The sequence below is a fragment of the Mesorhizobium sp. KACC 23794 genome (assembly GCF_052180275.1).
Lineage (GTDB): Bacteria > Pseudomonadota > Alphaproteobacteria > Rhizobiales > Rhizobiaceae > Kumtagia.
This window is the reverse complement of record NZ_CP197465.1, coordinates 6,386,716-6,495,384: the sequence shown is the minus strand read 5'-3', so window position 1 is coordinate 6,495,384 and position 108,669 is coordinate 6,386,716. Positions and strand designations below refer to the sequence as shown.

Genomic DNA, 108,669 nt, shown 5'->3' with positions numbered 1-108,669 from the left:
CGAATGCTGGTACCCATCGACGCTGAAGTCTCCATCGATACGACGGCCTCCCCTGGCCCTCTGTCTTCCCTGCGAGAAATATTCTGTTAACCCTAACGGATCGTTAAACGCCTTAACTTCCATGAATGGACTGCCTGCATGCCCGTCGAACTGCTCGAACAGCGTCCCGAAAACTCCCGGCCGCTCCGGCTGGTCACCAGCGCCGGTTTTGCCGAGATGGCGCTGCCCGCCGAAACCCGCGCCTGGGCGGAAGCCAACGGATTCTCGGGAGAGGCAGGCCGCGTGCTGGTCGTGGCAAATGCCCAAGGCGGCATAGCCGAGGCGCTGTTCGGACTCGGCAACGGGCAGGAGGGCGTGCTCGCCGCCGGAACGCTGGCCAGGTCGCTGCCGGAAGGCGACTGGCATTTTGCCGGGGAGCCCGATGAGGCGACGCTTACGGTGCTCGGGCTGGTGCTCGGCGGCTATGTTTTCACCCGCTACGGCAAGAAGCCCGGCAAGGCGATTCGCCTCACGCTGCCGAAAAATGCGGATGGCGATTTGGTCGGTCGCGCCGCCGAGGCCGTGTTCCTGGCGCGCGACCTGATCAACACGCCGACCAACGACATGGGGCCGCAGGCGCTGGAGGATGCGGCGCGCAAGCTGGCGCAGGCGCACAAGGCGAGCGTCTCCGTTATCGTCGGCGAAGCGCTGCTCGAACAAGGGTTCCCGATGATCCACGCAGTCGGACGGGCTTCGAGCGAGGCGCCGCGACTGATCGATATCGGATGGGGGCGGAAGGACGCGCCGAAGGTGACGCTGGTCGGCAAGGGGGTCTGCTTCGACACAGGCGGGCTCGACATCAAGCCGTCGAGCGGCATGCTGCTGATGAAGAAGGACATGGGCGGCGCGGCGAACGTGCTTGGTCTTGCCTCGATGCTCATGTCGGCCGGGGTGGATGTGCGGCTGCGGGTGCTGATCCCGGCCGTCGAGAACGCGATTTCGGCAAATGCCTTCCGTCCGGGCGACGTGCTGCAGAGCCGAAAAGGGCTGACCGTCGAGATCGGCAACACCGACGCCGAGGGCCGGCTGATCCTCGCCGATGCGCTGGCGCTGGCGGACGAGGAGGCGCCGGACCTTTTGATCGACATGGCGACGCTGACCGGCGCGGCGCGGGTGGCGCTGGGGCCGGACCTGCCGCCCTTCTACACGGGCGACGACGCGCTGGCCGACGAGATCGCCCGCGCCTCCGCCGGGGTCGAGGACCCGCTGTGGCGCATGCCGTTGTGGAAACCCTACGAGGCGAAATTGTCGTCCAAGATCGCCGACATCAACAATGTCACCACCGACGGTTTTGCCGGTTCGATCACTGCGGCTTTGTTCCTTCAGCGTTTCGTCGAGAAGGCGAGAAGCTGGGTGCATTTCGATATTTTCGGCTGGAATCCCTCGGATCGCCCGCATGGGCCGACCGGCGGCGAGGCACAGGCGATCCGCGCGCTGGAAAGAGTGATCTCCGGGCGATTCGGTAAGTAGCAAGATGTCCGGGGCAACCGCCGGGGACAGTTTCCTTTTATCCCCTTGCGCCAACCTGCCCCGGGCCGCACTGTCCCCTGCATACAGCCTCCTGCCCTCCGCTGTCGCTCCGGGCGTTTGTCGTTAGAAAAGCCAAATCGTTGGCTTTTCTTGGCCTTTGGCCAACACTCCTCACTGCCACGCTGCGGAAATCCGCCCTGGCCATTGTCGAAGAAAACCCTCATTGGCGAGGGGCAGTTCGGGAAGCGGGGCGCGAGGCCGTGCCTCCTAAGTTAGACAATACATGGCGCGACTTTCGCGCCCCGCCGGCGACTTTTGGCTCCGCCCCGTCCTGCTTCGCGACAGCTCCGGCTCCGGCGTTTGTGCCTCGGCTGGCCGTGCTTAAGCGCGTCGTCCAGCGCACACCGCACGTAGTTGCGGAGGGAGGACCTTCGGACAAAGCCTCCCCGGCCATGCTGCTTCGTAGGCAACATGACGGAGGCGCCGGTTCCTCCCCACTTTCGAACGACTCCGGAAGCGTTCCCGGCGGGAGAAACTGACGGGCATTATGAGGGCGTTTTCGGAGGCGGGGATGAAATCGGGCGAAAAATGCGGCGCTGAAATTTTCCTGCTGCGAATTGAAACAGGGTAAGTACCGGGGATATTTATCTTTTTCCTGCTCACAAGAAATCGCGGGGATCGGCGTTTTCCGCGAAAAGACGGGAAGCCGTCCCCCTTGGTCATATCTGTGGTATGGCGCTCACGACTTCCGCATCGCGGGAGCACCGCCGTACCGGCGGACGGTGCTCCGGCTATATTCAGCGTCATCATAACGCATCCGAAACGATTGGTTGCCAGTATGGGGCATGTCGATCTCGATGCGTCCGACCCAGGCGTTGCGGCTCTGGCAGTATGTCGTCCTGTCGGAGGTCCAGGCTGATATGCCCGACCTCTCGATGCGGCAGATGGCGATCCTGCTCACCGTCTATCTCGATCCACCGCCGCATACGGTGCGCGGCCTGGCCGGCCAGCTCGGCGTGACCAAGCCGGTGATCACGCGCGCGCTGGACACGATGGGGGCGATGAAGCTGATCACGCGCCACCGCGACGAGCAGGACCGCCGCAATGTGCTGGTGCGTCGCACCGTCGAGGGCGCGCTCTATGTCGAACGGTTCGGCGATGTTATCATCGCCGGTGCCAGGGAGCTTCCGATTTGACCGTCAGAGACAAACGCCTCCACGCCTTCCGACCCGATCTCGCCGATTCGCGCCTTCAGGGTGAGGTCGACGCCGAGCGATTCGTCGAGGGCCGTCCTGCCAGGATAGCGGCGTCGGTGGCCGACCTGCGCGCCGCGCCGCGGCCGGATTCCGGCATGAACACCCAGCTTCTGCGGGGGGCTTCCGTCACGGTGTTCGAGGAGACCGAGGGTTTCGCCTGGGTCCAGGCGGCCGATGACGGCTATGTCGGCTACGTCGCCGACAGCGATCTCGGACCGGTCGATCCGGCGCCGACTAACAAGGTCGCGGCCCCGCGAACCTTCCTCTATCCCGGGCCTGATCTCAGGCTGCCGCGCAGTGGCATGCTGTCGATGGGAGCGGCAGTTACCGTCGTCGGCCATGCCGAGACACGCGGCACGAGTTATGCGCTGCTGCCTTCGGGGGAAGCGGTCATCGCCGCGCATCTCTGCGGCATCGACGCCGCGGCGGCGGACTATGTCGCCGTCGCCGAGGCGCTGATCAACACGCCGTATCTCTGGGGTGGGGTCTCCGGCTTCGGCATCGACTGTTCAGGGCTGGTGCAACTGGCGATGCGCATGGCGGGCCGGCAGGTGCTGCGCGATTCCGACATGCAGGCGGCGACGCTGGGCACGCCGCTCGATCCGGGTCCCGCCTATGACGGTCTGCGCCGTGGCGACCTGGTCTTCTGGAAGGGCCACGTGGCTATCATGACCGACGCGGAAACGATGATCCACGCCAACGGCCATACCATGCTGGTGTCTCGCGAGGGGCTGAAGGACGCCATCGGCCGCATCGGCTATCTGTATGGCGGGCCGACGGGATTCCGCCGGCCCTGAATGCATTCGATGCCGATCGTCAGACCGGCAGCGGGTTGCGGTTCGTGAAATCGAGCTGGTGCCAGTAGGGATAGGTGCGGTCGCGCGCGCTGGCGGCATCGAGCGTCGCGACCTGCTCCTTGGTCAGGTTCCAGCCAACGGCCCCCAGATTCTGCCTGAGCTGTTCCTCGTTGCGGGCGCCGATCACGATGTTCGATACGGTGGGACGCTGCAGCAGCCAGTTGAGCGCTACCTGCGCCACCGTCTTGCCGGTCTCGGCGGCGACGCTGTCCAGGGCATCGACGACCCCGTAGAGATAGTCGTCATCGACTTTCGGTCCGCCCTGGGCGCCGCCATTGGCGATGCGGCCTTCCCTGGAAGCCTGTCCGCGGCGGATCTTTCCAGTGAGACGGCCCCAGCCGAGCGGGCTCCACACCATCAGGCCGACGCCTTGATCGAGACCGAGCGGCATCAGTTCCCATTCATAGTCGCGGCCGACCAGCGAATAGTAGCCCTGATAGACCACGTAGCGGGCAAGGCCGTATTTTTCCGAGGTGGCCAGCGCCTTCATCACATGCCAGCCGGAAAAATTGGAACAGCCGATATAGCCGATCTTGCCGGCGGTGATCAGGTCGTCGAGCGCCCGCAACGTCTCGTCGACGGGCGTCAGCGCATCGAAGCCGTGCATGAAATAAAGGTCGATATGGTCAGTGCCGAGGCGCTTCAGGCTGGCCTCGCAGGCCCGCACGAGGTGGAAGCGCGAGGAGCCGACATTGTTGACGCCTTCTCCCTTCTGGAAGGTCGCCTTGGTGGAAATCAGGACCTGGTCGCGGCGTCCCTTGATGGCTTGCCCGAGCACTTCCTCGGAGCTCCCCTGCGAATAGACGTCGGCCGTGTCGAACAGGTTGAGCCCTGATTCCAGGCAGATGTCGACCAGCCGGGTGGCCTCGGCGACATCGGTGTCGCCCCACTTTCCGAAGAAATCGCCGGATGTGCCAAACGTGCCCGTGCCGAGGCTGAGGACGGGAACCTGAAGGCCCGAACGGCCCAGTTGCCTGTATTCCATCTGATGTCGATCTCCTCTGAGATTTGTCGATGCCGGGACCGCTTACGATCCCGCCGGTAAGCAGTGATGAAGGATGCGCATGCGAAGTCGCCCGCGCACGCGGAAATGGCAGGCCGACAATCCCGTTGAAGGGTGCGCGGGCCGCCAGCTTGCCGCCATGGACATCAAATGTCAAAGCGCGTTGCGCGCTCGGAAAGGACGCACCCGGCGCGTCGTCAGGGCAATCGCGCCAGCCGTTCCGTCAGCAGCGCGAAGAACCCGTCATGGTCGATGTCGCGCATGTAGGTGGCGTTCTTCTCGCGTTTGGTGACGCCCCACCAGTCGGCGACGGTCATGCCCATGGTCAGTTCCGACGCAGTCTCGACCGCGACGTTGATGAAGCGGCCGGTGAACAGTTCTGGCTCGAGCAGGTAGGCGATGACGCAGGGGTCGTGCAGCGGGCCGCCATCGGTGCCGTATTTGTCCTCGTCGAAGCGCTCGAAGAATTCCAGCAGTTCCGCCGTGGCGATGCCGACCTTCGTGCCCAGGGCGCGCAACGCGGCGATTCGCCTGGCCGTGGTCAACGCCTTGTGGGTGACGTCGAGCGGCATCATGACGATGGGCGCGCCGCATCTCAGCACGATATCAGCGGCGTGCGGGTCGACATAGATGTTGAACTCGGCGGTCGGCGTGACGTTGCCGCCCTCGAACAGGCCGCCGCCCATCAGCACGATCTCCTGGATGCGCGGCACGATGCGCGGCTCGCGCGACATCGCCAGCGCGATGTTGGTGAGCGGCCCGAGCGGGCATAGCGTGACGGTTGCCGGCGGCTCGCGCATGATCGTCTCGACGATGAAGTCGACGGCGTGCTGGCCCTGCAGCTTCATCGTCGGCTCGGGCAGGTCCGGGCCGTTGAGGCCGGTCTTGCCGTGTACTTCCTCCGCCGTCACCAGCTGCCGCACCAGCGGCCGGATCGCGCCGGAAAACACTTTTGTGTCCGGCTTTCCCGCAAGCTCGCAGATCTTCATCGCATTCTTCTGGGTGAGGTGCAGCGGCACGTTGCCGGCGACGGCGGTCAGGCCGAGCACATCCAGCTCCGGGCTGGCCAGCGCCAGGAGGATGGCGACCGCGTCGTCCTGGCCGGGGTCGGTGTCGATGATGATCTTGCGTCTGGCGGGCATTTCACTTCCTTGGATCGGGTCTTTTTATGAAGGCTTGAAGTCTGTCGCGGCGCGAACCATATCCAGATCACCGGGAAGAATGCCATCTGGATTTTTCCCGGGTATGTCGCTCGATGAGGACAAAGTAACATGAGCCGGATGCCGCCTTTCTCGAGCCCGCTTTTGCTCGGGTTTGACGCCATGGAAAAGACGATCGAACGTCTTGCCAAATCCGGGGACAGCTACCCGCCCTACAACATCGAACGGATATGCAGCGCCGAGGGCAGTCCCGAGCGTCTGCGCATAACCCTGGCCGTCGCGGGTTTCTGCGACGAGGATCTCGAAGTGACGATCGAGGAAAGCCAGCTGGTGGTGCGTGGCAGGCAAAGGGACGATACGGAGCGCGACTATATCCACCGCGGTATCGCCGCGCGCCAGTTCCAGCGGACGTTCGTGCTGGCCGACGGCATGCGGGTGATTTCCGCGGAGCTGAAGAACGGGCTTCTGGCGATCGATCTCGACCGCCCCCAGCCCGAGAGGCTGGTACGGAAAATAAACATTTCGGTGAAAGACTGACTTAAGGTCCGCTGGAACCGAAAGCTCTAAAGCGGGTTGGTCATGAGGACGCCCCGCCAACAGGAGGCTGAAATGACGAGTACAGACACCAGAACCGCCGTGAGCCAGGCCGATCTCGCCCATCTCGGCGAAGGCACCGTGGCGTATCTGCGCGAGATGGGTTCGGAAGAGCTGAAGGGCAAGTTTCCCGGCCTTCCCGAGATTCAGCCGGGACTGAAGCTGTGGGCGCTGTTTGCCGCCGACGGGCGGCCGATCCTGCTCTCCGACGAGCGCGAGCGCGCGCTGGCGGGCGCCATGGAAAACGATCTGGTTCCGGTCGCCCTGCACTGATTTTTCCAACATGGATCGGGCGGCATCGGCCGCCCGTGTCCGCCTTCACCCGATTCGATTTCAGGCCGCGTGCGACGTCGGCGCCGACGCAAGCAGGGAATGTATGGCGGTGGCGTCCCGCGCTCCACGCACCTTGGCGACGGTGTCGCTATCCCTCAATACCCGCGCGATCCGCGAAAGCGCCTTGAGATGGTCGGCGCCCGCGCCCTCGGGCGCCAGCAGCAGGAAGACGAGATCGACGGGCTGGTCGTCCAGCGCCTCGAAGTCGACGGGCTGCTCGAGGCGGGCGAACACGCCGGTGATCTGCTTGACCCCCGAAAGCTTGCCGTGCGGGATGGCGATGCCGTTGCCGACGCCGGTCGAGCCCAACCGCTCGCGCTGCAGGATCGTATCGAAGATCTCACGCTCCGGAATATGCGTGATGGCCGCGGCCCGTTCGGCGAGCAGCTGCAGGAGCTGCTTCTTCGAATTCGCCTTCAGGGTCGGCAGGATGGCCGGCACCTGAACGAGATCGCTGAGATCCATGCCAAAGTCCTCTTCTAGCCCGGGCCGGCCGCGTGGTGCGGCCAAGCCGGGTGTTCCCCGTTTTCAGCCCTGAGCAGCTCTGGTGGTCGACGGATCGATCCAGCCGATATTGCCGTCCGGCCGGCGGTAGACGATGTTGACGTGGTCGTTCCCGGCATTGCGGAAGACGAAGACGGGGCTCTCCTTGGTATCGAGCTCGATCACCGCGGAGGCGACCGACATGGTCTTCAGCGCCATGCTCGATTCGGCGACGATGGCCGGCGAATAATCGTCGGCGACTTCGGCTTCGTCGTCTTCGGCGATTGCCGCCATGACCGTATAGGCGACATCGCTCCGGTCGTCGCCGGCCGTGCCGAAGCTGCGCGACTTGAGCCGGCGCTTGTAGCGGCGCATGCGCTTTTCCAGCCGCTCGGCGGCGCCGTCGAAGGCGATGACCGGATCCTGGGCGTCGCTGGTCGCCTGCAAGGCGGCGCCGCTGTCGAGATGGATCATGCAGTCGGCGGTGAACCGCGAGCCGGCCTTGGCGACGGTGACATGCCCGGCGAAACCTCCGTCGAAATATTTGTCGATGGTTTCGCCGATCCGCGCCTCGATGCGGGTGCGGAACGCATCGCCGATATCCATCTGCTTCCCTGAAATACGCAGGCTCATGAGATCGCCGACCTTCCTGTTCAGTCTTCCAACGGGAGTGAGTTTATACCGGTTCCGGTGGCGCACAAGCATGACAGCGCTCTAGCGACGGGCAGCCTTCTCAACTTCAGGTTAGCCACTTGCCGTCTCCCGACGGAAATCCGTCCGGCCCATGGGCGCGGGCTTCTAGTGAGTTCGGTATGCCTTGTCAATGAAGGGACGACCGCCGCAACGGAAGCTGTGGATCGCCGCCGCCCGAACCAAGGGCGCCGCGCCGTCCTAGCGGCCCGCCGTGGTCATCGCCCGCTTTTCGCGCCGGCGCTGCACCGAGGACGGAATGTTCATGCCTTCCCGGTACTTGGCGACCGTGCGGCGGGCGATGTCGACGCCGTCCCCGCTTTTCGCGCCGGCGCTGCACCGAGGACGGAATGTTCATGCCTTCCCGGTACTTGGCGACCGTGCGGCGGGCGATGTCGACGCCGTCCTTCTTCAGGATATCCACAAGCGCGTCGTCCGAAAGCACGTCGTCGGGTTTTTCTTCGTCGATCATCTGCCGGATGCGGTCGCGCACGGATTCGGACGAATGTGCGTCGCCGCCGCCGGACGCGGCGATCGATGCGGTGAAGAAATAGCGCAGCTCGAACACACCGCGCGGCGTCAGCATATATTTGTTGCTGGTCACCCGGCTGACGGTCGATTCGTGCATGCCGATCGCGTCGGCGACGTTGCGCAGATTGAGCGGCCGCAGATGGCGGATGCCATGGAGCAGGAAGGCATCCTGCTGCCGCACGATCTCGGTGGCGACCTTGAGGATGGTCCGTGCCCGCTGGTCGAGGCTACGGGTGAGCCAGTTGGCGTTCTGCAGGCATTCCGCAAGGAACTCGCGGTCGCCCTGGCTTTTGGCCCGCTGCGACACCTGCGTGAAATAGATCTGGTCAACCAGCACCCGCGGCAGCGTGTCGGGATTGAGCTCGACCGTCCAGCTGCCGTCGCTGGCGGATTTCACCTCGACATCGGCGACGATCGTGTCCATCGCCCCGCCGGAGAAGGCCAGCCCGGGACGCGGGTCGAGCGCGCGGATCTCCGCCAGCATGTCGAGGAGATCCTCCTCGTCGACAGCACATATTTTTTTCAAGGCCTGGAAATCACGTCGCGCCAGCAGCTCCAGATTGGCGACAAGCGAACCCATGGCGGGATCGAGGCGGTCCCTCCGCCTGAGCTGCAGGGCAAGGCACTCGGCGAGGTCGCGGGCGAACAGACCGGGCGGGTCGAAGGACTGGCATGCCGACAGCACGTCTTCGATTTCGCCGGCGCTCGCCCCCAGCCGCTGGCCGATCTCGGCGATATCGCCTCGAAAATATCCTGCCTCGTCGAGATCGTCGGTCAACTCATAGGCGATCAGCCGTCTGGCCGGATCGGGAAAGCCGAAGGAGATCTGCTCGCCGACATGATCGCGCAAGGTGAGCCTGGTTGCCGCAACATCCTCGAGGTCGAAACCCTCGGCGTCGCCGCCTCCGCCGGTGCCCGCCGATTTCCATTGCGCGGCGAGATCCGGGCCGAGCCGTTCGCTTGTGCCGGGGTCGTCCGGGAAGACGTTCTCCAGCGACGTATCAAGCCGCTCCGAGATGGTTTCAGCCGTGACGGAGCCGGTGGCCTCGTACCAGTTGTCATCCGCCGCGCCGTCATCCCGGTCCTTCAGGACCTGGTCGGTCGCGGCGTCGTCCTGCGGCTCCTCGATGCGCTCGAGCAGCGGGTTGCGCTCGATCTCCTCGTCGACGAAGCGTTCGAGTTCGAGATGCGTGAACTGAAGCAGCTTTATCGACTGCATCAGTTGCGGCGTCATGATCAGCGACTGCGACTGCCGCAACTGCAATTTGGCCGACAATGCCATGTCCGGTCGTCTTGCTCCTCGCCGATACGCCGCCCGGAGGTCCGCCGCATACGGCGGCGGGACGGGACAGCCGGGCAATGAAACTGGCCCGGCTTTTGCTTGTCAAGCAGAACAGGTAAGGAAACCCTTTATCGGCAGGCCCGAACGCCGGATTTTTCTGAAAAGAGCCGCCGAAATCGCAGAAAATTGCGCAGCGCGTTACAATCAGAGCGTAAAGCTCTCGCCAAGATAGAGCCGGCGGACGTTCGGGTCGGCGATGATGTCGTCGGCGCTGCCGTGCTTCAGGATCTCGCCGCTGTGGATGATGTAGGCGCGGTCGATGAGCTTGAGCGTCTCGCGGACATTGTGGTCGGTGACCAGTACGCCGATGCCGCGGGTCGTCAGATGCCGGACCAGTTGCTGGATGTCGGCCACCGCGATCGGGTCGATGCCGGCGAAGGGTTCGTCGAGCAGCATGTAGTGCGGCCGGCTGGCCAGCGCGCGGGCGATCTCCAGACGTCGCCGCTCACCGCCGGACAGCGACATGGACGGGGCCTTGCGCAGGTGTGAGATGTGGAATTCCTCGAGCAGCGCATCGAGCGATTTCTCGCGCTCCTTGCGGCTGGTCTCCACCACTTCCAGCACGGCGCGGATGTTGTTCTCGACATTCAGGCCGCGGAAGATCGACGCTTCCTGCGGCAGGTAGCCGATGCCGAGACGGGCGCGGCGATACATCGGCATCGAGGTGATGTCGAAGCCGTCGATCTCGATCTTGCCCTTGTCGACGGGCACCAGGCCGGTGACCATGTAGAAGCAGGTGGTCTTGCCCGCGCCGTTGGGGCCGAGCAGACCCACCGCCTCGCCGGCGCGCACGCCCAGCGAGACGCCGTTCACCACCTGCCGGCCCTTGTAGCTCTTGGTGAGCCCCGTGGCGATCAGCGTGCCTTTCAGTTCGGCAGCATGCCGGCTCACCGCGGGTGCGGCGGGCGCAAAGCGGAGCCGTCCCGACAAGCGGGACAGCAACGAGTCTCCAGATGTCATCAGGGTTTCTGCGTACCGGGCGTGATCGTCATCTGGACGCGGTTGTTGCAGCCGTCGACCTGCGCGCGGCCGGTCTTCATGTCGACGGTGAGCTTGCAGCCTACAAGCGCGTTCTTGCCTTCGGAAAGCACGACCTCCTTACCCGAAAGCACGAGAATCTGGCTCGCCATGTCGAACGTGCCGCTATCGCCGGTGGCGACCTGAGCGTTGGACTTTATGTACACCTTATCCTGAACCTCGAGCCTGTCGATAGCGGCCGAACCGGTCGCCGCCGAGCCGGTGCCGTCATTGGCGTAGAACACCGTCATCTTGCCGGCCTTCATCAAGGTCGGCCCCTGGGTGACGTTGACGTTGCCGACGAACACTGCCTTGCTCTCGCCGTCGATGACCTCCAGGCGGTCGCTCTCGATCTGGATCGGCAGCCCGCTGTTGATGCTGAGGCCTTGCAGCCGCCCTGTTGCCGTCTTAGGCGCGGGCGCCGCTTCCTGTGCGTGAATCGACAATACCGGCAGCGCCAGCAATGCGAGCGCCGCGCAAGCGGACAGTCTGAAATGGTTCCCGGTCATGCCCTTACCCACCCTCATTGGCTCGCCATGTCTTTCTTCGGCAGCACTATATGCACCCGGACGCGCTTGTCGAAAACAACGACTTTCCCACGATCCTCGACCGACATCGTGTCGGAGGATATCGAGCCGCCCTTGTAGTGGATCTCCACGGGCTGGTCGCTGGACATGCGTCCCGCACCCATGTCCAGCAACGCCGAGGCCAGCCTGGCGACGGCGCCGTCGGACGTCGTGATATTAATCTCGCTCTTGATATCGAGAATGTTGGTCATGCGATCGAACAAACCGCGCGCGGTCTCGATCTTCGCCGACCTGGTCGCGTCGACCGGCACTGTCGCGGAAATCTCCTGCAACTCGACGACCGCGTCGTTGGCGATGTCCTGCACCGCGCGAAGCGCACTGACAGAATAGGGCCTGTTGTCGTTGGTGAAGCCTTCGAGCTTGGGGCTGGCCATCACCAGCTTGCCCTCGGAGACCGCCGTGTCCTCGGCGGTGATCTCCGCCAACGGCGTCGAGCGATACGACTGGAAGATGAAGATCGCGGCCATGATCAGCGCCAGCGACGGCAAGGCGATCTTCAGGACGCCGACGATGCGCGAATGGCGGGCGGCATTGTGGAACATGGCCGAACGCTCGGCCGCCGACCCGCCGGGGGCGACGATGGCCTGCGTGGATGCGTCCGTCGTGTCTGGCGATCGTGCCAACATTGCGTACCTGTCTCGTGTCGCGGCGCAAACCGTGCCCGTCGCGCCGGATCGCCAATTGACTGACCGCGATCAACGTGCCGAAAGCCACGAAATTATGGCCAACTGCTTGATACCGTTTCGGCCCTCCCCCTTCCGCAAGCGCGGAACGGACCGATGCGGGGACTTCATCCGAACGTTTGCAGGCTTGCGGCCGGCCCTCGATCTTGCGTACGCACCGGCGGCAAGCTTGTCGCAGTGCGCGGACATCAGCGCAATATGGTCATCTTTGAACGGATTGTCAGCCCTCCCTGGCGCCGGAAACCGGGGGCATCGACAGTTTTTCCTGACATTGCTAACCGTCGGTCAGCGCAATGCGCGGCATCCAAGGCGGTTGTGCCACTTTCTGATGCCAGGACCGGCCTAGCCCACCATCGTACCTGACGGACGGTCCTTGGCGAGCTTGCGGAATTTCCGGACCACGATGTCGCGTTTCAGCCGCGAGATATGGTCGATGAACAAGACGCCGTCGAGGTGGTCGATCTCGTGCTGGAGGCAGGTCGCCAGCAGGCCCTCGGCATTGACCTCGTGCTCCTTGCCGTCGAGATCCAGATACCGAACCCGGACGGAAGCGGGCCGCTCCACCTCGGCATAATAGTCGGGGATCGACAGGCAGCCTTCCTCGTAGACCGATCGCTCGTCGGCGCGTTCGACGATGACCGGGTTGATGAAGACCTGCGGCGCCTTCGGCTCGTCTTCCTTCGCGAGATCGATGACCAGCATGCGGATCGGTTCGCCGACCTGGATCGCGGCAAGCCCGATGCCGGGTGCGTCGTACATGGTGTCCAGCATGTCGTCGGCGAATTTGCGCAGCGGCGCATCGAAGCGCCCGACAGGTTTCGACACCAGGCGAAGCACCGGATCGGGGAGGATAATCAGCGGCTTGATCGACATGAGCTTCAGGTCTTGATGGGGGTTGGTTTCAGGTAATGGCTTGCGCGGAAGGCGTCAACGGGGGAGGCTCGACAAGCGTTCCTGCTTTGATCTGCAAGCGGGCGGCGAATCGGCTATCCTCGCAGGGATGACCGACCTCGCACAAATCCTCGACCAGCCGGTAGCCCAGTTCGGCGCGACGGTGGTGACCCTCGCCCATGCGCTGGCCGGGTTCGGGCTCCTGTTCCTGGTCTTGCTGGTGGCGCTCGTCGTCTCGCTGTGGCGCTCGGCCTCGGCGCGGGCGCTGGCCTCGGCGGACGCTGCCGACCATGCCCGCCGGACGGAGTTCCGGATGGCCGGCATATTGCAGGCGCAGGCCGAGATGCAGGGCCGCATGAGCACCGTGGCCGACGTGCTCGGCGCGCGGCAGGCCGAGCTCAACCAGTCGATCGGCCAGCGCCTCGACGCCATGACCGGCCGGATCGGCCAGACCATGGCGGAGCAGACCAAGTCGACGCACGAGAATCTTGCCCGCCTGCAGGAGCGGCTTGCGGTGATCGACACCGCGCAGAACAACATCCAGTCGCTGGCCGGGCAGGTCGTGCAGTTGCAGGCGATCCTGTCCAACAAGCAGACACGCGGCGCCTTCGGCCAGTCGCGCATGGAGGCGATCGTCGCCGACGGCCTGCCGCAGGGCGCCTATGCTTTCCAGGACACGCTGTCCAACGGCAATAGGCCGGACTGCACGGTGAAGATGCCGAACGGCGCGCCGCCGCTGGTCATCGATGCGAAATTTCCGCTGGAGGCGTGGAATGCGATCCGCGCCGCGGCTGAGGCCGACCAGAGCGGGGAGGCGCAGAGGGCGGCGCAGCAGGCGTTCCGCCGCGACTTCGACGTGCACATCCGGGCGATTTCGGAAAAATACCTGCTGTCGGGCGAGACCCACGACACGGCCTTCATGTTCGTGCCGTCCGAATCGATCTTCGCCGAGATCCATGAGAATTTCGAGGCGATCGTCCATCGTGCCCACAAGCTGCGCGTCGTCATCGTCTCGCCGTCGCTGCTGATGCTGTCGATCCAGGTGATCCAGTCGATCCTGAAAGACGCCTCGATGCGCGAGCAGGCGCATCTGATCCAGGGTGAGGTGGTGCGTCTGATGGAAGATCTTTCGCGCATGGACGAGCGCGTGCGAAAACTGCAGGCGCATTTCGGCCAGGCCAGCAGGGATATCGACGATATCCTCGTTTCGGCCGGCAAGGTCGCCAAGCGCGGACAACGGATCGAAGCCTTGGAGTTCGGCGATCCGCCGCAACCGGCTGCGGTGCCGATCGAGCCGGAGCGCCCACGCGGGGCGGAGAGCAAGACGGGTCAGCTGCGGCTGCGCGTGGTAGAGGACGGCTCGGTGTGATCCGAAGTTCACTGCGCGGCGCGGAGCATCTTGCGCGGCGGCAAAACTCCTGATTCATTTGGGACAGGATCAACAGGAGGATTGGAAATGGCCAAAGGTTCCATGCGACCGGGCAAGGAAGCCCGCAAACCCAAGAAAGACGCCAAGAAGCCGGCGGCGGCGCCGCTGCTGCATGCACCCGCCGTGCCGGCGATGAAGATCAAGGAAAAGAAATAATCCTCTTCCTGATCTCGCTCGTTGCTGAGGCCGCCTGGGTGATCGGGCGGCCATAAGACGTTTTTTTGCTCAGAGTTTCGCGGCGACTTCCGCGAGTTGGTCGGCGCACTGGCCCCAGCCTGCGTGGAAACCCATCTTTTCGTGCGCCTCGCGGTCTTCGGCCGTCCAGTGCAGGACGCGCGCCGTGTATTTCGTCTTATCAGGCCCCGCATCCTCGAAGGTGAGGATCACCGTCATGAACGGCTTTTCAGATGGTTCCCAGGCTTTGACGAAGGCGTCGGTGACGACGATACGCTCGTTCGGCACGACTTCCAGATAGACGCCACGGTTCGGAAACTCGCTGCCGTCCGGCCCGGCCATGACGATCAGGTTCGATCCGCCCGGCCGCACGTCGAGCTCGGCCTTGGGCGTCGTCCACGGCTTCGGCGCGAACCACAGCGGCAGGAGGTTTGCGTCCGTCCAGCAACGATAGACGTTTTCGCGCGGCGCATCGAGGATGCGGGTCAGCACCAGTTCGCTGTTGCCGGCGCACAGCGGTTCCGACAGGCACAGCCGATTATTTTGCGAGCCGTCCCGTACAGAACTACGGGTGCGGTGGGAGAATAGCTTCAATGGCTGGCGAGCCGCCCGGACGTTCCGCCGGCAGGATCAGACGTGCTTGCGGCCGCCGGCCGCACGAAACCAGTCGCCGGGTAGGGATACCACCCGTCCTGCCTCACCGGCTTGTGGTCGATGGCCACCCTTTTCGAGCGCCGGAAGGCGTCGAGGGCCTGGAGCCCGAGGCCGGAAGCCTTCCAGCCGCCGAAGGGCAGGGCGTCAGTGCGGAATTCGGCGGGGCGGTGCTCGACCTGCTCGGCCACCACGCGATGCGCCGGCGCTTGCGCGACAATGCCGCGACGATGGCTGCCCGGCCGGGGCGCGATCGCGCGGCGGAGGCGATCCTCGCGCTGCTGTGATCGGCCTTCGACGCCGCCAAACCTCTGCGCCGTATAAAAACCCGACACGCCGCCCTAGAGTGTCCTCGGCCAACTGCCATGTTGGTCGGATTGGCAAAGAGGTTTTCCATGGATCGACGCAGTTTCCTGATTGGCGCCGGCGCGGCGGTGGTGGCGGTGCGGTCGGCTGGCGCCCAGGATGGGTCTTCCGGGCTGACGGTGCTGGCAGACAAGGTGACCGCGACGGAAAAATCCGTGCCGGAAGGCGTCAATCGCCTCGTGACATTCGCCTACGATGCCGCACAACATCCGACACGGGGCGGGGCACGCTACCGTCTGAGCGATGCCGACGAGACCGCGCGCCATCCGCAGGCGGCATGGTTCAGCAGCGCGAATGGCCGGTATTTCCTTCTCGACGAAAATCCGGCCTCGCCGCTCATGCTCGGCGCTGTCGGCGACGGCGAGACGGACGATGCCGCGTCCGTGCAGGCGACGAGGGACTTCTGCGTCGCGGCAGGCCGGCCGATGTTGATCGATGCCTACTTCGCACATGTCGGAAAGCTGGTGCTGGACCAGCCGATCTCCATCCGCGGCATCGGCAGGGGCGGCTGCGGGCTCTATCTGGCGATCAATCGCGAGATTGAAGGCGTCAACATCCTCGCGTCCGGGGTGACGATCGAAGACATCGAGATCCGGACCCATATCCCGAAGTCCATCCAGAACGGGCAAGGCAGCTATGGAACCTGCATCACCATCGGCAAGGTGATCTACGAACCTGTCAGGAAAGACGGCAAGCTGGTGGCGCCGGAGCTTGTTACCGCAACGGCTTTGAGCCGGCTGAAGTTGACGCGCGCGGAAGGGTCCGCCGTCGGGCATGCCATCGCTTGTGTCGGGCGCATTTCCGGTGTCGTCGGCAACGACCTGCTCATCGAAGGAGCCTCGCCCAAGCACCCGCATGGCGATGCCGTCCTCGTGCATTGGGGGTCGTCGGGCGAGGATTTTCCGCTCGAGCCAGATGGCACCACCGTCAAGCCGCTGGTGATGCGCAGGGATCCGGAGGCGTTCACCTACCATCCCAACAACATACGGTTCGAAAACCTTCGCGTCCGCAACACCGGTCGTCTGACAGCAATCTCCGCCGCCTATGCCGTGCAGATCGGCAAGGTCGATTACGACGGACTGGACGACGGCGTGGCACGCAACGGCGCCCAGCTTCTCGACCTCGTGGTCGGCGATGACGGGGATCGCTATGCGCATCCCGACGACCAGGGGAAGGTCTTTTCCAACATAAGCCTGACCGATGTCATCGCCTACAACATTGCCGGCTCTGGCATCAACGCTCGCGCGCTCATCGACGTTTCCGGCTTCGGCACGTCGAAACAGGCGAACGATCCGAACACTGGTGCGCGGTATCTGGAGCAGCCACGTTGGAAAAACATCGAGATCGCCAATGTCCTTATGGAGTCCGATCTTTCGGACACCACCGAACTGATCAATGTGCGCAACTTCCTGGGCGACATCACCTTTCGCGATGTCCAGGCGATCGCCAAGGTCAGCCAGGGTGGGTTCAGCCTTCAGCAATGCGAGGGTAACCTTCGTTTCGAGAATTGCACCGTCAATGGCCGTACGCTCATCAACGACTGCGACGGGGTGGCGATGCGGGAGTGCCGGCTGGTCGGTTCGATGTTGCCGGTGCTTGCGATCAAGCTGAACTCCAGCAAGGGATTTATGCTCGGCGAGCGGGTAACCGGCGGCAAGACCGGCGTGGTCGGCCGGATCGCGGCAATCCCGGACGAGACGACGCTCAACGTGCAACTGATCGAGAACTGGGCTCCCTTCGTGGAAGGCGAGGATCTCGTCGGGTCCGTGCGCGGCCGGATCGTGTCGATCGCAACCCAGTCCAACGCGACGTTGACCGTGCACGGCGAGACGGTGGGCGCGTCGCTCGGCGCCGATCTGGAAGCAGGTGGAACCGTGATCACCGTCTCGTCGAAAGGAGCGAGGCCGGGCTTTCCACGCGCGGTCAAGATCGGCGACAAGATCTCCTATGACGGCGGCGTTCTCTACGTTGCCCGCTATGCGCCGGCGAACACCGCGAACATCGAGGTCACGCCGGCGCCGGCGTCGATGCGCGCCGGCGGCGCGCTGGCGCTGGAACGGCGCAGCCGCAACTTGCGCTTCGAGAATTGCGACGTCAGCGGATCGAGCCGGGCTATCGACATGCGCAATTGCAATGCCGTGGCCTTCGAGGGCGGGCGCGTGCGCGACGCCGGGCAGTATGGGATGCTGGTGGGGGAGGGCGCGGAGGTTTCCGTCGATGGCACAATCTTTTCCAACAACGGCTTGCGCCGCCTTCTGCCGCAGGATGCGACCTTGCCGACCAGGGACATCGCGGTTTCCGAGAACGCCTTGTTCGCAGGACGCGGCATCCGCTTCGAGGATAGCGGCCGCATCGTCAACAACGTCAGCGTCAACGAGGGCGCCCTGGGAGGTTCATTGCAGAACAGCATATTCGCCGGCCAGCCCATCAAGGGACCGCTCTCGATCCCCCGCACGCTGAAGAGCGGCGGCCGCTTCGCACTGGCCGAAAACAGGACGGCGGAGGGCGTTGCCTTGCAGGGCGACTAGCGCTTCCGCTTGCCCGAGTTGCGCGGGCTTCTATCAACGGCGGTCGACTTCGACCTCCGTTGGCATTAGACAGCCAAAGCCTGTGCCGCCAAGCGCGCATGGCGCATGACGTTCGAATTCTCAACGGGTCGGAGCCTGACCGGCAGGGCCGGCAATCACGACGTATCGATGCGTCCCGCCTCGCGGAGGACCATCACGTCTCGCGCCGTCATGAAATGGCCCGGCCATGCGATCGCCGGCGCCCGTTGCGCAAGACGCCCGTCCGGCCGCCCGTGAAAAAGCCGCTGCCCGGCAAAATCCCGCAAGCCGCCGAAGAAGAAGGCCAGCGCGCGCAGACAGCGGGCGAGCCGCAAAGCCTCGGCGCAACCATCGCCACCGAGTCCGTGAACCGTGGCCGGGGGCAAGGCAAGCGCGCCGCCGGCTTGCTCCCTGGCAAACGCCCGCGCCACGGCCTCGGCCGGCCGCAGGAACGACAGCACAAAAGCGCGAACCGGGAGCGGCAGGACGCAAAGGAACTGGGCCAGAACGGCAAGGCGAAGCAGCACGAGCGCGATGCGGTTCAGCGTCTCCTGCTCCTTTTCGCGTTCGGCGTAGTCCATTCCGGCCTCCGTTCAACGTACACAATAGCAAAGAGACGGAAAAAATCAAGGAAATAATTCCTATCTCGTTTGGTGTCGTCTTGCATCGCCTTGGACGAGGGCGGAACCGGTGGTCGGAATCAGAAGCCTCTGGTGTTAGCTCGCACGGCCCAGCGCAAGAGCGGATCCCGTGAACGGTAGCACCAGTTTATAACCCTTCGGCGGTGGGGTGATCGGTGTGGCCGCGGCGGTGCCGAACTGCGTGACGCCCAGCCCGAGATGGTGTGCCAGATCGTAGCTGCGGCCGCCGAACTCGAACGGCGTGCTGGCAACCAGTCGCGCCGAGAACACGTTGGTGCCCACCACCGATGCGGTCTTCCTGCCGACGGTGGCGTCGACGGTCGTGCCCACGACCATGCTGGTCCGGCGGAAGGTGGCGATGCATTCGCCCTCGGCGAACGAGGTCGGATCGCGATAGCTTCCTGCCGGCTGGCGCTGCAGGTACAGCGAGAACGCGCCCACGGGATCGAGCCCCAGCTTGAGCGCGCCATTTTTCATTTCCGGTGCCTTGAAGGGTTTTGCGGCGAAGGTGAAATGCGCCGTCTTCTCCGAGGGACTGTCGTTGAAGAGCGGCGCCTTGATGAAGGGCAGATGCAGGAAATAGCCGTAATCGGCGAGAGTATCGTCGACACTGGCCTGGTAGAAGCGGCCGGTGGCATACCAGGCGAGCTCGGCGGGAAGCAGGGCGGTCATGAACGCGTCCTCGTCTGCGTGGCCGCCTGCTGCCGCGACCCATGGAGTGACCAATAGCGCGATGCACGGCTTGCGGATAGGGCGCGCCCGGCTCGCGCGTGGCCTCAGCCCATCTTGCGATACAGGAAATAGCGGTCGGCCGGCACGCCTTCGCAAAGCGGCAGGGGCAGCAGCGCGGCATGGTCGAGCGGCAGGCCGCTGACGACGATGCCGCCGGGCTGGAGCAGGTCGACGGCAAGGCCGGGCAGCCATTCCTGGGTCTTCAGGTCGAGCTCTTCGATGCCGGTGCCGATGTCTGCATGGACGAGCGCGGCGCCGATGCCGGAGAAGCCGGCGGCCGTCACCCGGATCTCGCCGATCACGAGGTCGCCTTCGGGCGGCACCGAGCTCGGATGAGCGCCCAATGCCCGGTCGAAGGCGATGATCCGCCTGCCCGGGAGGCGTTCGCGGATATGGTCATAGGTGCGTCCGTTGCCGAGCCCGAGTTCGAGGATCGGCCCCTGCATGCTTTCCACCTCGGCGCAGACCATATCGAGCACGAGGCGCTGCGCCGTCATGCGGCGGATGAAGCTTTCGAGGCGGCTCATGGGCGTGCTCCAGGCATGCGGGCCGCCGGAAATGTCTTCCTCGTGGAAATAATCATCGTCTGGCTACACCCCACCTCGCGCCGCGCGCGGCAGGTAGCGTTCGATCAGTTCCTCGACATGGTCGTTGCGCTTGCGGGCCGTTTCGCCGCCCATGACCACGACGACGAGCTTGCGGCCGTCGCGGTTGACCGAGGTGACGATGTTGAACCCGGAAGCGCGGACGTATCCGGTCTTGATGCCGTCGACGCCTGACACACGGCCGATGAGGTCGTTGTGCCCGCGCACCAGGCGGCCCCGATACATGAAGTTCTGATCGGCGAAATAGGCAAACTGCGCGGGGAAACGCTTGCGCAGCGTCAATCCGAGCAGCGCCATGTCGCGGGCCGTGGTCCGCTGCTCCGCGTCCGGCAAGCCGGAGGCGTTGCGGAAGGTCGTGTTGCGCATGCCGATCGAACGCGCCTTGGCGGTCATCATCTCGGCAAACTGTTCTTCCGTTCCACCCAGATATTCGCCGACGGCGACGGCAACGTCATTGGCGGATTTGGTGACCAGCGCGCGGATCGCCGAATCGGCGTCGATCGTGTCGCCTGGCCGGAAGCCGATCTTTGTGGGTGGACGCCGCGCGGCGTATTCGGAAACGGGAATCTCGGTTGCGGCCGTCACGCGCCCCTGCTGCATCGCCTCGAACAGCAGGTAGAGGGTCATCATCTTGGTCAGCGACGCGGGATAGCGCGGGGCGCTTGAATCGACCTCGTAGAGCACGCTGCCGGTGCTGCCGTCGACGACGATCGCCGCATATTTGGCCGACATCGGCGTCGTAATCGGCGCGAGCGACGGCGGCGCGACCTCCAATGTGTTTGTTGTCGAGCAGGCGCCGAGCGCCAGTATGAACAGAAGCATCGCCGCTGCCCGGAACGGCGCCGTGATCGACATTCTCAACTGCCTGCCTGAAACCGATTGCCCGACCGCCGGCCGCGTCGCGAAGCAGCCGCGCGGAAACTACCGCAACTCATGCCGTTCCCGCAACGCGCATCACGGGATTGTTTGCCGACGGCTTTCATGCCGGTATTCGGGCCACGTCGGGCTGTCACCGGTGCCGCCCATCCCGCGTGAGCGCACATCAGCGGTCAAGGACTTCGCGCATCTTGACGGCGAGTTCGTCGATGGTGAACGGCTTGGCGATGAAGTCGACGCCGTGATCGAGCACGCCATTGTGGACCACCGCATTCTTGGTGAAGCCGGTGGTGAACAGCACCTTCAGGTCGGATCGGGTCTGGCGCGCCAGTTCGGCGAGTTTGCGGCCATTGGTGCCCGGCATGATCACGTCGGTGAACAGCAACGCGATGCCGGGATTGTCGGCCAGCAGCGCCAGCGCCTGATCGGCGCCGCCGGCATGGATGACCGTGTAGCCGAGGTCGCGCAACGCGGCGACGGTGCCGACGCGGACGCGCTCGTCGTCTTCCACCACCAGCACCAGTTCGGTCGGCTGCTTGACCATGGCCGGGGTCTTCGGCTGCTCCGCCAATTGCTGCTCGCCGAAATAGCGCGGCAGGTAGATCTTGATCGTCGTGCCTTCGCCCGGCTCGGAATAGATCTTTACATGGCCGCCGCTCTGCTTGACGAAGCCGAACACCTGGCTGAGGCCAAGGCCGGTGCCCTTGCTGACCTCCTTGGTGGTGAAGAACGGGTCGAAGGCACGCTCGGCAACCTCCGGCGGCATCCCGGTGCCGGTGTCGGTGACCGCGACGAGCACGTATTGGCCGGTCGGCACCTCCGCATGCTGCTCGGAGTAGCGTTCATCGAGATGACAGTTGGCCGTCTCGATGGTCAGCCGCCCGCCTTCGGGCATGGCGTCGCGCGCGTTGACGGCAAGGTTGAGGATCGCGTTCTCGAGCTGGCTGGTGTCGGCGAAGGTCCGCCACAGCCCGCCGCCCAGCACAGTCTCGATGTGGATGGGCTCGCCGAGCGTGCGCCGCAGCATGTCCGACATGCCCGTCAACAGACGGTTGGCGTCGATCACCTGCGGCGCCAGCGGCTGCTGGCGCGAAAAGGCGAGCAGCCGGGCGGTGAGGTTGGCGGCGCGGCTCGCCGCATCCGTCGCCGCCTCGACGAATTTCTCGATGTCGGTCTCGCCGCGCTTCAGCTTGCGCTGCGCAAGGTTCATCGCGCTCATGATCACGGCCAGCATGTTGTTGAAATCATGCGCGATGCCGCCCGTCAGCTGGCCGATGGCCTCCATCTTCTGCATCTGCCGGATCTGCGCTTCCGCCGCCTGGCGGGTCGCGATTTCTTTCTCCAGCCTGGCGTTGGTCTCCGTCACCTGCGTATGCGCCGAGACCAGATCCTCCAGCCGGCGCCGCGCCGTCAGGATGCCGAAGGCGGCCATGGCGAAGACGCCGACCAGCGCGAGGATGGAGACGAGCCGCATCCAGTCGTCCAGCCTCTCCGCGTTGCCCAGGCGCCGTTGCAGCAAGGCATTCTCGTCGCGGCGAATGTCGGCGATGATCGACCGGACCCTGTCCATGGCGAGCTTGCCGCGGTCGCTGCGCACGATCTCCATGGCGCTCGTCGCGTTGCGTCGGTCGTAGAACGCAAGTGTCTCGGACATCTCCGTCAGCTTATCGCGGATAGCCGAATTCAGGGCTTCGACCTGTTCGCTGCGCGCCTTGCTGGATGCGGCGGCCGTGCGGACAGAATCGAGTTCCTTCGGCAGCGAGGCGAGCGCTACGGCGTAGGGATCGAGATACGGGCGCTCGCCGGTAAGCAGGTATCCCCGCTGGCTGGTCTCGGCATCCTGCATCAGGCTGAGGACGGTTACGATATGGCGCTCGAACTCGAAGGTTCGCAACACTGCGGCGTTGTCCTGCCGCTGTCTCTCGATCAGCACCGACCGCGCTGCCACGACGGCCGCAAGCACGGCGAAGCCGGCGACCAAGGGAACAAGCTGGGCCCTCAAGGCCTTGCGCAGGCGCGCGATCATGAATGCGATGCTTCCGGAGAGTTTGAAACCTGCGCCTTCGTATCAGCGAATGCGGGCGATGCAAATTGCCATGCGTTCGCGCTGACGAAGACCTCTTTCCGGTCTGGCTCGACATGCGGTACTTTGGCGAGGTGCATCGGAGTATTTATTTCTGGGAGGGTTGCATGTCGGAAATCGCCAAGCTCGCCGCCACGATCTTCAAGCGGGCCGGCGGCCGGCAACGCTTCGTCGTGGCCGTCGCCGGCCCGCCCGGCAGCGGAAAATCGACGCTTGCGGAGCGGCTTGGCGAGCTTTTCCCCGAGGGTAGCGCCGTGGTGGTGCCGATGGACGGATTCCACTTCGACGACATCGTGCTCAACCAGCGCGGGCTGCGCCCGCGCAAGGGCGCTCCCGAGACCTTCGATTTCCATGGTTTCGAGGCGCTGTTGAAACGCATCCGCGACAACAGGTCGGAGATCGCCATCCCGGTCTTCGACCGGTCGATCGAATTGTCGCGCGCCGGCGCGGCGATCATCGCGCAGGATGTCAAGTTCGTGCTGGTGGAAGGCAACTACCTGCTGCTCGACGAGGAGCCCTGGACCAGATTGGGCGGCCTGTTCGACTTTTCGATCTATGTCGATGTCGAGCGCGACGAACTCGACCGCCGGCTCCAGAAGCGGTGGGACGAGCACGGCAAGACGCAGGCCGATGCGCGCGCCTGGATCGATTCCAACGATATGCCGAACATCGACCGCGTGCTGTCGCGCCGCCGTGCCGCCGATCTGGTGATTCGTCCTTAACCGCGTTTCGTCCGAAATCCCTGCGTTTGCGCGCTTCCGCGGAACCGAATGCCGTCAGGGGCATTTAGCCGCAATCGTATCGGAGGGAATGAACATGGCAACATCAGCAAAGACTTCCGCCGCAAAGCCGGCAAAGGGATCGAAGGCGTCGTCCGCGAAGTCGGAGGGCAAGCCGCTCGAGGCCAAGACCGGCGCCGGCGCGGCGATCGCCGCGCGGTCGAAGGATGCGGCGGGCAGCAAGAAGCCGGACACCAAGTCCGGGACGAAGGCAGCCGGTGCCAGCAAGTCCGCCACTGCCAGGTCGACGCCCTCCACGACAAAGGCATCAGCCAAATCGGATAAGTCGCCGGCGCCCAAGGCGGCGCGAACGAAATCCACCGAGACCGCCGCCAAGCCATCGATTGCCAAGCGTGTGATTCGCAAGGTCAAGTCGGCGGCCGGTGAGGTGGTTTCGCTAGCGGGATCAGTCGTCGGCGTCGGCAAACATTAGCCGGGCGCCGTCCGGGATCGCTCTGAGGCAGAGGGACCGGCTACCGCACCTCGTGCAGGAGCCGTTCCGGGTATTACGGCCTGGCCGGAATGTTCAGGCCCTTCTGGCTTGCCGGCCTTGCCAGCCCGGCGTCGAGCCAGCGGTTGACGTTGGCGAAACTGTCCATATCCAGCAGTTCGCCGGCTTCGTAGAACACTTTGAGCGTCCGCACCCAGCCGAGCATGGAAACGTCGGCGATGGTGTAGTCGTCGTCCATGATCCATTTCCGGCCAGTCAGCCGGGTTTCCAGCACGCCGAGCAGGCGCTTCGATTCGTCGCGATAGCGCTCTAGCGGGCGCTTGTCGGCGATGTCCTTGCCGGCGAATTTGTAGAAGAAGCCGAGCTGGCCGAACATCGGGCCGATGCCGCCCATCTGGAAGAACACCCACTCGATCGTCTCGTAGCGTCGGGCCGCATCCACAGGCAGCAGCTTGCCGGTCTTCTCGGCGAGATAGAGCAGGATCGCGCCGGATTCGAACAGCGCCAGCGGCTTGCCGCCGGGTCCATTAGGATCGACGATCGCCGGGATCTTGCCGTTCGGGTTGAGCGACAGGAAATCCGGCGTCCAGGTCTCATTCTTCATGATGTTGATCAGATGCGCCTCGTAGGGCAGGCCGATCTCCTCCAGCGCGATCGACACCTTCACGCCGTTCGGCGTCGGGAACGAATAGAGCTGCAGCCGTTCCGGGTGCTGCGCCGGCCAGCGGGCGGTGATCGGGAAGGGAGACAGGTCGGTCATGAAATTCTCCGTAAATGGCAAGGTCGTTCGGCTGCCGGCGGCGGCTGGGTCGCGCGGAAAGTAGGAAGCGGAACAGCGCCTGTCGAGAAGCCGCCGACGTCTCTTTTGAGGCGATCCGCGCGAAGGTGCCTCAGATTGCCTTCAGGGCGATGACGGCATTGGTGCCGCCGAAGGCGAAGCCGTTGCTGATCGCTGCGCGGACCTTGCGCTCGCGCGCCACGTTTGGCGTCACATCGAGGTCGCAGTCGGGATCCTTCGTCGTATAATTGGCTGTGGGCGGAATGATGCCGTCGCGGATCGCCATCACGCAGGCGATCAACTCCAGCGCGCCCGACGCTCCCATGCAATGCGCATGCATGGATTTGGTCGACGAGACGGAGAGCTTGTCGGCATGCGCGCCGAAAACCCGGCGGATTGCCTGTGTCTCGATCTGGTCGTTGGCTTTCGTGCCTGTGCCGTGCGCGTTGACATAATCGATGTCTTCCGGGGCGAGCCCTGCGTCGGCAAGGCAGAGCCGCATCGCCGAGGCAGGTCCTTCGACCGTCGGCGCGACGATGTCGTTGGCGTCGCCGGACATGCCCGCGCCCGCGAGTTCTGCCAGGATGGGCGCACCGCGCGCTTTGGCGTGCTCGTAGGTTTCCAGCACCGCCACACCGGCGCCTTCGCCGATGACCAGCCCGTCACGGTCGGCGGAGAAGGGACGGCATGTGTCGCGCGCCAGCGCCCGCAGCGATTCCCAGCTTTTGAGCACGCCGAAGACCAGAGAGGCGTCCGTGCCGCCTGCCAGCATGATATCGGCGCGGCCGAGGCGGAGCTGGTCGGCGGCCGTGGAAAATGCGTGATTCGAGGACGCGCAGGCGGACGTGACCCCGAACACCGGTCCGCGCAGCCGATAGGCCATGCTCACCTGGCCGGCGGGCGCTCCGGGCATGATCTTTGGCACCGTGAAGATGCCGACGCGGTTACGCTTTTCCGCGTAGACCTGGTAATAAGCATCGTCGGCGGTCGCAGCCCCGTAGATGCCGGTGCCGATCACCGCACCGGTGCGAGGTTCCCGCGCCTCGTCTATCTCCAGCCCAGCGGAGCGGATCGCTTCGCCGGCAGCGATCGTTGCCAGCAGGCTGAAACGATCCATGGTCGCGACCTGCTTGCGGTCGAGATCGTGCGGCGGCAGTTCCTTGACCTCGGCGCCGATGCCGTTCTTCAGATTGTCGAGCGGGACCGTCGTGATCGGGCCGATGGCGGAGCGTCCTTCGCGCATCGCTTCCCACATGGCCGGCACGTTGGTGCCCAGCGCGCAAAGCCCGCCGATGCCTGTGATGACGATGCGCTGCCGCGGCATGTCAGCCTTTTTTGGCGATCAGGACGCGGACGGCCTCGACGATGTCGCCGACATTGGAGAGCTTGCTCCAGGCTTCCGCCGTGTTCATCTCGACCTCGATGTCGTAGGCCTCCTCGAGGTCGAAGATGATCTCGGTGAGTTCCAGCGAGTGGATGCCGAGGTCGCTGAGATCGGTCTCCGGCGTGATGGTCCCGATCTCGGGGTCCGCATGAGCCTTGATCTTGCCGATGATGTCCTGAGCAAGTTGATCCATAGAGCCTTCCCGTCCCGTGCGCCCTTGTATCGGACGCTGGCGTGCCTGAGTGCCTTTGAAAAGTCTGTCCGCGATGAGAGTCACCGCTTCGGTGGCACGAATTTCATCCTCTATAGGAACCGACGCCTGCAAGGCAACACGGCAGTCTGAATCGGCGCTCTCGACTTTGCCGCGGCCCTGCTTAAGCTCGCGCGTCATGACCATCGCATTTTCCCCGAGGATCGACGAGGCGGACCGGTTGAAATCGCAGCGCGTCTCGGCGCGCGGGGCGATTTCAGCGCACTTCCGCGACGGCCGCACCCGCCTCGCGAATCTCGCGCAGGAGGGGGCCGCCAAGATAAGGATGCCGCGCGCCGACGCCGATCCGCTGGAGGCGATCCTCATCAACACCGCCGGCGGGCTGACTGGCGGCGACCGCCTGGGCTGGACCGCGGAAGCCGGGACGGATGCCTCGATGGTCGTCACGACGCAGGCGTCGGAGAAGGTTTATCGCGCATCCTCGGGGCATGCCGAGGTCGCTGTCCGGCTTTCGGTGGGCGAGAGCGGCCGAATCGCCTGGTTGCCGCAGGAAACCATAATGTTCGACCGCGCCGCCTTTTCGCGCCGCCTCGACGTCGATCTGGCCGATGGGGCGACGGCGCTGATCGCCGAGGCGACGGTGTTTGGCCGGAGCGCCATGGGCGAGACCGTCGAGCGCGGCATGTTCCGCGACCGCTGGCGGGTCTCCCGCGCCGGCCGTCTCATCCACGCCGAGGATTTCGCGGTTGGGCCGGATGTGCGCTCGGCGCTTTCCGGACGCGCCGCGCTTGGCGAATCGGCGGCGATGGCGACTGTGCTTGTCGTCGGCGTCGATGCCGAAAGCTGGCTTGACCGCGTGCGCGAAATCATCGGTGATGACGGCGGCGCCAGCGCCTGGAGCGTCGGCGGGACTGGCAAGCTTCTTGCGAGGCTCCATGACGGGAACGGATATGGCTTGAGAAAGCGGCTGGTGCCGCTTCTCGGCCTGCTCAACGGACGGGCAGGCCTGCCCAAATGCTGGTCACTATAGGGGAAATTCGCAGGCATGAATCTGACGCCTCGGGAAAAGGACAAGCTGCTGGTCGCGATGGCGGCGATCGTCGCGCGCAAGCGGCTGGAGCGCGGCGTGAAGCTCAACCATCCGGAGGCGATCGCGCTGATCACCGATTATGTGGTCGAAGGCGCGCGTGACGGCCGTTCAGTCGCCGACCTGATGGAGGCCGGCGCGCATGTCGTCACCCGCGACCAGGTCATGGAAGGCATCGCCGAGATTATCCACGACGTGCAGGTCGAGGCGACGTTTCCGGACGGCACGAAGCTGGTAACCGTTCACGAACCGATCCGGTAGGAGGTGAAATGCTGGAATTGCGCCCCAATTGCGAATGCTGCGACCGCGATCTGCCGCCGGATTCTGACCGCGCCCGCATTTGCACCTTCGAATGCACTTTTTGCTCCGATTGCGCTGCAAACGTGCTCGGCGGCGTCTGCCCGAACTGCGGCGGCAATTTTTCGGCCCGGCCGATCCGTCCGCCGGCAATGCTGAAAAAATATCCGGCCTCTACCAAACGCGTGCTGAAGGCCGAAGGCTGCCAGCCTGTCGGCAAAGCCGCCTGACCGACCGAAGGAGACGACATGATCCCCGGCGAAGTGATCACCGCCCCTGGCGACATCGAGCTGAACAAAGGTGCGGCCACGGTGACGGTGAAGGTAGCCAATACCGGCGACCGCCCGATCCAGGTCGGCAGCCACTATCATTTCTTCGAGACCAACGAGGCTCTGCGTTTCGACCGCGACAAGGCGCGCGGCATGCGGCTGGACATCGCCGCCGGCACCGCGGTCCGCTTCGAGCCGGGGCAGGAGCGCGATGTGATGCTGGTGGCGCTCGGCGGCAAGCGCGAGGTTTTCGGCTTTCAGCAGAAGGTCATGGGCAAGCTGTGAGGCCCGGGGACGGCCTTCCGCCAACTTATCCCGCCACGCGGCAAGGGGCACAAAAATCTCCCCGGCGCGCGGCCATGGTCCGCCTAGTTGGCGGGTGGTTTGGCGGCCGCATAGATGATCAGCCTTGCCGGTTCCTTGAACTCGACGGCCAGCACGTCGCGCGGCATGATCTGACGCGAATTGATCGCATGATAGATCATGGCATTGCCCTCGATCTCACCGCGAAGAGCATCGATAGGGTCCTGATTGGCCTTGATCTTCGCCTCGATCTCCGGTGGAGGGCCGCCTTCCGTCAGCGACGCATCCGGCAGGAAGACGATGTCGACGCTGTCCAGCGCGGATGCCTTGCGCACCGCCGCTATGTTCTCCGGCGTCTTTTCGATCGCGGCGATGATACGCTGCGGTTCCGCCTCGGCGCTCACCTGCTCTTCATCGACCTGCGATCCGATGATCTTTTCGACGGCCGCAGGGTCGTTCAGTCCCTGAGCCAGCGCCTCGCCGCCGCCAAAGGCGATGGTGGCCGAGAGCAGGATCACCCTGCCGGGTACTTCCCAGTTTTTGCGAATGGTCACTCTAAATCTCCCCTGCGATACGCACGACGCAAGAATCCGGCTAACTACCCAACGCGGCGGGGGAGGTTTGGTTTCAATTTTCCCCGGCGACGCGTTGCGCCGGGGTCTGCTTGGCGGGTGTTACGGCTGGTCGTCGAGCGGCGGAAGGCTGCGCAGATAAAGCACGATGGCGTCGATATCTTCCGGCGTCGCCTGGGCCAGGAAAGGGTAAGGCATCGGCGGCAGCATGGGCGAGCCGTTGGGCCGCACGCCCTTGGTGATCATCGCCTTGAGTTCCTCGTCGCTGTAGCGGGCGATTCCGTCGTGGCTCGGCGTGAGGTTGGCGGCGACCGACGTGCCCCAGGGGCCGTGGAACTCGAAACCGCCGCGCCCGAGCGCGGTATCGACCATCGGCCCTTGCGGCCCCATCGGCGTGTGGCACTCCATGCAATGCGAGATCGGGCCGGCCAGATAGGCGCCGTATTCGATCGAGACGCCGCGCTCCGGCGCCTTGACGCTCTCGATCGGGGGACCGTAGGCCGGCGGCAGTTGGATGCGGTAGACCGAGGCAGGGGTCTTGTTGTCGACCGCCGGAACCGTCCGCAGGAAGGCGACGATTGCCGCGAGATCCTCGTCGCCGAGACCCTTGTACATGCTGAAGGGCATGGGCGGGCCGATCAGGCTGCCGTCGGGGCGAATACCTTCACGGATCGCCTTGGCGAGTTGGGCGTCGCTCCATTTCGACACCTCGCCGCCGGGCGTGATGTTCGGGGCATAGGCGGTGAACAGCGGATTGTCGTCGACCAGTCGCCCGCCCAGTTCCTGCTCGGCGGCGAAGCCATCGGGTCCGAGCGGCGTGTGGCAATTTCCGCAACCGGCCGGACCGCGAACCAGATATTCGCCGCGCTCCAGCAAGGTTTCGGCGCTGGCCGCCGTCATGAAGGACAAAAACGAAAGCGCGGCAAGGGCTGGCTTCAGGCTGGCCATGGCGATTCCTTCGGGGAAGACGGGATGGAGGGCGCTGCGACGATGCGCGGCACGTTGCCGCGCCGTCTTGCCGCCGTCAATATGCTTGGCGGTTCGGGAAGGTTGTCGAAGAATACTTTTCGAACCTTGGTTATCCATCGTCAAAACTTGACTGGCGTCAGCAACAATCTGGCGTGCGCGCTTGCTGCCTGACGCTGCGGCGCGGCGTAAACTTGGCACGGAGCAACGATAAGACCGCACCCCGACAAGGGTGCGATCAGCAGAAACGGAGGAAACGATGAACGTTCAAAGTTACGAAGGCGGATGCCAGTGCGGTGCGGTGCGTTTTGCCGCCAATGCCGACCTGTCGAGCACGGTCACCTGCAACTGCTCGCGCTGCGGCCGGCTGGGCAGCATCCTGGCCTTCACGCCGGAAAGCGAATTCACGCTGAAATCCGGCGAGGACAGCCTGACCGAATATCTGTTCAACAAGCACGTCATCCATCATTTCTTCTGCAAGGTCTGCGGCATCCAGCCGTTCTCGCGGGCGAGCCGCCCGGACGGCGCGAAGATGGTCGCGCTGAACATCCGCTGCCTCGACGGCGTCGATCCCGACGCGTTCAGTCCGACGAAGTTTGACGGGAGAAGCCGATGAAGGAAGATTTCGCCGTGATTGCTTTCAGCCATAGTGCGCCTTACTTTCCGGGTAGGAAGTAAGGAGTTCCAAGATGCCCATAGCGTCCGCAAAGGTAACGTCAAAGGGTCAGATTACCCTTCCGGCCAAACTGCGCGAACAACTTGGGATCAAGCCGGGCGACCGGCTGGATTTCGAGCGTAACCGCGACGGCAAGGTGGAACTGGTCGCGCGAACCGAGAGGCTTGAGGATCTGGCGGGTATCTTGCGCCGTGACGGTCCTCCGCTGACGGACGAAGAGATCGTCGAGATGGTCCACCAAGCTCGAGCCGAGATGGGCCAGCGAGTGCTTGACCAGCTTGAGCGCTATCGAAAATGATCGGGCTCGACACCAACGTGATCGTCTCCTGGCTTGAAAACGGGGATAGAGGTCTTCTGCCACCGTCAGAGCAGTATCGAGTGAGCCACGTTGCCCTGCTTGAACTGGAATGGGTTCTTTCGGCTAGACTTGGCTATCCCAAGGACAAGACCGTCGCCACGATCAAGCGGCTGATTTCCGTATCGAACGTCGAGCTCGACCGGCCCGAGGCCGTCAACGCAGCGCTCGAGGATTACGGCCGCGGCGGAGCCGACTTTGGCGACTTTTTGATCGCGCGCGACAATCTGGCCGCGGGCTGCACGACCACCCTGACGCTCGACGCTAAAGCCGCGCGCAAGACCGGATTCACACTCGCACGGAGTTGACAGATGCCCGCAAGACTCTCCCGCTCCGCCTATGCCCAGATGTTCGGCCCGACGGTCGGCGACAGGGTGCGGTTGGCCGACACCGAACTGTTCATCGAGGTCGAGAAGGACCTTTGCACCTATGGCGAGGAGATAAAATTCGGCGGCGGCAAGGTGATCCGCGACGGCATGGGCCAGAGCCAGGTGACGCGGGCCGGCGGCGCGGTCGATACCGTCATTACCAACGCGCTGATCGTCGACCACACCGGCATCTACAAGGCCGACATCGGACTTAAGGACGGTCGCATCCACGCGATCGGCAAGGCCGGCAACCCGGACACGCAGCCCGGCGTCACCATCATCGTCGGCCCCGGCACCGAGGCGATCGCCGGCGAAGGCAAGATCCTGACGGCCGGCGGCTTCGACGCGCATATCCACTTCATCTGCCCGCAGCAGATCGAGGAAGCGCTGATGGCCGGCATAACCACCATGCTCGGCGGCGGCACCGGCCCGGCGCATGGCACGCTGGCCACCACCTGCACGCCCGGCCCGTGGCACCTGGCGCGCATGATCCAGTCCTTCGACGCCTTTCCGATGAACATCGGACTATCGGCCAAGGGTAACGCCTCGCTGCCGGCAGCACTTGAGGAGATGATCCTCGGCGGCGCCTGTGCGCTGAAGCTGCATGAGGACTGGGGCACGACGCCGGCGGCGATCGACTGCTGCCTTTCGGTCGCCGACGACTATGACGTGCAGGTGATGATCCACACCGACACGTTGAACGAAAGCGGCTTCGTCGAGGATACGGTGAAAGCGATCAAGGGCCGCACCATTCATGCCTTCCACACCGAAGGCGCCGGCGGGGGGCATGCGCCGGACATCATAAAAGTCTGCGGCCTGCCCAACGTCATCCCGTCGTCGACCAACCCGACCCGGCCCTATACGAAAAACACGATTGCCGAACATCTCGACATGCTGATGGTCTGCCACCATCTGTCGCCATCGATCCCGGAGGACATCGCCTTCGCCGAAAGCCGCATCCGCAAGGAGACCATCGCGGCCGAAGACATCCTCCACGACCTCGGCGCCTTCTCGATCATCTCCTCCGACAGCCAGGCAATGGGTCGTATCGGCGAAGTGCTGATCCGCACCTGGCAGACCGCCGACAAGATGAAGCGACAGCGCGGGCGGCTGAAGGAGGAGAGCGGCGACAACGACAATTTCCGGGTGCGCCGCTACATCGCCAAATACACGATCAATCCGGCCATCGCGCATGGCCTGTCGAAGGAGATCGGCTCGGTCGAGGTCGGAAAACGCGCCGACCTGGTACTGTGGAACCCCGCTTTCTTCGGCGTGAAACCCGATATGGTGCTCATCGGCGGCATGATCGCCGCCGCCCCGATGGGCGACCCCAACGCCTCGATCCCGACGCCGCAGCCAGTGCATTACCGGCCAATGTTCGGCGCCTACGGCAAGGCGATGACCAATTCCTCGGTCACTTTCGTCTCCAAGGCTGCACTGGATGCCGGCCTTCGGGACAGGCTTGGCGTCGACAAGAGCATGATCGCGGTGGAGAACACACGGGGCGGCATCGGCAAGCATTCGATGAAGCTCAACGACGCCACGCCGCATGTCGAGGTCGACCCGGAGACCTACGAGGTGCGCGCCGACGGCGAGCTGCTGACTTGCGAGCCGGCGACCGTGCTGCCGATGGCGCAGCGGTATTTTCTGTTCTAGACTCGGCGCATGGAAAAGGTCCTCGGGAAACCACAAGACTCGCTCTACGAGCGTGATTTTTACGCTTGGACGCAGGAACAGGCGGCGAAGCTTCGCGCGCGCACTCACAACGACATCGACTGGGAGAATCTCGCCGAGGAGATCGAGAGCGTGGGGAGGAGCGAGAGGAAAGAAATCAGAACGCGCCTGGCGCTCCTGATCCATCACTTGTTGAAATGGCAGTTCCAGCCCGGACGGCGGAGCGAAAGCTGGCGCATTACGATCAGCGAGCAGAGGACCTGGATTCCATCCGGCATCGAGGACAGTCCGAGTTTGAAAGACTATCCGGAGGAAATCTTCGAGAAAGCGTATGCGGAGGGTAGGCGCAAGGTGATCAATGAAACGGGCCTCTCCGCAAAGACCTTTCCCACCGAACCACCGTTCTCAATCGCTGAAGCCCTGGACGACAGGTTTTGGCCGGGAGAAGCGTTGCAGCCTTGGGATGTTTTGCGAGACTGATCAACGTGGATTTATGCCGACCAAGCCCGTCAGGTTGCCGCCTAGGGCGAAGTGCGAACCGGCGACCGTGCTGCCGATGGCGTATCGGTATTTTCTGTTTGATGGCCGGAAATTGGTCAACCGAACCGCATGCGGTTTGTCCCGCTGCGTTGCCCGATCATTTTTAACGTGAGGGCTCCAATGCAGGCGTCAAACCCCGGTTGACTTGGCATTGTTCTACATCGGGTGCATGATTATCCCATGAACAAGCATTTGTGGAAATCACAGCTGACGCCCTATGAGGCGGACTATGCTCTGTGGTGCGCCGAGCAGGGCGCGATACTGCGCGAGGGGCGGCTTTCCGACATCGACCGCGAGAACCTTGCCGAGGAGATCGAGAGCTTGGGGCGGAGCCAGGAAGACGAAATCGAAAGCAGGTTGAACGTGCTCGTCATGCACTTGCTTAAATGGCGCTATCAGGCCGAAAGACGCACGCCGAGTTGGCAAGCCACGATTATCGAGCAGCGTATGCGAATCGCAAAGCGACTTAAGGCAAGTCCCAGCCTCAAAAACTATCCAGCAAGCGTTCTTGATGAGGAATATGTTACAGCCCGTTTGCGTGCAGCCGGCGAGACCGGTCTTTCGGAGGCAATTTTCCCTGAGTCGTGTCCTTTCGCTATAGGGCAGATTCTCGACGCGGCCTTCTTCCCCGAAGAGCGGTAAATTGCCAAAGTCTGAGCCTAAGCCGGGGGCGCCTTTCTACGAACGCAACTTCTATAGCTTCATGCCGGGCCGGCCTTGGTCGCCCGATGAGTTGCGTGGCGACTGATGGCTGCCGAACAGACCGCCGTCGCCGCGCAGGAATTTACCCACATCCGCATCGTCATGGGGATGGTGATCGGGCTCGGCGTCACGCGGCTTCTGTCGGGCGTGGCGCGCATCGTCCAGCATCCCGGCCAGTACAGGCTTTTTGGCGTGCATCTCGCCTGGGTGGCGTCGGTGCTGTTGATGCTGGTGCATTTCTGGTGGTGGCAGTTCGGCCTCTACCAGATCCCGCTCTGGACCTTCGGCATCTACCTGTTCATCATCGGCTACGCCGTCATCCTGTTCCTACTCTGCGCGCTGCTGTTCCCCGACAGCATGCACGACTACCAGGGCTACGAGGATTATTTCCTGTCGAAGCGCGCCTGGTTCTTCGGCCTGCTCGCGGTCACCTACCTGCTCGACGTGATCGATACGCTGCTGAAGGGCGAACAGCATTTCGCCCAGTTCGGCAACGAATATCTGATCCGAACGCCGCTCTTTGTCATTCTCTGCCTGGCTGCTATCGTGACCGACAACAAGACCTTCCACCGCGCCTTCGTGGCCTTTGCCCTCGTCTATCAGGCCTCCTGGATATGGCGGCTGTTCGACACGATCGCGTGACCGCAAGGCTTGGCAGTGGCTAACAAGGGAATCGCAAATTGACCGAACCGATCTATGTGGTGGCGACGCTCACCATCAAGCCCAGCCCGATGGAGGCGCTGCGCGGCCCGGCCATGCCTGCATCGAAGGCACGCGCCAGCACGCCTCTTCTGGGCGCGCGCAAGGTCGAAATCATCCATCCCGAACAGGTCGAAACCCGCTGAGGAGCAGACCATGAAGCTCAATATCACCACCGATTTCACGAAATTCCCGCGCGCCGGCTCGGTTGAGCGCGCCGGCTCGCAAGCCGGACCTGCGGCGCTCGCCGGCACCGTCACGCTGCCGCATGACGAGCGGCACCTGCGCCGGAAGGTTCTGACCTTGACCGGCGGCGACCGCGTGTTCGTCGACCTCGCCGAACCCGTCCAGCTTGCCGCCGGAGATCGGCTGGTGCTCGACGACGGCAGGCGCGTCGAGATCGCAGCCGCCGACGAGGAGATCTACGAAATCGTACCGCGCGATACGGTGCATCTGGCCGAACTCGCCTGGCACATCGGCAACCGGCATCTGGCGGCGGCGATCCGCTCGGACCGCATTTTTATCCTGCGCGACCATGTCATCAAAAAGATGCTGGAAGGGATCGGCGCGACCGTGAAGGAGGTGCTGGCGCCGTTCGATCCGGTTCGCGGCGCCTATTCCGGCGGCCACGATCACGGTCATCACGGCCACGAGCATCATGATCACGGGCACCACCATGATCATGACCACGACCACCACGATCACGGCGCGCATGATCATAACCACGATCATGGTCATCATGGACACGACCATGATCATCATGGTCATGACGATCACAAGCACGGCGAGCTTGACCGTTTTGGACGCCGCCCCGGCGACCCGCACTACGGCCACAACCATGCCTGAAGCCGCCGGCGGCAAGGCGCTCCTCAAATTGCTTTTTTGGCTGTCGCCTGCCTTCCCGGTCGGCTCGTTCAGTTACAGCCATGGCCTGGAGCGGGCGATCGAGGATGACCTTGTTGCCGACGCCGACGATCTGCGCGACTGGCTTGAGACGCTGCTGCGGCGCGGCTCGGGCTGGAACGACATGGTGCTGTTCGCAGAGGCCTGGCGACGGGCGCGGGGAAGCGAAAACCTTGACGAGGTTGCCGATCTCGCGGCCGCGCTGGCCGGCTCGCGAGAGCGCCACATGGAATCGACGCTGCAAGGCGCCGCCTTCCTCAAGGCGGTCGAGGCATGGCCAGTAGCCGGGCTGTCGAGCCTGCCTGAGGATTGCGCCTATTGCGTCGCGATTGGCGCGGTCGCCGGCGCGCACGGCGTTCCACTCGCCGATGCGCTCGGCGCCTTCCTGCAAGCCTTCGCCACCAACCTCGTGCAGGCCGGCATAAGGCTCGGCGTCACAGGCCAGCAGGGCGCGGTTGCGCTGATCGCTGGGCTGGAACGGACGATTTCCGAGGTCGCTGCCTGCGCGGAAAATTCGTCGCTGGATGATCTCGGCGCTTGCGCCGTGCTCTCCGACGTGGCGGCGATGCGGCACGAGACGCAATATTCCAGGCTGTTCCGGTCATGACCGGTCTGCCGCGCTTCCATTTCGTTCAGGAGCGCGGCCCATGGATCGCGTATTGCGCGGACCCGCTCTGCGCCACCTTGCTGGGAACGACCGTCGTTCCGGTGATGCGGGATTTCCGCGATGGACAATGGGTGTGGGGTAAGCAGGTGCTGTTCAGCGGCAATCCGGATCAGTTCGGGCGTCCATGGTGGAACGATCCCGGCCAAGCTAGATGGCGCGAACTGCTGCTTTCCGGGTCGCCGCTTCTCGTCAGGCGCGCGACCCCGCCGACCGCCGAAGCCCCGACGGGCTCGGTGGGTGAGCCGATCGGCGTTTTTCGGACGCATGACGTGGCAATCGCGGACGACCACATGACCCTGAAACTGATCGAACGACTGGCAGAGGCATCATGACCCATTCGAACGGACCCCTTCGCGTCGGCATCGGCGGGCCCGTCGGCTCGGGCAAGACGACGCTGACCGAAAAACTCTGCAAGGCGATGCGCGACGAATTCTCCATCGCCGTCGTCACCAACGACATCTACACCAAGGAAGACGCCATGATGCTGGCGCGCCTCCAGGCGCTGCCGGAAGAGCGCATCATGGGGGTCGAAACGGGGGGCTGCCCGCATACCGCGATCCGCGAGGACGCCTCGATCAATCTCGCGGCGATCGCCGAGATGAACAAGAAATTCCCGGACCTCGACATCGTCTTCATCGAATCCGGCGGCGACAACCTTGCCGCCACCTTCTCGCCCGACCTCGCCGACCTGACGCTCTACGTCATCTCGGTCTGCCAGGGCGAAGAAATCCCGCGCAAGGGCGGCCCCGGCATCACCCGCTCGGACTTTTTGGTCATCAACAAGAGTGACCTCGCGCCTTACGTGAACGTCAACCTCGACGTGATGGAGCGCGACGCGGGAAAAATGCGCGGCCGGCGGCCTTTCGGTTTCACCGATCTGTCGCGCGGCAAGGGGCTGGGCGAGGTGATCGAGTTCATCGTCGAGCAGGGCGGGTTGAGGATGGGTCTTTCGGCGGCGTGAGGGGGGGCTGATGACCCTCGATCGGCGCGCTGTCCAGATACTGACCAATACATTCTGGACCGCTGCGGGATGGCGGCGAGAGCGCTCGGTATCGGCTGAAGACTTCGACTATGCCAAGGCAGGGGGGCTCATGTTCGACCCCCTTAGCCTGTCGCACGACGAGGCAGTGGAATCCGCGATAGCTGCAAGGGATGCCTTGTCGAAGACTCACGTTGTGGGTGCATTCATCGCCAGCCTCAGGTCGCGTCGTCTAGACCTTAGATCGGGACTGGGAAGTTACGCAGTCGCTCGCCACTTGGTGAAGCATGAGCTTATGCGCCAGCAGTCAAGTCGCGCCTGTGCCATTTGCGGAGGGTACGAGAGTTCGGATATTGATCTGAACGTCCTGAGTGTTGAACGCATCAAATGGGGCGGTGTGCGGCACAGTCAACCGAGCTATATCGGCTTCGACCTATCCCGATTGGCGAGCACGCCGACGAACGAACCAGAAGACGAAGACCATTCGATGCTGAAGCATATCGTCGAGATTGCGCGCTCGATGCCACCTACGGCAAAGCTCAAGGATCTCGACAAGGCTCTAGCTTCGGTAGTCCCTTCCAACAGCGCAGAGCGCCGCACGCTGATCGGCATTCTTGGCTACTGCGGTATCCTGATAGACAACTCAAAACCGGATTTTAGGAAGCAGTTTGTCCCGTATGTAGAACGCGAACACACAGGCTATGCTAAGGACGACTGGCCCTTCCCTGTTCAATGGTGGAGGGGCTGGTGCGGCCTGAAAGAAGACGCCGTGAAAGATTGGTTCCCAGATTGGCCCGGCTGATCGCGACAATAATGGACCGACAGGCATCAAGGAAACTGGTTGCAGGTGGTTCGGGCGCACTGCATTCTAAGCGAAACTGGAGCCTCCATCATGTCAATCACCAGCTTGCGTAAGGAAGCACTCACCAATCTCCCCCACTACGAAGAGCGCGTCGACCTCGCCTGCGCCTTTCGCTGGACGGCGCGGCTTAACATGCACGAGGCGGTGGCCAATCATTTCTCGCTGGCCGTCAACGATGACGGCACGCAGTTCCTGATGAACCCCAACCAGGTGCATTTTTCTCGGGTCAAGGCGAGCGACCTGCTGCTGATCGACGCCAACGACCCGGAGACGATGAAGGGGCCGAATGCGCCCGACCCGACCGCCTGGGGCCTGCATGGCGCCGTACATCGCAACGTGCCGCATGCGCGCTGCGTCATGCATGTGCATTCGATCCATGCCACCGTGCTGGCTTCTCTGGCGGATTCGCTGATGCCGCCGATCGACCAGAACTCGGCGATGTACTTCAAGCGGCAGGTGGTCGACGAGAACTATGGCGGGCTGGCCTTCGAGGAGGAAGGGGAGCGCTGCTCAAAGCTGTTGGCCGACCCGAAGACCCAGATCATGATCATGGGCAACCACGGTATATTGGTCATAGGCAACACGGTGGCCGAGGCGTTCAACCGCATGTTCTATTTCGAGCGCGCGGCGGAGACCTACATCAAGGCGCTGTGGACTGGCCGGCCTTTGCGCACCCTGTCCGATGCGGTGGCGGAGAAGGTGGCGGATGAGATGGACGACTATCCCGGCCAGGCCGACCGGCATCTTGCCGAACTGAAGGCGATCCTCGACGAGGAAGAGCCAGCCTACCGGAACTGAAACGCTTGCTTTTCGGGCGGCTGGGGCCGCCGGAAAAACTCTACTTCAGCCCGAGATAGGCGCGGACCGCCTCCGCGCTGTCGGCATTCAGCGCGCCGGCGGGGCCGGATTGCGGTGCCTCCGGCCAGAAGATCGTCCGCATGCCTGCCGCCAGGCCGGACGTGGCGCCTGGCCGGCTGTCCTCCATGACCACGCTGTCGGCCGGGTCGATGCCAGTCAGCCAGGCGGCGCGTAGGTAAGGCTCCGGGTCCGGTTTGCCGTTGCGCACGTCGTTGCGGGAAACGGTGCGCATGCCGGCCTCGTGGATGTCCAGCGCCCGCAGGTTCGCGTCGACGATCAGCCGGTCGGAATTCGAGACGACGCCCTGCTCGACGCCGCGCGCCTTGAGGTCGCGAAAAATCTCCAGCGCGCCCGGCCGCGGCTTCAGCCTAGGCGCCTCGCGAAGATAGTGCGCGTATTTGTGGACGATCCAGTCGTCGAACGGCAGATCAAGGCCGAATTCGTCGCGCAGCATCTCGTAGACGGGATATGCGGCGACGCCGAGCACGCGCTCGTGCAGGTCCGGCGGCGGCTTTATGCCGAGCCCTCGCAACGCCACCACCAGCGCTTCCTCATGCAGCGGCTCGCTGTCGATCAGCGTGCCGTCCATGTCCCAGTAGACCGCCTTTGGTATCATTTCATCTCCGTGCTTGCTCCTTGTCTTAGGATGTTTGCGGCGGGAGATAAACCGTCCTTGATGGCGCAGGCTCCTCGTACGAGTCCGGGCCGGGCAAATGTTCATGCGGGCGACAATTGCGCTTTTGCAAAAAACTTGCAAAAGTCCGCCCGCTCCGGCAAGGCCGGGTCAAGGAGAAGAATGCCATGGCTTCCCGCCAGGACACCGGCAGCGCACGGCTCGACGACGCGGCGCGCGCCGGCTGGCTGTATTATGTTGCGGGGAATACGCAGGACCAGATCGCGGCGAAGCTCGGGGTTTCGCGGCAGTCGGCGCAGCGGCTGGTGTCGCTGGCGATGTCGGAGGGGTTGATCCGGGTGCGGGTCGATCATCCGATCGCGGCGTGCCTCGATCTGGCTGCCAAGCTGAGGTCGCGGTTCGCGCTGGACCTGGTCGAGGTGGTGCCGAGCAGCCCGGACTCGCCGTCGACGACGCTGGGCATCGCGGAAGCGGCGGCGGCGGAGATCGAACGGCGGCTGCGGTCGGTCGAACCCGTCGTCATGGCGATCGGCACCGGGCGCACGCTGAAGGCGGCGATCGAGCAGTTGCCGGCCATGGAATGCCCGCAGCACAAGGTGGTTTCGCTGACGGGCAACATCTCGCCGGACGGTTCGGCGGCGTTCTACAACGTCATCTTCACCATGGCCGACCGCATCAAGGCGCGCTCGTTCCCGATGCCGCTGCCGGTCATCGCCTCCTCGCCGGAGGAGCGCGAGATGCTGCTCGGTCAGCCGATGATCCAGCCGACACTGGCGCTGGCGGCGCGCGCCGACGTCACTTTTGTCGGCATCGGCGACCTCGGGCCGAAAGCGCCGCTCTATGTAGACGGCTTCATCACCGAACCGGAACTGAAGGCGCTGCAGAAGGCGGGGGGCGTGGCCGAGATCGTCGGCTGGGTGTTTGACCGCGACGGCAAGCTGATCGAGGGCATCACCAACGACCGCGTCGCCTCGGCGCCGCTGCCGTCGCGCGAGCGCTCGCTGGTGGTGGCGCTGGCGATGGGCGAGTTGAAGCTGCCGGGCATCCAGGCGGCGGTGACGCGCCGCCTGGTCAATGGACTGATCACCGACGAGCGCACCGCCACCGCGTTGCTCGCGGCGGGGTAGCAAAGCCGGTGCCGGATCATTTGCGGTCCGCGAGCGCTTCCCCTGTCAGGATGCCACGCCGCGACTGAGTGACCGGCGTCAATCTCTGCCGGAAAATATCCATCCCCAAGCAGGCCTTATGAAGCGTGCGGCGTCAACAGAAGCCTGACCAGCGTGCTCTCTTCTTCCGGCTGCTGCCGTTCTGAATAAGGGCGGCGTTCGAGGCGAACCTGCTGGCCGTCGATCAGACCGAGGTCCCGGCGCATGGAGTCGGACAGAAGGCGTAGGTCGAGACTTGGGTTGGTCAAGCGTTCGGCCCGGCTTTGCTGGTTCATGAGCATCCTTGCGACGTTGCGGAGGCTGCGCATCGTTGTGGTCAGAAGAGAGCGTTCCATTTCGGGTCTCCCGTGAACGGGTTGGTTTCCATGCCTGCAATATGAGGCATACGGCGCTTGTCCGCCAATCGAAGCTGACCTAGTATGCATAAGGAGGATTTATGCATGACGACGCGCCTTCCGCCGCTTGCCGCCGTCCGCGCCTTCGAGGCGGCGGCCCGCCATTCGAGCTTCACGCGCGCCGCCGAGGAGCTGGCGATGACCCAGGCGGCGGTCAGTTACCAGGTCAAGGTGCTGGAGGAACGCGTCGGCACGCCGTTGTTCACCCGGCAGGCGCGGCAGGTGGCGCTGACCCAGGCCGGGCAGACGCTGGCGGCTGCGGCCACCGAGGCGTTCCGGCTGCTGGCGGAAGGCTACGAGACGGCCCGCACAGGCGGTCTCGGCACCTTGTCCATAAGCACGATCCCGACCTTCGCCGCCAATTGGCTGGCGCTGAATCTGGGCTCCTTCCAGCTTGCGCACCCGGCGGTCGCGGTCCGGCTGGAAACGTCGGACCGCACGGTCGACCTCGGGCTGGAGAATTTCGACATCGGCATCCGCACCAGCGGCAAGGGCGAGTGGCCGGGCCTGACCTCGCATATGATGATGCGCGCCGACTTCACGCCGATGCTGAGCCCCAAACTCGCCGAAAGCATCGGCGGCGTCCATGAACCGGCCGACCTCCTGAGGCTGCCGATCCTGGATGCGGGCGATCCATGGTGGGAGATCTGGTTCGCGGCGGCCGGCGTCGAGGCGCATGAAAACCTCGCGGCGCGGCCGCGTAACCAGTTGGGATCGCAGGCTTTTGAGGGCCGCGCGGCCGTGGCGGGCGTCGGCGTCGGCATTTTGACGCGGCCGCTTTTCGCTTCCGAACTTGCCAATGGCAGCCTGATCCAGCCTTTCGACCTGGTCGGCGACGACGGCCATGCCTACTGGCTGGTCTATCAGACGCAGCGCCGCAACACGCCGAAGATCCGCGCCTTTCGGGAGTGGATATTGAAGGAACTGGGCGTTGCAACGGGCGGAGATGGCGCCGACGATCGCCGTCCTCTCAAGGCGCTGGGCGATGTCGGCACGCCGCCTCGCAAATCGCGTGAAGCTCCGAAGATCGTTTGAAATGAGAAGCTTATCCATCCGCAGCAGCGAAAAGACCGTTTTGCGCTTCACGCAATCGCGTTCAATCCCGTCGGAACCCGTATTTTTGCCCGCCGGGATGGCTGCGCGCCGCCTCAATCTCCATGATAAGTTCCTGATATTGATTGGAAAATTGCCTCTTGAAAGTGGCTGTCGCACGACGGCAAATCGCGTGAACCTCGAAAAAGCAAGCTAAATCAGTGGCTTGGACAAAAGTGTCCGGTGTTGGAGCGCGTTGGGCCTCACGCGGGCGGTTTCAAGTTTCACGGATTCGAGCCCGCTGGCGGGCTCGCTCCTGCCGCAGGGCGCGTCTCTCGAACCATCAATCGATCGTTTCCACCGAGCAAGGCTCGTGTGCAGTGCAGCAACGATTCCGCCTTGACATAAATCATGGAGAATGAGTAATTGCCCGAGAACAAGGCAAATGCTCACCTTGGGATATGGGAGGAGTACCGACATGAATTTGAGAACGCTCATTCTGGGCGCGTCCGCGAGCCTGCTTGCTTTCGCCGCGCATGCCGAGTCGATCACCATCGCCACCGTCAACAACGGCGACATGATCCGCATGCAGAAGCTGACCGACGACTTCGCCGCCAAGAACCCCGGCATCGAACTCAACTGGGTGACCCTCGAAGAGAACGTGTTGCGCGAGCGCGTCACCACCGACATCGCCACCAAGGGCGGCCAGTACGACGTGCTGACGATCGGCACCTACGAGGTTCCGATCTGGGGCAAGCAGAACTGGCTGCTGCCGCTCGACAATCTCGGCGCCGATTATGACGTGGACGACCTGATCCCGTCGATCCGTGGCGGCCTTACCGTCGACGGCAAGCTCTACGCGGCGCCTTTCTACGGGGAGTCGTCGTTCACGATGTATCGCAAGGATCTGATCGAGAAGGCCGGCCTGACCATGGCCGAAGCGCCGACCTGGGACGCCGTGGCCGACGCCGCCCGCAAGATGACCGACCGCGCCAACGGCATCAACGGCATCTGCCTGCGCGGCAAGGCCGGCTGGGGCGAGAACATGGCGTTGCTGACCGCCATGTCGAACTCGTTCGGCGCGCGCTGGTTCGACGAGAACTGGAAGCCGCAGTTCGACCAGCCGGAGTGGAAGGACACGCTGCAGTTCTATGTCGACCTCATGAAGGATGCCGGCCCGCAGGGTGCGTCCTCCAACGGTTTCAACGAGAACCTGGCGCTGTTCCAGCAGGGCAAGTGCGGCATGTGGATCGACGCCACGTCGGCCGGTTCGTTCGTGACCGGCAAGGACTCCACCGTCGCCGACAAGGTCGCCTTTGCGCTCGCGCCCGACAAGGGGCTCGGCAAGCGCGGCAACTGGCTGTGGGCCTGGACGCTGGCCATTCCGGCCGGCACGAAAAAGGCCGAGGCGGCCGAGAAGTTCGTCTCGTGGGCGACCAACAAGGCCTATCTCGACCTCGTCGCGTCCAAGGAAGGCTGGGCCAACGTGCCTCCCGGCACGCGCAGCTCGCTCTACGCCGCCGGCGGCGAGTATGAGAAGGCCGCGCCCTTCGCCAAGATGACCATGGAATCCATGAACGCCGCCGACCCGACCAAGCCGACTGTCAAGCCTGTGCCCTATACCGGCGTGCAGTTCGTCGCCATTCCCGAGTTCCAGGGGCTTGGCACCACCGTCGGCCAGCTGTTCTCGGCGGCGCTCGCCGGCCAGATGACGGTCGACGAAGCCTTGAAGCAGGCCCAGGACGCGGCGACCGCGACCATGACCGAGGGCGGCTACATCCAATAAGGCGCCTCCCAGTGCCTTGGCCGTCCGGGTAAAACCGGGCGGTCACCTTCAAGGAATACCCCGGCAGAAGCACCCGCTGCCCCTCAGCGGGTGCTTCGATCGGCGCCTCTCCCTCGACCGCGGGGGAGAGGCAGCGCCGGGGAGGCGGTGACTGTTTCAAGAGGGACGTTGATCCAACCCGCTGCAAGACAGCCGGACGTTTCGAAAAAGCACCCCCACTCCGGCCCTTCGGGCCACCTCTCCCCCTAAGAGGGATAGAGGAAAGGCGCTGCCGCGTGCCGGCGCTTCTCCAGCCTGCTTCCTCTACCCCTCTTAGGGGGAGAGGTGGCCCGAAGGGCCGGAGTGGGGGTGATTATAAGCGGAAGCTGCGGCCCGCCGATGCCTTGCTGAGGCACCGATATTCTCCGGGAGGACATCATGGCTACCAAACAGACCGGTTCCCTCGCACGCTTCATGCTGGCGCCGTCGGTGGCCCTGCTGTTCGTCTGGATGATCGTGCCGCTGGCCTTCACGCTGTGGTTCTCGTTCCAGCAATACAACCCGCTGAACCCGATCCGCGACGGCTTCGTCGGGCTGGCGAACTACATGCTGTTCTTCAACAACCCGGCCTTCCTCTGGGCGATTCTCAACACGCTGCTGATCGTCGTCAGCGTGCTTTTGATCACCATCATTGGCGGCATCCTGCTGGCGCTGCTGCTCGACCAGCCGATGTGGGGCCAGGGCATCGTGCGCATCCTGGTGATCTCGCCCTTCTTCGTCATGCCGCCGGTTGCGGCCCTGGTGTGGAAGAACATGATCATGCACCCCGAATACGGGGTGTTCGCCGACATTGCCCGGTTTTTCGGCAGGCAGCCGATCGACTGGTTCGCACAATATCCACTTTTCTCGATCATCCTGATCGTCGCCTGGCAGTGGCTGCCGTTTGCGACGCTGATCCTGCTGACCTCGCTGCAGTCGCTCGACGGCGAGCAGAAGGAAGCCGCCGAGATGGACGGCGCCGGCTTCGTCAGCCGCTTTATCTATCTGACGCTGCCGCATCTTTCGCGGGCGATCACCGTCGTCGTGCTGATCCAGACGATCTTCCTGCTCGCCGTCTATGCGGAGATCCTCGTCACCACCAATGGCGGTCCCGGCTACGCCTCCACCAACCTGCCCTTCCTCGTCTACCAGAAGGCGTTGCTGGAATTCAAAATCGGCCAGGCTTCGGCCGGCGGCGTGATCGCCGTCATCCTCGCCAACATCGTCGCCTTCTTCGCCATGCGCGCGGTCGGCAAGAATCTCGACAAGTGAGGAGGAAACCATGGCGCGCGCTTTCACCAACCGGCACAAGACGATCGCAACGGCAGCCGCCTGGATCGTCGCCCTGCTGATCTTCTTCCCGATCCTCTACACGATCATCACCTCGTTCAAATCGGAGCAGGAGGCGATCCAGGGGTTCAGCCTGATCCCGTCGGGCACGACCGAGAGTTACCGGGAGGTCCAGGCGCAGAGTGGCTATTTCCACTTCTTCCTGAACTCGGTGATCCTGTCCGTCGGCTCCACCATCCTGGCGCTGCTCGTCGCCATTCCGGCGGCATGGTCGATGGCGTTTTCGCCGACAAGACGGACCAAGGACATTTTGATGTGGATGCTGTCCACCAAGATGATGCCGGCGGTGGCGGTGCTGTTTCCCATCTACCTGATCTTCCGCGACACCGGCCTTCTCGACAGCCGCATCGGCCTGATGGTCATGCTGATGCTGATCAACCTGCCGATCGTCATCTGGATGCTCTACACCTATTTCCGCGAGATTCCCGGCGAGATTCTTGAGGCGGCGCGCATGGACGGCGCCTCGCTGTGGAACGAGATCGTCCACGTGCTGACGCCGATGGCGGTGCCCGGCATCGCCTCCACCATGCTGCTCAACATCATCCTGGCGTGGAACGAGGCGTTCTGGACGATCCGGCTGACGACCACCGAGGCCGCGCCGCTGACCGCTTTCATCAGTTCGTTCTCCAGTCCGCAGGGCCTGTTCTGGGCGAAACTCTCGGCGGCCTCGACGCTGGCGATCGCGCCGATCCTGATCATGGGCTGGTTCTCGCAGAAGCAGCTGGTGCGCGGCCTGACGTTCGGCGCGGTGAAGTAGCAGCGCAGGGGACAGTTTACTTTTTTCCGCCCGCGCGAACTCTCCGCTGCTGCGGCCTCTCTGCGGAAAGAAAGTAAACTGTCCCCGGCATCCAATCCCAGGGAGGACGAAAAATGGGCAAGATCGCTCTCAGAGACGTCAACAAGTCCTTCGGGGCGACGGTCATCATTCCGAAGATCAACCTCGACATCGAGGATGGCGAGTTCGTGGTCTTCGTCGGCCCGTCGGGCTGTGGAAAATCTACGCTGCTGCGCCTGATCGCCGGGCTGGAGGACACGACCTCGGGCACGATCAATATCGACGGCCGCGACGTGACCGGCGAGGCGCCGGCCAAGCGCAAGCTGGCCATGGTGTTCCAGAGCTACGCGCTCTATCCGCACATGACGGTGGCCAAGAACATCGGCTTTCCGCTGAAGATGGCCGGCGAGACGCCGGAGGTCATCAACCGCAAGGTGGCGGACGCGGCGCGCGTGCTGAACCTCACCAACTATCTGGAGCGCCGGCCCGGCCAGCTTTCCGGCGGCCAGCGCCAGCGCGTGGCGATCGGCCGCGCCATCGTGCGCCAGCCCTCGGCCTTCCTGTTCGACGAGCCACTGTCCAACCTTGACGCGGCGCTGCGCGGCACGATGCGGCTGGAGATTTCTGAACTGCACAACCAGCTGAAGACGACGATGATCTACGTCACCCACGACCAGGTCGAGGCGATGACCATGGCCGACAAGATCGTCGTGCTCAACGCCGGCAATGTCGAGCAGGTCGGCTCGCCGATGGAGCTTTACAACAAGCCGAAGAACCTGTTCGTCGCCGGCTTCATCGGTTCGCCGAAGATGAACCTGATCGAGGGCGCGCCGGCCGCCAAATATGGCGCCAGGACCATCGGCATCCGGCCGGAGCATCTCAACGTGTCGAAGACGAGCGGCGAGTGGAAGGCGACGGTGAGCGTCGCCGAGCATCTCGGCTCCGACACGTTCCTGCATGTCAACGCCGATACCGTCGGCCCGCTGACGGTGCGCGCCGACGGCGCGATCGGCCTCAGCCATGGCGACACGGTCTACTTGACCCCCGATCTTGCCAGGCTGCACAAGTTCGGCAACGACGGAACGGCAATGCAGGGGTAATGCGATGAGACTGAGAGGCAAATCCGCACTGATCACCGGCGCGGCGCGAGGCATCGGCAAGGCGTTCGCCGAAGCTTACATAAGGGAAGGCGCACGTGTCGCCATCGGCGACATCAACATGGAGGCGGCGACGCGGGCTGCGGAGGATCTGGGCGAGGGCGCCTATGCGGTCAAGCTCGACGTGACCGACCAGGCCTCGATCGAGGCGGCGGTGAAGACGGTGGACGAGCGCACCGGCGGCATCGACATATTGATCAACAACGCCGCGCTGTTCGACGCCGCGCCGATCGTCGAGATATCGAAGGCGAGCTACGACAAGCTCTATGCGGTCAACGTCTTCGGCACGCTGTTCACGCTGCAGGCGGCGGCGCGCTCCATGGTGGCGCGCGGCAAGGGCGGCAAGATCATCAACATGGCAAGCCAGGCCGGCCGCCGCGGCGAGGGACTGGTCGCCGTCTACTGCTCGACCAAGGCGGCGGTGATCTCGATCACCCAGTCGGCCGGGCTGGACCTGATCAAGCACGGGATCAACGTCAACGCGATCGCGCCGGGCGTCGTCGACGGCGAGCACTGGGACGGCGTCGACGCCCTGTTCGCCAAATACGAGAACCGCAAGCCGGGCGAGAAGAAGAAGCTGGTCGGCGAGGCGGTGCCCTACGGCCGCATGGCGACGCCGGCGGATCTGAGCGGCATGGCGGTTTTCCTGGCCAGTGCCGAGGCCGACTATATCGTCGCCCAGACCTACAATGTCGACGGCGGCAACTGGATGAGTTGAATCTTCCTTCTCCCCTTGTGGGAGAAGGTGGCCGAGCGAAGCGAGGTCGGGTGAGGGGTGTTCCAGCGGAGCACTTCGTCCAACATCCCTCATCCGTCTCGGCGCTGCGCGCCGATCCACCTTCTCCCACAAGGGGAGAAGGGGACGCCGGCGCCGCCTCAAGGAAGGGCGTCCTGCAATGACCACGAAACTCTCCCTCGCCACGCTCGACAAGCTGCCGGCAAAGGTGGCGCGGCCAGGTTACGACCGCGCGGCGCTGACGCCGGGCATCCTGCATTTCGGCGTCGGCAATTTCCATCGCTCGCACCAGGCGGTGTATCTGGACGATTTGTTCGGCATGGGGCTCGACCATGACTGGGCGCTGGTGGGGGCGGGGGTGTTCGAGGGCGAGAAGCGCGGGCGCGATGTTCTCAAGGCGCAGGATTTCCTGACCACGGTGGTCGAGCAGGATGCGGGGCACATGCAGGCCCGCGTCACCGGCGCGATGGTCGATTTCCTGGTGCCCGGCGACACGGCGGCGATCGTTGCAAGACTGGCCGATCCAAATATCCGCATCGTGTCGCTGACCATCACCGAGGGTGGCTACTTCATCGACGCGGCAACCGGTCATTTCAACACGGCGCATCCCGACATCGCGGCGGATGCCAAGGCGCCGGGCAGCCCGAAGACGGTGTTCGGGCTGATCCTCGCCGGGCTGAAGCGGCGCAAGGCGGAGGGCACGCCGCCCTTCACCATCATGTGCTGCGACAACATCCCCCACAACGGCCACGTCACCAGGGAGGCTGTCTGCGGGCTGGCAAGGTTGTCGGATGCGTCCTTCGCCGATTGGGTGGAGAAAAATGTCGCCTTTCCGAACGGCATGGTCGACCGCATCACCCCGGCCACAACCGACCGCGAGCGCGAGATCGGCAGGAGCGCGTTCGGCATCGAGGACGGCTGGCCGGTGTTCTGCGAGCCGTTCAGGCAATGGGTGCTGGAGGACAAGTTTCCGCTGGGCCGGCCGGCGCTGGAAAAGGCTGGCGTGCAGTTCGTCGCGGATGTGTCGTCGTTCGAACTGATGAAGATACGTATCCTCAACGGCGGCCACGCCACCATTGCCTATCCGGCCGGGCTGATGGACATCCACTTCGTCCACGAGGCGATGGAGAACGAGTTGGTGCGCGGCTTCCTGGCGAAGCTTGAGCGGGACGAAATCATCCCGACCGTGCCGCCGGTGCCGGGTGTCGTGCTGGAGGAGTATTTCCAGCTCATCGACAAAAGGTTCTCCAATCCGAAGATCGGCGACACGGTGCGCCGGCTGTGCCTCGACGGCTCCAACCGCCAGCCGAAATTCATCATCCCGACCATCGCCGACCGGCTGGAGGCGGGGCAGGGCGTGGCCGGCCTGGCGCTCGAATCGGCGCTGTGGTGCCGCTACTGTTTTGGGACGACGGACAGCGGGAAGGTCATCGAGCCGAACGATCCGAACTGGGACCGGCTGCAGACCGCGTCGAAGGCGGCGAAGGCCGATCCGGGGGTCTGGCTGGGCATGGAGGATATTTATGGAGCGGTCGGAAAGTCGGGGGTTTTTGCGCGGGAGTTCGCTGCGGCGCTGAAGGCGCTGTGGGCGGATGGGACGGCGAAGACGCTGAGGCGGTATCTGGGCGGTATCTGAGAGTTCGCAAAGTCTTGGGTATCGCGGCCGTCGGCACTCTACGTTGCCCCCCTCTGTCCTGCCGGACATCTCCCCCTCAAGGGGGGAGATTGGAAGCGGCGCCGATGACGGCCAATCTCCCCCCTTGAGGAGGAGATGTCCGGCAGGACAGAGGGAGGCAACGTAGGGCGCTGACCATCCAAAATGTTGGCCGTTGCCTCTTGCCCTTGGACAACGCTTTCCAGAATCGCGGGGCTGAAATAGCGTCGCGCCGGTCGACGAGCGGGGAGGATTTCATGGATCTCGGACTGAAGGACAAGGTGGCGGCGATCACCGGCGGGTCGATCGGCATCGGGCTGGGGGTCGCCGAGGCGTTTGCGCGCGAGGGCACGCATCTCCTGCTGGCTGCGCGCCAGGGCGAGCGGCTGGCGGCGGAGGCCGGACGGATCGCCGAGACCTATGGCGTGACCGCCGTGCCCGTCACCTGCGACGTGGCGACCGTTGAGGGGGCGCAGGAACTGATCGCGGCGGCGAACGAGAATTTCGGCGGCGCCGACATTCTGGTCAACAACGCGGGGACCGGATCGAACGAAACGATCATGGAGGCGCCGGACGAGAAATGGCAGGCCTATTGGGAACTGCACGTCATGGCCGCGGTGCGGCTGGCGCGCGGTTTCGTGCCGATGATGAAGGCGCGGGGCGGCGGCGCGATCCTGCACAATGCCTCGATCTGCGCCGTGCAGCCGCTGTGGTACGAGCCGATCTACAACGTCACCAAGGCCGCGCTTCTGATGTTCTCCAAAAACCTCGCCAACGAGGTGATCAAGGACAACATCCGCGTCAACACCGTCAATCCCGGCCTGATTCTCACGCCCGACTGGGTCAACACCGCGAAGAAGCTGACGGCCAATTCCGGCGGCGACTGGCAGGGCTACCTGCAATCGGTGGCCGACGAGTTCGCACCGATCAAGCGGTTTGGCACGGTCGAGGAACTGGCTGACTTCTTCGTGTTCCTGTGCTCGGAGCGGGCGAGCTATTCCGTCGGCGCGACCTACTACGTCGATGGCGGCATGCTGAAGACGGTATGAGGTCCGGTCCGCGGCCGTGGCGCTTGTGGACGTTGGTTCAAATTCGCGGCTAGGTTGAGAGGTGGTGGGGAATCACGTTTGCCGGTCGATCACCGCCGCGACCGGCCTAGAGGGTTGGGGATGAATTCGAAGAGCCTTATTCTGATTGCAGTATCCGCCACGCTTTGCGGATGCTCGACACTCCAGGACGATTTGAAGAATAAACCCGAGAGGATGATGGCCAGCTGCGTGCGGCAGGTTGAGGCTGCGAATGCCAAGTTCAAAGAGCACGCGATGACTTACATGGGCGTGCGGCGGGAAGGGCTTGCAAAAGTGTTTTGCGAGCGTTTGGCGGCAGGCGTGGCCGACGGGCGCATCACGCAATACGACGTGAACGAACTGATCCGCACGGGGCAACTGACGTCCAAGTTTGCCTTCCTCAAGGGGTAGAATGGTCATGTGGCGCCGACGGCAGGCTGGATTCTCTTACGCCCTTCCGGAAAGGCGGCCAGCCGTCGTGGTGTTTCGCCGAAGAGCCGACCCGCGCGGACAGTGCAAGTCGGCATGAATCCCAGGCTGATCATCTTCGACTGCGACGGCGTTCTGGTCGACAGCGAGCCGATCTCCATGTCGGTGCTGCTCGGCGTCATCACCGGCGCGGGCGGCGCGGTGAGCGAGGAGGCGGCCTATCTGCATTTCCTCGGCCGCTCGATGGCCAGCGTGCGCGCCGTCCTGCTTAGCGATTTCGGCTTCACCGTCACCGAGGACCACCTTCTGATCGCGCGCCGCGAGATGCGGCGGCGGTTTACCGAGGAGCTGCAGCCCATGCCCGGCATGGCCGATGCGCTGCGCCGGCTGGACATGCCTTGCTGCGTCGCGTCCTCCGGCACGCTGGAGCGTATCCGGCTGTCTCTCGCCACGACCGGGCTGCTGGAATTGCTGGAGCCGAACCTGTACAGTGCGACCATGGTGGAGAGAGGCAAGCCGGCCCCCGACCTGTTCCTGCATGCGGCCCGCGACATGGGCGCGCCGCCTGCCGCCTGCATCGTCGTCGAGGACAGCCCCGCCGGGGTCGAGGCCGCGAAGGCCGCCGGCATGCGCGTCTTCGGCTTCACCGGCGGTTCGCACGCCGGCAAGGCTGGGTTGGCGGCGGCGCTGGCAGCGTTGGGACCCGATCTGGTCTTCGACGACATGGCTCGGCTGCCCGAGCTCGTCGCGCGCTCCGGATCGCAAGCGAGAGCCGGCTAAGCGCGCAATGGATTTGGTTTTCTCTCCTCCAGGGATCGAAGCCGGACAGCTCCTTTTGAGGGCGGGGCAGGCAAGCGCGATATCTTTGCCTGGTTGGAGCACCCGTCGCTCGACCGGCATTGCCAAGCACCCCTCATCCGTCTCGGCTTCGCCTCGACACCTTCTCCCCTTGTGGGAGAAGGTGTCGAGCGCAGCGAGACGGATGAGGGGTGTTCCAGCTTGGCAATGTCGGGCGCGCGAAGCGAGATCCAATAAGAGGTGTTCCAGCCCAGCGGCAACATCTGCTCGCACGATTTGCGGCTGCACGAGCCGGGCTCCGCGAAAGCATTCCGCCTGATGCCGAAACTGGTGTGCGCCGTCGACGTCGGGACGAAGAGCGCACGGGCGGGCATTTTCGACACGAGCGGCGCGCTGCTCGGGCGCAGCGAACATCCCATTGCGTTGCATGAGCCGGCGGCGGGGCGCGCCGAGCATTCGTCCGAGGAGATCTGGAGCGCGGTCTGCGCGGCGGTGCGTCAGGCGCGGGAAAGAGCCGGCACGGATGCCGGGGACGTGGCGGGAATCGGGTTCGACGCCACCTGCTCGCTTGTCGTGCGCGACCGGGGCGGCTTGCCTTTGCCGGTCTCGGCCGGCGGTGCGCCCGGCCGCGATACCATCGCCTGGCTCGATCATCGTGCGCTTGCCGAGGCCGCCGAATGCACGGCAACGGACCACCCGGTTCTGAAATTCCACGGCGGCGTGATGTCGCCGGAAATGCAGGTCCCCAAGGCGATGTGGCTGAAGCGGCATCTGCCCGACATCTGGGCCGCAAGCGGCCAACTGTTCGATCTCGCCGATTTCCTGACCTGGCGGGCCAGCGGGTCGACGGCGCGCTCGCTGTGCACCACGACCTGCAAGTGGACCTTCCTTGCGCATGAGGCCGATGGATGGCGGCGCGATTTCCTCGACGCGGTCGGCCTGTCCGATCTTCTTGACAAAGGCGGGCCGCCGGTGTGGCCGACGCCTGTCGGCGCCGATCTGGGGCCGCTGACGGCCGAGGCCGCGGCGGAACTCGGCCTGTCGCCGCAGTGCAGGGTGGCTTCGGGAATGGTCGATGCCTTTGCCGGGGCGCTCGGCGTGTTCGGCGCCCGCGCGCTCGATGCGCAGGCCGCTGCGGGCCGGGCGGTTCTGGTGGCGGGAACGTCGAGCTGCGTAATGACCATGTCGCGGCAGCCGCTGGCGCTGGACGGGTTCTGGGGACCGTATTTCGGACCGATGCTGCCGGGCTTCTGGATGACCGAGGGCGGGCAGTCGGCCACCGGCGCGCTGCTCGACCATGTGGTGCGCGTGCATGGCGCGGGCGGCGAGCCGACGGCCGAGCGGCATCGGGCGATCGCGGCGCGCGTCGCGGAATTGCGCGCCGCCGAGGGCGAGGATTTTGCGAGACGGCTGCACATAGTGCCGGATTTCCACGGAAACCGCTCGCCGCTGGCGGAGCCGGCAGCCCTTGGCGTCATTTCCGGCCTGTCGCTAGACGCCTCCTTCGACGGGCTCTGCCGGCTTTACTGGCGCACCTGCGTCGGCATCGCGCTTGGCGCGCGCCAGATCGTCGAGGCGATGCGGGCCGCCGGCCAGCCGATCGACACGCTGCATGTCACCGGCGGTCATACGAAAAACCCGCTGCTGATGGAACTCTACGCCGACGCCACCGGCTGCCGGCTGGTCGAGCCGGCGCTCGACGAGGGTGTGCTGCTCGGCACGGCGATGGCGGCGGCGACGGGTGCGGGGATGTTCCAAGGACTTGCGAAGGCGACCCAGGCGATGCGCCCGCAGGAGCGCGAACGGTTGCCCGACGCGGCGGCGAAAGGGCGCTATGACCGCGATTACCGGATTTTCCTGGAGATGCAGCGGCAGCGGCAGGTGATCGAGGGGATGGAGTGATGTGCATGTTATGAGGGGCAGGTCGGCGAGGCGATGCGAAGGAACGTGAATCCGAACGCGATCTGCTTCGCGTAGCCGCCTGGCTCAACCGAACCGGCCTCTTCCCTTCTTGCCATTTTCGGGTTTTTCAGACAAAACGCCTCGGCAGCGTGGAATTTGAAGAATTCCGTGCCGAAACTTCGGCTTCCGGCAGAAAAATGCCGACGCGCCGCGATCTGAAAGACGACGGAAATGACTGCGATCGAGGCCGGCGCGCGAGCGTCGGAAAATCCGTGGCGTGGCGAAGTGAAGGCGATGCTGGCTTTGAGCTGGCCGATGATCCTCACCAATCTCGGCCAGACGGCGATGAACGCCACCGACGTGATGCTGATGGGCCGGCTGGGCGCGCAGGCGCTGGCCGCGGGCGCGCTCGGCGTCAACCTCTATTTCATGCCGCTGATCTTCGGCCTCGGCCTGATGCTGGCGACCTCGCCGATGATCGCGACGGAACTCGGCCGCAAGCGCCATTCGGTGCGCGACGTGCGCCGCACCGTGCGCCAGGGCCTGTGGCTGGCCGTGCTGATCTCGATCCCGATCTGGATCTTCCTGTGGAACGCCGAGGCGCTGCTGAAATGGATGGGGCAGGAACCCGAGCTCGCCGCGCAGGCCGGCACCTATGTGCGCTGGCTGCAGTGGGCGGTGCTGCCCTTCTACGGCTATATCGTGCTGCGCTCGTTCATCTCGGCGCTGGAGCGGCCGGGCTGGGCGCTGGTCATCGTCTTCCTGGCGGTGGTGCTGAACGCGGTGCTGGCCTGGTGCCTGATGTTCGGCCATCTCGGCCTGCCGGCGATGGGCGTCGCCGGCGCCGGGCTGGCGACCTCGCTGGCCAGCGCCTTCATGTTCGTCGGCCTGGCCTGTGTGGTTGCGCTGGAGAAGAAATTCCGCCGCTACAGGATGTTCGGCCGCTTCTGGCGGGCCGACTGGCCGCGCTTCAAGGCGCTGCTGAAGCTCGGCCTGCCGATCGCCGGCATTCTGGCTTTCGAGGTGACGATCTTCAACGCGGCAGCGCTGCTGATGGGGCTGATCTCGCCGGCTTCGCTGGCGGCGCACGCGATCGCCATCCAGATCGCCTCGATCTCCTTCATGGTGCCGCTTGGGCTGAACCAGGCGGTGACGGTGCGGGTCGGACTGGCTTTTGGCGCCCGCGATCCTGACGGGATCGCCCGCGCCGGCTGGACGGCTTACGTCATCGGCGTCGGGTTCATGGCGCTGATGGCGCTGACCATGATTACCGTGCCGAACCTGTTGATCGGCGCCTTCATCGACATGGGCGCGCCGGAGAATGCCGAGGTGATCGCGCTGGCGGTCACCTTCCTCGCCTTCGCCGGCCTTTTCCAGATCGCCGACGGCGCGCAGGCGGTCGGCTCCGGCATGCTGCGCGGCCTGCACGACACGAAGGTGCCGATGGTCTACGCGGCCATCGGCTATTGGGGCGTCGGCCTGCCGCTCGGCGTGCTGCTCGCCTTCCCGCTGGGGCTGAAGGGCAACGGCATCTGGATCGGCCTGTCGGCCGGGCTGGTCGTGGTGGCGGCGCTGCTGCTCACCCGCTGGCTGCGGCGGGGGCGGCTGGGGCTGATGGACGAGAGGCGGGCTTTTGGGTGAGGAGCGGTCCGCGCAGCGGACGAAAAGCCAACGATTTGGCTTTTCGAGCGACGAACGCCCGGAGCCATAGCGAAGGGCCAGGGGCAGTGCGAGTTTGGCGCCTCGAAGAACTTGACCGTCCCTAAAGTCAGGGGGCGGTATAGCGGCGGGAGTGGTCCGCCGCCGTGCCCCCTACACCCGCAAATCCCTGAGATACGTATTCGCTTCCGCCGACGCCGCAAATTCGGCCGGCTCGATGTCGGCGACCAGCAGCGCCTCGCCCTCGACGCCGGCTTCGGCAAGCAGCGAGCCGTCGGGCGCTGCGATGACCGACAGGCCGGCGAAGGAGAACAGCGGGTCGGCGCCGCTGTGATTGACATAGGCGACAAAAACCTGGTTCTCGAAGGCCCGCACCGGGATCATCTTTCGCGCGATCAGTTCCGAATGGTCGCTGACCGGCAGCGCGGTCGGCACGATGACGAGTGCCGCACCCGCCTGCGCCAGGCGGCGCACGGTCTCGGGGAATTCGACGTCGTAGCAGATCAGCATGCCGATCTTGATGCCGCGATGCTCGATCAGAGTTGCGGTGGGCAGGGCGGGCGTGAACAGGCCGCGTTCATAGGGGCCGTAGAGATGCGCCTTGCGGTAGACGATTGGCGGCCGGTCGCCGTCGATGTAAAGCGCGCTGTTCCAGACTGTGCCGCCGTCGCGTTCGGCGAAGCCCACGGCAAGCGCGATGCCGAGGCGCTGCGACAGTGCCGCCAGGCGTTGGGCGATGGGGCCATCTGCCGGCTCGGCCAGCGTCGTCATGGCTGCGCCGGCGCCATAGCCGGTAACGGCAAGTTCCGGTGCAACAAGCAGATGCGCGCCTTGCGCCGCCGCATCTTCCGCCGCGCGTTCGATGCGGGCGAGGTTGGCGGCGGTGTCGCCGGCTTTCGCCTGCATTTGCAGGATGGCTAAGCGCATCGGTGCGGTCTCATTCGTATTCGTCGTGCGCCGTCTTTATCCCAACTGCCAGATCGCCGCGAGAGGCCGCGCCATCAGACGCCCTGCGACAATCACATGGCTCCCAGCAGTTTTCGGATGTCGCCGAAGCGGGCGATCAGCCCGAACACGAGGGCGGCGATTGCCACGAAAAACACCGACACCGCCGCCATGGTCGGCGTGTAGCCGTAGCGCAGCGCGTTGAAGATTTTTATCGGCAGCGTTTCGACCGTGAATCCGACCGTCATGTAGGCAACGATGTATTCGTTGAGCGACAGCACGAAGGCGAAGGCGTACCCCGAGACGAGATAGGGCAGGATCAGCGGCAGTACCACGGTCTTCAGCACCGTGCGGTCGTCGGCGCCCATGGTGGACGCCGCTTCGACCAGCGAACGGTCGATCGAGGCGAAGCCGAGCGACAGTGTCACCAGCGGAAGTGTCACGAAAAAGATGCCGTGGCTGATCGCCGCCGTCCACGGCTGGCCGTAAAGGCCGCTGGAGGCCCAGAAGGTGAGCAGGCCGAGCGCGGTGATGACCGGCGGCAGGATGAAGGGCGCGACGCCGAGCAGTTGAAAAATGTTCGCCCATGGCGCGATGCGCCGCCACAGGAACCAGGCGAGCGGCAGCGCGATGGCCACCGCGATCGCCGCCGAGGTGACGGCGAGCAGCAGCGAGGCGATCAGCGCGCGTCGCCATTCCGGATCGGAGAAGATCTGCGCATACCAGGCGAGCGAGAAGCCGACCGGCGGGAAGGTCAGGTCCTGCTTGACGTTGACCGAAACGCCGGCGACCACCACCAGCGGCAGCGCCAGGAAGAAGGCAACGGCGAAGAAATACAGCCGGCGAAGCATTTTGGCGCTCATCCCGCATTCTCCTTGCGTCCGACCAGCAGCGTCAGCCCGACCAGCCCGAGCGAGATCAGCACCAGGAACACCGCCATGGCCGCCGCGAAAGGCATGTTCGACTGGTAGATCGCCTGGTCGGTGATCAGCACCGACAGCGTCCAGTGCTGCGGCCGGCCAAGAATCTGCGGCAGCAGGTAGCAGCCAAGCGCGAAGACGAAGGCCATGATGATGGTGGCGACGATGGTGTTGCGCAGCGCCGGCACGACGACGTTGAAGAAGGCTTTTACCGGCGAGGCGCCAAGCGTGCGCGCCGCTTCCAGCAGCGTCGGATCGAGCCGCACCAAAGCGGGGTAGAGGACGAGGATCGTATAGGGCAGCGCCTGGTAGACCATGGCGGTCATGACCGCGCCGAAGGACGGCGACAGCGCGAGAGGGGCGCTCATCAGGCCGAGCCAGACGAACAGATTGGTGATGCCGGCGGTGCGCGAAAACAGCGTCGACCAGGAGAAGCCGATGATGACCTCCGACAGCGACAATACCGACAGCAGGCAGACCAGCCACACCGTCTGCACTTTTCGGGATTGCTTGGTCAAAAGGTAGGTGAAGGGGAAGGCGATGACGACGCAGCAGACAGCCACCAGGACGGAGAGAAGCAGCGAGAAGCCGAGCACACGGCCGAAGAACAGCGACAGGAAACGCGCGTAATTGTCGAATACGAAGGCCGTCTTGTAGAAGCCGGCCGGGTCGCGCTGGAAGAAGCTGACGGCGATCATCGTCGAGAACGGAATGACGAAGAAGACGATCAGCATCAGGCTGGGGAATACCAGCGGCGTGTAATCGGCGAGCTTTTGCGGCGGCTCGCGTCTCATGGGAGGGATTCCGCGATAGCCGCGCCCCCTCCACCACGCTTCGCGTGGTCCCCCTCCCCCGTGAACGGGGGAGGATCTAGGTCGTGCCGGCGGCCCCGCCGCTGTTCCTCCCCTGCGAAGCGGGGGAGGGGGACCGCCGAAGGCGGTGGAGGGGGCGCGCAAGCGGGCACGGAGAGAATCGCAGATGTCATGACTTCACCACCACGCAGGCTTGCGGCGGCAGGGTCACGCCGACCTTGGCCCCGGTCGCGACATCGATGCGCTCGCGCGGGGTCGTCACCGCGACGATGGTGGAGCCGCCGGCTTCGATATAGGTCTCTATCGTTGCGCCGAGGTCGCGCACGAAGGTGACCGTGCCGTCGATGGCGCCGGCGGACGGCGGGCCGAGATGCACGTCCTCGGGCCGCACAGACACGGAGGATTTCGCTGTGCCGGAGGCCAGAGACAGGCCGGGGATGACCGTGCCGAGGATCGAGACGCGGCCTGTGCCGTCCGCGCTGGCCTCAAGCAGGTTGGTCGAGCCGATGAAGTCGGCGACAAAAGCGTCCGCCGGCTTCCGGTAGATGTCGATGGGGGCTGCCGCCTGGCGGATTTTTCCCTGACCCATGACGACGACGAGATCGGCCATAGTCATGGCCTCGCGCTGGTCGTGGGTGACGACGATGGTGGTGATGCCGAGCCGCTGCTGCAATTGCCGCAACTCGACCTGCATGGATTCGCGCAGCTTTGCATCAAGCGCCGACATCGGCTCGTCGAGCAGGAACAGTTTTGGCGACAGCGCCAGCGCCCTTGCGATGGCGACGCGCTGCCGCTGGCCGCCGGAGAGTTTCGCCACTGGACGGTCGGCAAAACCCGGCAGGTGGACGAGCTTGAGCAACTCGTCGGCGCGCGCCTTCTGTTCGTCCTTCGAGGAGCCGCGGATGCGCAGCGCATAGGAGATGTTGTCGCCGACCGTCAGGTGCGGGAACAGCGCGAGCGACTGGAACACCATGCCGAAATTGCGCTTGTGCGTTGGCGTCCTGGTAATGTCCTCGCCGTCTATGGCGATATCGCCCGCGCTGGGCTCTTCCAGCCCGGCGATCATCCTCAAAAGCGTGGTCTTGCCGCAACCGGATGGGCCGAGCAGGCAGACGAAGGTGCCGTGCGGCACCGACAGGCTCACGTCATCGACGGCTTTGAAATCGCCGAACTGCTTGGTGACGTTGCGTATCGCTAGTCCGGACATGGGCGCATCCCGATGGTTCAAGGCGCTATGCGGAGGCCGCGGCGCCAGCCGGCGATCATATTGCTGGCAGGCGGCAGGAATTCACGCTTGGATCGATCGCGGCAAAGAATTCGAGGGCGGAAGCAGCGGCGCCGAGCCAGCCGGCGCATCGGGGAGGATGGGCCACCCCGACCGCCTCGCTCTCGAACTGGAGGTGCGCCATGTGGTTTCGACCATGTAGCGTCACCCTGGAACTGAAATGGACCCGGACAGGCTGGCAAGTCTCGTTCCGGGTCCGCTTCAGGATCTAGGAAAGGGGGCCAGGCGAAAGCCTGGCTCCCACTCCAGCCTCCAAGATAACGCCAAGCGCGAACACAGACAAGGTCCGCGTTCCCGCGTCTCAACCCGCGATCATCTCCGTCCATTTCTGGTTCAGCCAGTCGGACTTGGTGGTGTAGAGGTCGTAGCGCGGGATGATCGGCGGGATTTCCGACGACACGGCGCCGAATTCTTCCGCCGTGAGGTCGAGTTTTTCCTTCTTCAGCGTCGGCGCGGTTCCGACCTTGCGCGACATCAGGCCTTGGATCGACGGCTGGCTCATATAGTCGATGAACACCAGCGCCTCTTCGGCCTTTTCCGAGGCGCGCGAGATGACCCAGTTGCCGCTGTCCTGGATGCCGCCTTCCTGCGGGAAGGTCGAGCGCACCGGCTGGCCGTCGGCGGCGGCGAGGCCGGTTACGTCGTGGTAATACTGGCCCATCGGGATCTCGCCCGACTTCAGCGCCTGCTCGAACTGCGCCTCGTCGCGATACCAGAGGCGGACGTTGGGTTTCACCTCGGCGAGTTTCTCAAAAGCCTTGATCTGGCCTTCCTCGGTGTCGAGCGCGTTGGTGCCGCCGAAGAAGGTTTTTGCGGTTACTTCCAGCAGGAAGGAGTTGGAGACCAGCGCCAGGAGGCCGAGCTTGTCGGCGTTAGCCGGGTCCCACAGCGCCTGCCACGAGGTCGGCGCCTCCTTGTAGACGTCGGTGTTGGTGACCAGTGTGATGTACCACGCCACCGCGCCGATGCCGGCGACGCGGCCGTCGGGATATTTGTTGACGAACTGCGGCAGCAGGTCGCCGAAATTCTTGATCTTCTTCTCGTCGATCGGCACCCAGAGTTCGGTGGACTGTCCCTTGAGTGTCGATGTCTGCGACATCATCGACACGTCGGCGGGCGCCTGCCCTGCCTTGGCCGCCTGCTCGAGCTGCACCAGCCAGGCCTCGCCGGTCGGCTCGGCCACGGATTCCACGGCGATGCCGGTCGACTTGGTGAATTCGGGGAAGATATTCTCGTTGAAGGATTTCTGGAAATAGCCGCCATAGACGCCGATCTTCAGCGACTTGTCCTGCGCGCGCAGGATCGACGGCATGGCGAGCGCGCCGCCTGCGGCAAGCGCGCCGCCGAGCACCGTGCGCCGGGTCAGGTTTATCGTCATCGTGGTTCTCCTCTGTGTCGGCCGGTTTCCGGCGCGTTGCTTGTTCTCACTTCGTCTTGCCGGTGATCGCCGGGCTGAACACCATCAGCGACAGGATCTCGAACAGAACCTGCGCGCCGGCATGCGCCGTGTTGGCGGTGGCGTCGTATTGCGGCGCGACCTCAACGACGTCGCCGCCGACGATGTTCAGGCCCTTCAGCCCCCGCAGCAGTTCCAGCACCTCGCGCGTCGTCAGCCCGCCGATCTCCGGCGTTCCCGTACCCGGCGCGAAGGACGGGTCGAGGCTGTCGACGTCGAAGGAGATGTAGGTCGGGCCGTCGCCAACGATTTTTCGCGCCTTCTCGATGATGTCCGGGACGCCCATGCCGGTGACGTCCTCGGCGTGCACGACGGTCATGCCGGATTCGTAGGTGAACTCCCACAGATATTCCGATGCGCCGCGGATGCCGATCTGGATGGTGCGCGTCGGGTCGAGCACGCCGTCGAGCACCGCGTTGCGGAACGGCCCGCCATGGTGGAATTTGGTCAGGTCGTAGGCGCCGCTGGTATCGCAATGCGCATCGATGTGGATCATGCCGACGGGGGCCTTCTTGCCCACGGCCTTGAGGATCGGGTGGCTGACCGAATGGTCGCCGCCGACCGAGAGCGGCAGTACGCCGGCATCGACGATCTGGTTGATGCGCTTTTCGATGTCGTCATGGCAGAGTTCCAGCCGGTAGCGGCTGCGGAACGCCACGTCGCCGATGTCGGCGACCCGTAATTCCTGCACGGGCGCGCAGTCGAGAACGTGGTTGTAGGGACCGATGCGCTCGATGGTGCGCAGCGCCCGCGGCCCGAAACGCGCACCGGTGCGGTTGGTGACGCCGAGGTCCATCGGCATGCCGACCATCGCGACTTGGAGGTCGCCGAAATCCGGATTGTCGTTGTCGACCTGCATGTGCGGCGCGGCGAGGAAGGTGGGCATGCCGGCGTAGGGCGCGACGCGGGTGCCGCCCTTGAAGATCTTTTCGGCCACGCGCCGGAATTTCGGATCATACATGTCGCCGCCGGGCAAATCCGCGTATCGGCGGCGCAGCGCTTCCAGCTTTTCGGCGTCGAAACCCATGAAAATCCTCCTGCGGCGCGAATGATGCGCCGATATGCTGTTCGAGGGCATTCACGCCCGCCTTGCTCCGGCGGATCGTATGCCCTTCGATGTTCCCAAACCTGCTTTTTCTTGATTTCGATAAAACTGCCCGGAATCCGTTGAAAGATCAATTGATATTGTTGTAGCGTTCCATGTGAATTTTTCTCACAGTTACATGTCGGGAAATCTGGAAAAGCCGGCCTGAAATGGCGGCTTTCCGGCGATCCCGGCATATCGGAAATGTCCCTGGACGCCCGAAGGTTCGCCATGTCCGGTCGCCTGCCTCCGCTCAATCCGCTGCGCGCCTTCGAGGCGACGGCCAGGCATGGGTCGCTGACCAAGGCGGCGGCCGAACTCAGCGTGACCCACGGCGCGGTCAGCCACCAGATCAAGGCGCTGGAAGCGACGTTGAAGGTAAGACTGTTCGAGCGCGCCGGCCAGCGGCTGAAGCTGACGCCGCAGGGCGCGGAACTGCTGCCGGCCGTCTCCGGCGCCTTCGAAGGCATAGCGGCGGCGACCGCGCGGCTGATGCGGCCGACCGGAGCGGGCCAGCTCTCCGTGAGCTGCGTGGCGGCGCTGCTGTCGCTGTGGGTGATCCCGCGCATCGGCAGTTTTGTCGCGCAATATCCGAACATCAGACTGAAGCTGCGCGCCTCCAACGATCCGCAGGATTTGCGCTCGCCCGAGATCGACCTCTGCGTGCATTACGGCGACCGCGACTGGGGCGACTGCTGGTTCCGCAAATGGTCTGATCTCGAACTGTTCCCGGTGGTCAGCCCGACACTGATCAACAACCGGCCGATCCGTACGGTGCGCGACCTTGCCGACCACGTCATGCTGCATGGCGACGACGGGCGCGAGTGGCACACCTGGCTGGCGGCGGCCGATGCGCTGGAATTGGCGCGCGGGCCGCAGTTGCAGATGAGCGACGCACGGCTGTCGACCGAGGCGGCGTTGCACGGCCACGGCGTGGCGCTGGGCGATTCGGTGACAGCCAGCGGGCTTCTGGCGCGCGGGCAACTGGTGACGCCCTTCAACCTCGCCGTGCCGGCGGTGGACTCCTTCTACGTCGCCTGCCGCGGCCAGATGCGGTCGGCGCCGGTGGTGCAGGCTTTCATCGACTGGATCTTTGCCGAGCGCGATCTTTCGGTGACGCGCGGGGAGACGGCGGTGGCGGGTCAGATCGGCATCCGCAAGCGGCGCGGCGCGGGACGGGGGGCGGGAGGCTGAGGAAGGCTGCTGCCGTTCCGTTCGGCGGGGGGCCAGTTGCAAGGATTCCGGATGCCGGCGAAACAACATCCGATGTAACCGCACTGTAACGCCGGACACCAAATTGCAACAATCATGTCATTGCGCTGGCATCAGCCGGACGAAGTGACGCCCTAATCCTGCTTTTGACTGGACATGGACAGCGCATCTTGCAATTCTGCGCTGGGGCAAGGTTTGGGCTGGGTGCGGTTTTGCGCTTCGGGGTTGTAGCAATTACAGCCGTCGCGTTGTCCTTTGGCATTTGCTCCGCCGAGGCAGCGACGCGCGCGCTGGTGGTCGGTGTTTCCGGATATCCGAATTTGGCGGAAAGCCTGCGTCTCGTCGGGCCGAAGAACGATTCTCGCGAGATGGCCAACACGCTTGCGCGGCTGGGCGTCGCGCCGGCCGACATCACGGTGCTGGCGGACGGCGTCGACGGGCTCGCCGAAGGTATCGCTAATCCGGGGCCGGGCACGCGTGAAGCGGTGCTTGCGGGTCTCGACCGGCTCGCCGAGACGGCAAAGGCCGGTGACCTCGTCGTCTTCTATTTCTCCGGTCACGGCTCGCAGCAGCCCGACCAGGACAGCGACGAGCAGGGCGGTAACGACGAGATCTTCCTGCCCTATGATGTCGGCAACTGGACCGGCAAGGGCGTCGAGAACGCGCTGGTCGACGACGAACTCAATGCGCGCGTGCGAAAAATCCTCGACAAGGGCGCCGACTTCTTCGGCGTGATCGATGCCTGCAACTCCGCCACCGGATTTCGCGCCCTGGCCGGCGACGATGTGCGGGCGCGGGGTGTCGAGCCGGCGGAACTTGGCGTGCCGGCGGCCGCGAGCAGCGGGCGCGGGCTGATCGCCGCCAGGATGGAGCAAAAACCCGGCCGGGGCCGCGCCGCCTTCTTCTACGCTGCGCAGGAGATCGAGGAGGCGCTGGAAAAGACGCCGAAGGACGCTGCGCCCGGCGAGAGTTTCGGCGTCTTCACCTACACGCTGCTTGGCCGGCTGAACGCCACGCCGGGCCTGACCTATCGCACGCTGCATCAGGCTGTCATGGCCGACATCAAGCGCAACACGCTGATGGCCACCCAGACGCCGGAACTGGAAGGCGAATTGCTGGACGAGCCGGTGCTGGGGCTGAGCGCGGCCACGGCGCGAAAGCAGTGGCCCGTCTTTTCCGGCAAGCTGCAGGCGGGCGCTCTGGAGGGCATCTCGGCCGGCTCGGTGCTGGCGCTCTACGAGGATGCGACCACTCCCGACGACAGGCCCGTCGCGCATGGCGTGGTCGAGACGGCGGGCGCCAGCCGCAGCGTGGTGGCGCCAGTCATGTGGCCGTGCGAGAGCGACGCCGCGGCCTGCGCCGCAGGGGTGGATGCGGCGGCCTTCAAGAAAGGCCGCTTTGCCCGGCTGGTCGAGCGCGGCGTCGACCTCGGCCTGGTCCTGTCGGAGCCGGTGCGCGTCGATCCGGATGACGGCCACGACTATACGGCGGCGGTGGCCGCCCTGCGGCAGGCGACGGCGATGCCCGCGCTTGCGCCGCGCGTGTCGCTGCGCCGCGAGGGATATGACATTGCGGTCGGTCTCGTCGATGGCACGATTGCGTTTTCGCCGGCCGGCGGGCTGATCGACCGGGACGGGCGGTCGCCGCGTCTGACGTTGCCGGACGAGCCGCAGGCGGCGGCGCAGGCCGTAGCGGACGCGATCGGCCGCATGGCACGCGCCACCGCTTTGCAGCGGCTGGACCCGCGCGGCGAGGCGGCCGAAAAACTCGGCCTGACGCCAAGGATATTGGCGCGCGCCAGTGCGGTGCGACCCGGCAAGGGCGCGCCCTGCCCCGACGGCGAGAGCAATTATGCGGCGGCCAAGCCGACCAGCGAAAACCCTGTCCTTGCCGATTGCGACATCCTGTCGATCGAGATGGAGAACATCGGCCGCAAGCCGCTCGACGTCACCGTGCTCCTGATCGGCGCGGATTTCTCGATCACGCCGGTGTGGCCGACGAACGGCAATTCCAACCGCATCCATATCGGCGAGAAACGCACGGTCGACATATTGCAGATGGAGCCCAACCCGAAAGCCTCCGCCGAGGAGCGGCTGGTGTTCCTCGCGGTGCCGGGCGTCAACCGCGCGCATACGGCCTTCACCGACCTCGGGCAGGACGGCTTGCGCGCCATGCCGGGCGTGGAAGCGCCGGGCGCGGCGGCGGTGCGCGACCTGCTTTCGGTCGGGTTGAACGACATGAACCGGGCGGTCGCGACGCAGCCGCCCCGGCTCGAGGAGGAGATGTCGATCGACATCAGGCCGTTCCGGGCGACCCAGGCAAAGGGAGACTGAGAGCGGACGATTTTGGGGGCAGGAATGCCCCATCGCGATCCCCCGACCGATCCGCCAAGCGCGGGCAGGCAGGGCGGAAACACCGGGCGGAGCATCCGCCGGTGAGGTTCGAGGCGCAGCCGCGGATGGTGTGGCGGCCTCGATAAAGTCGGGTCGCGCGTGGCGGGGGTCCGTCCTGCGCGGGAACTGTCAACAACAGAGGACGATGACCATGAAGAAACTTCTGATAGCGGCGGTCTTCGCCGCGGCCAGCCTGACGGCCGGCGCGTCGGTGGCGCAGGACAAGCAGACGCTGAGCACCGCCCAGCAGGCGGAAGGCCGTCTGATCCTGGAGACGGCGCGCAATCTCGTCAGCTATGGCGAGACCAAGGGCGACGCGCTGGCGCTGGTCACCGCCGCCAAGATGATGGCGAGCGTTCCCGGCAAGGTGCTGGCCGACGGCCAGACCGGCGAGGGCGGCGCGGACAAGAGCGCGCCCTTCGACATCGAGGGCGTGCTGAAGAAGGCCGAGGACCTCTCCCAGGGCGACGAACTGATCACCAAGGTTGCCGGGCAGGTGCGTGAGACGGCGGCGGCCAACTCCAAGGCCGTCTGCTACTGGCAGTATTATTGCTATTACAATGGCTGGTGCGAATACGCCTACGCGTGCTGGTAAGCGCTGGAACACCCTCGCCCTCTGTGGGGAGGGTCGGTGAACAACCGAAACGCAGTGAAGTGCGTGAGCCGGGGTGGGGTCGTGGCGGACAAGCTCCGACCTTGCTCTGTTTCGGAGCACCTTGCCACCGACCCCCGCCCCGCTTCAAAAACCTCGCGTGTCGCTCAGTTTTCTCTGTAACCCTCCCCGCAAGGGGGAGGGTTAGCCGGCCTCAGTCCGCGGGGCTGGCGAACAGGATCAGATTCCCGTCCGGATCGAGCACAATGAAGTTCCGGGCGCCTGCCCCGGCGATTTTCAAGACCGTCACCCCAGGTTCGCCAGATGGTCTGACGATGGTTTGCAGACCGCGTTCAGGTGGAGGGCGCGTACGGATTTGTCCTCAACGCGGACGAAGTTCATCGTGTAATACGACCAGTTGTAGAACTCCGTCGATTGGTCTCGTTCGACGACCAGAACGGCATGAAAGGCGAACTGGTAGTCGGAGGATCCGCCTCCATTGGTGAAAAGCGCCTGCATTTCGAAACCGGTAAGCTCGCTCGATCGCGTGACAGGCCGATACCGTCCAATATGGTCGGCCGGAACTTGCAGGCAGAACGGCATGATGCCCGCTGTGGAGAGTGCGCGCCATTTCACGATCGAAATATTGACGTAGGACAGAAAGAAAAGCGCAGCGACCGTTCCGGGGATCGAAAGCGCGATCAACGCATTGGAGCGTCGTGTCTCGCTCAGCTTGCCGCTCCTCAGCCATGTCAGCACGACGATCGGGATGTCGATCAATCCTCCGAAGAAGATGAGCAACAGGTAGCCGGGTTGAAAAGCGATATCGCCAGCAAGATCGGAGGGCCGATCAGGCTGATGATGAAATGAACCAGGATCGCGCGAGCCATCAGCAGTCGTGATGGTCTTCCGGACAAAAGTGCCCAGCCCGATACCGCAAAGACGATCAACGGGCCGCCGAACCACAACAGGTGAAGGAAGCCAGCGGATTTCCATCCTGGATAGGAACTTGGATAGACTGCCCAGACGAGGAAGGCGGTTACCAGCGCGCACCAAATACCGAGAATCCCAGCCTCGCTGGTTTTGGCCGGCACATCCCGCCGGACAGGCCCGGATACGGTAAGGCCGGTACTGTTTTCGCCGGCCCCTTGGTGAAGGCTATCGCCTTGCGCGCGCGCCTCAGTCACACATCCCCCCTTATCCGGAACTTCATGGCAGAGCGCAGCGCAACATGCTGAAATGTACTGCGCCCGGATGTCAGCTGTCGTTGAATTCCGGCATCCTCAAGGCGTTTGCAAATCGGATTCCCGTTCGTCATTTTTCGACGGTGAAAAAAACGCGCACCGGTGACTTGCGGTCACTTCATCAGCCCCACAGGAGCAGCAATCGAAGCGCGGAATGTAGGCGGCGGCAGGCGGACGCTTGCAAATGTGATATCGGAACGGGCGCCGAGGCGAGTCGGCAAGGCAGATCGGGAGGGATCGGATGAATCAGGCAAAGCCGCTCGACGGCAAGGTTGCGATCGTCACGGGGGCGGCAGGCGGCGTTGGGCGGGCGACTGTCGAACTGCTGACGCGGCGCGGCGCCTCGGTGGTGGCCGAGGACGTCGACGCCAATGTCGCAAATCTGGAAGCGCCGAACGTCGCGGCGGTGGCGGGCGATGTGCGGAAAGCCGGAACGGCGCGCAAGGCGGTCGAGGTGGCGCTGGCGCGCTTCGGGCGGCTGGATATCCTCGTCAACAATGCGGCTGTCATCATCACCAAGGACATATTGTCGACCGAGGAGGATGAGTGGAACGACCTGATGGCGGTCAACGTCACCGGCGTGTTCCACCACTGCCGCGCCGTATTGCCGGAAATGATCAAGCAAAAGAGCGGCTCGATCGTCAGCGTCAGCTCGATCTCCGGCCTGGTGGGGCTGCCCTTGCAGGCGGCCTACTGCGCCAGCAAGGGCGCGATCGTGCAACTGACGCGGCAGCTCGCGGTGGATTATGCGGAACATGGCGTGCGGGTGAATTCGGTGGCGCCGGGCTCGGTCGATACGCCGTTCCTGACGCGCTATCTGGACAGCCAGCCGGACCCCGTCGCCGCCGAGCGCGCCATCAAGGCCGCGCATCCGATGGGCCGCATCGGTTCGCCGCAAGAGATCGCCGAGGTGATCGCGTTCCTGGCCTCCGACGCGTCGTCGTTCATCACCGGCGCCATCCTCTCTGCCGACGGCGGCTACGTGGCGCGGTAGGCGCAGTCGCATAGGGCCGGACCGGCGCCGGCCTGCGCCGGGCAGGACCAAAGGAAAGCTGCAGCACGCGGAAAATTTCGATGCTATAGGCGCTTCCGGGTCCTGACCGGCCCGGCAGGAAGAAGCGGGGTTTTTTGGGTCGATGACCAAGACCGATATCGCCAGGCGCGTCTATAACCATGCCTGGAAGCTGGATCCGATCGTCCGCAGCCTGCTGGACACCGATTTCTACAAATTGCTCATGCTGCAGATGATCTGGGGCATGTATCCGAAAGTCGACGCCACCTTCTCGCTGATCAACCGCACCACCAGCGCCCGGCTGGCGGAAGAGATCGACGAGGGTGCGCTGCGCGAGCAGTTGGACCATGCGCGCACGCTGCGCTTCGGCAAGAAGGAGATGATCTGGCTGGCCGGCAACAGTTTTTACGGCCGCAAGCAGATATTCGAGCCGGAATTCCTGTCCTGGCTGGAGAATTTCCGACTGCCCGAATACGAGCTGGAAAAGCGGGACGGCCAGTACGAGCTGCATTTCCACGGGCCGTGGATGTACACCTCCATGTGGGAGATCCCGGCGCTGGCCATCATCAACGAGTTGCGCTCGCGCGCCGCGATGAGCGGTTTTGGACCATTCTCGCTCGACGTGCTTTATGCCCGCGCCAAGGCAAAGCTGTGGGACAAGACCGAGCGGCTGCGCAAGCTCCCGAACCTCAAGGTGTCCGACTTCGGCACGCGTCGACGCCACAGTTTTCTGTGGCAGCGCTGGTGCGTCGAGGCGCTAAAGGAAGGCATCGGCGACGCTTTCACCGGCACCAGCAACGTCAAGCTTGCCATGGACACCGACCTGGAGGCACTGGGCACCAACGCGCACGAACTGCCGATGGTGTTCGCGGCGTTGACCGGGACGGACGAGGCGTTGCGCCAGTCGCCCTATCACGTCCTGCTGGACTGGCAGCGTTATTACGGCGGCAATCTGCTGATCGTGTTGCCCGACGCTTTCGGCACGGCCTCCTTCCTGCGCGACGCGCCGGACTGGGTAGCCGACTGGACGGGTTTCCGCCCCGACAGCGCGCCGCCGATCGAGGGCGGCGAGAAGATTCTGGCGTGGTGGCGCTCGAAGGGCGTCGACCCGCGCAACCGGCTGCTGATCTTTTCCGACGGGCTGGACGTCGACGCCATCGAGGAGACCTACAAACATTTCGACGGCAAGGTGCGCATGGCCTTCGGCTGGGGCACCAATCTGACCAACGATTTCGAGGACTGCGCGCCGATCGAGACCGACCGGATGAACGCCATATCGCTGGTGTGCAAGGTGACGGAAGCCAATGGCCGCCCCGCGGTCAAACTCTCCGACAATCCCGCCAAGGCCACCGGCGAAGCCGCGGAGATCGCGCGGTATTTGCGGGTGTTCGGGAATGAGGAGCGGGTGGAGCAGAAGGTGAAGGTTTGACAGCGTTGTCTGCGGACAACGGAGCGCACGACTGCTAGGCTCTGCCGATCATACGGGCCCGGATCGTTGCCGTCGCATTCCTTCGCACCCCCCTCTGTCCTGCCGGACATCTCCCCCTCAAGGGGGGAGATCGCGCCGGCGGCTCGGCTTTCGCCAATCGCCATCGTTGAAGTGCAGACGGCAATGCTGAAGCTGCCAATCTCCCCCCTTGAGGGGGAGATGTCCGGCAGGACAGAGGGGGGTGCGAAGGAACGCCATGCGGGCGACGACGGCAGGTGGCCAACCGCGAGGATCGTCGCGTTCAGCTGCGCGGCTTTCGCTCTCGCCCCGACCGCCGCCTTCGCCCATGCCTCCGATCGCGGCTACGTGCTGCTGTTGCCGACCGGCTATTATCTGTTCGGCGGCGCGGTCGTGGTGGCGGCAAGCTTCCTGGCGCTGTTCTTCGTCCCGCAAACGACGCTGGAGAAACTGGCTGCGTGGCGGTTGCCCCTGTTTGCCGTGCCGGACAGGCTGCGGTTCTGGACGAGCCTCGTGTCGTTCCTGATCCTCTGCGCGTTGATTGCCGCCGGCATCTTCGGCAGTCGCGACCCGCTGTCGAACCCGCTGCCGCTGACGGTGTGGACGCTGCTGTGGATCGGCCTGACACTTGTTCAGGGCGCGTTCGGCAACCTTTGGCGCTGGATCGACCCTTGGTATGCGCCACTAAAATTAGCCGGCGCAGTAATTCCGAAAGAGGCCGGGCTGAAATATCCCGAATGGCTTGGCTACTGGCCGGCGGTCATTCTGTTTGCTGCCTTCGCATGGTTCGAACTGATCGATGTTGCGCCCGACGATCCGTACCGGCTGGCACTTGCCGTCGGCGGCTACTGGATGTTGGCCTTTGCGATCATGCTGGTGGTCGGCCATGATGTCTGGAGTGGACGTGGCGAGTTTCTGTCCGTGTTTTTCCGAATGGTTTCCCGCTTCGGCATTTTTCATTCTGCGACGGACGGCAACCGGAGACCCGTCTCGCTCTGCCTGCCGGGCGCAAAGCTTTGGGCCGAACAGCCGCTGCCGCTGTCCGTCACGCTGTTCCTGCTGCTGGCGCTTGCATCCGTGTCCTTCGACGGATTTTCGAAGACGTTCCTGTGGCTGGGCGCGAACGGCATCAACCCGCTGGAGTTTCCCGGACGCTCCGCGCTGCAGGCCATCAACACGCTTGGCCTGGCCGGGATGTTTGCCGCGCTTGCTGGGGTGTTCCTGATTTGCGTCTCTCTCGGTGAACGGTTGGCCGGCGAAGGATCGGCGCGGCGCGCGGCGGGGCTGTTGGTGTGGTCGATCGTGCCGATCGCGCTCGCTTATCATTTCTCGCATTACCTGACCGCCTTCCTGGTCAACGCGCAATATGCGGCGGTGGCGCTTTCGGACCCGTTCGGGCTTGGCTGGAACCTCTTCGGAACCGCCTATATGCCGGTGTCCGCGGGTATCGTCATGGGGTCGGAGCAGGCCGTGCTCATCTGGAACGCCCAGGCTTTTGCAATCATCGGCGGGCATGTGCTGGCGGTGCTGGTTGCGCATGGTCTGGCCTCGCGGCTGCACGCCGGATCGCGAGGAGCGCTGTTTTCACAGGTGCCGCTGACGCTGCTGATGATCGGCTACACGGTGTTCGGGCTCTGGCTTTTGTCGACGCCGACAGCCGGGTAGGCGTGAAGCTTGTGCGTCGCAGCATTGTCGCGCCAGCCTGCCCTTGCGGCACCCAAGGATTGATGATTTAGTTTCCGCATCAATGCGTTTCGGGCGCCGGGGACCTGCGCCACGCGGCTCCGGACAGATCGTCAGAGGGGACAGGCATGACCACAAGCAAGGCTTCCAGCCTCATCGGCACGCGTCTCAATCGCCGCACCGCCCTCAAGGGGATTGCGGCTTCGGCCGGCCTCGTGGCGGCTCCGGGGTTTGTGCGCTATTCGCAGGCGCAGAGTTCGGCGCCGATCAAGATCGGCTTCCAGTCGCACCGCACCGGCATCGGCGCCGCCTATGGCCGCTGGTACGAGAAGACGACCGCCGCTGCGATCAAGCTGATCAACGATGCGGGCGGCATCAACGGGCGCCCGGTCGAGATCATCATCGAGGACGACGGCACCGACCCCGGCCGCGGCGCCGAGGTAATCGGAAAATTCGCTACCCAGCACAAGGTCGACGTCGCCTACGGCACGTTGTTCAGCCATGTGGTGATCGGCTCGGCGCCGGCGGCGGGCGAGGCAAAACTGCCCTATTTCGTCGTCAGCGAGGGCCACCACGTCGCCTCGACCAAACTCAACCGCTACGTCTTCCAACCCGGCATCACCGACGTGAAGAGCCAGATTCAGGCGATGGCGCCGTGGATCGCCGGCAATGTCGGCAAGAAGGTCACGCAGATTTTCCCGGACTTCGCCTTCGGCTACGACCATCGCGACTACCTGCCGCCGGCTTTGAAGGCGCAGGGCTCGGAAGTCATCGCGCAGATCGCCATTCCGCCGACGGAAAGCTCGTTCACAAAGTATTTTCCGCAGATTCCGGCCGACACCGAGGTGCTCTACCACGTCATGGTCGGGCCGGCGGTGCTGACCTTCGTCAAGGAACTCGGCGAGTTCTACGGCACCAACCGGCCGCAGCTCTTCGGCTTCATCGACAGTCTCGAGGCGGTCGACATCAACAGCCCCGGCCTGGAATTTCTGGACGGCAGCCATTTTTGGGAAGGCTCGCCGCGCTACGCGCAGGACAACGACAGCGAGGCGCAGAAAGCCTATCGCGCCGCCGTCGGCATCGACGAGAACGGCGCGGCGCTGGGCGATCCCAAGGACGTGTCGACGGCCGCCCACATGTTCGGCTGCTGGGAAACGCTCTACGTCATCAAGAAGGCGATGGAGGATTCCGGCTACAAGGGGCCTGAGGATCGCGCCAAGCTTGTCGAGGCGACCGAGGCGCTGACCGCCTTCGCCGAAGGACCCGAGCATCCGCAGGGCGACAAGACCTTCAATGGCAAGATTCACCAGTGCTTTGGCCACCAGAACATTTCCAAAGTCGAAGGCGGCAAGCTCAAGGTCGTGCACCGCACGACGATCGAGGACGGGCTCTACGAGCCGGAAGGAGATTATACGATCCAGCCGCTGTGAGGACGGCATCCGAATGTGACCGGTCTGGTGACGGAGGTACTGACGTGGTATATACGTCGTCAGTACCTCGATCGGAGATGACCATGGCCAAGGAAGCCGTCTTCACGATGAAACTGGAGCCGGAACTGCGCGATGCGTTCATGGCGGCCGCCAAGCATGACGACCGCCCGGCGTCGCAGATCGTCCGCGAATTCATGCGCGATTTTGTCAATCAGGATCGGGAGTATGTCGAATTCCTGCGCCGAAAGGTGGAGCGTTCCCGCGCCTCCATTGCGGCCGGCAAATGGCTTTCCGGAGAAGAGGTGGAAGCGAAGTTTCAGCGCCGTCGCGAGGAAATCCTGCGTAAAGCAAGCGAGGACAATGCGTGAAGGTTCGCTGGTCCAAGGATGCCGAAAAGGACCGTGACGAATTTTTTGATTTCATCGAGGCTGACAATCCTGTTGCCGCTGCGAGAATGGACCTTCTCTTCAAGACCGCGGCTGAAAGAGCGGCCAAGTTTCCTCATATGGGCCGACCGGGCGAGTTGCCGGGAACGCGCGAACTGATTCCCCATCCGAACTATCGCCTCGTCTACGAAATTCAGGACGACGCGATTTATGTTCATGCTGTCCTCCACACCGCCCGCCAATGGCCGCCGGAATCAGCCGACGAGGACGGCTGAATGGCCTTCGGTCCTCACCTGCTGCTCGCCACACTCGAAGGTCTCGTCAATTCGGCGGTGCTGGCGCTGACGGCGCTTGGCCTGTCGCTGGTGTTCGGCGTCATGCGGGTGGTCAATGTCGCGCATGGCGAGTTCTATATGCTCGGCGCCGTGTTGGCCTGGTGGGTGGCCTCGCTGGTGACCGGCCATCCGGCGCTGGGCTTTCTGGCCGCGCTCGTCATAAGCCCGCTGATCGGCGGAGCTATCGCGCTCGTCTCCGAGCGGCTGGTGCTGCGCAGGCTGGAGTACAATCCGGAATCGACCATCGTCGCCACCATCGGCCTGCTCTACATTTTTCAGCAGGCGGCGCTGACTTTCTACGGCCCCGAGGCGCGGCCGGTCGAGGCGCCGTTCAATTACCGTATCCTGCTGCCGTGGTTCGGCTATTCCGGCTACAAGCTGTCGGTGATCGCCGCCTCGGCGCTGCTGCTCGCTGCGACGTGGTTCGTGCTGACGAAGACGAAGGTCGGACTGGTCATGCGCGCCACGCAATATGACCGAGAGACGGCGCAAGCCTTCGGCATTCCGGTCGACCGCGTCTATGCCGGCGTGTTCGCGCTGGGTGCGATGCTGGCGGCGGTGGCCGCGGTGCTGATCGTTCCAATCAGCCAGGCGCATTATCTGATGGGCCGCGATCCGCTGCTGCTGTCCTTCATCGTCGTCATCATCGGCGGGCTGGGCTCGCTGCGCGGCACGGTGATCGCCGCGCTGATCGTCGGGCTCGGCGACGGCATCATCTCCGTCTTCTTCTCGCCGACGCTGGCGAAGATCATCGCGACGCTGGTGGTCGCCATGGTGCTGGTGTTCCGGCCGCAGGGCCTGTTCGGCACGGCGGCGCGATGAGCGCTTCGCCGGCAAAGGCCTACCTGCTGCATGCCGCGGTGATCGCGCTCCTGCTGGCGCTCGGCTTCGTGCTGCCGGACTATCATCACGGCGTGCTGGCCAGGGTCATGGTGCTGGCGGTGTTCGCCATGGGTTATAACCTCCTGTTCGGTTATGCTGGCCTGCTCAGCCTGGGGCACGCCATGTTCTTCGGCGCGGGGCTGTATGGTGCGGGACTGACGATGGTGCATCTCGGCTGGGGTGTCGTCCCAGCCTTCGCCGCCGGGCTTGCAGCCGGCGCAGCACTGTCGCTTGCCGTCGGCTTTCTCGCGCTGCGCACCACCGGCGTCGCCTTCATGATCGTCACCATGATGTTCGCGCAGGTTTTTTATCTCGTGATCTTCTATTTTGGCGCGTGGACGCGCGGCGACGAGGGGTTGGTGATAGCCCAGGCGCAGCGGAGGATATCGTTTGCCGGCGCAACGCTCGACCTGACCAGCCCCTCGTTCCGCTATCTCGCGGCGCTCTCCCTCTTCGCGGTCGTGCTGATGATCACGCTGGCGGTCGTGCGCTCGCGTTTCGGCCGGGTGCTGGTGGCGATCCGCGAGAACGAGGAGCGCGCCCGCATGCTGGGGTTCGACACCTTCGCCAACAAGCTGGCGGCCACGGTGGTTTCGGGCACGATCTGCGCGGCGGCGGGCGCGGCCTATGCGATCCTGTTCGGCTATGTCGGCGCGACCTTCGCGTCGGTGCAATACTCCATCCTGCCACTGCTCTGGGTGCTGCTCGGCGGCGCGGCGACGACGCTAGGGCCGCTGGTCGGCACGCTGCTGATGTTCTACCTGATCGACAGCTCGGGCGATCTGCTGAAAGCCTGGCTGCCGGACTGGAACGTCAGCTATCTCGGCATCGTCGGGGTGGCGCTGGTGCTGCTCATCCTGTTCTTCCCGAAAGGCATTCTGGGGACAGTGCGCCAGAGGTGGGTGCGATGGCTGCCGTGACGCCGCTGATCGCCACCTCCGGGCTGAAGAAACATTTCGGCGGGTTGCGCGCCGTCGACGGCATCGATTTTTCGGTGATGCCCGGCGAGATACGCGCCGTCATCGGTCCCAACGGCGCCGGAAAAACCACCTTTGTCAGCCTGATCTGCGGGCGGATCGAGCCGACCTCGGGTGTGATCCTGTTCGAGGGGCGCGACATCACAAAACTGCCGGCGCACCGGCGCGTGCGGGCAGGCATCGCCTACACGTTCCAGATCACCAGCGTTTTTTCCAACCTCTCGGCCTACGACAATGTCGCGCTGGCGGTGCAGCGTACGCTGACCGACGGACGGGCAGGTGGCCACCTTCGCGACGGCGTCATGTCGGCGCTGTCGCGCACCGGCCTTGCTGCGCGTGCCCACGAGACGGCGGGGTCGCTGGCCTACGGCCACCAGCGGCTGCTGGAAGTCGCGATGGGGCTGGCGCTGAAGCCGCGCCTGCTGATCCTCGACGAGCCGACGCAGGGCCTCTCCGACGGCGAGATCGAGAATTTCGTTACGCTGGTGCGGGAGGTGGCGCGCGACGCCACCGTTCTGATCATCGAGCACAACATGCCGGTGGTGATGGCGCTGGCCGACCGCATCACCGTGCTAGACGCCGGAAAAGTACTGGCCGAGGGCGCGCCGCAGGACATCCGCGCCAATGCCGCTGTGCAGGCGGCGTATCTCGGGGCGGAGGTGGCATGACCGCCGTGCTGCGGATCGAAAAACTCGACTGCTTCTGCGGCGAAGTGCAGGTGCTGCATGGCCTGTCGCTGGAGCTCCGGCGCGGCGAGGTGCATTGCCTGCTGGGGCGCAACGGCGCCGGCAAGACGACCCTTCTCAAGGCGATCATGGGGCTGGTCCCCGCGCGGGCGGGAACGGTCATGCTCGGTGCGAAAAACCTGGTCGATCTGCCGGCGCATGAAGTGCCGAAGGCTGGCGTCGCCTATGTGCCGCAGGGCCGGCGGCTGTTCGCCGAGATGAGCGTTGCTGAAAACATCGAGATCGGCCTGATGGCGCGCGGCAAGGGCGCCGAGACGCGCGAAAACGTGCTGGCGCTGTTTCCGATCCTGCGTGAACGGCTGAAGCAGCGCTCGGGCACGCTGTCCGGCGGCGAGCAGCAGATGCTGGCGATGGCCCGGGCGCTCTGCCTGGAGCCGGACGTGCTGCTGCTCGACGAGCCGACCGAAGGGCTGATGCCGTCGATGATCTCGAAGATCCGCGAGACGGTGGAGCAATTGGGCGAGCGCGGCGTCTCGACACTGCTCGTCGAGCAGCGGGTGGATGCCGTGCTGCCTGTCGCCGACCGCGTCACCTTCGTCGAGAATGGCCGAGTCCGCGCCACTGTCGGCGTTGATGAAGTGCGCGCTGATCCGGACATGGTGAAGCGGTATGTCGGGGTAGGTTGAGAGCGAAGTGCCGCGGACAGTTCACTTAATTCCGCGGAAAGGCGCTGCGTTTCAGGGTCGGCGCGGGCGGAATTAAGTAAACTGTCCCCTGACGCTACCCTCCGAAAAACACCCAGCCCGCCAGCAGGAAGGTCGGGATCAGCACCGCGCCGGACCACAGCATGTAGCCGAAGAAACTCGGCATTTTGACTCCGCGGTGCTTGGCGATGGCGAAGACCATGAAGTTGGGGGCGTTGCCGATATAGGTGTTGGCGCCCATGAACACCGCGCCCGTCGAGATGGCGGCGAGGGTGGTGGCCAGCCCGGTCATGAGGTGCTCAGGGTCGCCGCCGGCAAGCTCGAAGAAGACGAGATAGGTCGGGGCGTTATCGAGGAAGGAGGAGAGCGCGCCGGTCAGCCAGAAATAGGCCAGGTCGTTAGGCGCACCGGCCTCATTGGTGACCATCGCGACCAGCGGGGAAAGCGCACCCTCCGAGCCCGCGCGCAGGATGGCGATGACCGGCACGATGCAGATGAATATGCCGGCGAAGAGTTTCGCCACCTCGACGATCGGCCCCCAGGTGAAACCGTTGGCATGGCGCATGGGGCGGGGCGTGAGTTTCAGCGAAGCCAGAGCCAACGCCAGGATGATCGCGTCACGCAGAAGGTTCTGCCCTTCGAGCTGCACGCCCGCGACCGTGAAGGCGACGCCCGGCTTCCATGCGGCGGAGAGCAGGATCGCGCCGATGACGCCGGCCAGCAGCGGCAGGTTGACGAGGCCGCGCACCCGCACTGCGCTGTTCGGCGTCGGGTCCTTGATTTTCGGCATGCCGGCCTCGCGGGCATGCAGCCAGAAATCCAGCGCCAGGAAGACGGCCAGCACGATGCCGCCGACGAACAATGTTTCCTTCCAGAGGTTGGCGGTGGTCCAGAAGAAATCGACGCCGCGCAAAAAGCCGACGAACAGCGGCGGGTCGCCCAGCGGGGTGAGGGCGCCGCCGATGTTGGAAACCAGGAAGATGAAGAACACGATGACATGCGCGTTGAACGGGCGGTTGTCGTTGGCGCGGATCATCGGACGGATCATGATCATGGATGCGCCGGTGGTGCCGACGACGGAGGCGAGCAGCGCGCCGATGACGAGCAGGCCGGCATTGGTCAGCGGCGTGCCATGGATGTTGCCGGCCACCAGTATGCCGCCGGCAATGGTGTAAAGCGCGAGCAGAAGGATGATGAAGGAAAGATATTCGAGCAGCAGCGTGTGCAGCAGCGCTTCAGCCGAGACGGGCCAGCCCTGCGTGGCGATCAGCGGCAGAACGACGAGCGCGGCCCAGCCGGCGGTGATCTTGCCGTAGTGGTGTTCCCACAGATGCGGGTAGAGCAGGGGACCGGTTGCGATCGACAGCAGCAGCCCGGCGAAAGGCAGCGCCCACATCAGCGACATGGCGTCGCCCGGCAAGCCTTCCGCCGCGAAGGCCGCCGTGGGGCAGAGCAGGGCGGCCGCCAGCACTGCGCGGAGCAAGGATCGCATGAAGTCCCCCTCAACGGTATGTCGGCCGACCGCGCGTTCCGGCCGCCGCGCCGGTAACCTGCGATCGTCATCCAGCCGATAGCTTCCCGCCAATGGCAGGGCAATCGCCAATGAGGGAACAGGTTCGAATAATCGCCGGTTGCAAACGCTGCGATCGGCGACGGACCGTGTGGCGCACGAGCCGGTATTTGCCGCGGCTGCTTGCGCTGCTGTGCGAATGCAGTTCGGCGATCGTTCGGCTGGCAATTGGCCCGGATCAGCCGCGAGGTGTCATCCGGCCCGCTTCAGCGCCGGCGTGGTTGCCTCGATGCGCGACGCGGCCAGGTGCGACACGACGAACTCGGCGTCGCGCCCGACGCTCAGGAAGCGCCCGGAACCCCACGTCCACAGCCAGGGCAGGCCGAGTACGTAGACGCCCGGGATATCGGTGACGCCGTGGCGGTGGACGGGATAGCCGGTGCCGTCGAAGATCGGCAGGCCGACGAAGGACCAGTCGGCGCTGAAGCCGGTGGCCCAGACGATGGAGCTGACGCCTGCCGCCTCGAGGTCGAGTTCGGCGGGCTCGTTTTCGGGCTCCCAGACGGGGCGATAGGGCTCGCCGGCCGGCGCGTCGATGCCGTTGGCGGCGATGTGCCTGTCGATCAGGGCGTTGATGCCGTTGTAGACCCGGTCGGCATTGTCGAGATTGGCCCGAAGGTTCTGTTCGAACAGCATTTTTCCGCCGGCAACACCGGACAGCCGGCCATAGAGCGCCATGCCTTGCAGGGCGAAGGCGCGCAGGTCGATGTCGCGGCCGCCGTCACGGCCGGTGAGATAGTGGTTGGTGTCGTGGCGCTTCTTGCCCATGCCGTCGTCCGCGACCGTGATCTCGTATTGGCCGACGTCCCACAGCCAGTCGACGACGTCGCGGCCGCGATAGAAGCGGGCACAGCGCGGCGCATTGCCGGTGACCATGTGCACTTTTCGGCCGGCGAGATGCAGGTCCTCGGCGATCTGCGCGCCCGACTGGCCGGAGCCGACCACCACCACCGCGCCGTCGGGCAACTGGCCGGGATTGCGGTATCCGGCGGTGTGGATCTGGACGATGTCTTCCGGCAGGCGGGCGGCGGCAGCGGGAATGAAGGGCGCGCCATAGAGGCTGGTCGCCAGGATGACCGCATCGGCCGTCACCGTCCCGGCGGTGGTGGTCACGCGAAAACCGTCGCCGGCGCGCTCGATCATGATGACCGCGGTGTGCTCCACGACCGGCGCGGCGACCTTGTGTACAAAACCGTCGACATAGGCGATGATCTGGTCCTTGACCATGAAGCCGTGCGGGTCGTTGCCGTCATAGGGATGGCCGGGCAATTGGCATTGCCAGTTCGGCGTCACCAGGCAGAAGGCGTCCCAGCGCTCGTCCTTCCATTTGTGGACGACGGTGTTCTTCTCGAAGACGACATGGTCGATGCCATGGGTGGACAGGTAGTGGCTGGCGGAAAGGCCGGCCTGTCCGCCGCCGACGACGACGGCGCCGTAATGCGGCGCGAGAGATGCTGGCGCTGTCATGATCGTGTTTCCCAATTGTCGAGGAGGAAGGTCTCGCAGGCGACCCTTGCATCCGGATCGCCGCCGAAACGCGCCGCGGTGCTTTCAAGACGCGCCAGCTGGCCGAGCGCCAGCGAGCAGGGCCGGCCATATTTGGCGCGTACCCTTTCGGAGGCAGTGCCGAGCGCGGCGCGGCTGCGCTCCATGAAGTCGCCGAGCGGATAGGTTTCGCCTTCGGAGAAATAGTCCCTGACGACCAGCGAGGGCGAGTAGCAGCTTTCCCTTTGGCCGTCCGGCCAGACGATGACGAAACGCATCTCAGGCATGGGCGGGCTCCGCGAGGCGCGCATAGGCCGGCAGATGCGCCTTTGCGACACGCTCCCAGCCGTGCGCGGCGGCGATCCGGGGGCCACGCTCCGCCAGCCGTCGGCGCAGCGTCTCGTTGAAGGACAGCGCCATGGCATCGGCGACCGAGGCCGGCTTCCACGGGTCGCACCACAGCGCATCGTCGGGCGACAGATATTCGGTGAAGGGCGCGATCGACGAGACGACGACCGGAATGCCGCTGGCCATGGCTTCCAGCACGCACAGCCCGAACCCTTCCTTGACGGAGGCGAAGACCAGCGCGTGCGAAAGGCGGTAGAGCGGCGCCATGTCGGCATCGGCCACCGGCCCGGTGACATGGATGCCGGCGCTGGCGGGACCGGCGGAGGCCAGTATCGTCGCAAATTCCCGCTGATAGGCGCCGTGGTCGAGCAGCGATGCGCCGCCGGCGATCACCAGTTGCGAGTCGGGAAACAAGATGCGCAGTTGCAGGAACGCTTCCAGGATGCGGACGCTGTTCTTGCGGGCCTCGATGCCGCCGACCGACAGGAAAACCGGCCCCGGCCCGAGGCCGAGCCTTTTGCGCAGGGCTTCTTCGGCCCCGGTCCCTCTCGGGCCGAACCGCTCCGTATCGACCCCGTTGCCGGTCAGGTCGGCGGTTATGGTCCAGTCCGCCGCCAGCCGGGTCTGCCAGGTCCGGCTGACAGCGATGCAGCGGTCGGCGGCGTTGATCGAACGGGCTTGCAACTCGGCAAGGCGCGGGTCGGCAAAGTCGTCGACATGATGCACCGTGCGCGCGAAGCCTGGAATGAGGCCGCGCTCCCCCAGCGTGGCGAGCGCATTGCCGGAAATGCCGTCATGCGCGTGGAAGATGTCGAAGCGCCGCGCCGCAGCCGGCTCGAAATGACGGACATAGTCGGCGATGCGCTGCTCGACCATCGCGGTCATGCCGGGAGCCGCCGGCGCGACCGGAAAGGCGGCGGTCCCGCAGCGCACGGCGCGAAAGAAGCCTCCGCCCAAGGCGTCCGGCGCATGCAGCACGACCTCATGGCCAAGATCCTGCAACGCTTCCGAAAGCTGCATCGCATGCACCACGCCGCCCCGCGGATTGGTGGAATGCGCCAGCATGGCGATGCTGAGCGGCCGGCCGGTCATGCCGCCTGCTCGCGATCGGCGAGGGGCGCTTCGGCTGGAGGCGGACCGAGACCCATCAGCACGGAGACGCCATAGTCGCGGATCACCGCCCTGCGGCCTTCGGAGAGGATTGCGACCTCGCTGCCTTCGGTCACCGAGCCCATGGTCGCGGCATTGATGCCGCGCGCGGCGAAGAGTTTGAGTATTTCCGAAGCCTTGTCCGGCTGGACCGACAGCAGGAAACCAAAGCTCGGAAACGTCGCCAGCCAGCGGTCGAGCGCCACGCCGGGCGGCAAGAGCACTGAGTCGAGATCGATGTCGATGCCGACGCCGGAGCATTCCGCCAGCATGATCGCCGTGCCGGGAATGCCGCCCTGGCTGATGTCCTTTGCCGCGCGGCACAAGCCCCGTTCGGTGATCTCCGCCATCAGGTCCAGATCGCCGCGCAGACGCTGCGGCGGGGCATCGAGCGCGGCCTGCCAGTTGTTGAACGGCTCGCGATAGGCGCCGCGATGGTCGATTGCCGCGATCAGCACGTCGCCGGGCCTGGCATCGAAGCTGGTCAGCAAGGTCTTGCCGGCGCGGCCGAGAATGGCGACGGCCAACTGACCCTGCGGGGTGCGGATGTTGGTGTGGCCACCGACGATCGGCACGCCATAGGCGGCGGATGCCGCGCGCATGCCGTCAAGCACCGGTGCGGCCTTGCCGTCGCCGTCGGCCCAGACGGCATCGACCACCGCGATGGCGCGGCCGCCCATCGCGGCGATGTCCGACAGATTGACCATGATGCCGCACCACCCGGCGAACCACGGATCGGCGGCGACGAACTCGTTCATAAAACCTTCGATGGCGAAGAGCAGATGGTCGTCGCCATCGGGGATCGCCGCGCAGTCGTCGCCGACCGCAATCGCCATGCCGTCTAGCCCCAGCCGCGCCGCGACCGGGCCGATGTCGGCCTTGGCAGCGATGCCGCGGCTGGCGCGCAGTGTTTCGGCAAGCGTTTCGAGAGCCACGCCGTCCATCTCAGGCGGCCCGGCGCCGCAGCGCGACAAACCCGTGCTCCGGCGAGAAGCAGGGCGGATAATGTGCAAGGTCTGCCCGCATCTTCAGATGCGGCCGGCCGTGGAAGTCGACGCGGTCGAGGACCTCCCAGTTGAGCCGGCGGAACAGAAGCTCGTTCTGCTCTTGCACATGCGCGAGGAAGATGCGGCAGCCCATGGCGTGGGCGGAACTGACCGCCAGGCGGATCAGCGTCACGCCGAGATCGCCGATGCGGCGGAAGTCGGCGTCGACGGCCAGCCGCGAGCCCCACCACAGGCCCGGCCCCTCTTCATGAATACGCACCGTGCCGACGACGCGGTCCGCCGCGACGCCGAGCATGGAGAGCGCCACGATCGGAATGGCGTAGTCGTCGACCGCATCGCGGTCGTCGCCGTGGAAAATGCCTTGCTCCTCGCAGAACACGGCGCGCCGCAGCACATGTGATTGTTCGCGTTCCCAGCGCGAGGCGGCGAATTTTACCTGGAACTCGCTGGGCATGAAGGAAGGGAAGGGCTCGAACATCATGAGACCAGCGTCCTTTCGTAGGTGGAGAGGGCGGAGCAGGCGCCGCATTTGCCGCAGCCGGCCTTGATGTCGGTGGCTTTCAATCCGCCGGCAACCAGCATTTTCGACAGCGGGCCGAGGATGGAGTGCATGAAAGCGGGCGCCGGCGTCGGATGGCTTTCGAGCGGCGTGCCGGAGATCGGCACGAACGGCACCACGAAGGGGTAGACGCCGATCGAAACCAGCGTCTCGCAGACGCCGAGGATGGCCTCCGGCGTATCGCCAAGGCCGGCAAGGATATAGGTCGAGACCTGGCCCCGCCCGAAGACGGGAACAGCGGCGCGGAAGGCCGACAGGTATTTTTCCACCGGCACCTGCGCCTTGCCCGGCATGATGCGGCGGCGGATTTCCGGCGTGACCACTTCCAGATGCATGCCGAGGGCGTCGACGCCGGCGTCGCGCATGCGGCCATACCAGAAATCCTCCTCCGGCGGCTCGCACTGCGCCTGGATCGGCAGGTCGACCGCGGCCTTGATGGCTGCGGCACTGTCCGCCAAGACCGATGCGCCCCGGTCGCTGCCGCGCGGCGTGCCGGTGGTCATCACCATGTGCCTGACGCCGTCCAGCTCGACGGCGGCCTTCGCCACCTCCGCGAGCTGGGCCGGCGTCTTGTGCGCGATGGTCCGTCCGGCTGCCAGAGACTGGCCGATCGCGCAGAACTGGCAGGTTTTGGCTCGGCTCTGGTAGCGGATGCAGGTCTGCAGCACGGTGGTCGCCAGCACGTCGCGGCCATGCAGCACGGCGATCTGCGAATAGGGGATGCCGTCCTCGGTGCTCAATTCGTAGAAGCGCGGGCGCAGCGGAAAAGATACGTCGCCCACATGCCGGCCCTCGCGGCTGATGCGGCTCCTGCCGAAGGCGTCGGGTTTTTCGACCAGATATGAGCTTTCGAAGGCCGGCGCTGTGTGCACCGGCACCATGACGGTCATGCCGTCGATCGTCATTGCCTTGTGGTCGGACGGTCCGGCGCCGCCGCGCCGGCTGTCGGCGCCGGCCCTGGGATCAACCAGTCGCGCTCCGAACGACTGCAATTCGTTGATCAGCTGCTCGGTCGGCAGCGTCGGCTGGTTCAGCATCCTGGAACCTCCTGAATTCGGGCTGCGCCATGAACGGCGCGGTGAGATGCATGGGAGAAGCGGGGCGGGGATCAAGCGACAGGCTGAGAAGCTCCGGGCGGGCGTAGTGGCCGACCGAATCCATCATGCGCTTGCGCTTGACGATCAGGCTCATGTCGAGGTCGGCGACGAGAATGCCTTCCCCGGAGGTGATAGGTGGCACGATGTGCTTGCCTTCGGGCGAGATGATCGCCGTCATGCAGCCGCCGGTGAGCGCCTTCTGCAGGCCCGGATCCGGGGTGATCGAGGCGATCTGCTCGTCCGAGAGCCAGCCTGTGGAATTGACCACGAAGCAGCCGCTTTCCAGCGCGTGGTGGCGAATGGTCACCTCGATCTGGTCGGCGAAGATCGGGCCGACCAGCGAGCCGGGAAACTGCGCGATGTGGATTTCCTCGTGCTGCGCCATCAGCGCGTAGCGGGCGAGGGGATTGTAATGCTCCCAGCAGGCGAGCGCGCCGACCCGGCCGACCGCCGTGTCGACGACCGCAAGTCCCGCGCCGTCGCCCTGGCCCCAGATCATGCGTTCGTGGAAGGTCGGCGTGATTTTTCGCCGCTTCAAGAGGGTCGAGCCGTCGGCGTCGAAGACAAGCTGGGTGTTGTAGAGCGAGCCGTGGTCGCGCTCGTTGATGCCGAGCACGATCACGACCCCGTGCTTTCGCGCCGCGGAGGACACCGCGTCCGTTTCCGGGCCGGGAACGGAGACGGCGTTTTCGTAAAGCCGCACATGCTCCTTGCCGGACAGCGCCGGCGGCAGCACGAAGGAGAAATACGGATACCAGGGCACGAACGTCTCGGGGAAGACCGCGAGCTTTGCGCCCTTGTCCGCCGCCTCCCCGATCGCCGCCAGCACCTTTGCCATGGTGCCGGCGCGCGCGGTGAGGTCCGGGGCGATCTGCACGGCGGCGACCCGGATGGTCGGACTGGTCGGCATCGTTTCTCCTTTCCGGCTGGCGGCGGGCGGACCCGCCGCGCTCCGTCACAGCGTCCAGGTGTCGAGGATGAAGGCGTTGGCCTTGCGGTGCAGCAGCACGAGGTCGAGCACATCAAGCGGGTTGATCGGCACAATGCCTTCGATCAGCGACGGCTCGCCGTGGCCGTAGAGCGCCTGCAAGGCGAACCGGCAGGCATAGACCTTCCCGCCGTCCTTGATGATCTTTTCCAGCCGGTTGTTGAAGTTGAGATGGCCGGGGAAGGCCTCGTCGCCGAGCTTGGGGAAGCCGCGTTGGATGCCGAGCGTGACGCCCGGCCCGTAGAGCAGCACGGACGTCTCGAACCCCTTCTGGATCAGGCGCGATGCCTGCAGCAGGTTGACCAGCCCGATCGAGCCTTCGAAGGCGACGGTGTGGAAAGTGACGAGCGCCTTTTCGCCGGGATCGGCCTTCACGTCCTCGAACAGCTTCTGTTCGTAGTCGACGAAGAAATCGCCCTTCTTGTGCGGCGGGTGGGTGACGGCTGGCATTGCGGGAACTCCTTTTCGCGTGAGGCTGCCGTGTCGAGGCACGCGAATGGTGTTGCAATCATTGTGCCAAATGGATTGCAGTCAATTTTCTGAATGATTGACGTCGATACAGCCTAAATCTCCAGTCAATCCTGCGCATAAAGCCGTCAATCGCCGACACGCGGCGCTGCAATTATGCTCAAAACCATGCAAAAATGGACGACAACGGTTCTCGCAACAATCTGGGGTCAATCTGCGAAGAAAATGCGTGACAGACCGTTTCTGCAACAATATACAGTCATTCAGCGGAATTGAGGGATGCCATGAAGGACTGGACGCTGGCGATCGATGCGAGCGAGGGGCCTCGCTATCTGGCCATAGCAGAGGCCATCGCCCGCGACGTCGCCGAAGGCAGGCTGGCGCCGGGCGACCGGCTGCCGCCGCAGCGGCAATTGGCCGACCGCCTCGGCATCGATTTCACCACGGTGGCGCGGGGCTATGTCGAGGCGAGCAAGCGCGGCCTGGTCGAATCGACCATCGGCCGGGGGACGTTCGTGAAGCGAGGCGCGGCGCCGCGCGATACGGCCGATCCGCGCCGCCAGCAGGCCGTCGATTTCTCCATGAACATGCCGCCGGAGCCGGACGACCCCGTGCTGCTGGAGCGCATGCGTGAGGGCTACGTCAGCGTGGCGCGCGACCTGCTGCCGCTGCTGCGCTACCAGGGATTTGGCGGCTCGCCGCTCGACAAGGACGCGGCGTCCGCCTGGCTGGGGCGGCGGGCGCTGGTGCCGGCGCAGGAACGCATCTTCATCACGCCGGGCGCGCATCCGGCATTGGTCGGCATCTTCAGCCTGCTGGCGAAGTCCGGCGACACGGTGCTGTCCGAGGCGATCACCTATCCGGGCGTGCGCTCGATCACCGCGCAGCTCGGCCTCAATCTGGTCGGCGTCGAGATGGACCGCGACGGCGTGATTCCCGAAGCCCTCGAGGAGGCGATCCGGCGCCACGCCCCCAAGGCGATCTATTTGAACCCGACGCTGCAGAACCCGATGACCATCACCATTCCGGAGCGGCGGCGGGGCGAGATCTGCGCCATCGCCCGGCGGCTGAAGGTGCCGATCGTCGAGGATGACGCCTATGGTTTCATCCCCCAGCATGGGCCGGCGCCGCTGGCGGCGATCGCGCCCGACATATGCTGGCACATCGCCGGTCTCGCCAAATGCATCGGCGCGGGGCTGAGGCTCGCCTATGTCGTGGCGCCGGACGCCCGCGCCGCCTGGTCCTTCGGCAGCGCCATGCGGGCGATCGCCGTCATGACCTCGCCGCTGACGGCGGCGGTGGCGACGCGCTGGATCGAGGACGGCACGGCAGATACGATCCTGCGTTTCATCCGAGCGGAGACCGCGGCGCGCGAACGCATCGCCATGCGTTTCTTCGAACCCGGTACCTATCTCTCGGATTCGCTCTCGTTCAACATCTGGCTGCCGCTGGGCAATGGCTGGACCCGCTCTGCATTCGCCAGCCATGCGCGGGGCACCGGCATAGGCATCGTCGTCAGCGACGTTTTCACCGTATCCGGGCCTCCGCCGGAGGCAGTGCGGGTTGGGCTGGGCGGCCCGGTCAGCCGTACACAGCTCGAACGCGGGCTGGAATTCATGGCGCACGCGCTCGAAGGGCCGCCGGAAATGGCGGCCGGGCTTTTCTAGCCGCTTCGGCGGATATGGGACGGCGCGGGTTCTCCGACCCTGCGCGGCCGCAGACGTCAGGCCAGTGCCACCCCGGCCTCGCGCATGCGCTCCATCATCGCTTCCAGCGAGCCGTCGAGGTCGATCGCCCGACAGGCTTCCAGCCGCACCGTGACATCGAAGCCGAGGCGAACGGCATCGAGCGCCGAATAGGCGACACAGAAATCGGTCGCCAGTCCGGCCAGCGTCAGCGTGCCGATGCCGCGCTCGCGCAGATAGCCGGCGAGGCCGGTCGGCGTCGCGCGGTCGTTCTCGAAAAAGGCTGAATAGCTGTCGATGTCGCGGCGGAATCCCTTTCGCACCACAAGTTCGGCCTTTGTCCAGCGCAGTGCCGGGTGGAAGGCGGCGCCGCCCGAGCCCTGTATACAATGGTCCGGCCACAGCGTCTGCTCGCCATAGGACATCTGGACGGTCTGGAACGGTTCGCGCCCCGTGTGGACGGAAGCGAAGCTGGAATGCTGGTCCGGGTGCCAGTCCTGCGTCAGCACGACATGGTCAAAGGTCGAGATCAGTTCGTTGATGACAGGCAAAATCTTGTCGCCATCCACCACGGCCAGCGCGCCGCCCGGACAGAAGTCGTTTTGCACATCGATGACGACCAGTGCTTCCTGGCTCATTTCCCCTCCGATAAGCAGCAGGCAACTCGAAGCGACCCGTACCGCAAGTCACGACAAGCTATGGCGAAAGTCGGCGGAAACGGGGGCCGGCGTCAACCCTGCGCGCGAGGATTTGGCCCCGGCCTTCTGACGTTCCCGTGAATTGTCAGGAAGTGGCCTCACGCCATCGTCGCCTTTGACAATCGCGCGCGTCCTGATATCGTTTGCATACGAATGAATTTCGCCGGTCCTTCCGCCGGAAAGGCATTGCGTGAGCCGCTACGCGAAACCCAAAACGGTAGGGGAAGCCCTTGGCCTCCTGAAGGAGGAGCGATGGCGGATGCTGGCTGGTGGCACGGATTTTTACCCCGCACAGGGTGCCCGGCCGGTGCGCGACAATGTGCTCGACATCAACGCTTTGGCTGAACTGCGCGGCATCGCCGAAACGGCGGAGCATTGGGTTCTTGGCGCGCGCACCACCTGGACCGATGTCGTCCGTGCAAAACTCCCGCCGGCCTTCGACGCGCTTCGGCAGGCGGCGCGCGAGGTCGGATCTGTGCAGATCCAGAATGTCGGCACGGTCGCCGGCAATCTCTGCAACGCCTCGCCGGCGGCCGACGGGATGCCCCCGCTGCTGATGCTCGACGCCGAGGTGGAACTGATGTCGCTGGACGGCGCGCGGCATCTGCCGTTGGCGGCGTTCGTGCTCGGCAATCGCAAGACGGCGCGGCGCGACGACGAGCTATTGACCGCGATCCGCGTGCCGAAACGCTCCGTTGCCGGCAGGTCGGCCTTCGTCAAGCTTGGCGCCAGGCGCTATCTGGTGATCTCCATCGCCATGGCGGCGGCGCGCCTCGAACTCGGCGCCGACGGAACCGTGGCGCGTGCGGCGATTGCGGTCGGGTCGTGTTCGGCGGTGGCGCGGCGGCTGGCCGGGTTGGAAGCCGCGCTGGCGGGACTTCGGCCGGGCGCGGAATTCTTGGAGGCGGTTCGCGCCGCGCCGCTCCCTGAACTCGCGCCAATCGATGACGTACGCGGCACGGCGGAGTATCGCATCGAGGCGGCGCGCGAGATCGTTCTGCGGGCGCTGGCGGCGGCCGGACCGGGGCATTCCGGGGCACTGGCGGCATGAGCGTCGAGCGCCAAAACATCGCTTTCGAGGTCAATGGCCGGCCGGTTGCCGTGTCGGTGCCGCCGCTGCGGCGGCTGTCGGCGGTGCTGCGCGACGATTTGCGGCTGACCGGAACGAAAGTCGGCTGCGATGCAGGCGACTGCGGCGCTTGCACTGTGTTGCTTGACGGCGAGCCGGTCTGCGCCTGCCTTGTGCCGGCGGCTGGTGCGGCCGGCGCAGCGGTGCGCACGGTCGAGGGGCTGGCCAACGGAAAGCTGTCGGCGCTGCAGGCCTCGTTCCTAGAACACGGCGCGGCGCAATGCGGCATCTGCACACCGGCCCTGCTGGTCGCCGCCACCGCGCTGCTGGAGCGCAATCCCTCGCCAGGCGAGGACGAGGTTCGCGACGCGCTGGGCGGGATTCTCTGCCGCTGCACCGGGTATCGAAAGATCGTCGCGGCGGTGATGGCGGTGGGACGGACGGGCTCGGTACCTCCATTGATATTATGTGAAAGTCGGCGCGAGGCACCCCCCTCTGTCCTGCCGGACATCTCCCCCTCAAGGGGGGAGATTGGCAGCTTCGGCGATGCAACCTCTCCTGCAGGGTTGGCGGTTGGCGAAAGCCAAGCGGCCGGCTCAATCTCCCCCCTTGAGGGGGAGATGTCCGGCAGGACAGAGGGGGGTGCCTCGCGCCCACCGCCAAGCCCGACCCGGAACCATGGTCGCTCGAATGGTGGCATCGGCACTTCCACCAAAACCATCGCTACCGGCCATGCCGTCGGTTCCTCGCCGATCCGCCTCGACGGTATTCCCAAAGTGACCGGCGCCGAGGCCTATGGTGCGGACGGCTTCCCGGCGGATGCGCTGTGGGTCGCGGTTGTCCGCTCGCCGCATTATCACGCGCGGTTTACGCTGGGCGATATCGACGGTTTCGTCAAAGCCCGTCCCGGCATCGCCTGCGTGTTCACCGCGCGCGACATACCGGGCGAGAACCGGTTCGGCACCATCCCCGCCTTCGCCGACCAGCCGGCGCTGGCGGACGGCCTCGTGCGGTTTCGTGGCGAGGCGGTGGCGGTGATCGCCGGCGAGCGCGAGGCGATATTGGATCTCGATCCTTCGGAGTTCCCGGTCTCCTGGGAGCCGCTTTCGCATATGCTCGAACCCTGCGCGGCAAAGACCGGCGCGCCGATCCATGAAAGCCGTGCCGGCAACGTCTTGACCACCGGCCTGGTCGAGCGCGGCGATCCCGGCGCGGCGCTGGCGCGTTCTGCCGTGACCGTGACGCGGCGTATCGAGACGTCCTATGTCGAGCACGCCTATATCGAGCCGGAGGCCGGTTCTGCGGTGATGGACGGCGATACGCTGGTGGTGACTGCCTGCACGCAGGCGCCCTATCTCGACCGCGACGATACGGCCAGGGTGCTGGGGCTGGCACCGGGAAAAGTGCGGATCGTGCCGGCGGCGACCGGCGGCGGTTTCGGTTCGAAACTCGACATGTCGGTACAGCCGCTGATCGGGCTGGTGGCGTTGAAGACAGGCCGGCCGGCGGCGCTCGCCTACACGCGCACCGAATCGATGATCTCGACGACGAAACGCCATCCGGCGGTCATGGAGGCTACGATCGGCACGGATGCCGGGGGACTGATCACCGGCATGGTGTTTTCCGGCGAGTTCAACACCGGCGCCTATGCGAGCTGGGGGCCGACGGTAGCCAACCGCGTGCCGGTGCATGCATCCGGCCCTTATCTGACCCCGAACTATCGCGCCACGGGCGCCGCCGTCCACACGCATGGGCCCATCTCCGGCGCATTCCGCGGCTTCGGTGTGCCGCAATCGACGATACTGCAGGAAGCGCTCTACGACGATCTGGCGGAAAAGCTCGGCCAGGACCGGCTGGCCTTCCGGCTGAAAAACGCGTTGCGCGACGGTTCTGCCACCGTGACAGGGCAGGTGCTGGATAGTGGCGTCGGCATCGTCGTCTGTCTGGAAGCACTTCAGCCGCATTGGGAGCGCGCTCTGGCCGATGCGAAGACCTTCAACGGATCGGGTGACGGCGTGCGGCGCGGCGTCGGCGTGGCTTCGTGCTGGTACGGCTGCGGCAACACCTCGCTGCCCAATCCATCGACCATCCGCATCGGCATTTCGCAGGACGGCGCGGTGGTGCTGCATCAGGGCGCAGTGGATATCGGCCAGGGCTCGAACACGGTGATCGCGCAGATCGCCGCCGACGCACTCGGCCTGCCGCTGGAAAAAATCCGGCTGCGCAGCGCTGACACGGGCATCACGCCGGATGCGGGAAAAACCTCGGCCTCGCGGCAGACTTTCGTCACCGGCAAGGCGGCGGAGAAATCGGCGCGGGCGTTGCGCGAAAAGATCCTGCGCTTCGCCAATGTGTCGGCGTCGGCGCGGTTTGTGCTCGACGGGCCGTGCCTGCTGATCCATGAGGGCGAGGCATCGCGGCGCATCGACCTGGCCGGTCTCGCGGCGGACCAAGGCGGCCTGGTCTTCGCGGCGGAGGAAACCTACGACCCGCCGACGCTGCCGCTGGACGAGAAGGGGCAAGGCACGCCCTACGCCGTCTATGGCTGGGGCGCGCAGATCGCCGAACTCGAGGTCGATATGCGGCTGGGCACGGTGCGGCTGATAAAGATCACCGCGGCGCACGATGTCGGCAAGGCGATCAACCCGCTGCTGGTCGAAGGCCAGATCGAGGGCGGCATCGCGCAAGGCATCGGCATGGCGCTGATGGAGGAATACATCCCCGGCCGCACCGAAAACCTGCACGACTATCTGATCCCAACCTTCGGCGACGTGCCGCCGATCGAAAGCATTCTGGTCGAGGTGCCCGATCCGGAAGGGCCGTTCGGCGCCAAGGGCCTGGGCGAGCACGTGCTTATCCCGACCGCGCCGGCGATCCTCAACGCCATCCGCCACGCTACGGGCGTGATGGTCGACAAGGTGCCTGCAACGCCGAGCCGGCTGCGGGCGGCGATACGGGCGAGGGAGGGGCGGGAGTTGGGGCCATGAGCGAACTCGCCGAACGCTTCGACACCCACGATCCCGGCGCAAAACAGGTGGCGGAGAAGATCCGCTGCGACGCCTGTCCGGTCATGTGCTACATCGCCGAGGGCCGCACCGGCGCCTGCGACCGCTACGGCAATTTCGGCGGAAAAATCGTGCGCTGCGACCCGCTGACCGTTCTGGCGCATGTGGCGGAGAGCGGCGGCGCGGTGGTGCCGTTCGGGGCGGAGCGCGAGGCGTGGAACGGCGAACTTGTCAATACCGAGCGCCGCTTCGTCACCGCGATCGGTGCCGGCACCACCTATCCCGACTACAAGCCGGCCCCCTTCATCGTCAGCCAGGAGGTCGAGGGCGTCGATCTGGTGACGGTCGTCACCGAGGGCATTTTTTCCTACTGCGGCGTGAAGATAAAAATCGATACGGATCGCCATATCGGCCCGGAGACCGCGACGGTGCGCAGCCAGGGCGAGGCGGTCGGCCATGTCACAACAGGCGAATACGGCTCGCAGATGCTGTCGCTGGGCGGCGTCCATCATCTGACGGGCGGCTCAAAACAGGAGGGCCGCGCCACCTGCGACGCCATGCTCAATCTGTGCAACCGCAAGCCGGTGGAACTTTCGATAGACGGCGGCGCAACGGTGGTGGTCGAGGCCGGCAAGGCGCCGCTGATCGATGGAAAGGTCGAGAACCGTATGCGCGTCGGCTGCGGCTCGGCCACCATCGGCATGTTCGCCACGCAATGGCGCGGGCTGGTCGACGAGGTGGTGGTGGTCGACGACCACATCACCGGCGTCGTCTCCGAACACCAGGCCGGAAAGGTGCTGGGCTGGGAGGATACCGGCATAAAAATCCTTGGCCGGCGCTCGACGCCAGGCCGCTACTTCAAGGTGTCGGAGCCGGGCCTTGGCTGGGGCGGCACGACGATCTCCGACCCGCTGTCGATCCTCGGCGACTGGAACGCCAAAAAGGGCGCGCGACCGGGTCTGTCGCTGCTGATGGTGTCGACCACCGGCGAGCAGTTCGCCTATTTCGAGCTCGACGAGGCGCTGAAGCCGGTGGAGAAGCCTTTTCCGGAACGGCTGCGCAAGTCGGTCCGGCTGATCGAGGACAATTGCGAACCGGCGCTGTGCACGGTGCTGTTTGTGGGCGGGGCCGGCGGCTCATTGCGGGCTGGCGTGACGGAAAATCCGGTCAACCTGACCCGCTCGGTGCAGGGGCTGAAAACCTATGTGACGGTGGGCGGGGCGCCGGTCTATGTCTGGCCGGGCGGCGGTATCACGCTGATGGTCGACGTCATGCGCGTGCCGGAGGGCGCGTTCGGCTACGTGCCGACGCCGGCGCTGGTGGCGCCGATCGAGTTCACGCTGCGGCGCGACGACTATGTGCGGCTGAGCGGCTACGAGGCGGAAATCCGCAGCGTCGAGGACGTGCTGGCGAAGGGCGGCGAGTATTTCAACGAGCGACGCACCGCGCTTGCGGTGCGCGCGAATCCGTGGCCGCCGCTGGCGCAGTTGCATCGCGCGGGCTCGGCGTGATGCAGGCGGCGCAGGCACATTGGTTGCCGGATGGAAAGCGGCTGCATCTCAACCATGGGCCGATCGACCTGATCCTCGAGGCGTTCGGTGCGCCGGACGAGGTGCGGGCGGCCTATGAGCAGGCGGTGGCGCGCTTTGAGACGGTTTTGGGCGAACTGGTCGAGGAACTGGCGGCGCTTCGTCAGCCGGCGACGCTCGGCCGCCCACGCGCTTTCGGTGGGAGCACGGCGCGCCGCATGGAGGCAGCCGTGGCGCCGCTGGCTGAAAAATTCCTGACACCGATGGCAGCGGTGGCGGGTTCAGTAGCCGATGAAATACTGGCCGCGCTGGTTTCCGGGCGCACGCTTGAGCGCGCCTATGTCAACAATGGCGGCGACATCGCTCTGCACATCGCGGCGGGTCACGATATTGCGGTGGCGGTAGCCGGCACAGGCCATGGGCTTCGCGATCGCATCGTCGTGCGATCGGAAGATCCGGCGCGCGGCATCGCCACGTCAGGCTGGCGGGGGCGCAGTTTTTCGCTGGGCATCGCCGACGCGGTGACCGTGCTGGCGCGGACGGGCGCACAGGCCGACGCGGCGGCGACGGTGATCGCCAATGCCGTCGATTTGCCAGGACATCAGGCCATCGAACGCCGGCCGGCGCAGGAATTGGCGCCGGACAGCGATCTTGGCGAGCGGCGGGTGACAGTAGGGGTGGGCGCGCTGACGGCGAGTGAGATAGACACGGCACTCGACGCAGGGCTCGCGGTTGCCGAGGGTTTGCAGCGGCGCGGCTTGATCGAGGCGGCGGCGCTGTTCCTCGCGGGAGAAGCAAGAGTATGCGGTAATATTCAGCCGGGTTTCTCTTGTGGTGAAAGCTCGCGCTCTACGTTGCCCCCCTCTGTCCTGCCGGACATCTCCCCCGCTTGGGGGGAGATTACGCCGGCCGCTTTGGTTTCGCCAATCACCAACGTTGCAGGTAAAGCGGACAGCGCGAAACTGCCAATCTCCCCCCAAGCGGGGGAGATGTCCGGCAGGACAGAGGGGGGCAACGTAGAGCGCACACCTGCGCCGGTGCCGCCCGGCGCGTTCGCGCATGGCCAAGCAATCAGATCGCCAAAGGACTTCCCGCATGCCTGACTTCCCCATCCGCAAGATCGCGGTGATCGCCGAAGAAATCGTCCACGACGGCGGGCCTGCGGCGCAAAAGCCGAGGCTGCGCGCGGCAGCACTTGCCGTAGCGAAAAACCCCTTCGCCGGGCGCTATGCTGAAGAGCTGCAGCCGGCGATGGAGGATCTGAAACCGCTCGGTCTTTTGCTCACCGACCGGCTGATCGCGTCGCTGGGCGGTGATGTGAAGGCGATCGACTCCTACGGCAAGGGTGCGATCGTCGGCACGGAGGGCGAGATCGAGCATGGGGCGCTGTGGCATGTGCCGGGCGGCTATGCGATGCGCGAGCGGCTGGGCGGCGCCAAGGCGATCGTGCCGTCGGCGATGAAGGTCGGCGGCTTCGGCGCCTCGCTCGACGTGCCTCTCGGTCACACCAACGCCGCCTATGTGCGCAGCCATTTCGACGCGATCACGGTTTGCGCGGTCGACGGGCCGCGCCCGGACGAGATCGTCTTCGTGCTGGCCATGGCGGTCGGCGGGCGCATCCATGACCGCATGGGCGGGCTGGCGGCGGCCGACATAAAGCTCTGGGACGGCCAGCGGTGAGCGGCGACGAAAACGTGCTGAAGCTGGTGGCGGCGGACGAGCCGGCGCCCGAAGGCTACCGCTTGCAGGAACAGGTCGGCTTCATCCTTCGGCGGGCGCACCAGCGCCATGTCTCGATTTTCTCGGCGCGCATCGCCGACCTGACGCCGCCGCAATTTGCAGCACTCGCACGGCTTCGCGACATCGGCGAGACCTCGCAGAACCAGCTGGGCGCGCTGATCGCCATGGATGCGGCCACGGTGAAGGGCGTCATCGACCGGCTGAACGCGCGCGGGCTGGTGGAACTCGGCAAGCATGATGCCGACAAGCGGCGGCTGATGGTGCGGCTGACCGAGGAGGGCCGGCGCGCGGTCGAGGAACTGATCCCGCAGGCGGAGCAGATCACCGCCGAGACGCTGGCGCCGCTCTCGGCCAAGGAAGCGGCCACATTGGTGAGGCTGCTCGCCAGGATTGCCTGACCGCGGGATCGCCGGGACTTCGTGGATATTTTGCCGGCGTCGCCGGACTCACGCACGGTCGCGGCCAGCGGCTTTCAAATTGCTGAATTCGTTGCGGATGTGGCCGCCCAGGCCGTGGCCGGGGCGTAGCTCGACAGTGCGGTCGCTGGTATTTTCCGATATACGCGGGGCATGTGACCGAGCGTGTCGTGCCCCGTCACTCGCGGTGCCGGATCGTGCCTGCACGCAATTGCGCTCACGCACGGAGTGAGCGTCAAGTTCACTGCGGTAGATGGTATTGAGTATCTTGCAGGCGGAGCGGGCGCGCATTTCCTCGCGTCCGCGCAGCGGTCCGCCACCCAGCGTGGCCGGGATGTTCTGGATGGAATCCCACACGGCCCATTTGCCGCAAGGCTCGCGCTTGCAAAAGAATCTCGGTTGGTCCTTGCCCACGTCGCCACACTCCACTCGGGCATCGGCGTCGTGGCGGGAACCGCCGTCCCCGAAAGGCGCAGGGCCACACGTCGAATGTCAGGCAGCTGGAGATTTCCAGCCGCACCATATCTATGGCGTCCGGGTTGTTTCGATTCGATTTCGTTTAGCGCCCTTGGTGTTTCGCAATTGTTTCAAGAGGCGCTTTGAATGCACTGTCAGGCGTGGCCGCCCTCCGCCGTTTCCTTGGGCTTCTTTCGCCCGAACAGCGCGTTGGTGCGCTCGCCGAGCAGGCCGAACAGCACGTAGAGGCCGGGGATAACGAGGATGCCGACGCAGGTGGCGGCGAGCATGCCGGCAACGACGGTGGCGCCGAGTGAGACGCGGCTGGCAGCACCCGCCCCGGTGGCGATGACCAGCGGCACCGAGCCGAGGATGAAGGCCAGCGCCGTCATCAGCACGGCGCGGAAACGCATATGCCCGCCCTCGATCGCCGCTTCGACGATGTGCTTGCCGGATTCGTGGCTTTCCTTGGCGAACTCGACGATCAGGATGGCGTTTTTCGCCGCCAGTCCGATCAGCAGCACCAGTCCGATCTGGGCGTAGATGTTGAGGCCCAGCCCCATCGCCTTGATGCCGAGCACGGCGCCGAGCACGGCCACCGTCACCGAGGTGATGACTGCGAAGGGTATCGTCCAGCTTTCATATTGCCCGACGAGGAACAGGTAGCCGAACAGGATCGCCAGGGCGAAGACCACGATCGTCTGGTTGCTGACCAGCGCTTCCTGATAGGACAGGCTCGACCATTCGAAAGCATAGCCAGCGGGCAGCGACTGCGCCGCCACCTTGGCCAGCGCGTCCATCGCCTGGCCCGACGAGACGCCCGGCGCCGGTGTTCCGTTTATGGTCGCGTTGGTGAACTGGTTGTAGCGGGTGAGCAGTGTCGGCTGCAGTGTGGTGGTGGCGGTGGCGAAGGCGCGCACCGGCACCATCACCCCGGTGGAACTGCGGACGTAGAGTGTCAAGATGTCCTCGGGCGTGCGCCGGAACTGCTGGTCCGCCGCGACATTGACCTGGTAGACTTGGCCCAGGATGTTGAAATTGTTCACATAAGCCGAACCGAGCTGCGCCTGCAAGGTACTGAAGATGGTCGAGATCGGGATATTCAGCCGCTCGGCGCGCACCCGGTCGATATCGAGAAAGATGCCTGGCACCTCGGACGAGAAGGTCGAGTAGGCCGAGCCGATCGACGGATCGGCGTTGGCCGCAACGATGAAGGAACGCATGACCTGCGCGAGTTCCTGCGGCGACTGGCCCCCGAGCGCTTCGAGGCGGAAATCGAAACCGTCGGCGTTGCCGACGCCGGGAATCGCCGGCGGCGGGAAGGCGATGACATTGGCTTCCGAAAGCCCGGCGAACTGTCGGGTGAGGTTCGCATAGATGCCGCGCAGCTGCGTCTGCGGCGTCTTGCGTTCTGCCCACGGCTTCATGACGATCAGCGCCAGGCCGCTATTGGGCTGCGAGGCGCCGGTGAGCAGGCTGTAGCCCGAGACCGTGACGACGTTGGCGACGCCGTCGATGCTTCGCCCGATGTCCTTGACCCTGTCGAGCACGGCCTGCGTGCGCGGCAGGGAGGCGGCGTCCGGCAATTGCACGTTGACGAACAGGATGCCCTGGTCCTCGTTGGGGATGAAGGCGGTCGGGGTCTTTGTGAACATCCAGTAGGCTGCGCCGCCGACCAGCACCACCAGCAGGCCGGCGACGAGCGAGCGGCGCGCCAGGAATCCGGTGATGCTGGTGTAGCCGTTGCGGGTGCCGTCGAGCCCTCTGTTGAACCAGCGGAACGGTCCCCGCGCCGGCTTGGGATGCCGCAGCAGAACCGCGCAGAGCGCCGGGCTGAGCGTCAGCGCGTTGATCGCCGAGATGGTGACCGACGCCGTGATGGTGATGGCGAACTGACGGTAGAGCTGGCCGGTGATGCCGGGCAGGAAAGCGGTCGGCAGGAACACCGCGATCAGCACCAGCGTCGTCGATACGATCGGGCCTGTCACCTGCCGCATGGCGATGCTGGCCGCCTCGGGTGGGGTGATTCCTGGCTGCTCCTCCATCACGCGCTGCACGTTTTCAACCACGACGATGGCGTCGTCGACGACAAGGCCGATGGCGAGGATGAGCGCGAACAGCGTGACCGTGTTGGCCGAGAAGCCGAACGCCAGAAGCACAGCGAAGACGCCGATCAGCGAGACGGGGATGGTCACCGCCGGGATCAGCGTGGCGCGCCAGTCCTGCAGGAACACGAACACGACGATCAGCACGATGACCGCCGTGATGATCAGCGTGTGGATGATTTCGTCGACAGTAGCGCGCACGAAGTCGGTCGAATCGTAGATCACCTGGTAGGAGACGTCGTCGGGGAATCGGCTTTGCAACTGTTCCAGCTCGGCCTTTACGCCGGCGGCGACGCCGAGCGCGTTCGAGCCCGGCGACTGGTAGATGGCGATGGTGGCGGCGGGGGCGCCGTTGAGCTGGCTGACCGAGCTGTAGGTCTGCGCACCGAGCTCGATGCGCGCGATGTCGCGGACCCGGACAATGCCGCCGGCCTCGCTGGTCCGCACGATGATGCTGCCGAACTCATCGGGGCTGTCGAGCAGGCCGAGCGCGGTGATCGAATATTGCAGCACCTGGTCGTCGGGGATCGGCGGTGCGCCGATGAGGCCCGCCGCGGCCTGCACGTTCTGCTGCTGGATGGCGTTGGTGACGTCGTCGGTGGTGATGCCAAGTGCGGCCATGCGCTCGGGGTCGAGCCAGATGCGCATCGAATAGTTGAGAGGACCCATCAGCGTGGCCGAGCCGACGCCGTTGACGCGCGACAGCGGGTTGACGACGTTGATCTGCGCGAAGTTCGACAGGAACAGGCCGTCATTCGTGCCCTTGGGCGAGAACACGTTGATGATCAGCAGGAAGTTGGGCTGTTGCGCACGCACGTTGACGCCAAGGCGCGTCACGGCGGAGGGCAGTTGCGGCGTGGCCAGCGCAACGCGGTTCTGCACGTTGACCTGGGCGATGTCGGGATCGGTTCCGACGGCGAAGGTCACCGTCAACGTATAGGTGCCGGTCGAGCTGACGGTCGAGGCCATGTAGATCATGTCCTGGACGCCGTTGACCTGCTGCTCGATGGGGATGGCGACCGTGTCGGCCAGCGTCTGCGCGTCGGCGCCCGGATAGGTCGCGGTCACCTGCACCGTCGGCGGCGTGATGTTGGGATACTGCGCGACAGGGATGTTGAGCAGCGCGATGCTGCCGGCCAGCGTCATCAGGATGGCGATGACCATCGCCAGGCGCGGCCGCTGGATGAAGATGTCGGCGAACATTGTTTCAGTTCCCCGTCTTGGCCGGCGTCGGGTTCACGACCACGCCGGCCTGCACTTTCTGGATGCCGGAGACTATGATGATCTCGCCGCTTGCAAGTCCCGACTGCACCGACCAGTCGACGCCGACCCGTTCCCCCAGCGTGACGCGGCGGATCACGGCGCGATTGCCGTCGCCGAGCACGAAGACATAGGCGCCGTCCTTGTCCTGCAGGACGGCCGAGGCGGGCACAAGCGGCAGTTCCACGGATTGACCGACCTGCACGGTTACCGAAACATACTGGCCGGGGACGAGCTGCAGCGCAGGGTTGGGGAATTCGGCGTAGACGGCGATGGTGCCCGTGGTGGGATCGATCGCGTTGTCTATGAAAGCGATCTTGCCGATCTGGTCGTAGGCGGTGCCGTCGGAGAGCGTGAGGCTGGGCCGGTATTTCCCGGCGTCGGCGACAAGGCCCTGGTTGTCCGGCTTCAGGGCCTGGACGACCTGCAGATATTCACGGTCGGAAATGGAGAAGACGACGCGGATCGGGTCGGTCTGGACGACGGTGGCGAGCGTGCCGCTCGACGGCGAGACGAGGTTGCCGACAGTGATCTGCGCCTTGCCGATCCGGCCGCTGATCGGCGTCGTGACGTCGGTGTAGGAGAGGTTGAGTTCGGCGGTCTTGACCTGCGATTCCGCCTGCGCGACCTGCGCCTGAGCCTGCCCGAGTTGGGCGGACGCGGTGTCGCGCGAGGCGGTCGCCTGGTCGACCGTCGACTGCGGAACATCCTTGGTCTTCAGCAGTGCGATCTGACGGTCGAGCGTGATCTGCTGTTGCTTGAGGTTGGCATCCGCACCGGTCACGCTGGCTTGCGCCGACTGCAGGGTGGCCTTCGCTCCGTCGAGCGCGGCCTGGTAGGTGTCCTTTTCGATGCCGAAGGCGAGGCTGCCGGCCTTGACGAAACCGCCTTCCTGGAAGTCGACCGAATCGAGGAAACCCTCGACGCGGGCCATCAAATTGACCTGCTGGATCGCCTGCACGGTGCCGACGAACTTGCTCTGGCGCGTCACCTCCCCGAGTTTCACGGCCGCCGTTTCGACGGCTGCCGGCGGCTTTTCCGCGGCTTCCTGCGCCGACGCCGTTCCCACGGCCGTGCAACACAACAGGGCCGCCACGAGCGACGAACGCAATCCGGACAACAGCACGATTTCGGTCCCCCTGAAACGAGTCCAAATACTGCAATGACGGCAGGCGGTTAACAAACCTTTGGAGTCGCGACTGTAGGACAGGCTTGTGACAAGCGGTAGACCTCGTGCGGGCAGATCGTCCGCGGTCGGGGCAGAATTTGTCGGGGAGCCAGCGAGCAGCCTTCACCGCGATGATCGAGGATCCATCCGAAAGCGCCGACCGCCGCTGTGTCGACGGCGCGGACATCAGGGAGATCTGAAGCGCCGGCCAGGTCTTAATGTTTCAGTCGAAGAAGGTGCTATCGTCTTCGGAGAGATAGCGCCGGGCACGCTCGGGCACGAGTTCGACGCCCATGCCCGGTCGGTCCGGCACCTCGATCATGCCGTTCCTGACGATCGGGCTCGGCAGGCCGTCCACGATGTCGTACCACCAGTCCGGGTCGCCGGTCGTGTATTCGAAGGCGATGAAGTTGTTGGGCAGCGTCGCCGAAACCTGGATGAGGGCGGCGAGGCCCAGCAGGCCGTTGGCCGTGCCGTGCGGGGCCATGGTGATGCCGTGCAGGTCGGCATGTTCGGCGATCCATTTCAGCTCGGCGATGCCGCCGACATCTGCCGGATCGGGACCGACGACGCGCACGGCATGCGTCTCGATCAGCTCCTTGAAATTCTGCCTGAGATAGATCTGCTCGCCGGTGTGGATCGGCGTGGTGGTGCTGTTGGTGAGGTCGCGGTAGAGGCCGGCATTGACCCAGGGCGTGTAGTCGCCCGAAAGCAAGTCTTCCGCCCACATCAGATTGTAGGGTTCGAGCAGGCGGACAAGCCGGATGGCGTCGCCCAGCATCCAGCCGGGACCGCAATCCAGTGCGAGGCCGACCTTGTCGCCGGTCACTTCCTTCATGGCGGCAACGCAATCGACCATATGGCGCAGGCCCTTTTCGGTCACCGCGCCGCGGTCGAGCGCGCCGTGGAAAGGGCTGGCCTTGGGTTCGCCATAGTAGAAATCCGGCACCTCGCGTTTCATGGCGGAGTGGAAGCCGATCGGCTGCTTGATGATGGAAAAGCCTTCCGGCAGGGCCATCATCTTCGCGATGTCGTCGGCATAGTCTTCCGGCCGGTGGCCGGCGAACGGAAAGCGGATGGAGCCGTTGTAGACGCGCACGCGGTCGCGGATCTTTCCGCCGAGCAGCCGGTGCACGGGCAGGCCGGCGGCCTTGCCGGCGACGTCCCACAGCGCCATTTCGATGACGCTGACCGCCGAGCCCCACGGCTTGAAGCCGCCGCGCTGACGGATCTTCAGCATGACGCGCTCGACCAGCGTCGGGTCCTCGCCGATCAGCGCCTCGCGGAAGGCAAGGATGTGCGGCTTCAGGTAGGGCTTCCACGTCTCGGCCTGGGCGAAGCCGGAAATCCCCTCGTCGGTGACGATCCGCACGACCGGGCTCGTGCCGATGATGGCGCATTTCAGGTCGACGATTTTCATGGTTGTTCTCCCAGGCCGCCCTTCAGTCCGGCATGGCTTGCGAAATGGTTTTTGCCATGTCGATCGCCGCCATGCGGATTTCTTCCATGCGGCTCGGCTCGGCTCCGGCCAGGAAGGGCACGCTGAGTGCGCCGACCATCTTGCCACTGCCGGTCAGCACGGGAGCGGCGAAGGCGTGGATGCTGGGCGCGTTCTCGCCCTTGTCCTGCGCCCAGCCGAGACGTTTTATTTTCGCAAGCTCGGTGCGCAGCCGTTTTGGGTCGGTGACTGTTTTGCTGGTGTAGGCGGTCAGCGGCTTGGCCAGCCAGTATTCGAGGTCGTCCGACGGCAAGTGCGCCAGCAGCAGCTTGCTTGCTGCACCGGCATGGATCGGCATGCGCTGACCGGGCGCGACGGTCAGCGCGTATTCGCGGCGGCCCTGCGCCGCCGCCAGCACCAATATGCCGTCCTGGTCGATGACACTGAGCTTTATCCCCTCGCCGAGCTCGGCCGCCAGCCTGTCGAGGAAGGGCTGGGCGATCGCGGCGAGGTCAACTTCGCTGGCGCGCGAGGCGACATGCGCGGCGAGCGACAGCAAGCGGCGCCCCAGATGATAGGCGCCGCCTTCATCGCGGCGGACCATGCTATGCTGCTGGAGAGAATTGAGAATGCGGTAGATGGTGGTGCGCGGCAGCCGCAAGGTCTGGGTGAGTTCGCTGATCGTCTGGCCGGCCTCGTGATGCGCAAGCTCGCCAAGCACGTCCATCATCCGGTCGATCACCGGTATGGTGTGCTTGCTGGCTGCGTCCTCGGCGGTGTCATTCATGCGTCGCCCTTGCGGTTGACAATCCCCAGCCTGTCACTACCATAAGAAACTGAACTGTCAAAGTTCATATTTGGATAGAAGTCAAACGCCTATCCAGTGCGGTATGACAGAGCCGGGAGGAGTGTTGGCCAATGACATGGCGCGGTTCTCGCTCCTCGCGATGTGTGGCACCATGCCATAAGCTGGCTTCTCATCTCGAACAGCACCCATAGGGCCAATCATATGCTGACCGTTTCATCGATCGCCCACGTTGCCATCCGGGTCAAGGACGTGGAGAGGACGCTCGATTTCTACATCAACAAGCTCGGTTTCGCCGAGATGCTGCGGCTGGAGCGGGACGGCGAACTCTGGCTGATCTACCTGCGCATCACCGACGACCAGTATCTCGAAGTGTTCCCGGACGGCGAGGGCGAGCGTGCGGCCGAACGTGAGGCGGTGGGTTTCAACCACATGTGCCTTTCGGTGCCGGATATCGAGCGGACGGTGCGCGAACTGGACGCCGCGCGCGTCGAGATGATCCGGCCGAAAGTGCTGGGCGCCGACGGCAACTGGCAGATCTGGATCGAGGACCCGGACGGACATCGCATCGAACTGATGCAGATGATGCCGGATGCCATGCAACCCGCCGCGATCGAGCGGCTGAAGGGGATTTGACATGGCGCGCATCACCTATCTGACGGCAATCGATTTCGGACCGGGCGAACTGAAGTCGCTGCCGGCGGCGCTGGCCGAGTTGAAGATCGCGCGGCCGCTGCTGATCTCCGACCATGGACTTGCCGCCTCGGGCCTCGTCGGCTCCGTGACTGCAATGCTGCCCACCGGCGCACCGGTCTTTCTCGACACGCCGACCAACCCGCCCGAAAGCGCCGTGCAGGCGGCGCTCGACGTCTATCGGGCAGGCGGCTGCGACGGTATCGTCGCGCTCGGCGGCGGCTCGCCGATCGATCTCGCCAAGGGTGTGGCGCTGCTCGCGACACATGAGGGACCGCTTGAGCAATACGCAGCCATCTATGGCGGCATCGAGCGCATTTCGGCCAAGGTCGCGCCGGTGATTGCCATCCCGACGACGGCGGGGACCGGCGCGGAGGTCGGCCGCGCCTCGCTGCTGACGCTGGACGACGGCCGCAAGCTGGGCTTCATCAGCCCGCATCTCATTCCGCGCCGCGCCATCTGCGACCCCGAACTGACGCTCGACCTGCCGCCCTATCTCACCGCCGCGACCGGTCTCGATGCGCTGTCGCATTGCATCGAGACGCTGTTCTCGCCGCGCCTGAACCCGCCGGCCGAGGCGATCGCGCTGGACGGCGCCGGACGGCTCTGGCGTTACCTGCCGAAAGCTTTCGCCGACGGGTCCGATCTCGCGGCGCGCAGCGAGGTGATGATGGGCGCGCTGCATGGGGGCCTGTCGTTCCAGAAGGGGTTGGGCGCCGTGCATTCGCTGAGCCACGCGCTGGGTGGGCTGAAGGATCTGAAGCTGCACCACGGCACGCTGAACGCGATCCTGATGCCGATCGTGGTGCGCTTCAACGCCGCTCATGTCGGCGACAAGCTGGTGCGGCTGAAGGCTGCCATGGGGCTGCCGGCGGATGCCGATCTGGCGGCGGAACTGGAAGCGCTCAACCAGCGCTTCAGCCTGCCGCCCGGCCTCGCGGCGATGGGCGTCTCGCGCGCGCATTTCGACTGGGTGATCGAGCGAGCGCTGGCCGACCACAGCCATGCCACCAACCCGCGCGTCGCCTCGTCGGAGGATTATCGCGCCATGCTGGAAGAGGCGTTTGCCGAGAGCGCCGGCTGGGACGTGCCATGAAGATCGTCGCCCAAAAGGTGTTCATCGCGAATGTCTCGCGGACAAACTTCGTCTTCGTAAAACTCTACACGGATGACGGCATAGAGGGTGTCGGCGAGGCCACACTGGAGTGGAAGACCAGGACGGTGGTGTCGGCGCTCGAGGAACTCGAGCGGGTGCTGATCGGCCGCGACCCCTTCGCGGTCGACGCGATCATCGAAAAACTGCATCGTGACAGCTATTGGCGCACTGGCGCGGTGTTCCGCACGGCGCTGGGGGCGATCGAGGCCGCACTGCTCGACATCAAGGGCAAGGCGTTGGGCGTGCCGGTGTTCGAACTGCTTGGCGGCAAATTCCGTGAGCATGTCGACTGCTACGCCAACCACTGGTTCTTCGGCGCGACAACGCCCGACGAATATGCCGCCAAGGCGCGTGCCGGGGTGGCGATGGGCTACAAGGCGCTGAAATGGGACCCGTTCGACGTCGCCGACCTTGAAATGGACCGCAAACAGCGGCGGCAGACGATCGAGATCGTCGAGGCGGTTCGCGACGCGGTCGGGCCGGACGTCAACCTTATGCTGGACGTCCACGGGCGGCTCAACGTGCCGACGGCGATCGCCATGTGCAAGGCGCTGGCGCCGTTCGACCTGACCTGGATCGAGGAGCCGACGCCGCCGGAAAGCATCGACGCGCTGGCCGACGTGCGCGCCCACAGCCCGGTGCCGATCGCCGCCGGCGAGCGTTTTTACGAACCCGGAAAGTTCCTGGAGGCGCTGTCGAAGAAGGCGGTCGACATCTTGCAACCCGACGTGTCGCATGCCGGCGGCATGGGCGAGACCAAGCGCATCGCCCACATGGCGCATTCGCACCTGATCCCGGTGGCGCCGCACAATCCGGTCGGCCCGGTGATGAACGCCATGACGCTGCACATGTCGGTGGCGATCCCGAATTTCTCGGTGTTCGAGACGGTGTCGGTCGACGTGCCCTGGCGCAAGGAATTGGTGCGCGAGACGCTTCAGTTCCGCGACGGCACGATTCTGGCGCCGACCGCGCCGGGGCTGGGCGTCGAACTGATCGAGGAAGCCTGCGCGCGTTTCCCCTATGAGGCGACCAATGTGCCGCTGTTCGACGGATCGATGAACACCACCGGCGTGGCGACCGGCGCGCAGACGTTGTCAGGCGGGACTGAGAACTGAGTGGCTCCAACGCCAGAGTCGCAGCCTGGTTCTGGCTTTCACATCAAATTACCGCGGAATTACAGATGGACTTACGCAATACGCCTTCGCATTCTTTGCGTTAGTGCCGTCTATTTCTCCAAGATACGATTGAAACTTCGGAATAAGTCCATTTCCCACTGCGATAGATTCGCAAATAGATAAATCTCCATTCCCATCGATGCAAGATAATATCTCCCCAGCGATACCTTCGTCAGGCATCACCATAAGCAATCCTTTCGTGTGTTTAAGGGATTCAGGTTCGTTTCGGCTCATTCCATGCAGTGCCAATATAAGAGCATGACGATGGAGGGCGAGAACGTCATTCGGAGAGCCAGGCGGAACAAGCCCCGTAAATATGATAAGAACTGATGCAAACATGGCGGCAGTTCTATCGTCAGATGTCACAGAGGAGGATATCAAGTCCCAAGCCTCTCCACATTTGTTATTTCCCGCTAATTCCATCGCCCGTTTAAAATTATCTTTTTCCTCCATTGTCATGTCACCGGAGTATGAACCTTCACTGTAAAGCAAGAGTGCAACTATAGATAATAAGCCATAGATGGTATTGCGAATACTTATCAACCTCATCACTAATTTTCTCCAATGGCATGCGCCAGCATCGCTTGTGCCATACACTCTCCGACCAAATTTTGCGAAAATGTGGCCGACCTTGCGGATGGACCTGAAGCAGACGGTTCGGCTTCGGACGCGCTCGCCGGTATCGGTCACTCCTAGCCATTTGTCTTCGTATCGCCCTCAACCGAGTTCCTGGGCGAGTCCGATGAGAAGTCCTTCCGGCCCGCGGATGTAGCAGAGCCGATAAGCCTCTTCATATTTGACGACTTCGCCTACGAGTTCAGCGCCGTGCGCTCGGAGCCGTTTTAAAGTGTCGTCGATGTCGTCCACGGTGAACATGGCGCGGAGATAGCCCAGGGCGTTGACCGGGGCGTTGCGGTGATCCGCGACGACCGCCGGCCTAACGAAGCGTGAGAGTTCGAGCCGGCTGTGGCCGTCCGGTGTGCGCATCATGGCAATCTCGACATGCTGATCGCCCAGTCCGGTGACGCGTCCCGCCCATTCTCCTTCGATCGTGGCCCGCCCTTCGAGTTCGAGGCCGAGTTCGCGAAAGAAATCAATCGTCGCTGCGAGGTCTTCGACGACGATTCCGACGTTGTCCATCCGCTTGAGCGCCATGTTTTACGGTCTCCGAGGTGTCGTTCCAATCCACATCGCCAACCCGTTTTCAAACGGTCTGCGAGGCGGGCGGCGTATCGAACTTCCAACTGACATTACCACCGCAACTGCACGGTTGACAGGCGAGGCCGCTGCCGTCATAGTTATCCATAGAATTTACGTAGTTCAAATATGAACTAACGGACAAAGAGCCGGCGTCAATCTGGAGGAGACGGAAGGAGGATGGCGTTGCGGGTTGGACTTTCGCTGCATGGCGCTTCGCTGAGCGAACAGGGCGCGCGTTTCGCCGCCCAGCTCGGCGTGCGCGACGTGGTCGTCCACTTCACCGACTACACGCGCTATGCCGATGGCTCGTCCTATCTCGCCGGTGGCGTCGGGCCGATCAACGGCGAGTGTATCGACGCGCCGCTGTGGAGCTACGACTACATGGCCGGCATGATCGCCATGCTTGCCCGCCACGGGCTGAGCATTGCTGCGATGGAGAACATCTCGCCGAATTTCTGGTCCGACATCCTGCTCGACGGGCCGAAGAAGCACGAGCAGATGGAAGTGATGAAGGCACTGGTGCGCGACGCCGGCCGCGCCGGCATCCCGGTCATCGGGTACAATTTCTCGCTGGCCGGCGTCTGGGGTTGGCAGCGCAAGCCGATCGCCCGTGGCGGCGCGGTAACGGCCGTGTTCGCTGCCGACGAGATCGACATCGACAGCCCGCTGCCGGACGGCATGGTCGGCAACATGCGCTACCGCGACGCGGTCGCTGGCGCGGCCGCGCAGACGGTGGACGAGCCGACGTTGTGGGCGCGGCTGGAATGGTTTTTGAAGGAACTGGTGCCGGTGGCGGAGGAGGCGGGCGTGCGGCTCGCCTCCCATCCCGACGATCCGCCGGTCGTGCGGCTGCGCGGCACGGCGCGGCTGGTCAACAGCCACGCCAAATACGACCGGCTGCTGGCCATCGCGCCGAGCCGGGCCAATGCGCTCGAATA

General features: G+C 64.8%; 113 protein-coding genes and 2 pseudogenes (2 of these 115 cut by a window edge). 65 read left to right on the top strand and 50 right to left on the bottom strand.

The annotated features are described in order from the left end of the window. A protein-coding gene (locus ACSBOB_RS31455; RefSeq protein WP_442579942.1) for a tetratricopeptide repeat protein crosses the window boundary here: on the bottom strand, positions 1-17 show its 5' end (the start). Its footprint begins 811 nt before the window's first position; the window shows 17 of its 828 coding nt (coding positions 1-17); it begins with the start codon at positions 15-17; its stop codon lies beyond the left edge, outside the window. A 121-nt stretch (positions 18-138) separates the two neighbouring features. Between ACSBOB_RS31455 and ACSBOB_RS31450 the strand changes: the two genes are divergently transcribed. From ACSBOB_RS31450 to ACSBOB_RS31440, 3 genes are all read left to right on the top strand, one after another. Continuing rightward, positions 139-1,509 (top strand): leucyl aminopeptidase family protein, encoded by a 1,371-nt coding sequence (locus ACSBOB_RS31450; RefSeq protein ID WP_442579941.1) that lies wholly within the window; start codon positions 139-141, stop codon positions 1,507-1,509. Between the two features lie 845 nt (positions 1,510-2,354). Further along, on the top strand, positions 2,355-2,705 hold the full coding sequence (locus ACSBOB_RS31445) for a MarR family winged helix-turn-helix transcriptional regulator (RefSeq protein ID WP_442579940.1): 351 nt from the start codon (positions 2,355-2,357) through the stop codon (positions 2,703-2,705). After that, positions 2,702-3,562: a C40 family peptidase gene (locus tag ACSBOB_RS31440; RefSeq protein WP_442579939.1), complete on the top strand. Its 861-nt coding sequence runs from the start codon at positions 2,702-2,704 to the stop codon at positions 3,560-3,562. The genes ACSBOB_RS31445 and ACSBOB_RS31440 overlap by 4 nt, the downstream gene beginning before the upstream one ends. A 19-nt stretch (positions 3,563-3,581) precedes the next feature. On the opposite strand, the gene ACSBOB_RS31435 is transcribed toward ACSBOB_RS31440, so the two are convergent. Together ACSBOB_RS31435 and ACSBOB_RS31430 are read right to left on the bottom strand one after the other, a co-directional pair. Continuing rightward, the gene (locus ACSBOB_RS31435; protein WP_442579938.1) at positions 3,582-4,607 is read right to left on the bottom strand and encodes an aldo/keto reductase; all 1,026 of its coding nucleotides are present in this window, start codon (positions 4,605-4,607) and stop codon (positions 3,582-3,584) included. Positions 4,608-4,822: 215 nt separating this feature from the next. Further along, on the bottom strand, positions 4,823-5,767 hold the full coding sequence (locus tag ACSBOB_RS31430) for a nucleoside hydrolase (protein ID WP_442579937.1): 945 nt from the start codon (positions 5,765-5,767) through the stop codon (positions 4,823-4,825). A 129-nt stretch (positions 5,768-5,896) separates the two neighbouring features. Here ACSBOB_RS31430 and ACSBOB_RS31425 point away from each other — a divergent pair, with 129 nt between their 5' ends. Together ACSBOB_RS31425 and ACSBOB_RS31420 are read left to right on the top strand one after the other, a co-directional pair. After that, positions 5,897-6,322, top strand: coding sequence for an Hsp20 family protein (locus ACSBOB_RS31425; RefSeq protein ID WP_442579936.1), 426 nt, complete (start codon positions 5,897-5,899; stop codon positions 6,320-6,322). 72 nt (positions 6,323-6,394) lie between these two features. After that, on the top strand, positions 6,395-6,652 hold the full coding sequence (locus ACSBOB_RS31420; protein ID WP_442579935.1) for a DUF1150 family protein: 258 nt from the start codon (positions 6,395-6,397) through the stop codon (positions 6,650-6,652). A 60-nt stretch (positions 6,653-6,712) separates the two neighbouring features. Here the strand turns inward: ACSBOB_RS31420 and ptsN are convergent, their stop codons facing one another. The 7 genes and pseudogenes from ptsN to def all read right to left on the bottom strand — a co-directional run bounded on the left by ptsN (position 6,713) and on the right by def (position 12,918). After that, on the bottom strand, positions 6,713-7,177 hold the full coding sequence (gene ptsN, locus ACSBOB_RS31415; protein WP_442579934.1) for a PTS IIA-like nitrogen regulatory protein PtsN: 465 nt from the start codon (positions 7,175-7,177) through the stop codon (positions 6,713-6,715). Between the two features lie 63 nt (positions 7,178-7,240). Beyond that, on the bottom strand, positions 7,241-7,828 hold the full coding sequence (gene hpf / locus ACSBOB_RS31410; RefSeq protein ID WP_442579933.1) for a ribosome hibernation-promoting factor, HPF/YfiA family: 588 nt from the start codon (positions 7,826-7,828) through the stop codon (positions 7,241-7,243). 373 nt (positions 7,829-8,201) lie between these two features. Then, positions 8,202-9,698, bottom strand: a pseudogene (rpoN, locus tag ACSBOB_RS31405) (RNA polymerase factor sigma-54); the annotation flags it as partial. Between the two features lie 204 nt (positions 9,699-9,902). Next, the gene (lptB, locus tag ACSBOB_RS31400; protein WP_442579932.1) at positions 9,903-10,718 is read right to left on the bottom strand and encodes an LPS export ABC transporter ATP-binding protein; all 816 of its coding nucleotides are present in this window, start codon (positions 10,716-10,718) and stop codon (positions 9,903-9,905) included. After that, entirely contained in the window at positions 10,718-11,284 is a 567-nt protein-coding gene (locus tag ACSBOB_RS31395; protein ID WP_442579931.1) for an LptA/OstA family protein, read from the bottom strand. The genes lptB and ACSBOB_RS31395 overlap by 1 nt, the downstream gene beginning before the upstream one ends. A gap of 14 nt (positions 11,285-11,298) precedes the next feature. Next, the gene (lptC, locus tag ACSBOB_RS31390; RefSeq protein WP_442579930.1) at positions 11,299-11,988 is read right to left on the bottom strand and encodes an LPS export ABC transporter periplasmic protein LptC; all 690 of its coding nucleotides are present in this window, start codon (positions 11,986-11,988) and stop codon (positions 11,299-11,301) included. 399 nt (positions 11,989-12,387) lie between these two features. After that, positions 12,388-12,918 (bottom strand): peptide deformylase, encoded by a 531-nt coding sequence (def, locus tag ACSBOB_RS31385; protein ID WP_442579929.1) that lies wholly within the window; start codon positions 12,916-12,918, stop codon positions 12,388-12,390. 127 nt (positions 12,919-13,045) lie between these two features. Between def and ACSBOB_RS31380 the strand changes: the two genes are divergently transcribed. Further along, on the top strand, positions 13,046-14,305 hold the full coding sequence (locus ACSBOB_RS31380; RefSeq protein ID WP_442579928.1) for a DNA recombination protein RmuC: 1,260 nt from the start codon (positions 13,046-13,048) through the stop codon (positions 14,303-14,305). Positions 14,306-14,392: 87 nt separating this feature from the next. Next, positions 14,393-14,521: a hypothetical protein gene (locus ACSBOB_RS31375; RefSeq protein WP_442579927.1), complete on the top strand. Its 129-nt coding sequence runs from the start codon at positions 14,393-14,395 to the stop codon at positions 14,519-14,521. Between the two features lie 69 nt (positions 14,522-14,590). Here ACSBOB_RS31375 and ACSBOB_RS31370 read toward each other — a convergent pair whose 3' ends face one another. Continuing rightward, entirely contained in the window at positions 14,591-15,055 is a 465-nt protein-coding gene (locus tag ACSBOB_RS31370; RefSeq protein ID WP_442583889.1) for an SRPBCC family protein, read from the bottom strand. 74 nt (positions 15,056-15,129) lie between these two features. Next, positions 15,130-15,525: a hypothetical protein gene (locus tag ACSBOB_RS31365; RefSeq protein WP_442579926.1), complete on the bottom strand. Its 396-nt coding sequence runs from the start codon at positions 15,523-15,525 to the stop codon at positions 15,130-15,132. A gap of 60 nt (positions 15,526-15,585) precedes the next feature. Between ACSBOB_RS31365 and ACSBOB_RS31360 the strand changes: the two genes are divergently transcribed. Continuing rightward, positions 15,586-18,084, top strand: coding sequence for a right-handed parallel beta-helix repeat-containing protein (locus ACSBOB_RS31360; protein WP_442579925.1), 2,499 nt, complete (start codon positions 15,586-15,588; stop codon positions 18,082-18,084). Positions 18,085-18,239: 155 nt separating this feature from the next. Here ACSBOB_RS31360 and ACSBOB_RS31355 read toward each other — a convergent pair whose 3' ends face one another. The 5 genes from ACSBOB_RS31355 to ACSBOB_RS31335 all read right to left on the bottom strand — a co-directional run bounded on the left by ACSBOB_RS31355 (position 18,240) and on the right by ACSBOB_RS31335 (position 22,982). Further along, positions 18,240-18,683 (bottom strand): hypothetical protein, encoded by a 444-nt coding sequence (locus ACSBOB_RS31355; RefSeq protein ID WP_442579924.1) that lies wholly within the window; start codon positions 18,681-18,683, stop codon positions 18,240-18,242. A 135-nt stretch (positions 18,684-18,818) separates the two neighbouring features. Then, positions 18,819-19,415, bottom strand: a complete 597-nt coding sequence (locus ACSBOB_RS31350) for a hypothetical protein (protein WP_442579923.1) — start codon at positions 19,413-19,415, stop codon at positions 18,819-18,821. A 104-nt stretch (positions 19,416-19,519) separates the two neighbouring features. Then, entirely contained in the window at positions 19,520-20,002 is a 483-nt protein-coding gene (locus ACSBOB_RS31345) for a class I SAM-dependent methyltransferase (RefSeq protein ID WP_442579922.1), read from the bottom strand. A gap of 63 nt (positions 20,003-20,065) precedes the next feature. After that, positions 20,066-20,935: a D-alanyl-D-alanine carboxypeptidase family protein gene (locus ACSBOB_RS31340; RefSeq protein ID WP_442579921.1), complete on the bottom strand. Its 870-nt coding sequence runs from the start codon at positions 20,933-20,935 to the stop codon at positions 20,066-20,068. A gap of 187 nt (positions 20,936-21,122) precedes the next feature. Then, positions 21,123-22,982: a CHASE3 domain-containing protein gene (locus ACSBOB_RS31335; protein ID WP_442579920.1), complete on the bottom strand. Its 1,860-nt coding sequence runs from the start codon at positions 22,980-22,982 to the stop codon at positions 21,123-21,125. Between the two features lie 164 nt (positions 22,983-23,146). On the opposite strand from ACSBOB_RS31335, the gene ACSBOB_RS31330 reads away from it, so the two are divergent. After that, on the top strand, positions 23,147-23,761 hold the full coding sequence (locus tag ACSBOB_RS31330) for a nucleoside triphosphate hydrolase (protein WP_442579919.1): 615 nt from the start codon (positions 23,147-23,149) through the stop codon (positions 23,759-23,761). A 54-nt stretch (positions 23,762-23,815) separates the two neighbouring features. Here ACSBOB_RS31330 and ACSBOB_RS31325 read toward each other — a convergent pair whose 3' ends face one another. The 4 genes from ACSBOB_RS31325 to ACSBOB_RS31310 form a co-directional block, all read right to left on the bottom strand. After that, on the bottom strand, positions 23,816-24,169 hold the full coding sequence (locus ACSBOB_RS31325; protein ID WP_442579918.1) for a hypothetical protein: 354 nt from the start codon (positions 24,167-24,169) through the stop codon (positions 23,816-23,818). Between the two features lie 155 nt (positions 24,170-24,324). Next, positions 24,325-25,029: a glutathione S-transferase N-terminal domain-containing protein gene (locus tag ACSBOB_RS31320; RefSeq protein ID WP_442579917.1), complete on the bottom strand. Its 705-nt coding sequence runs from the start codon at positions 25,027-25,029 to the stop codon at positions 24,325-24,327. Positions 25,030-25,159: 130 nt separating this feature from the next. Further along, positions 25,160-26,371, bottom strand: a complete 1,212-nt coding sequence (locus tag ACSBOB_RS31315; RefSeq protein WP_442579916.1) for a beta-ketoacyl-[acyl-carrier-protein] synthase family protein — start codon at positions 26,369-26,371, stop codon at positions 25,160-25,162. 1 nt (position 26,372) lies between these two features. Then, positions 26,373-26,624 carry an acyl carrier protein gene (locus ACSBOB_RS31310; protein WP_442583888.1) on the bottom strand — a complete coding sequence of 84 codons (252 nt, stop codon included), beginning with the start codon at positions 26,622-26,624 and terminating at the stop codon, positions 26,373-26,375. 196 nt (positions 26,625-26,820) lie between these two features. Between ACSBOB_RS31310 and ACSBOB_RS31305 the strand changes: the two genes are divergently transcribed. From ACSBOB_RS31305 to ACSBOB_RS31290, 4 genes are read left to right on the top strand one after another with little or no spacing between them, the layout of a single operon-like run. Then, positions 26,821-27,672, top strand: coding sequence for an urease accessory protein UreD (locus ACSBOB_RS31305; RefSeq protein WP_442579915.1), 852 nt, complete (start codon positions 26,821-26,823; stop codon positions 27,670-27,672). Between the two features lie 15 nt (positions 27,673-27,687). Next, positions 27,688-27,990: an urease subunit gamma gene (locus ACSBOB_RS31300; protein WP_442579914.1), complete on the top strand. Its 303-nt coding sequence runs from the start codon at positions 27,688-27,690 to the stop codon at positions 27,988-27,990. An 8-nt stretch (positions 27,991-27,998) separates the two neighbouring features. Beyond that, a complete protein-coding gene (locus ACSBOB_RS31295; RefSeq protein WP_442579913.1) occupies positions 27,999-28,256 on the top strand; it encodes a DUF1272 domain-containing protein in 258 nt (85 codons plus the stop codon). Between the two features lie 18 nt (positions 28,257-28,274). Beyond that, on the top strand, positions 28,275-28,580 hold the full coding sequence (locus ACSBOB_RS31290; RefSeq protein ID WP_442579912.1) for an urease subunit beta: 306 nt from the start codon (positions 28,275-28,277) through the stop codon (positions 28,578-28,580). Between the two features lie 83 nt (positions 28,581-28,663). Here ACSBOB_RS31290 and ACSBOB_RS31285 read toward each other — a convergent pair whose 3' ends face one another. Next, positions 28,664-29,152, bottom strand: a complete 489-nt coding sequence (locus ACSBOB_RS31285; protein ID WP_442579911.1) for a hypothetical protein — start codon at positions 29,150-29,152, stop codon at positions 28,664-28,666. A gap of 120 nt (positions 29,153-29,272) precedes the next feature. Continuing rightward, complete coding sequence (locus tag ACSBOB_RS31280) at positions 29,273-30,118, bottom strand: c-type cytochrome (RefSeq protein WP_442579910.1); 846 nt, start codon at positions 30,116-30,118, stop codon at positions 29,273-29,275. A 24-nt stretch (positions 30,119-30,142) separates the two neighbouring features. Here ACSBOB_RS31280 and ACSBOB_RS31275 point away from each other — a divergent pair, with 24 nt between their 5' ends. The 15 genes from ACSBOB_RS31275 to ACSBOB_RS31205 all read left to right on the top strand — a co-directional run bounded on the left by ACSBOB_RS31275 (position 30,143) and on the right by ACSBOB_RS31205 (position 39,359). Next, positions 30,143-30,310, top strand: a complete 168-nt coding sequence (locus ACSBOB_RS31275) for a hypothetical protein (RefSeq protein ID WP_442579909.1) — start codon at positions 30,143-30,145, stop codon at positions 30,308-30,310. Between the two features lie 85 nt (positions 30,311-30,395). Beyond that, positions 30,396-30,752, top strand: a complete 357-nt coding sequence (locus ACSBOB_RS31270; RefSeq protein ID WP_442579908.1) for a GFA family protein — start codon at positions 30,396-30,398, stop codon at positions 30,750-30,752. 73 nt (positions 30,753-30,825) lie between these two features. Continuing rightward, positions 30,826-31,110, top strand: coding sequence for an AbrB/MazE/SpoVT family DNA-binding domain-containing protein (locus ACSBOB_RS31265; RefSeq protein WP_442579907.1), 285 nt, complete (start codon positions 30,826-30,828; stop codon positions 31,108-31,110). Continuing rightward, positions 31,107-31,475 carry a PIN domain-containing protein gene (locus tag ACSBOB_RS31260; RefSeq protein WP_442579906.1) on the top strand — a complete coding sequence of 123 codons (369 nt, stop codon included), beginning with the start codon at positions 31,107-31,109 and terminating at the stop codon, positions 31,473-31,475. Before ACSBOB_RS31265 ends, ACSBOB_RS31260 begins: the two co-directional genes overlap by 4 nt. A 3-nt stretch (positions 31,476-31,478) precedes the next feature. Next, positions 31,479-33,191 carry an urease subunit alpha gene (gene ureC / locus ACSBOB_RS31255; protein WP_442579905.1) on the top strand — a complete coding sequence of 571 codons (1,713 nt, stop codon included), beginning with the start codon at positions 31,479-31,481 and terminating at the stop codon, positions 33,189-33,191. A 9-nt stretch (positions 33,192-33,200) separates the two neighbouring features. After that, the gene (locus tag ACSBOB_RS31250; protein WP_442579904.1) at positions 33,201-33,689 is read left to right on the top strand and encodes a DUF29 domain-containing protein; all 489 of its coding nucleotides are present in this window, start codon (positions 33,201-33,203) and stop codon (positions 33,687-33,689) included. 240 nt (positions 33,690-33,929) lie between these two features. Continuing rightward, a complete protein-coding gene (locus ACSBOB_RS31245; protein WP_442579903.1) occupies positions 33,930-34,391 on the top strand; it encodes a DUF29 domain-containing protein in 462 nt (153 codons plus the stop codon). A 105-nt stretch (positions 34,392-34,496) separates the two neighbouring features. Then, positions 34,497-35,093 carry a hypothetical protein gene (locus tag ACSBOB_RS31240; RefSeq protein WP_442579902.1) on the top strand — a complete coding sequence of 199 codons (597 nt, stop codon included), beginning with the start codon at positions 34,497-34,499 and terminating at the stop codon, positions 35,091-35,093. Positions 35,094-35,131: 38 nt separating this feature from the next. After that, positions 35,132-35,296, top strand: coding sequence for a hypothetical protein (locus ACSBOB_RS31235; protein WP_442579901.1), 165 nt, complete (start codon positions 35,132-35,134; stop codon positions 35,294-35,296). A 10-nt stretch (positions 35,297-35,306) separates the two neighbouring features. Continuing rightward, positions 35,307-35,996, top strand: a complete 690-nt coding sequence (locus ACSBOB_RS31230) for an urease accessory protein UreE (RefSeq protein WP_442579900.1) — start codon at positions 35,307-35,309, stop codon at positions 35,994-35,996. Continuing rightward, a complete protein-coding gene (locus ACSBOB_RS31225) occupies positions 35,989-36,660 on the top strand; it encodes an urease accessory protein UreF (RefSeq protein WP_442583887.1) in 672 nt (223 codons plus the stop codon). Before ACSBOB_RS31230 ends, ACSBOB_RS31225 begins: the two co-directional genes overlap by 8 nt. Further along, positions 36,657-37,052: a hypothetical protein gene (locus ACSBOB_RS31220; RefSeq protein WP_442579899.1), complete on the top strand. Its 396-nt coding sequence runs from the start codon at positions 36,657-36,659 to the stop codon at positions 37,050-37,052. Before ACSBOB_RS31225 ends, ACSBOB_RS31220 begins: the two co-directional genes overlap by 4 nt. Then, positions 37,049-37,681, top strand: coding sequence for an urease accessory protein UreG (gene ureG / locus ACSBOB_RS31215; protein ID WP_442579898.1), 633 nt, complete (start codon positions 37,049-37,051; stop codon positions 37,679-37,681). The genes ACSBOB_RS31220 and ureG overlap by 4 nt, the downstream gene beginning before the upstream one ends. Positions 37,682-37,691: 10 nt before the next feature. Further along, positions 37,692-38,501 (top strand): hypothetical protein, encoded by an 810-nt coding sequence (locus ACSBOB_RS31210; protein WP_442579897.1) that lies wholly within the window; start codon positions 37,692-37,694, stop codon positions 38,499-38,501. Positions 38,502-38,591: 90 nt separating this feature from the next. After that, a complete protein-coding gene (locus ACSBOB_RS31205; RefSeq protein ID WP_442579896.1) occupies positions 38,592-39,359 on the top strand; it encodes a class II aldolase and adducin N-terminal domain-containing protein in 768 nt (255 codons plus the stop codon). A gap of 40 nt (positions 39,360-39,399) precedes the next feature. Here the strand turns inward: ACSBOB_RS31205 and ACSBOB_RS31200 are convergent, their stop codons facing one another. Further along, the gene (locus ACSBOB_RS31200; RefSeq protein ID WP_442579895.1) at positions 39,400-40,035 is read right to left on the bottom strand and encodes an HAD family hydrolase; all 636 of its coding nucleotides are present in this window, start codon (positions 40,033-40,035) and stop codon (positions 39,400-39,402) included. A gap of 185 nt (positions 40,036-40,220) precedes the next feature. Here ACSBOB_RS31200 and ACSBOB_RS31195 point away from each other — a divergent pair, with 185 nt between their 5' ends. Continuing rightward, positions 40,221-41,180, top strand: a complete 960-nt coding sequence (locus tag ACSBOB_RS31195) for a sugar-binding transcriptional regulator (RefSeq protein WP_442579894.1) — start codon at positions 40,221-40,223, stop codon at positions 41,178-41,180. 116 nt (positions 41,181-41,296) lie between these two features. Here ACSBOB_RS31195 and ACSBOB_RS31190 read toward each other — a convergent pair whose 3' ends face one another. Next, positions 41,297-41,554 carry a hypothetical protein gene (locus tag ACSBOB_RS31190; RefSeq protein WP_442579893.1) on the bottom strand — a complete coding sequence of 86 codons (258 nt, stop codon included), beginning with the start codon at positions 41,552-41,554 and terminating at the stop codon, positions 41,297-41,299. Positions 41,555-41,659: 105 nt separating this feature from the next. Here ACSBOB_RS31190 and ACSBOB_RS31185 point away from each other — a divergent pair, with 105 nt between their 5' ends. From ACSBOB_RS31185 to ACSBOB_RS31135, 11 genes are all read left to right on the top strand, one after another. Then, on the top strand, positions 41,660-42,649 hold the full coding sequence (locus ACSBOB_RS31185; protein WP_442579892.1) for a LysR substrate-binding domain-containing protein: 990 nt from the start codon (positions 41,660-41,662) through the stop codon (positions 42,647-42,649). Between the two features lie 475 nt (positions 42,650-43,124). Beyond that, entirely contained in the window at positions 43,125-44,432 is a 1,308-nt protein-coding gene (locus ACSBOB_RS31180) for an ABC transporter substrate-binding protein (RefSeq protein ID WP_442579891.1), read from the top strand. 417 nt (positions 44,433-44,849) lie between these two features. Beyond that, entirely contained in the window at positions 44,850-45,722 is an 873-nt protein-coding gene (locus ACSBOB_RS31175) for a carbohydrate ABC transporter permease (RefSeq protein WP_442579890.1), read from the top strand. A 10-nt stretch (positions 45,723-45,732) separates the two neighbouring features. Next, positions 45,733-46,557 (top strand): carbohydrate ABC transporter permease, encoded by an 825-nt coding sequence (locus ACSBOB_RS31170; protein ID WP_442579889.1) that lies wholly within the window; start codon positions 45,733-45,735, stop codon positions 46,555-46,557. Positions 46,558-46,670: 113 nt separating this feature from the next. Continuing rightward, complete coding sequence (locus ACSBOB_RS31165) at positions 46,671-47,675, top strand: ABC transporter ATP-binding protein (protein ID WP_442579888.1); 1,005 nt, start codon at positions 46,671-46,673, stop codon at positions 47,673-47,675. Between the two features lie 4 nt (positions 47,676-47,679). After that, the gene (locus ACSBOB_RS31160) at positions 47,680-48,450 is read left to right on the top strand and encodes an L-iditol 2-dehydrogenase (protein ID WP_442579887.1); all 771 of its coding nucleotides are present in this window, start codon (positions 47,680-47,682) and stop codon (positions 48,448-48,450) included. A 178-nt stretch (positions 48,451-48,628) separates the two neighbouring features. After that, positions 48,629-50,104 carry a mannitol dehydrogenase family protein gene (locus ACSBOB_RS31155; RefSeq protein ID WP_442579886.1) on the top strand — a complete coding sequence of 492 codons (1,476 nt, stop codon included), beginning with the start codon at positions 48,629-48,631 and terminating at the stop codon, positions 50,102-50,104. Between the two features lie 275 nt (positions 50,105-50,379). Beyond that, positions 50,380-51,171 (top strand): SDR family NAD(P)-dependent oxidoreductase, encoded by a 792-nt coding sequence (locus ACSBOB_RS31150; protein WP_442579885.1) that lies wholly within the window; start codon positions 50,380-50,382, stop codon positions 51,169-51,171. Between the two features lie 120 nt (positions 51,172-51,291). Continuing rightward, positions 51,292-51,600, top strand: coding sequence for a hypothetical protein (locus tag ACSBOB_RS31145; RefSeq protein ID WP_442579884.1), 309 nt, complete (start codon positions 51,292-51,294; stop codon positions 51,598-51,600). A gap of 114 nt (positions 51,601-51,714) precedes the next feature. Then, entirely contained in the window at positions 51,715-52,398 is a 684-nt protein-coding gene (locus ACSBOB_RS31140) for an HAD family hydrolase (protein WP_442579883.1), read from the top strand. A 336-nt stretch (positions 52,399-52,734) separates the two neighbouring features. Then, entirely contained in the window at positions 52,735-54,318 is a 1,584-nt protein-coding gene (locus ACSBOB_RS31135) for an FGGY-family carbohydrate kinase (protein ID WP_442583886.1), read from the top strand. Positions 54,319-54,326: 8 nt separating this feature from the next. Here the strand turns inward: ACSBOB_RS31135 and ACSBOB_RS31130 are convergent, their stop codons facing one another. Then, a complete protein-coding gene (locus ACSBOB_RS31130) occupies positions 54,327-54,644 on the bottom strand; it encodes a hypothetical protein (protein ID WP_442583954.1) in 318 nt (105 codons plus the stop codon). Between ACSBOB_RS31130 and ACSBOB_RS31125 the strand changes: the two genes are divergently transcribed. Beyond that, positions 54,550-55,959, top strand: a complete 1,410-nt coding sequence (locus ACSBOB_RS31125) for an MATE family efflux transporter (protein ID WP_442579882.1) — start codon at positions 54,550-54,552, stop codon at positions 55,957-55,959. The genes ACSBOB_RS31130 and ACSBOB_RS31125 overlap by 95 nt on opposite strands. Positions 55,960-56,130: 171 nt before the next feature. Here ACSBOB_RS31125 and ACSBOB_RS31120 read toward each other — a convergent pair whose 3' ends face one another. The 6 genes from ACSBOB_RS31120 to speB form a co-directional block, all read right to left on the bottom strand. After that, positions 56,131-56,904, bottom strand: coding sequence for a carbon-nitrogen hydrolase family protein (locus tag ACSBOB_RS31120; protein WP_442579881.1), 774 nt, complete (start codon positions 56,902-56,904; stop codon positions 56,131-56,133). 92 nt (positions 56,905-56,996) lie between these two features. Next, complete coding sequence (locus ACSBOB_RS31115; RefSeq protein ID WP_442579880.1) at positions 56,997-57,785, bottom strand: ABC transporter permease; 789 nt, start codon at positions 57,783-57,785, stop codon at positions 56,997-56,999. Further along, on the bottom strand, positions 57,782-58,636 hold the full coding sequence (locus tag ACSBOB_RS31110; RefSeq protein WP_442579879.1) for an ABC transporter permease: 855 nt from the start codon (positions 58,634-58,636) through the stop codon (positions 57,782-57,784). The genes ACSBOB_RS31115 and ACSBOB_RS31110 overlap by 4 nt, the downstream gene beginning before the upstream one ends. 187 nt (positions 58,637-58,823) lie before the next feature. After that, a complete protein-coding gene (locus ACSBOB_RS31105) occupies positions 58,824-59,861 on the bottom strand; it encodes an ABC transporter ATP-binding protein (protein ID WP_442579878.1) in 1,038 nt (345 codons plus the stop codon). Positions 59,862-60,240: 379 nt separating this feature from the next. Beyond that, positions 60,241-61,317 (bottom strand): ABC transporter substrate-binding protein, encoded by a 1,077-nt coding sequence (locus ACSBOB_RS31100; RefSeq protein WP_442579877.1) that lies wholly within the window; start codon positions 61,315-61,317, stop codon positions 60,241-60,243. Between the two features lie 46 nt (positions 61,318-61,363). Next, positions 61,364-62,422 (bottom strand): agmatinase, encoded by a 1,059-nt coding sequence (gene speB / locus ACSBOB_RS31095; RefSeq protein WP_442579876.1) that lies wholly within the window; start codon positions 62,420-62,422, stop codon positions 61,364-61,366. A 288-nt stretch (positions 62,423-62,710) separates the two neighbouring features. On the opposite strand from speB, the gene ACSBOB_RS31090 reads away from it, so the two are divergent. The 3 genes from ACSBOB_RS31090 (at position 62,711) to ACSBOB_RS31080 (ending at position 66,679) form a co-directional block, all read left to right on the top strand. Beyond that, positions 62,711-63,673, top strand: coding sequence for a LysR substrate-binding domain-containing protein (locus tag ACSBOB_RS31090; protein ID WP_442579875.1), 963 nt, complete (start codon positions 62,711-62,713; stop codon positions 63,671-63,673). Positions 63,674-64,011: 338 nt separating this feature from the next. Continuing rightward, complete coding sequence (locus ACSBOB_RS31085) at positions 64,012-66,024, top strand: caspase family protein (RefSeq protein WP_442579874.1); 2,013 nt, start codon at positions 64,012-64,014, stop codon at positions 66,022-66,024. A gap of 211 nt (positions 66,025-66,235) precedes the next feature. Continuing rightward, a complete protein-coding gene (locus ACSBOB_RS31080; RefSeq protein WP_442579873.1) occupies positions 66,236-66,679 on the top strand; it encodes a hypothetical protein in 444 nt (147 codons plus the stop codon). Positions 66,680-66,982: 303 nt separating this feature from the next. Here the strand turns inward: ACSBOB_RS31080 and ACSBOB_RS31075 are convergent, their stop codons facing one another. Continuing rightward, positions 66,983-67,672, bottom strand: coding sequence for a hypothetical protein (locus ACSBOB_RS31075; protein WP_442579872.1), 690 nt, complete (start codon positions 67,670-67,672; stop codon positions 66,983-66,985). 489 nt (positions 67,673-68,161) lie between these two features. On the opposite strand from ACSBOB_RS31075, the gene ACSBOB_RS31070 reads away from it, so the two are divergent. From ACSBOB_RS31070 to ACSBOB_RS31025, 10 genes are all read left to right on the top strand, one after another. Further along, positions 68,162-68,914, top strand: coding sequence for an SDR family NAD(P)-dependent oxidoreductase (locus tag ACSBOB_RS31070; protein ID WP_442579871.1), 753 nt, complete (start codon positions 68,162-68,164; stop codon positions 68,912-68,914). Between the two features lie 142 nt (positions 68,915-69,056). Beyond that, positions 69,057-70,361, top strand: coding sequence for a nicotinate phosphoribosyltransferase (gene pncB / locus ACSBOB_RS31065; protein WP_442579870.1), 1,305 nt, complete (start codon positions 69,057-69,059; stop codon positions 70,359-70,361). 219 nt (positions 70,362-70,580) lie between these two features. Further along, the gene (locus ACSBOB_RS31060) at positions 70,581-72,044 is read left to right on the top strand and encodes a hypothetical protein (RefSeq protein WP_442579869.1); all 1,464 of its coding nucleotides are present in this window, start codon (positions 70,581-70,583) and stop codon (positions 72,042-72,044) included. A gap of 146 nt (positions 72,045-72,190) precedes the next feature. After that, positions 72,191-73,492, top strand: coding sequence for an ABC transporter substrate-binding protein (locus ACSBOB_RS31055; RefSeq protein WP_442579868.1), 1,302 nt, complete (start codon positions 72,191-72,193; stop codon positions 73,490-73,492). Positions 73,493-73,575: 83 nt separating this feature from the next. Beyond that, a complete protein-coding gene (locus ACSBOB_RS31050) occupies positions 73,576-73,860 on the top strand; it encodes a hypothetical protein (RefSeq protein ID WP_442579867.1) in 285 nt (94 codons plus the stop codon). Further along, positions 73,857-74,153 (top strand): type II toxin-antitoxin system RelE/ParE family toxin, encoded by a 297-nt coding sequence (locus tag ACSBOB_RS31045; RefSeq protein ID WP_442579866.1) that lies wholly within the window; start codon positions 73,857-73,859, stop codon positions 74,151-74,153. The genes ACSBOB_RS31050 and ACSBOB_RS31045 overlap by 4 nt, the downstream gene beginning before the upstream one ends. Then, a complete protein-coding gene (locus ACSBOB_RS31040; RefSeq protein ID WP_442579865.1) occupies positions 74,154-75,035 on the top strand; it encodes a branched-chain amino acid ABC transporter permease in 882 nt (293 codons plus the stop codon). After that, the gene (locus tag ACSBOB_RS31035) at positions 75,032-76,015 is read left to right on the top strand and encodes a branched-chain amino acid ABC transporter permease (protein WP_442579864.1); all 984 of its coding nucleotides are present in this window, start codon (positions 75,032-75,034) and stop codon (positions 76,013-76,015) included. Before ACSBOB_RS31040 ends, ACSBOB_RS31035 begins: the two co-directional genes overlap by 4 nt. After that, the gene (locus ACSBOB_RS31030) at positions 76,012-76,740 is read left to right on the top strand and encodes an ABC transporter ATP-binding protein (protein WP_442583885.1); all 729 of its coding nucleotides are present in this window, start codon (positions 76,012-76,014) and stop codon (positions 76,738-76,740) included. Before ACSBOB_RS31035 ends, ACSBOB_RS31030 begins: the two co-directional genes overlap by 4 nt. Next, positions 76,737-77,444, top strand: a complete 708-nt coding sequence (locus ACSBOB_RS31025) for an ABC transporter ATP-binding protein (protein ID WP_442579863.1) — start codon at positions 76,737-76,739, stop codon at positions 77,442-77,444. The genes ACSBOB_RS31030 and ACSBOB_RS31025 overlap by 4 nt, the downstream gene beginning before the upstream one ends. Positions 77,445-77,538: 94 nt before the next feature. On the opposite strand, the gene ACSBOB_RS31020 is transcribed toward ACSBOB_RS31025, so the two are convergent. From ACSBOB_RS31020 to ACSBOB_RS30980, 9 genes are all read right to left on the bottom strand, one after another. After that, the gene (locus ACSBOB_RS31020) at positions 77,539-78,954 is read right to left on the bottom strand and encodes a sodium:proton antiporter (protein WP_442579862.1); all 1,416 of its coding nucleotides are present in this window, start codon (positions 78,952-78,954) and stop codon (positions 77,539-77,541) included. Between the two features lie 270 nt (positions 78,955-79,224). Then, on the bottom strand, positions 79,225-80,499 hold the full coding sequence (locus tag ACSBOB_RS31015) for an MSMEG_0569 family flavin-dependent oxidoreductase (protein WP_442579861.1): 1,275 nt from the start codon (positions 80,497-80,499) through the stop codon (positions 79,225-79,227). Then, the gene (locus ACSBOB_RS31010) at positions 80,496-80,804 is read right to left on the bottom strand and encodes an MSMEG_0570 family nitrogen starvation response protein (RefSeq protein WP_442579860.1); all 309 of its coding nucleotides are present in this window, start codon (positions 80,802-80,804) and stop codon (positions 80,496-80,498) included. Before ACSBOB_RS31010 ends, ACSBOB_RS31015 begins: the two co-directional genes overlap by 4 nt. Then, positions 80,797-81,957, bottom strand: coding sequence for an MSMEG_0565 family glycosyltransferase (locus ACSBOB_RS31005; RefSeq protein ID WP_442579859.1), 1,161 nt, complete (start codon positions 81,955-81,957; stop codon positions 80,797-80,799). Before ACSBOB_RS31005 ends, ACSBOB_RS31010 begins: the two co-directional genes overlap by 8 nt. After that, positions 81,954-82,958, bottom strand: coding sequence for a sll0787 family AIR synthase-like protein (locus tag ACSBOB_RS31000; RefSeq protein WP_442583884.1), 1,005 nt, complete (start codon positions 82,956-82,958; stop codon positions 81,954-81,956). The genes ACSBOB_RS31005 and ACSBOB_RS31000 overlap by 4 nt, the downstream gene beginning before the upstream one ends. A gap of 1 nt (position 82,959) precedes the next feature. Beyond that, complete coding sequence (locus tag ACSBOB_RS30995) at positions 82,960-83,502, bottom strand: MSMEG_0567/Sll0786 family nitrogen starvation N-acetyltransferase (RefSeq protein WP_442579858.1); 543 nt, start codon at positions 83,500-83,502, stop codon at positions 82,960-82,962. Then, positions 83,499-84,617 carry an MSMEG_0568 family radical SAM protein gene (locus ACSBOB_RS30990; RefSeq protein ID WP_442579857.1) on the bottom strand — a complete coding sequence of 373 codons (1,119 nt, stop codon included), beginning with the start codon at positions 84,615-84,617 and terminating at the stop codon, positions 83,499-83,501. The genes ACSBOB_RS30995 and ACSBOB_RS30990 overlap by 4 nt, the downstream gene beginning before the upstream one ends. Beyond that, positions 84,544-85,587, bottom strand: a complete 1,044-nt coding sequence (locus ACSBOB_RS30985) for a Nit6803 family nitrilase (RefSeq protein WP_442579856.1) — start codon at positions 85,585-85,587, stop codon at positions 84,544-84,546. Before ACSBOB_RS30985 ends, ACSBOB_RS30990 begins: the two co-directional genes overlap by 74 nt. Before the next feature lie 45 nt (positions 85,588-85,632). After that, complete coding sequence (locus ACSBOB_RS30980) at positions 85,633-86,115, bottom strand: MSMEG_0572/Sll0783 family nitrogen starvation response protein (RefSeq protein ID WP_442579855.1); 483 nt, start codon at positions 86,113-86,115, stop codon at positions 85,633-85,635. A 302-nt stretch (positions 86,116-86,417) separates the two neighbouring features. On the opposite strand from ACSBOB_RS30980, the gene ACSBOB_RS30975 reads away from it, so the two are divergent. Then, positions 86,418-87,800 (top strand): aminotransferase-like domain-containing protein, encoded by a 1,383-nt coding sequence (locus ACSBOB_RS30975; protein WP_442579854.1) that lies wholly within the window; start codon positions 86,418-86,420, stop codon positions 87,798-87,800. 56 nt (positions 87,801-87,856) lie between these two features. Here ACSBOB_RS30975 and pncA read toward each other — a convergent pair whose 3' ends face one another. Next, a complete protein-coding gene (pncA, locus tag ACSBOB_RS30970; RefSeq protein WP_442579853.1) occupies positions 87,857-88,456 on the bottom strand; it encodes a bifunctional nicotinamidase/pyrazinamidase in 600 nt (199 codons plus the stop codon). A 250-nt stretch (positions 88,457-88,706) separates the two neighbouring features. Here pncA and ACSBOB_RS30965 point away from each other — a divergent pair, with 250 nt between their 5' ends. From ACSBOB_RS30965 to ACSBOB_RS30940, 6 genes and pseudogenes are all read left to right on the top strand, one after another. Beyond that, positions 88,707-89,567 carry an FAD binding domain-containing protein gene (locus ACSBOB_RS30965; protein WP_442579852.1) on the top strand — a complete coding sequence of 287 codons (861 nt, stop codon included), beginning with the start codon at positions 88,707-88,709 and terminating at the stop codon, positions 89,565-89,567. Beyond that, complete coding sequence (locus tag ACSBOB_RS30960; protein ID WP_442579851.1) at positions 89,564-92,572, top strand: molybdopterin-dependent oxidoreductase; 3,009 nt, start codon at positions 89,564-89,566, stop codon at positions 92,570-92,572. Before ACSBOB_RS30965 ends, ACSBOB_RS30960 begins: the two co-directional genes overlap by 4 nt. Beyond that, positions 92,569-94,101, top strand: a complete 1,533-nt coding sequence (locus tag ACSBOB_RS30955; RefSeq protein WP_442579850.1) for a 6-hydroxynicotinate reductase — start codon at positions 92,569-92,571, stop codon at positions 94,099-94,101. The genes ACSBOB_RS30960 and ACSBOB_RS30955 overlap by 4 nt, the downstream gene beginning before the upstream one ends. Continuing rightward, positions 94,101-94,934 (top strand): annotated as a pseudogene (locus tag ACSBOB_RS30950) (UPF0280 family protein); the annotation flags it as partial. The gene ACSBOB_RS30955 and the pseudogene ACSBOB_RS30950, both read left to right, overlap by 1 nt. A 280-nt stretch (positions 94,935-95,214) precedes the next feature. After that, complete coding sequence (locus tag ACSBOB_RS30945; RefSeq protein ID WP_442579849.1) at positions 95,215-95,799, top strand: amino acid synthesis family protein; 585 nt, start codon at positions 95,215-95,217, stop codon at positions 95,797-95,799. Then, complete coding sequence (locus tag ACSBOB_RS30940; RefSeq protein WP_442579848.1) at positions 95,796-96,257, top strand: MarR family winged helix-turn-helix transcriptional regulator; 462 nt, start codon at positions 95,796-95,798, stop codon at positions 96,255-96,257. The genes ACSBOB_RS30945 and ACSBOB_RS30940 overlap by 4 nt, the downstream gene beginning before the upstream one ends. A gap of 48 nt (positions 96,258-96,305) precedes the next feature. Here the strand turns inward: ACSBOB_RS30940 and ACSBOB_RS30935 are convergent, their stop codons facing one another. From ACSBOB_RS30935 to ACSBOB_RS30915, 5 genes are all read right to left on the bottom strand, one after another. Next, positions 96,306-96,632, bottom strand: coding sequence for a hypothetical protein (locus ACSBOB_RS30935; RefSeq protein WP_442579847.1), 327 nt, complete (start codon positions 96,630-96,632; stop codon positions 96,306-96,308). 254 nt (positions 96,633-96,886) lie between these two features. Next, positions 96,887-100,039 carry an efflux RND transporter permease subunit gene (locus ACSBOB_RS30930; RefSeq protein WP_442579846.1) on the bottom strand — a complete coding sequence of 1,051 codons (3,153 nt, stop codon included), beginning with the start codon at positions 100,037-100,039 and terminating at the stop codon, positions 96,887-96,889. Between the two features lie 4 nt (positions 100,040-100,043). Then, positions 100,044-101,222 carry an efflux RND transporter periplasmic adaptor subunit gene (locus ACSBOB_RS30925; protein ID WP_442579845.1) on the bottom strand — a complete coding sequence of 393 codons (1,179 nt, stop codon included), beginning with the start codon at positions 101,220-101,222 and terminating at the stop codon, positions 100,044-100,046. 265 nt (positions 101,223-101,487) lie between these two features. Further along, positions 101,488-102,684, bottom strand: a complete 1,197-nt coding sequence (locus ACSBOB_RS30920) for a mandelate racemase/muconate lactonizing enzyme family protein (protein WP_442579844.1) — start codon at positions 102,682-102,684, stop codon at positions 101,488-101,490. 22 nt (positions 102,685-102,706) lie between these two features. Next, positions 102,707-103,489: an IclR family transcriptional regulator gene (locus ACSBOB_RS30915; RefSeq protein WP_442579843.1), complete on the bottom strand. Its 783-nt coding sequence runs from the start codon at positions 103,487-103,489 to the stop codon at positions 102,707-102,709. A 222-nt stretch (positions 103,490-103,711) separates the two neighbouring features. Between ACSBOB_RS30915 and ACSBOB_RS30910 the strand changes: the two genes are divergently transcribed. The 3 genes from ACSBOB_RS30910 to ACSBOB_RS30900 are packed head-to-tail and all read left to right on the top strand — an operon-like array spanning position 103,712 to position 106,471. Beyond that, positions 103,712-104,143, top strand: coding sequence for a VOC family protein (locus ACSBOB_RS30910; RefSeq protein ID WP_442579842.1), 432 nt, complete (start codon positions 103,712-103,714; stop codon positions 104,141-104,143). 1 nt (position 104,144) lies between these two features. After that, positions 104,145-105,296 (top strand): iron-containing alcohol dehydrogenase, encoded by a 1,152-nt coding sequence (locus ACSBOB_RS30905; RefSeq protein WP_442579841.1) that lies wholly within the window; start codon positions 104,145-104,147, stop codon positions 105,294-105,296. Then, positions 105,293-106,471: a mandelate racemase/muconate lactonizing enzyme family protein gene (locus ACSBOB_RS30900; RefSeq protein WP_442579840.1), complete on the top strand. Its 1,179-nt coding sequence runs from the start codon at positions 105,293-105,295 to the stop codon at positions 106,469-106,471. The genes ACSBOB_RS30905 and ACSBOB_RS30900 overlap by 4 nt, the downstream gene beginning before the upstream one ends. Positions 106,472-106,519: 48 nt before the next feature. Here the strand turns inward: ACSBOB_RS30900 and ACSBOB_RS30895 are convergent, their stop codons facing one another. Beyond that, positions 106,520-107,080, bottom strand: a complete 561-nt coding sequence (locus tag ACSBOB_RS30895; protein ID WP_442579839.1) for a hypothetical protein — start codon at positions 107,078-107,080, stop codon at positions 106,520-106,522. Between the two features lie 168 nt (positions 107,081-107,248). Beyond that, positions 107,249-107,686: a VOC family protein gene (locus tag ACSBOB_RS30890; protein ID WP_442579838.1), complete on the bottom strand. Its 438-nt coding sequence runs from the start codon at positions 107,684-107,686 to the stop codon at positions 107,249-107,251. Positions 107,687-107,908: 222 nt separating this feature from the next. Here ACSBOB_RS30890 and ACSBOB_RS30885 point away from each other — a divergent pair, with 222 nt between their 5' ends. Continuing rightward, positions 107,909-108,669, top strand: the 5' portion of a protein-coding gene (locus ACSBOB_RS30885) for a mannonate dehydratase (RefSeq protein WP_442579837.1). Its footprint extends 373 nt past the window's final position; 761 of the gene's 1,134 nt are visible here — the first part of the coding sequence; the start codon lies at positions 107,909-107,911; the stop codon falls past the right edge of the window.

What these genes read in the sequence shown, in the direction of transcription:
- ACSBOB_RS31450 (WP_442579941.1), top strand. Translation starts at nt 139, where the DNA reads ATGCCCGTCGAACTGCTCGAACAGCGTCCCGAAAACTCCCGGCCGCTC.
- ACSBOB_RS31445 (WP_442579940.1), top strand. Translation starts at nt 2,355, where the DNA reads ATGTCGATCTCGATGCGTCCGACCCAGGCGTTGCGGCTCTGGCAGTAT.
- ACSBOB_RS31435 (WP_442579938.1), bottom strand. Translation starts at nt 4,607, where the DNA reads ATGGAATACAGGCAACTGGGCCGTTCGGGCCTTCAGGTTCCCGTCCTC.
- ACSBOB_RS31430 (WP_442579937.1), bottom strand. Translation starts at nt 5,767, where the DNA reads ATGCCCGCCAGACGCAAGATCATCATCGACACCGACCCCGGCCAGGAC.
- ACSBOB_RS31425 (WP_442579936.1), top strand. Translation starts at nt 5,897, where the DNA reads ATGAGCCGGATGCCGCCTTTCTCGAGCCCGCTTTTGCTCGGGTTTGAC.
- ACSBOB_RS31420 (WP_442579935.1), top strand. Translation starts at nt 6,395, where the DNA reads ATGACGAGTACAGACACCAGAACCGCCGTGAGCCAGGCCGATCTCGCC.
- ptsN (WP_442579934.1), bottom strand. Translation starts at nt 7,177, where the DNA reads ATGGATCTCAGCGATCTCGTTCAGGTGCCGGCCATCCTGCCGACCCTG.
- hpf (WP_442579933.1), bottom strand. Translation starts at nt 7,828, where the DNA reads ATGAGCCTGCGTATTTCAGGGAAGCAGATGGATATCGGCGATGCGTTC.
- lptB (WP_442579932.1), bottom strand. Translation starts at nt 10,718, where the DNA reads ATGACATCTGGAGACTCGTTGCTGTCCCGCTTGTCGGGACGGCTCCGC.
- ACSBOB_RS31395 (WP_442579931.1), bottom strand. Translation starts at nt 11,284, where the DNA reads ATGACCGGGAACCATTTCAGACTGTCCGCTTGCGCGGCGCTCGCATTG.
- lptC (WP_442579930.1), bottom strand. Translation starts at nt 11,988, where the DNA reads ATGTTGGCACGATCGCCAGACACGACGGACGCATCCACGCAGGCCATC.
- def (WP_442579929.1), bottom strand. Translation starts at nt 12,918, where the DNA reads ATGTCGATCAAGCCGCTGATTATCCTCCCCGATCCGGTGCTTCGCCTG.
- ACSBOB_RS31380 (WP_442579928.1), top strand. Translation starts at nt 13,046, where the DNA reads ATGACCGACCTCGCACAAATCCTCGACCAGCCGGTAGCCCAGTTCGGC.
- ACSBOB_RS31375 (WP_442579927.1), top strand. Translation starts at nt 14,393, where the DNA reads ATGGCCAAAGGTTCCATGCGACCGGGCAAGGAAGCCCGCAAACCCAAG.
- ACSBOB_RS31360 (WP_442579925.1), top strand. Translation starts at nt 15,586, where the DNA reads ATGGATCGACGCAGTTTCCTGATTGGCGCCGGCGCGGCGGTGGTGGCG.
- ACSBOB_RS31355 (WP_442579924.1), bottom strand. Translation starts at nt 18,683, where the DNA reads ATGGACTACGCCGAACGCGAAAAGGAGCAGGAGACGCTGAACCGCATC.
- ACSBOB_RS31350 (WP_442579923.1), bottom strand. Translation starts at nt 19,415, where the DNA reads ATGACCGCCCTGCTTCCCGCCGAGCTCGCCTGGTATGCCACCGGCCGC.
- ACSBOB_RS31345 (WP_442579922.1), bottom strand. Translation starts at nt 20,002, where the DNA reads ATGAGCCGCCTCGAAAGCTTCATCCGCCGCATGACGGCGCAGCGCCTC.
- ACSBOB_RS31340 (WP_442579921.1), bottom strand. Translation starts at nt 20,935, where the DNA reads ATGTCGATCACGGCGCCGTTCCGGGCAGCGGCGATGCTTCTGTTCATA.
- ACSBOB_RS31335 (WP_442579920.1), bottom strand. Translation starts at nt 22,982, where the DNA reads ATGATCGCGCGCCTGCGCAAGGCCTTGAGGGCCCAGCTTGTTCCCTTG.
- ACSBOB_RS31330 (WP_442579919.1), top strand. Translation starts at nt 23,147, where the DNA reads ATGTCGGAAATCGCCAAGCTCGCCGCCACGATCTTCAAGCGGGCCGGC.
- ACSBOB_RS31320 (WP_442579917.1), bottom strand. Translation starts at nt 25,029, where the DNA reads ATGACCGACCTGTCTCCCTTCCCGATCACCGCCCGCTGGCCGGCGCAG.
- ACSBOB_RS31315 (WP_442579916.1), bottom strand. Translation starts at nt 26,371, where the DNA reads ATGCCGCGGCAGCGCATCGTCATCACAGGCATCGGCGGGCTTTGCGCG.
- ACSBOB_RS31310 (WP_442583888.1), bottom strand. Translation starts at nt 26,624, where the DNA reads ATGGATCAACTTGCTCAGGACATCATCGGCAAGATCAAGGCTCATGCG.
- ACSBOB_RS31305 (WP_442579915.1), top strand. Translation starts at nt 26,821, where the DNA reads ATGACCATCGCATTTTCCCCGAGGATCGACGAGGCGGACCGGTTGAAA.
- ACSBOB_RS31300 (WP_442579914.1), top strand. Translation starts at nt 27,688, where the DNA reads ATGAATCTGACGCCTCGGGAAAAGGACAAGCTGCTGGTCGCGATGGCG.
- ACSBOB_RS31295 (WP_442579913.1), top strand. Translation starts at nt 27,999, where the DNA reads ATGCTGGAATTGCGCCCCAATTGCGAATGCTGCGACCGCGATCTGCCG.
- ACSBOB_RS31290 (WP_442579912.1), top strand. Translation starts at nt 28,275, where the DNA reads ATGATCCCCGGCGAAGTGATCACCGCCCCTGGCGACATCGAGCTGAAC.
- ACSBOB_RS31280 (WP_442579910.1), bottom strand. Translation starts at nt 30,118, where the DNA reads ATGGCCAGCCTGAAGCCAGCCCTTGCCGCGCTTTCGTTTTTGTCCTTC.
- ACSBOB_RS31275 (WP_442579909.1), top strand. Translation starts at nt 30,143, where the DNA reads ATGGAGGGCGCTGCGACGATGCGCGGCACGTTGCCGCGCCGTCTTGCC.
- ACSBOB_RS31270 (WP_442579908.1), top strand. Translation starts at nt 30,396, where the DNA reads ATGAACGTTCAAAGTTACGAAGGCGGATGCCAGTGCGGTGCGGTGCGT.
- ACSBOB_RS31265 (WP_442579907.1), top strand. Translation starts at nt 30,826, where the DNA reads ATGCCCATAGCGTCCGCAAAGGTAACGTCAAAGGGTCAGATTACCCTT.
- ACSBOB_RS31260 (WP_442579906.1), top strand. Translation starts at nt 31,107, where the DNA reads ATGATCGGGCTCGACACCAACGTGATCGTCTCCTGGCTTGAAAACGGG.
- ureC (WP_442579905.1), top strand. Translation starts at nt 31,479, where the DNA reads ATGCCCGCAAGACTCTCCCGCTCCGCCTATGCCCAGATGTTCGGCCCG.
- ACSBOB_RS31250 (WP_442579904.1), top strand. Translation starts at nt 33,201, where the DNA reads ATGGAAAAGGTCCTCGGGAAACCACAAGACTCGCTCTACGAGCGTGAT.
- ACSBOB_RS31245 (WP_442579903.1), top strand. Translation starts at nt 33,930, where the DNA reads ATGAACAAGCATTTGTGGAAATCACAGCTGACGCCCTATGAGGCGGAC.
- ACSBOB_RS31240 (WP_442579902.1), top strand. Translation starts at nt 34,497, where the DNA reads ATGGCTGCCGAACAGACCGCCGTCGCCGCGCAGGAATTTACCCACATC.
- ACSBOB_RS31230 (WP_442579900.1), top strand. Translation starts at nt 35,307, where the DNA reads ATGAAGCTCAATATCACCACCGATTTCACGAAATTCCCGCGCGCCGGC.
- ACSBOB_RS31225 (WP_442583887.1), top strand. Translation starts at nt 35,989, where the DNA reads ATGCCTGAAGCCGCCGGCGGCAAGGCGCTCCTCAAATTGCTTTTTTGG.
- ACSBOB_RS31220 (WP_442579899.1), top strand. Translation starts at nt 36,657, where the DNA reads ATGACCGGTCTGCCGCGCTTCCATTTCGTTCAGGAGCGCGGCCCATGG.
- ureG (WP_442579898.1), top strand. Translation starts at nt 37,049, where the DNA reads ATGACCCATTCGAACGGACCCCTTCGCGTCGGCATCGGCGGGCCCGTC.
- ACSBOB_RS31210 (WP_442579897.1), top strand. Translation starts at nt 37,692, where the DNA reads ATGACCCTCGATCGGCGCGCTGTCCAGATACTGACCAATACATTCTGG.
- ACSBOB_RS31205 (WP_442579896.1), top strand. Translation starts at nt 38,592, where the DNA reads ATGTCAATCACCAGCTTGCGTAAGGAAGCACTCACCAATCTCCCCCAC.
- ACSBOB_RS31200 (WP_442579895.1), bottom strand. Translation starts at nt 40,035, where the DNA reads ATGATACCAAAGGCGGTCTACTGGGACATGGACGGCACGCTGATCGAC.
- ACSBOB_RS31195 (WP_442579894.1), top strand. Translation starts at nt 40,221, where the DNA reads ATGGCTTCCCGCCAGGACACCGGCAGCGCACGGCTCGACGACGCGGCG.
- ACSBOB_RS31190 (WP_442579893.1), bottom strand. Translation starts at nt 41,554, where the DNA reads ATGGAACGCTCTCTTCTGACCACAACGATGCGCAGCCTCCGCAACGTC.
- ACSBOB_RS31185 (WP_442579892.1), top strand. Translation starts at nt 41,660, where the DNA reads ATGACGACGCGCCTTCCGCCGCTTGCCGCCGTCCGCGCCTTCGAGGCG.
- ACSBOB_RS31180 (WP_442579891.1), top strand. Translation starts at nt 43,125, where the DNA reads ATGAATTTGAGAACGCTCATTCTGGGCGCGTCCGCGAGCCTGCTTGCT.
- ACSBOB_RS31175 (WP_442579890.1), top strand. Translation starts at nt 44,850, where the DNA reads ATGGCTACCAAACAGACCGGTTCCCTCGCACGCTTCATGCTGGCGCCG.
- ACSBOB_RS31170 (WP_442579889.1), top strand. Translation starts at nt 45,733, where the DNA reads ATGGCGCGCGCTTTCACCAACCGGCACAAGACGATCGCAACGGCAGCC.
- ACSBOB_RS31165 (WP_442579888.1), top strand. Translation starts at nt 46,671, where the DNA reads ATGGGCAAGATCGCTCTCAGAGACGTCAACAAGTCCTTCGGGGCGACG.
- ACSBOB_RS31160 (WP_442579887.1), top strand. Translation starts at nt 47,680, where the DNA reads ATGAGACTGAGAGGCAAATCCGCACTGATCACCGGCGCGGCGCGAGGC.
- ACSBOB_RS31155 (WP_442579886.1), top strand. Translation starts at nt 48,629, where the DNA reads ATGACCACGAAACTCTCCCTCGCCACGCTCGACAAGCTGCCGGCAAAG.
- ACSBOB_RS31150 (WP_442579885.1), top strand. Translation starts at nt 50,380, where the DNA reads ATGGATCTCGGACTGAAGGACAAGGTGGCGGCGATCACCGGCGGGTCG.
- ACSBOB_RS31145 (WP_442579884.1), top strand. Translation starts at nt 51,292, where the DNA reads ATGAATTCGAAGAGCCTTATTCTGATTGCAGTATCCGCCACGCTTTGC.
- ACSBOB_RS31140 (WP_442579883.1), top strand. Translation starts at nt 51,715, where the DNA reads ATGAATCCCAGGCTGATCATCTTCGACTGCGACGGCGTTCTGGTCGAC.
- ACSBOB_RS31135 (WP_442583886.1), top strand. Translation starts at nt 52,735, where the DNA reads ATGCCGAAACTGGTGTGCGCCGTCGACGTCGGGACGAAGAGCGCACGG.
- ACSBOB_RS31125 (WP_442579882.1), top strand. Translation starts at nt 54,550, where the DNA reads ATGACTGCGATCGAGGCCGGCGCGCGAGCGTCGGAAAATCCGTGGCGT.
- ACSBOB_RS31120 (WP_442579881.1), bottom strand. Translation starts at nt 56,904, where the DNA reads ATGCGCTTAGCCATCCTGCAAATGCAGGCGAAAGCCGGCGACACCGCC.
- ACSBOB_RS31115 (WP_442579880.1), bottom strand. Translation starts at nt 57,785, where the DNA reads ATGAGCGCCAAAATGCTTCGCCGGCTGTATTTCTTCGCCGTTGCCTTC.
- ACSBOB_RS31110 (WP_442579879.1), bottom strand. Translation starts at nt 58,636, where the DNA reads ATGAGACGCGAGCCGCCGCAAAAGCTCGCCGATTACACGCCGCTGGTA.
- ACSBOB_RS31105 (WP_442579878.1), bottom strand. Translation starts at nt 59,861, where the DNA reads ATGTCCGGACTAGCGATACGCAACGTCACCAAGCAGTTCGGCGATTTC.
- ACSBOB_RS31100 (WP_442579877.1), bottom strand. Translation starts at nt 61,317, where the DNA reads ATGACGATAAACCTGACCCGGCGCACGGTGCTCGGCGGCGCGCTTGCC.
- speB (WP_442579876.1), bottom strand. Translation starts at nt 62,422, where the DNA reads ATGGGTTTCGACGCCGAAAAGCTGGAAGCGCTGCGCCGCCGATACGCG.
- ACSBOB_RS31090 (WP_442579875.1), top strand. Translation starts at nt 62,711, where the DNA reads ATGTCCGGTCGCCTGCCTCCGCTCAATCCGCTGCGCGCCTTCGAGGCG.
- ACSBOB_RS31080 (WP_442579873.1), top strand. Translation starts at nt 66,236, where the DNA reads ATGAAGAAACTTCTGATAGCGGCGGTCTTCGCCGCGGCCAGCCTGACG.
- ACSBOB_RS31075 (WP_442579872.1), bottom strand. Translation starts at nt 67,672, where the DNA reads ATGGAAATCCGCTGGCTTCCTTCACCTGTTGTGGTTCGGCGGCCCGTT.
- ACSBOB_RS31070 (WP_442579871.1), top strand. Translation starts at nt 68,162, where the DNA reads ATGAATCAGGCAAAGCCGCTCGACGGCAAGGTTGCGATCGTCACGGGG.
- pncB (WP_442579870.1), top strand. Translation starts at nt 69,057, where the DNA reads ATGACCAAGACCGATATCGCCAGGCGCGTCTATAACCATGCCTGGAAG.
- ACSBOB_RS31060 (WP_442579869.1), top strand. Translation starts at nt 70,581, where the DNA reads ATGTCCGGCAGGACAGAGGGGGGTGCGAAGGAACGCCATGCGGGCGAC.
- ACSBOB_RS31055 (WP_442579868.1), top strand. Translation starts at nt 72,191, where the DNA reads ATGACCACAAGCAAGGCTTCCAGCCTCATCGGCACGCGTCTCAATCGC.
- ACSBOB_RS31050 (WP_442579867.1), top strand. Translation starts at nt 73,576, where the DNA reads ATGGCCAAGGAAGCCGTCTTCACGATGAAACTGGAGCCGGAACTGCGC.
- ACSBOB_RS31040 (WP_442579865.1), top strand. Translation starts at nt 74,154, where the DNA reads ATGGCCTTCGGTCCTCACCTGCTGCTCGCCACACTCGAAGGTCTCGTC.
- ACSBOB_RS31035 (WP_442579864.1), top strand. Translation starts at nt 75,032, where the DNA reads ATGAGCGCTTCGCCGGCAAAGGCCTACCTGCTGCATGCCGCGGTGATC.
- ACSBOB_RS31025 (WP_442579863.1), top strand. Translation starts at nt 76,737, where the DNA reads ATGACCGCCGTGCTGCGGATCGAAAAACTCGACTGCTTCTGCGGCGAA.
- ACSBOB_RS31020 (WP_442579862.1), bottom strand. Translation starts at nt 78,954, where the DNA reads ATGCGATCCTTGCTCCGCGCAGTGCTGGCGGCCGCCCTGCTCTGCCCC.
- ACSBOB_RS31015 (WP_442579861.1), bottom strand. Translation starts at nt 80,499, where the DNA reads ATGACAGCGCCAGCATCTCTCGCGCCGCATTACGGCGCCGTCGTCGTC.
- ACSBOB_RS31010 (WP_442579860.1), bottom strand. Translation starts at nt 80,804, where the DNA reads ATGCCTGAGATGCGTTTCGTCATCGTCTGGCCGGACGGCCAAAGGGAA.
- ACSBOB_RS31005 (WP_442579859.1), bottom strand. Translation starts at nt 81,957, where the DNA reads ATGACCGGCCGGCCGCTCAGCATCGCCATGCTGGCGCATTCCACCAAT.
- ACSBOB_RS31000 (WP_442583884.1), bottom strand. Translation starts at nt 82,958, where the DNA reads ATGGACGGCGTGGCTCTCGAAACGCTTGCCGAAACACTGCGCGCCAGC.
- ACSBOB_RS30995 (WP_442579858.1), bottom strand. Translation starts at nt 83,502, where the DNA reads ATGATGTTCGAGCCCTTCCCTTCCTTCATGCCCAGCGAGTTCCAGGTA.
- ACSBOB_RS30990 (WP_442579857.1), bottom strand. Translation starts at nt 84,617, where the DNA reads ATGCTGAACCAGCCGACGCTGCCGACCGAGCAGCTGATCAACGAATTG.
- ACSBOB_RS30985 (WP_442579856.1), bottom strand. Translation starts at nt 85,587, where the DNA reads ATGCCGACCAGTCCGACCATCCGGGTCGCCGCCGTGCAGATCGCCCCG.
- ACSBOB_RS30980 (WP_442579855.1), bottom strand. Translation starts at nt 86,115, where the DNA reads ATGCCAGCCGTCACCCACCCGCCGCACAAGAAGGGCGATTTCTTCGTC.
- ACSBOB_RS30975 (WP_442579854.1), top strand. Translation starts at nt 86,418, where the DNA reads ATGAAGGACTGGACGCTGGCGATCGATGCGAGCGAGGGGCCTCGCTAT.
- pncA (WP_442579853.1), bottom strand. Translation starts at nt 88,456, where the DNA reads ATGAGCCAGGAAGCACTGGTCGTCATCGATGTGCAAAACGACTTCTGT.
- ACSBOB_RS30960 (WP_442579851.1), top strand. Translation starts at nt 89,564, where the DNA reads ATGAGCGTCGAGCGCCAAAACATCGCTTTCGAGGTCAATGGCCGGCCG.
- ACSBOB_RS30955 (WP_442579850.1), top strand. Translation starts at nt 92,569, where the DNA reads ATGAGCGAACTCGCCGAACGCTTCGACACCCACGATCCCGGCGCAAAA.
- ACSBOB_RS30945 (WP_442579849.1), top strand. Translation starts at nt 95,215, where the DNA reads ATGCCTGACTTCCCCATCCGCAAGATCGCGGTGATCGCCGAAGAAATC.
- ACSBOB_RS30930 (WP_442579846.1), bottom strand. Translation starts at nt 100,039, where the DNA reads ATGTTCGCCGACATCTTCATCCAGCGGCCGCGCCTGGCGATGGTCATC.
- ACSBOB_RS30920 (WP_442579844.1), bottom strand. Translation starts at nt 102,684, where the DNA reads ATGAAAATCGTCGACCTGAAATGCGCCATCATCGGCACGAGCCCGGTC.
- ACSBOB_RS30915 (WP_442579843.1), bottom strand. Translation starts at nt 103,489, where the DNA reads ATGAATGACACCGCCGAGGACGCAGCCAGCAAGCACACCATACCGGTG.
- ACSBOB_RS30910 (WP_442579842.1), top strand. Translation starts at nt 103,712, where the DNA reads ATGCTGACCGTTTCATCGATCGCCCACGTTGCCATCCGGGTCAAGGAC.
- ACSBOB_RS30905 (WP_442579841.1), top strand. Translation starts at nt 104,145, where the DNA reads ATGGCGCGCATCACCTATCTGACGGCAATCGATTTCGGACCGGGCGAA.
- ACSBOB_RS30900 (WP_442579840.1), top strand. Translation starts at nt 105,293, where the DNA reads ATGAAGATCGTCGCCCAAAAGGTGTTCATCGCGAATGTCTCGCGGACA.
- ACSBOB_RS30895 (WP_442579839.1), bottom strand. Translation starts at nt 107,080, where the DNA reads ATGAGGTTGATAAGTATTCGCAATACCATCTATGGCTTATTATCTATA.
- ACSBOB_RS30890 (WP_442579838.1), bottom strand. Translation starts at nt 107,686, where the DNA reads ATGGCGCTCAAGCGGATGGACAACGTCGGAATCGTCGTCGAAGACCTC.